The sequence below is a fragment of the Nocardioides alcanivorans genome (assembly GCF_021555175.1).
Taxonomy (GTDB): domain Bacteria; phylum Actinomycetota; class Actinomycetes; order Propionibacteriales; family Nocardioidaceae; genus Nocardioides; species Nocardioides alcanivorans.
Window position 1 is genome coordinate 56680 of sequence record NZ_JAKGRW010000006.1, and the last position, 111035, is coordinate 167714.

108 protein-coding genes, 10 pseudogenes and 1 riboswitch (2 of these 119 only partly in view) are annotated in these 111035 nt (G+C 68.0%); of the genes and pseudogenes, 65 read left to right on the forward strand and 53 right to left on the reverse strand.

Features of this window, described 5'->3' with window-relative positions:
- The 3 genes and pseudogenes from miaB to L1066_RS03130 form a co-directional block, all read right to left on the reverse strand.
- Positions 1 to 708: pseudogene (gene miaB / locus L1066_RS03120) on the reverse strand (tRNA (N6-isopentenyl adenosine(37)-C2)-methylthiotransferase MiaB) (it extends 878 nt beyond the left edge of the window).
- Between the two features lie 49 nt (positions 709 to 757).
- Complete coding sequence (locus tag L1066_RS03125) at positions 758 to 1738, reverse strand: aldo/keto reductase (RefSeq protein ID WP_235734931.1); 981 nt, start codon at positions 1736 to 1738, stop codon at positions 758 to 760.
- 45 nt (positions 1739 to 1783) lie between these two features.
- The gene (locus L1066_RS03130) at positions 1784 to 2251 is read right to left on the reverse strand and encodes a hotdog fold domain-containing protein (RefSeq protein WP_235734932.1); all 468 of its coding nucleotides are present in this window, start codon (positions 2249 to 2251) and stop codon (positions 1784 to 1786) included.
- A gap of 170 nt (positions 2252 to 2421) precedes the next feature.
- Here L1066_RS03130 and L1066_RS03135 point away from each other — a divergent pair, with 170 nt between their 5' ends.
- From L1066_RS03135 to L1066_RS03145, 3 genes and pseudogenes are all read left to right on the forward strand, one after another.
- Entirely contained in the window at positions 2422 to 3366 is a 945-nt protein-coding gene (locus L1066_RS03135) for an acyl-CoA desaturase (protein WP_235734933.1), read from the forward strand.
- A 62-nt stretch (positions 3367 to 3428) separates the two neighbouring features.
- A pseudogene (locus L1066_RS03140) lies at positions 3429 to 4015 on the forward strand (TetR/AcrR family transcriptional regulator).
- Positions 4016 to 4068: 53 nt separating this feature from the next.
- On the forward strand, positions 4069 to 4554 hold the full coding sequence (locus L1066_RS03145; protein ID WP_235734934.1) for a MarR family winged helix-turn-helix transcriptional regulator: 486 nt from the start codon (positions 4069 to 4071) through the stop codon (positions 4552 to 4554).
- 6 nt (positions 4555 to 4560) lie between these two features.
- Here the strand turns inward: L1066_RS03145 and L1066_RS27420 are convergent, their stop codons facing one another.
- Complete coding sequence (locus L1066_RS27420) at positions 4561 to 4764, reverse strand: SDR family oxidoreductase (protein ID WP_312006861.1); 204 nt, start codon at positions 4762 to 4764, stop codon at positions 4561 to 4563.
- Positions 4716 to 5381 (reverse strand): annotated as a pseudogene (locus tag L1066_RS03150) (SDR family NAD(P)-dependent oxidoreductase); the annotation flags it as partial. The pseudogene L1066_RS03150 and the gene L1066_RS27420, both read right to left, overlap by 49 nt.
- Before the next feature lie 179 nt (positions 5382 to 5560).
- Between L1066_RS03150 and L1066_RS03155 the strand changes: the two are divergent.
- Entirely contained in the window at positions 5561 to 7120 is a 1560-nt protein-coding gene (locus L1066_RS03155; protein ID WP_235734936.1) for a DUF1214 domain-containing protein, read from the forward strand.
- A gap of 394 nt (positions 7121 to 7514) precedes the next feature.
- Positions 7515 to 8987 carry a hypothetical protein gene (locus L1066_RS03160; RefSeq protein WP_235734937.1) on the forward strand — a complete coding sequence of 491 codons (1473 nt, stop codon included), beginning with the start codon at positions 7515 to 7517 and terminating at the stop codon, positions 8985 to 8987.
- 3 nt (positions 8988 to 8990) lie between these two features.
- On the opposite strand, the gene L1066_RS03165 is transcribed toward L1066_RS03160, so the two are convergent.
- The 8 genes from L1066_RS03165 to L1066_RS03205 all read right to left on the reverse strand — a co-directional run bounded on the left by L1066_RS03165 (position 8991) and on the right by L1066_RS03205 (position 17318).
- On the reverse strand, positions 8991 to 10787 hold the full coding sequence (locus L1066_RS03165) for an ABC-F family ATP-binding cassette domain-containing protein (protein ID WP_235734938.1): 1797 nt from the start codon (positions 10785 to 10787) through the stop codon (positions 8991 to 8993).
- Positions 10787 to 11683: a 4-(cytidine 5'-diphospho)-2-C-methyl-D-erythritol kinase gene (locus L1066_RS03170; protein WP_235734939.1), complete on the reverse strand. Its 897-nt coding sequence runs from the start codon at positions 11681 to 11683 to the stop codon at positions 10787 to 10789. The genes L1066_RS03165 and L1066_RS03170 overlap by 1 nt, the downstream gene beginning before the upstream one ends.
- Positions 11676 to 12563, reverse strand: a complete 888-nt coding sequence (gene rsmA, locus L1066_RS03175; protein ID WP_235734940.1) for a 16S rRNA (adenine(1518)-N(6)/adenine(1519)-N(6))-dimethyltransferase RsmA — start codon at positions 12561 to 12563, stop codon at positions 11676 to 11678. The genes L1066_RS03170 and rsmA overlap by 8 nt, the downstream gene beginning before the upstream one ends.
- A 306-nt stretch (positions 12564 to 12869) precedes the next feature.
- Positions 12870 to 13997 (reverse strand): resuscitation-promoting factor, encoded by a 1128-nt coding sequence (locus L1066_RS26375; protein ID WP_312006864.1) that lies wholly within the window; start codon positions 13995 to 13997, stop codon positions 12870 to 12872.
- Positions 13998 to 14202: 205 nt separating this feature from the next.
- On the reverse strand, positions 14203 to 15084 hold the full coding sequence (locus L1066_RS03190; protein ID WP_235734941.1) for a TatD family hydrolase: 882 nt from the start codon (positions 15082 to 15084) through the stop codon (positions 14203 to 14205).
- Positions 15081 to 15923: an alpha/beta fold hydrolase gene (locus L1066_RS03195; RefSeq protein WP_235734942.1), complete on the reverse strand. Its 843-nt coding sequence runs from the start codon at positions 15921 to 15923 to the stop codon at positions 15081 to 15083. The genes L1066_RS03190 and L1066_RS03195 overlap by 4 nt, the downstream gene beginning before the upstream one ends.
- Positions 15923 to 16771 carry a 16S rRNA (cytidine(1402)-2'-O)-methyltransferase gene (rsmI, locus tag L1066_RS03200; protein ID WP_235734943.1) on the reverse strand — a complete coding sequence of 283 codons (849 nt, stop codon included), beginning with the start codon at positions 16769 to 16771 and terminating at the stop codon, positions 15923 to 15925. Before rsmI ends, L1066_RS03195 begins: the two co-directional genes overlap by 1 nt.
- Positions 16772 to 16784: 13 nt before the next feature.
- Entirely contained in the window at positions 16785 to 17318 is a 534-nt protein-coding gene (locus L1066_RS03205) for a GNAT family N-acetyltransferase (RefSeq protein WP_235734944.1), read from the reverse strand.
- Positions 17319 to 17392: 74 nt separating this feature from the next.
- Here L1066_RS03205 and L1066_RS03210 point away from each other — a divergent pair, with 74 nt between their 5' ends.
- On the forward strand, positions 17393 to 19045 hold the full coding sequence (locus L1066_RS03210; RefSeq protein ID WP_235734945.1) for a dolichyl-phosphate-mannose--protein mannosyltransferase: 1653 nt from the start codon (positions 17393 to 17395) through the stop codon (positions 19043 to 19045).
- Here the strand turns inward: L1066_RS03210 and L1066_RS03215 are convergent.
- Genes L1066_RS03215 through L1066_RS03225 form a run of 3 tightly spaced genes read right to left on the reverse strand, consistent with a single transcriptional unit; the run spans position 19042 to position 21568 of the window.
- Positions 19042 to 20205, reverse strand: a complete 1164-nt coding sequence (locus tag L1066_RS03215) for a cystathionine gamma-synthase (RefSeq protein ID WP_235734946.1) — start codon at positions 20203 to 20205, stop codon at positions 19042 to 19044. The genes L1066_RS03210 and L1066_RS03215 overlap by 4 nt on opposite strands.
- A 59-nt stretch (positions 20206 to 20264) precedes the next feature.
- Complete coding sequence (locus tag L1066_RS03220; protein WP_235734947.1) at positions 20265 to 20576, reverse strand: hypothetical protein; 312 nt, start codon at positions 20574 to 20576, stop codon at positions 20265 to 20267.
- Positions 20549 to 21568, reverse strand: a complete 1020-nt coding sequence (locus tag L1066_RS03225; RefSeq protein ID WP_235734948.1) for a hypothetical protein — start codon at positions 21566 to 21568, stop codon at positions 20549 to 20551. Before L1066_RS03225 ends, L1066_RS03220 begins: the two co-directional genes overlap by 28 nt.
- Before the next feature lie 113 nt (positions 21569 to 21681).
- On the opposite strand from L1066_RS03225, the gene msrA reads away from it, so the two are divergent.
- Together msrA and L1066_RS03235 are read left to right on the forward strand one after the other, a co-directional pair.
- Entirely contained in the window at positions 21682 to 22320 is a 639-nt protein-coding gene (msrA, locus tag L1066_RS03230; protein WP_235734949.1) for a peptide-methionine (S)-S-oxide reductase MsrA, read from the forward strand.
- A 26-nt stretch (positions 22321 to 22346) separates the two neighbouring features.
- Positions 22347 to 22856 carry a nitroreductase family protein gene (locus L1066_RS03235; RefSeq protein WP_235734950.1) on the forward strand — a complete coding sequence of 170 codons (510 nt, stop codon included), beginning with the start codon at positions 22347 to 22349 and terminating at the stop codon, positions 22854 to 22856.
- A 663-nt stretch (positions 22857 to 23519) separates the two neighbouring features.
- On the opposite strand, the gene L1066_RS03240 is transcribed toward L1066_RS03235, so the two are convergent.
- The gene (locus L1066_RS03240) at positions 23520 to 24455 is read right to left on the reverse strand and encodes an HNH endonuclease signature motif containing protein (RefSeq protein ID WP_235734951.1); all 936 of its coding nucleotides are present in this window, start codon (positions 24453 to 24455) and stop codon (positions 23520 to 23522) included.
- Here L1066_RS03240 and L1066_RS03245 point away from each other — a divergent pair.
- Positions 24442 to 24690 (forward strand): hypothetical protein, encoded by a 249-nt coding sequence (locus tag L1066_RS03245; RefSeq protein ID WP_235734952.1) that lies wholly within the window; start codon positions 24442 to 24444, stop codon positions 24688 to 24690. The two genes, L1066_RS03240 and L1066_RS03245, sit on opposite strands and share 14 nt — an antisense overlap.
- A 690-nt stretch (positions 24691 to 25380) precedes the next feature.
- On the opposite strand, the gene L1066_RS03250 is transcribed toward L1066_RS03245, so the two are convergent.
- Entirely contained in the window at positions 25381 to 26562 is a 1182-nt protein-coding gene (locus tag L1066_RS03250; protein WP_235734953.1) for a PQQ-dependent sugar dehydrogenase, read from the reverse strand.
- 67 nt (positions 26563 to 26629) lie between these two features.
- A complete protein-coding gene (gene panB, locus L1066_RS03255) occupies positions 26630 to 27487 on the reverse strand; it encodes a 3-methyl-2-oxobutanoate hydroxymethyltransferase (protein ID WP_235734954.1) in 858 nt (285 codons plus the stop codon).
- Positions 27488 to 27619: 132 nt separating this feature from the next.
- Here panB and L1066_RS03260 point away from each other — a divergent pair.
- Both L1066_RS03260 and L1066_RS03265 read left to right on the forward strand, forming a co-directional pair.
- Positions 27620 to 29675: pseudogene (locus L1066_RS03260) on the forward strand (NAD(+) synthase).
- Positions 29676 to 29750: 75 nt separating this feature from the next.
- Positions 29751 to 30491, forward strand: a complete 741-nt coding sequence (locus L1066_RS03265; protein WP_235734955.1) for a hypothetical protein — start codon at positions 29751 to 29753, stop codon at positions 30489 to 30491.
- 3 nt (positions 30492 to 30494) lie between these two features.
- Here L1066_RS03265 and L1066_RS03270 read toward each other — a convergent pair whose 3' ends face one another.
- Positions 30495 to 31004, reverse strand: a complete 510-nt coding sequence (locus L1066_RS03270) for a hypothetical protein (protein ID WP_235734956.1) — start codon at positions 31002 to 31004, stop codon at positions 30495 to 30497.
- A 167-nt stretch (positions 31005 to 31171) separates the two neighbouring features.
- Between L1066_RS03270 and L1066_RS03275 the strand changes: the two genes are divergently transcribed.
- From L1066_RS03275 to L1066_RS03295, 5 genes and pseudogenes are all read left to right on the forward strand, one after another.
- The gene (locus L1066_RS03275; protein ID WP_235734957.1) at positions 31172 to 32509 is read left to right on the forward strand and encodes a glutamine synthetase family protein; all 1338 of its coding nucleotides are present in this window, start codon (positions 31172 to 31174) and stop codon (positions 32507 to 32509) included.
- Positions 32510 to 32773: 264 nt separating this feature from the next.
- Positions 32774 to 34934: pseudogene (locus L1066_RS28355) on the forward strand (bifunctional [glutamine synthetase] adenylyltransferase/[glutamine synthetase]-adenylyl-L-tyrosine phosphorylase); the annotation flags it as partial.
- Between the two features lie 66 nt (positions 34935 to 35000).
- Positions 35001 to 35456 carry a [protein-PII] uridylyltransferase family protein gene (locus L1066_RS29080; protein ID WP_235735162.1) on the forward strand — a complete coding sequence of 152 codons (456 nt, stop codon included), beginning with the start codon at positions 35001 to 35003 and terminating at the stop codon, positions 35454 to 35456.
- Positions 35457 to 35561: 105 nt separating this feature from the next.
- The gene (locus tag L1066_RS03290) at positions 35562 to 36203 is read left to right on the forward strand and encodes a SatD family protein (protein WP_235734958.1); all 642 of its coding nucleotides are present in this window, start codon (positions 35562 to 35564) and stop codon (positions 36201 to 36203) included.
- Entirely contained in the window at positions 36200 to 36934 is a 735-nt protein-coding gene (locus L1066_RS03295) for a hypothetical protein (protein WP_235734959.1), read from the forward strand. Before L1066_RS03290 ends, L1066_RS03295 begins: the two co-directional genes overlap by 4 nt.
- A 24-nt stretch (positions 36935 to 36958) precedes the next feature.
- Here the strand turns inward: L1066_RS03295 and L1066_RS03300 are convergent, their stop codons facing one another.
- The 3 genes and pseudogenes from L1066_RS03300 to L1066_RS28360 form a co-directional block, all read right to left on the reverse strand.
- Entirely contained in the window at positions 36959 to 37135 is a 177-nt protein-coding gene (locus tag L1066_RS03300) for a hypothetical protein (protein ID WP_235734960.1), read from the reverse strand.
- Positions 37117 to 38010: a protein adenylyltransferase SelO family protein gene (locus tag L1066_RS03305; RefSeq protein ID WP_283095262.1), complete on the reverse strand. Its 894-nt coding sequence runs from the start codon at positions 38008 to 38010 to the stop codon at positions 37117 to 37119. Before L1066_RS03305 ends, L1066_RS03300 begins: the two co-directional genes overlap by 19 nt.
- Before the next feature lie 98 nt (positions 38011 to 38108).
- A pseudogene (locus L1066_RS28360) lies at positions 38109 to 38393 on the reverse strand (protein adenylyltransferase SelO family protein); the annotation flags it as partial.
- A 142-nt stretch (positions 38394 to 38535) separates the two neighbouring features.
- Here L1066_RS28360 and L1066_RS03310 point away from each other — a divergent pair.
- On the forward strand, positions 38536 to 38958 hold the full coding sequence (locus tag L1066_RS03310) for a Fur family transcriptional regulator (protein ID WP_235734961.1): 423 nt from the start codon (positions 38536 to 38538) through the stop codon (positions 38956 to 38958).
- A gap of 66 nt (positions 38959 to 39024) precedes the next feature.
- Entirely contained in the window at positions 39025 to 41247 is a 2223-nt protein-coding gene (gene katG / locus L1066_RS03315) for a catalase/peroxidase HPI (RefSeq protein WP_235734962.1), read from the forward strand.
- A 133-nt stretch (positions 41248 to 41380) separates the two neighbouring features.
- On the opposite strand, the gene L1066_RS03320 is transcribed toward katG, so the two are convergent.
- Together L1066_RS03320 and L1066_RS03325 are read right to left on the reverse strand one after the other, a co-directional pair.
- Complete coding sequence (locus L1066_RS03320; RefSeq protein ID WP_376707639.1) at positions 41381 to 41857, reverse strand: 5'-3' exonuclease H3TH domain-containing protein; 477 nt, start codon at positions 41855 to 41857, stop codon at positions 41381 to 41383.
- 99 nt (positions 41858 to 41956) lie between these two features.
- A pseudogene (locus tag L1066_RS03325) lies at positions 41957 to 42402 on the reverse strand (5'-3' exonuclease); the annotation flags it as partial.
- Between the two features lie 146 nt (positions 42403 to 42548).
- Between L1066_RS03325 and L1066_RS03330 the strand changes: the two are divergent.
- The 3 genes from L1066_RS03330 to L1066_RS03340 all read left to right on the forward strand — a co-directional run bounded on the left by L1066_RS03330 (position 42549) and on the right by L1066_RS03340 (position 46550).
- On the forward strand, positions 42549 to 43583 hold the full coding sequence (locus tag L1066_RS03330) for an alcohol dehydrogenase catalytic domain-containing protein (RefSeq protein ID WP_235734964.1): 1035 nt from the start codon (positions 42549 to 42551) through the stop codon (positions 43581 to 43583).
- A gap of 118 nt (positions 43584 to 43701) precedes the next feature.
- The gene (locus L1066_RS03335) at positions 43702 to 44625 is read left to right on the forward strand and encodes a DUF4352 domain-containing protein (RefSeq protein ID WP_235734965.1); all 924 of its coding nucleotides are present in this window, start codon (positions 43702 to 43704) and stop codon (positions 44623 to 44625) included.
- 362 nt (positions 44626 to 44987) lie between these two features.
- Positions 44988 to 46550, forward strand: coding sequence for an HNH endonuclease signature motif containing protein (locus L1066_RS03340; protein ID WP_235734966.1), 1563 nt, complete (start codon positions 44988 to 44990; stop codon positions 46548 to 46550).
- Between the two features lie 237 nt (positions 46551 to 46787).
- Here L1066_RS03340 and L1066_RS03345 read toward each other — a convergent pair whose 3' ends face one another.
- The 4 genes from L1066_RS03345 to L1066_RS03360 all read right to left on the reverse strand — a co-directional run bounded on the left by L1066_RS03345 (position 46788) and on the right by L1066_RS03360 (position 48751).
- Positions 46788 to 47006 carry a hypothetical protein gene (locus L1066_RS03345; RefSeq protein WP_235734967.1) on the reverse strand — a complete coding sequence of 73 codons (219 nt, stop codon included), beginning with the start codon at positions 47004 to 47006 and terminating at the stop codon, positions 46788 to 46790.
- The gene (locus tag L1066_RS03350) at positions 47003 to 47896 is read right to left on the reverse strand and encodes a YihY/virulence factor BrkB family protein (protein WP_235734968.1); all 894 of its coding nucleotides are present in this window, start codon (positions 47894 to 47896) and stop codon (positions 47003 to 47005) included. The genes L1066_RS03345 and L1066_RS03350 overlap by 4 nt, the downstream gene beginning before the upstream one ends.
- A gap of 198 nt (positions 47897 to 48094) precedes the next feature.
- On the reverse strand, positions 48095 to 48448 hold the full coding sequence (locus L1066_RS03355) for a hypothetical protein (RefSeq protein WP_235734969.1): 354 nt from the start codon (positions 48446 to 48448) through the stop codon (positions 48095 to 48097).
- A gap of 27 nt (positions 48449 to 48475) precedes the next feature.
- Positions 48476 to 48751 carry a hypothetical protein gene (locus L1066_RS03360; RefSeq protein WP_235734970.1) on the reverse strand — a complete coding sequence of 92 codons (276 nt, stop codon included), beginning with the start codon at positions 48749 to 48751 and terminating at the stop codon, positions 48476 to 48478.
- 73 nt (positions 48752 to 48824) lie between these two features.
- Here L1066_RS03360 and L1066_RS03365 point away from each other — a divergent pair, with 73 nt between their 5' ends.
- The 9 genes from L1066_RS03365 to L1066_RS03405 all read left to right on the forward strand — a co-directional run bounded on the left by L1066_RS03365 (position 48825) and on the right by L1066_RS03405 (position 56795).
- Positions 48825 to 49040, forward strand: coding sequence for a hypothetical protein (locus tag L1066_RS03365; protein ID WP_235734971.1), 216 nt, complete (start codon positions 48825 to 48827; stop codon positions 49038 to 49040).
- Positions 49041 to 49042: 2 nt separating this feature from the next.
- Entirely contained in the window at positions 49043 to 49522 is a 480-nt protein-coding gene (locus tag L1066_RS03370) for a TspO/MBR family protein (protein ID WP_235734972.1), read from the forward strand.
- Positions 49523 to 49677: 155 nt separating this feature from the next.
- Positions 49678 to 51180 (forward strand): DUF3375 domain-containing protein, encoded by a 1503-nt coding sequence (locus L1066_RS03375; protein ID WP_235734973.1) that lies wholly within the window; start codon positions 49678 to 49680, stop codon positions 51178 to 51180.
- Complete coding sequence (locus tag L1066_RS03380) at positions 51177 to 51893, forward strand: DUF4194 domain-containing protein (RefSeq protein ID WP_235734974.1); 717 nt, start codon at positions 51177 to 51179, stop codon at positions 51891 to 51893. The genes L1066_RS03375 and L1066_RS03380 overlap by 4 nt, the downstream gene beginning before the upstream one ends.
- Complete coding sequence (locus L1066_RS03385; protein ID WP_235735172.1) at positions 51890 to 52072, forward strand: hypothetical protein; 183 nt, start codon at positions 51890 to 51892, stop codon at positions 52070 to 52072. The genes L1066_RS03380 and L1066_RS03385 overlap by 4 nt, the downstream gene beginning before the upstream one ends.
- Entirely contained in the window at positions 52045 to 52959 is a 915-nt protein-coding gene (locus L1066_RS03390; RefSeq protein WP_235735164.1) for an ATP-binding protein, read from the forward strand. The genes L1066_RS03385 and L1066_RS03390 overlap by 28 nt, the downstream gene beginning before the upstream one ends.
- Positions 52960 to 53620: 661 nt before the next feature.
- Complete coding sequence (locus L1066_RS27430; protein ID WP_235734975.1) at positions 53621 to 55360, forward strand: SbcC/MukB-like Walker B domain-containing protein; 1740 nt, start codon at positions 53621 to 53623, stop codon at positions 55358 to 55360.
- A 51-nt stretch (positions 55361 to 55411) separates the two neighbouring features.
- Positions 55412 to 55795 (forward strand): hypothetical protein, encoded by a 384-nt coding sequence (locus L1066_RS03400; protein ID WP_235734976.1) that lies wholly within the window; start codon positions 55412 to 55414, stop codon positions 55793 to 55795.
- A gap of 55 nt (positions 55796 to 55850) precedes the next feature.
- Positions 55851 to 56795: an MBL fold metallo-hydrolase gene (locus L1066_RS03405; RefSeq protein WP_235734977.1), complete on the forward strand. Its 945-nt coding sequence runs from the start codon at positions 55851 to 55853 to the stop codon at positions 56793 to 56795.
- Positions 56796 to 56804: 9 nt separating this feature from the next.
- Here the strand turns inward: L1066_RS03405 and L1066_RS03410 are convergent, their stop codons facing one another.
- Both L1066_RS03410 and L1066_RS03415 read right to left on the reverse strand, forming a co-directional pair.
- Positions 56805 to 57365 carry a hypothetical protein gene (locus L1066_RS03410; protein ID WP_235734978.1) on the reverse strand — a complete coding sequence of 187 codons (561 nt, stop codon included), beginning with the start codon at positions 57363 to 57365 and terminating at the stop codon, positions 56805 to 56807.
- A gap of 240 nt (positions 57366 to 57605) precedes the next feature.
- Positions 57606 to 57956, reverse strand: a complete 351-nt coding sequence (locus tag L1066_RS03415; RefSeq protein WP_235734979.1) for a hypothetical protein — start codon at positions 57954 to 57956, stop codon at positions 57606 to 57608.
- Between the two features lie 422 nt (positions 57957 to 58378).
- Here L1066_RS03415 and L1066_RS03420 point away from each other — a divergent pair.
- Positions 58379 to 59631, forward strand: a pseudogene (locus L1066_RS03420) (dicarboxylate/amino acid:cation symporter).
- Between the two features lie 318 nt (positions 59632 to 59949).
- On the opposite strand, the gene L1066_RS03425 reads toward L1066_RS03420, so the two are convergent.
- On the reverse strand, positions 59950 to 61461 hold the full coding sequence (locus L1066_RS03425; protein ID WP_235734980.1) for an HNH endonuclease signature motif containing protein: 1512 nt from the start codon (positions 61459 to 61461) through the stop codon (positions 59950 to 59952).
- A 538-nt stretch (positions 61462 to 61999) separates the two neighbouring features.
- Between L1066_RS03425 and L1066_RS03430 the strand changes: the two genes are divergently transcribed.
- Positions 62000 to 62626: a GyrI-like domain-containing protein gene (locus L1066_RS03430; RefSeq protein ID WP_235734981.1), complete on the forward strand. Its 627-nt coding sequence runs from the start codon at positions 62000 to 62002 to the stop codon at positions 62624 to 62626.
- 2 nt (positions 62627 to 62628) lie between these two features.
- On the opposite strand, the gene L1066_RS03435 is transcribed toward L1066_RS03430, so the two are convergent.
- Positions 62629 to 63348, reverse strand: a complete 720-nt coding sequence (locus L1066_RS03435) for a hypothetical protein (RefSeq protein WP_235734982.1) — start codon at positions 63346 to 63348, stop codon at positions 62629 to 62631.
- 39 nt (positions 63349 to 63387) lie between these two features.
- Positions 63388 to 63960 carry a GNAT family N-acetyltransferase gene (locus L1066_RS03440; protein WP_235734983.1) on the reverse strand — a complete coding sequence of 191 codons (573 nt, stop codon included), beginning with the start codon at positions 63958 to 63960 and terminating at the stop codon, positions 63388 to 63390.
- A gap of 165 nt (positions 63961 to 64125) precedes the next feature.
- Between L1066_RS03440 and L1066_RS03445 the strand changes: the two genes are divergently transcribed.
- The 8 genes and pseudogenes from L1066_RS03445 (at position 64126) to L1066_RS03475 (ending at position 70111) form a co-directional block, all read left to right on the forward strand.
- Entirely contained in the window at positions 64126 to 64494 is a 369-nt protein-coding gene (locus L1066_RS03445; protein WP_235734984.1) for an antitoxin Xre/MbcA/ParS toxin-binding domain-containing protein, read from the forward strand.
- 48 nt (positions 64495 to 64542) lie between these two features.
- Positions 64543 to 64884, forward strand: a complete 342-nt coding sequence (locus tag L1066_RS03450; RefSeq protein WP_235734985.1) for a DUF2200 domain-containing protein — start codon at positions 64543 to 64545, stop codon at positions 64882 to 64884.
- Between the two features lie 80 nt (positions 64885 to 64964).
- Positions 64965 to 66212, forward strand: a complete 1248-nt coding sequence (locus L1066_RS03455; RefSeq protein ID WP_235734986.1) for an amidohydrolase — start codon at positions 64965 to 64967, stop codon at positions 66210 to 66212.
- 5 nt (positions 66213 to 66217) lie between these two features.
- The gene (locus L1066_RS03460; RefSeq protein WP_235734987.1) at positions 66218 to 66634 is read left to right on the forward strand and encodes a YccF domain-containing protein; all 417 of its coding nucleotides are present in this window, start codon (positions 66218 to 66220) and stop codon (positions 66632 to 66634) included.
- Positions 66635 to 66704: 70 nt separating this feature from the next.
- Positions 66705 to 66921, forward strand: a riboswitch (cobalamin riboswitch).
- A 232-nt stretch (positions 66922 to 67153) separates the two neighbouring features.
- Positions 67154 to 68173 (forward strand): FecCD family ABC transporter permease, encoded by a 1020-nt coding sequence (locus tag L1066_RS03465; RefSeq protein ID WP_235734988.1) that lies wholly within the window; start codon positions 67154 to 67156, stop codon positions 68171 to 68173.
- Positions 68170 to 68421: pseudogene (locus L1066_RS26385) on the forward strand (ATP-binding cassette domain-containing protein); the annotation flags it as partial. The gene L1066_RS03465 and the pseudogene L1066_RS26385, both read left to right, overlap by 4 nt.
- 59 nt (positions 68422 to 68480) lie before the next feature.
- A complete protein-coding gene (locus tag L1066_RS26390) occupies positions 68481 to 69023 on the forward strand; it encodes an ABC transporter ATP-binding protein (RefSeq protein ID WP_283095263.1) in 543 nt (180 codons plus the stop codon).
- Positions 69020 to 70111 carry an ABC transporter substrate-binding protein gene (locus L1066_RS03475; protein ID WP_235734989.1) on the forward strand — a complete coding sequence of 364 codons (1092 nt, stop codon included), beginning with the start codon at positions 69020 to 69022 and terminating at the stop codon, positions 70109 to 70111. Before L1066_RS26390 ends, L1066_RS03475 begins: the two co-directional genes overlap by 4 nt.
- Positions 70112 to 70153: 42 nt before the next feature.
- Here L1066_RS03475 and L1066_RS03480 read toward each other — a convergent pair whose 3' ends face one another.
- The gene (locus tag L1066_RS03480) at positions 70154 to 71134 is read right to left on the reverse strand and encodes a PDR/VanB family oxidoreductase (protein WP_235734990.1); all 981 of its coding nucleotides are present in this window, start codon (positions 71132 to 71134) and stop codon (positions 70154 to 70156) included.
- Positions 71135 to 71318: 184 nt separating this feature from the next.
- Here L1066_RS03480 and scpC point away from each other — a divergent pair, with 184 nt between their 5' ends.
- Positions 71319 to 72827: a succinyl-CoA:acetate CoA-transferase ScpC gene (scpC, locus tag L1066_RS03485; RefSeq protein ID WP_235734991.1), complete on the forward strand. Its 1509-nt coding sequence runs from the start codon at positions 71319 to 71321 to the stop codon at positions 72825 to 72827.
- Between the two features lie 10 nt (positions 72828 to 72837).
- Here the strand turns inward: scpC and L1066_RS03490 are convergent, their stop codons facing one another.
- Positions 72838 to 73338 (reverse strand): DUF6328 family protein, encoded by a 501-nt coding sequence (locus L1066_RS03490; RefSeq protein ID WP_235734992.1) that lies wholly within the window; start codon positions 73336 to 73338, stop codon positions 72838 to 72840.
- Between the two features lie 23 nt (positions 73339 to 73361).
- A complete protein-coding gene (locus L1066_RS03495; protein WP_235734993.1) occupies positions 73362 to 74219 on the reverse strand; it encodes a phosphatase PAP2 family protein in 858 nt (285 codons plus the stop codon).
- A 227-nt stretch (positions 74220 to 74446) separates the two neighbouring features.
- On the opposite strand from L1066_RS03495, the gene L1066_RS03500 reads away from it, so the two are divergent.
- The 3 genes from L1066_RS03500 to L1066_RS03510 all read left to right on the forward strand — a co-directional run bounded on the left by L1066_RS03500 (position 74447) and on the right by L1066_RS03510 (position 77706).
- Complete coding sequence (locus L1066_RS03500; RefSeq protein ID WP_235734994.1) at positions 74447 to 75559, forward strand: multicopper oxidase family protein; 1113 nt, start codon at positions 74447 to 74449, stop codon at positions 75557 to 75559.
- 23 nt (positions 75560 to 75582) lie between these two features.
- Positions 75583 to 75936, forward strand: coding sequence for a multicopper oxidase domain-containing protein (locus L1066_RS03505; protein WP_235734995.1), 354 nt, complete (start codon positions 75583 to 75585; stop codon positions 75934 to 75936).
- Between the two features lie 114 nt (positions 75937 to 76050).
- Positions 76051 to 77706, forward strand: coding sequence for an alpha/beta hydrolase (locus L1066_RS03510; RefSeq protein WP_235734996.1), 1656 nt, complete (start codon positions 76051 to 76053; stop codon positions 77704 to 77706).
- Between the two features lie 11 nt (positions 77707 to 77717).
- Here L1066_RS03510 and L1066_RS03515 read toward each other — a convergent pair whose 3' ends face one another.
- Positions 77718 to 77894, reverse strand: a complete 177-nt coding sequence (locus L1066_RS03515; RefSeq protein ID WP_235734997.1) for a hypothetical protein — start codon at positions 77892 to 77894, stop codon at positions 77718 to 77720.
- Entirely contained in the window at positions 77870 to 78118 is a 249-nt protein-coding gene (locus L1066_RS03520) for a hypothetical protein (protein WP_235734998.1), read from the reverse strand. Before L1066_RS03520 ends, L1066_RS03515 begins: the two co-directional genes overlap by 25 nt.
- Positions 78119 to 78302: 184 nt before the next feature.
- On the opposite strand from L1066_RS03520, the gene L1066_RS03525 reads away from it, so the two are divergent.
- The 6 genes and pseudogenes from L1066_RS03525 (at position 78303) to L1066_RS03550 (ending at position 83706) form a co-directional block, all read left to right on the forward strand.
- The gene (locus L1066_RS03525) at positions 78303 to 78923 is read left to right on the forward strand and encodes a DUF4203 domain-containing protein (RefSeq protein ID WP_235734999.1); all 621 of its coding nucleotides are present in this window, start codon (positions 78303 to 78305) and stop codon (positions 78921 to 78923) included.
- A gap of 109 nt (positions 78924 to 79032) precedes the next feature.
- On the forward strand, positions 79033 to 79674 hold the full coding sequence (locus L1066_RS03530) for an ABC transporter permease (protein ID WP_235735000.1): 642 nt from the start codon (positions 79033 to 79035) through the stop codon (positions 79672 to 79674).
- Entirely contained in the window at positions 79671 to 80882 is a 1212-nt protein-coding gene (locus L1066_RS03535; protein WP_235735001.1) for an ABC transporter ATP-binding protein, read from the forward strand. Before L1066_RS03530 ends, L1066_RS03535 begins: the two co-directional genes overlap by 4 nt.
- Positions 80875 to 81777 (forward strand): ABC transporter permease, encoded by a 903-nt coding sequence (locus L1066_RS03540; RefSeq protein ID WP_235735002.1) that lies wholly within the window; start codon positions 80875 to 80877, stop codon positions 81775 to 81777. The genes L1066_RS03535 and L1066_RS03540 overlap by 8 nt, the downstream gene beginning before the upstream one ends.
- A gap of 1 nt (position 81778) precedes the next feature.
- Positions 81779 to 82773, forward strand: a pseudogene (locus tag L1066_RS03545) (glycine betaine ABC transporter substrate-binding protein).
- Positions 82774 to 82869: 96 nt separating this feature from the next.
- Positions 82870 to 83706, forward strand: coding sequence for a mycofactocin-coupled SDR family oxidoreductase (locus L1066_RS03550; RefSeq protein ID WP_235735003.1), 837 nt, complete (start codon positions 82870 to 82872; stop codon positions 83704 to 83706).
- Positions 83707 to 83795: 89 nt separating this feature from the next.
- Here L1066_RS03550 and L1066_RS03555 read toward each other — a convergent pair whose 3' ends face one another.
- Both L1066_RS03555 and L1066_RS03560 read right to left on the reverse strand, forming a co-directional pair.
- Positions 83796 to 84227, reverse strand: a complete 432-nt coding sequence (locus L1066_RS03555; RefSeq protein ID WP_235735004.1) for a nuclear transport factor 2 family protein — start codon at positions 84225 to 84227, stop codon at positions 83796 to 83798.
- A 31-nt stretch (positions 84228 to 84258) separates the two neighbouring features.
- Positions 84259 to 84870: a TetR/AcrR family transcriptional regulator gene (locus tag L1066_RS03560; protein WP_235735005.1), complete on the reverse strand. Its 612-nt coding sequence runs from the start codon at positions 84868 to 84870 to the stop codon at positions 84259 to 84261.
- Between the two features lie 80 nt (positions 84871 to 84950).
- Between L1066_RS03560 and L1066_RS03565 the strand changes: the two genes are divergently transcribed.
- The 4 genes from L1066_RS03565 (at position 84951) to L1066_RS03580 (ending at position 89505) form a co-directional block, all read left to right on the forward strand.
- Entirely contained in the window at positions 84951 to 85718 is a 768-nt protein-coding gene (locus L1066_RS03565) for an SDR family NAD(P)-dependent oxidoreductase (RefSeq protein ID WP_235735006.1), read from the forward strand.
- 5 nt (positions 85719 to 85723) lie between these two features.
- Entirely contained in the window at positions 85724 to 86992 is a 1269-nt protein-coding gene (locus L1066_RS03570) for a sulfotransferase family protein (protein ID WP_235735007.1), read from the forward strand.
- A 934-nt stretch (positions 86993 to 87926) separates the two neighbouring features.
- The gene (locus L1066_RS28365) at positions 87927 to 88271 is read left to right on the forward strand and encodes an alkyl sulfatase dimerization domain-containing protein (protein ID WP_376707634.1); all 345 of its coding nucleotides are present in this window, start codon (positions 87927 to 87929) and stop codon (positions 88269 to 88271) included.
- Positions 88272 to 88320: 49 nt separating this feature from the next.
- A complete protein-coding gene (locus L1066_RS03580) occupies positions 88321 to 89505 on the forward strand; it encodes an NADH:flavin oxidoreductase (RefSeq protein ID WP_235735009.1) in 1185 nt (394 codons plus the stop codon).
- On the opposite strand, the gene L1066_RS03585 is transcribed toward L1066_RS03580, so the two are convergent.
- Entirely contained in the window at positions 89465 to 90037 is a 573-nt protein-coding gene (locus L1066_RS03585; RefSeq protein WP_235735010.1) for a GNAT family N-acetyltransferase, read from the reverse strand. The two genes, L1066_RS03580 and L1066_RS03585, sit on opposite strands and share 41 nt — an antisense overlap.
- Positions 90038 to 90216: 179 nt before the next feature.
- Here L1066_RS03585 and L1066_RS03590 point away from each other — a divergent pair, with 179 nt between their 5' ends.
- The 4 genes from L1066_RS03590 to L1066_RS03605 all read left to right on the forward strand — a co-directional run bounded on the left by L1066_RS03590 (position 90217) and on the right by L1066_RS03605 (position 95254).
- Positions 90217 to 92391 (forward strand): glutamine synthetase III family protein, encoded by a 2175-nt coding sequence (locus tag L1066_RS03590; RefSeq protein WP_235735011.1) that lies wholly within the window; start codon positions 90217 to 90219, stop codon positions 92389 to 92391.
- A gap of 274 nt (positions 92392 to 92665) precedes the next feature.
- A complete protein-coding gene (locus L1066_RS03595; protein WP_235735012.1) occupies positions 92666 to 93880 on the forward strand; it encodes a hemolysin family protein in 1215 nt (404 codons plus the stop codon).
- Positions 93881 to 94001: 121 nt separating this feature from the next.
- Entirely contained in the window at positions 94002 to 94628 is a 627-nt protein-coding gene (locus L1066_RS03600) for a TetR/AcrR family transcriptional regulator (protein ID WP_235735013.1), read from the forward strand.
- Positions 94625 to 95254, forward strand: a complete 630-nt coding sequence (locus L1066_RS03605) for a hypothetical protein (RefSeq protein ID WP_235735014.1) — start codon at positions 94625 to 94627, stop codon at positions 95252 to 95254. Before L1066_RS03600 ends, L1066_RS03605 begins: the two co-directional genes overlap by 4 nt.
- 196 nt (positions 95255 to 95450) lie before the next feature.
- Here the strand turns inward: L1066_RS03605 and glnA are convergent, their stop codons facing one another.
- Positions 95451 to 96881, reverse strand: coding sequence for a type I glutamate--ammonia ligase (glnA, locus tag L1066_RS03610; RefSeq protein WP_235735015.1), 1431 nt, complete (start codon positions 96879 to 96881; stop codon positions 95451 to 95453).
- A gap of 198 nt (positions 96882 to 97079) precedes the next feature.
- Here glnA and L1066_RS03615 point away from each other — a divergent pair, with 198 nt between their 5' ends.
- The 3 genes from L1066_RS03615 to L1066_RS03625 all read left to right on the forward strand — a co-directional run bounded on the left by L1066_RS03615 (position 97080) and on the right by L1066_RS03625 (position 99381).
- Complete coding sequence (locus L1066_RS03615; RefSeq protein ID WP_235735016.1) at positions 97080 to 97472, forward strand: RDD family protein; 393 nt, start codon at positions 97080 to 97082, stop codon at positions 97470 to 97472.
- A gap of 62 nt (positions 97473 to 97534) precedes the next feature.
- Positions 97535 to 98404 carry an SCO4651 family lipoprotein gene (locus L1066_RS03620; RefSeq protein WP_235735017.1) on the forward strand — a complete coding sequence of 290 codons (870 nt, stop codon included), beginning with the start codon at positions 97535 to 97537 and terminating at the stop codon, positions 98402 to 98404.
- A 101-nt stretch (positions 98405 to 98505) separates the two neighbouring features.
- A complete protein-coding gene (locus L1066_RS03625; protein ID WP_235735018.1) occupies positions 98506 to 99381 on the forward strand; it encodes a LolA-like protein in 876 nt (291 codons plus the stop codon).
- Between the two features lie 47 nt (positions 99382 to 99428).
- Here L1066_RS03625 and L1066_RS03630 read toward each other — a convergent pair whose 3' ends face one another.
- The 5 genes from L1066_RS03630 to lipB form a co-directional block, all read right to left on the reverse strand.
- On the reverse strand, positions 99429 to 100124 hold the full coding sequence (locus tag L1066_RS03630) for a DUF4191 domain-containing protein (protein ID WP_235735019.1): 696 nt from the start codon (positions 100122 to 100124) through the stop codon (positions 99429 to 99431).
- 62 nt (positions 100125 to 100186) lie between these two features.
- Complete coding sequence (lipA, locus tag L1066_RS03635) at positions 100187 to 101152, reverse strand: lipoyl synthase (RefSeq protein ID WP_235735020.1); 966 nt, start codon at positions 101150 to 101152, stop codon at positions 100187 to 100189.
- Between the two features lie 55 nt (positions 101153 to 101207).
- A complete protein-coding gene (locus L1066_RS03640; RefSeq protein ID WP_235735021.1) occupies positions 101208 to 102209 on the reverse strand; it encodes a hypothetical protein in 1002 nt (333 codons plus the stop codon).
- Positions 102206 to 103129: an ABC transporter ATP-binding protein gene (locus tag L1066_RS03645; protein WP_235735022.1), complete on the reverse strand. Its 924-nt coding sequence runs from the start codon at positions 103127 to 103129 to the stop codon at positions 102206 to 102208. Before L1066_RS03645 ends, L1066_RS03640 begins: the two co-directional genes overlap by 4 nt.
- A 115-nt stretch (positions 103130 to 103244) precedes the next feature.
- On the reverse strand, positions 103245 to 103967 hold the full coding sequence (gene lipB / locus L1066_RS03650) for a lipoyl(octanoyl) transferase LipB (protein WP_235735023.1): 723 nt from the start codon (positions 103965 to 103967) through the stop codon (positions 103245 to 103247).
- 70 nt (positions 103968 to 104037) lie between these two features.
- Here lipB and L1066_RS03655 point away from each other — a divergent pair, with 70 nt between their 5' ends.
- Together L1066_RS03655 and L1066_RS03660 are read left to right on the forward strand one after the other, a co-directional pair.
- Positions 104038 to 104364: a hypothetical protein gene (locus tag L1066_RS03655; protein ID WP_235735024.1), complete on the forward strand. Its 327-nt coding sequence runs from the start codon at positions 104038 to 104040 to the stop codon at positions 104362 to 104364.
- Positions 104361 to 104609: a hypothetical protein gene (locus tag L1066_RS03660; RefSeq protein ID WP_235735025.1), complete on the forward strand. Its 249-nt coding sequence runs from the start codon at positions 104361 to 104363 to the stop codon at positions 104607 to 104609. The genes L1066_RS03655 and L1066_RS03660 overlap by 4 nt, the downstream gene beginning before the upstream one ends.
- Here the strand turns inward: L1066_RS03660 and L1066_RS03665 are convergent.
- From L1066_RS03665 to L1066_RS27435, 4 genes are read right to left on the reverse strand one after another with little or no spacing between them, the layout of a single operon-like run.
- Positions 104593 to 105495: a TIGR01777 family oxidoreductase gene (locus tag L1066_RS03665; protein WP_235735026.1), complete on the reverse strand. Its 903-nt coding sequence runs from the start codon at positions 105493 to 105495 to the stop codon at positions 104593 to 104595. The two genes, L1066_RS03660 and L1066_RS03665, sit on opposite strands and share 17 nt — an antisense overlap.
- A gap of 4 nt (positions 105496 to 105499) precedes the next feature.
- Positions 105500 to 107233 (reverse strand): 2-oxoglutarate dehydrogenase, E2 component, dihydrolipoamide succinyltransferase, encoded by a 1734-nt coding sequence (gene sucB, locus L1066_RS03670; protein ID WP_235735027.1) that lies wholly within the window; start codon positions 107231 to 107233, stop codon positions 105500 to 105502.
- Positions 107234 to 107274: 41 nt separating this feature from the next.
- Complete coding sequence (locus tag L1066_RS29085) at positions 107275 to 107604, reverse strand: oxidoreductase dimerization domain-containing protein (protein WP_235735028.1); 330 nt, start codon at positions 107602 to 107604, stop codon at positions 107275 to 107277.
- On the reverse strand, positions 107544 to 108623 hold the full coding sequence (locus tag L1066_RS27435; RefSeq protein ID WP_235735029.1) for a dihydrolipoyl dehydrogenase: 1080 nt from the start codon (positions 108621 to 108623) through the stop codon (positions 107544 to 107546). The genes L1066_RS29085 and L1066_RS27435 overlap by 61 nt, the downstream gene beginning before the upstream one ends.
- Positions 108624 to 108750: 127 nt before the next feature.
- Between L1066_RS27435 and L1066_RS03685 the strand changes: the two genes are divergently transcribed.
- Entirely contained in the window at positions 108751 to 109101 is a 351-nt protein-coding gene (locus L1066_RS03685; RefSeq protein ID WP_235735030.1) for a hypothetical protein, read from the forward strand.
- Between the two features lie 4 nt (positions 109102 to 109105).
- On the opposite strand, the gene L1066_RS03690 is transcribed toward L1066_RS03685, so the two are convergent.
- The gene (locus tag L1066_RS03690) at positions 109106 to 110647 is read right to left on the reverse strand and encodes a leucyl aminopeptidase (protein ID WP_235735031.1); all 1542 of its coding nucleotides are present in this window, start codon (positions 110645 to 110647) and stop codon (positions 109106 to 109108) included.
- A gap of 129 nt (positions 110648 to 110776) precedes the next feature.
- On the opposite strand from L1066_RS03690, the gene gcvT reads away from it, so the two are divergent.
- On the forward strand, positions 110777 to 111035 hold the 5' end (the start) of the coding sequence (gene gcvT, locus L1066_RS03695; protein ID WP_312006905.1) for a glycine cleavage system aminomethyltransferase GcvT. Its footprint extends 1166 nt past the window's final position; the window shows 259 of its 1425 coding nt (coding positions 1–259); it begins with the start codon at positions 110777 to 110779; the stop codon falls past the right edge of the window.

Below are 111035 nucleotides of genomic sequence, written 5' to 3' on the forward strand. Positions count from 1 at the left end.
GAGCCCCTCGATCTCGCCGCAGGCGCGCAGCAGCTTGGAGAAGGCCTGGCGGTCACCGAACTCCACGCCGTAGGCGTTGACGTTCTGCCCCAGCAGTGTCACCTCGGTGACGCCTTCCGCCACCAGCGCCTCGATCTCGGCGAGGATCTCGCCGGGGCGGCGGTCCTTCTCCTTGCCGCGCAGGCTGGGCACGATGCAGAAGGTGCAGGTGTTGTTGCAGCCGACGGAGATCGACACCCACGCGGCGTACGCCGACTCCCGGCGGGTCGGAAGGGTCGAGGGGAAGACCTCGAGCGATTCGAGGATCTCCACCTGCGCCTCGGCCTGTGACCGCGCCCGGTCGAGCAGCGCCGGCAGCGAGCCGATGTTGTGCGTGCCGAAGACGACGTCGACCCACGGCGCCTTCTCGATGATCGTGTCGCGGTCCTTCTGCGCCATGCAGCCACCGACGGCGATCTGCAGGTCCGGCTTCTTCGCCTTGACGGGGGCCAGGTGGCCGAGGTTGCCGTAGAGCTTGTTGTCGGCGTTCTCCCGCACCGCGCAGGTGTTGAACACGACGACGTCGGCCTGCTCCCCCGTGGGAGCGGCGACGTAGCCGGCTTCCTCCAGCAGGCCGCTCAGGCGCTCGGAGTCGTGGACGTTCATCTGGCACCCGTGGGTCTTGACCTCGTAGGTGCGGGGTGCGGCGGTCTCAGGCAGTGCAGTCATGGCGCCTTCTAGGGTACGGCGACGCACCTTCAGGTCATAAGCGAGACGCTCAGAAGAGTGCGATCCGCCGGGCCGGCGGGAAGATCTCGTCGAGCGCGGCGAGATCACCGTCGGTCGGCACCCAGCCGCCGGCGGCTGCGTTCTGACGGATCTGCTCGGGCCGGGTGGCGCCGGCGATCACCGATGCGACCGGCTCCTGCGCCAACAGCCACGAGAACGCCACGGTGAGCTCGTCGACACCCCGAGCAGCGGCAAAGGCTCCGAACGCACGAAGTTGCTCGAAGTCGGTCCCTTCCAGGATCGAGGTGCGGGTGCTGAGCCGTGAGCCCGCGGGTGCCGTGCCGTCGGAGTACTTGCCCGTGAGCAGTCCGTTGGCCAGCGGGAAGTAGGGCAGCACGCCCAAGCCGTAGGCGCGCGCGGCGGGCAGCACCTCGAGCTCGGCGCGACGGTCGAGCAGGTTGTAGTGGTTCTGCGCGGAGATGAACCGCTCCGCACCGAGCTCGCGGGCGACGTACTCGGCCTCGGCGATCTGCCAGCCGGCCCGGTTGGAGTGACCCACGTAGCGCACCTTGCCCGAGGCCACCAACGCATCGAGGGCCGACAGGGTCTCGTCGATCGGCGTCAGCGGGTCGGGAGTGTGGAACTGGTAGAGGTCGATGTGGTCGGTGCCCAGCCGCCGCAAGGATGCCTCGACGGCCTGGATCACGTAACGGCGCGAGCCCCGGGCTCCGAAGTCCACGCCATTGGCCCCGCGGACATCCATGCCGAACTTCGTCGCGACGACCACCTCGGCGCGCCGGGAGCCCAGTGCCTTGCCGAGCCGGATCTCGGACAGCCCGGGCTCCGCTCCGTACGAGTCGGCGGTGTCGAAGAGCGTCACTCCCGCGTCGAGCGCGGCGTTGACCAGCGCATCGGCGCCCTCCTGGGAGTACGACGCCGCGTGGGCCCGTCCGAGGGTGTTGCAGCCCAGGCCGACGGCGGAGACCACCAGGCCCGAGGCGCCCAGACGCCGGTAGCTCATCTCACTCATGCAGCGAGCGTAGTCAGGGCCCCGTACGTCGGCACACGAGGCCGCCTACCTGGCGGGCTTGGGCGTCACCCACAGCTTGATGACACCCTCGATGACGACGGTGTCGTCGTCGCGCAGCCCCCTGACCCGCACGTGCAGATCGGGGTCGTCGCCGTCCCACTGCGCCTGGTCGGTCTCGGCGATGCACCGGATGCTGCTGGTGGCCTTGGCGGTGTAGGAGACCTCCATGCCCTTGGGGATCCAGCGCTTGTCCTTCGGGATCGTGACCTCAGCCAGCGCCCCCATCGCGGCCTCGAGGCCGTTGCACAACGCGATCGCGTGCACGGTGCCGAGATGGTTGTGCACCGCGCGCCGCTTGGGGATCACCAGCTCGGCGTAGTTGGGGCGCAAGGTCGTGAAGGTGGGGCGGATCGAGGCGAAGTAGGGCGCCTTCTGGGAGAAGGCCAGGGAGAAGGCCTTGTTTCCGAGGGGCACTGCGATGGCCTTCTGCCAGAGGTTGAGGATCTGCGACATGCCGCGATGCTACCCGCCGGTAACCAAAGCGGGAAGAATCTCGAAGATTCGCCGTGAGACCCAGGACTGGCCCACCTACGGTCCCGTAACCTACGGTTCAGTAGGCGTGGCCGACGAGGCGCGCCCCGACACCACCAGACAGCACAGCCGCGCGAGAGGCAACACAACCAATGACTGCGACCCTGGAAGAGCCGGTCATCCGCGCCACCCGCGGCGGCGACACCCAGTCGAAGCTCGAACAGTTTGCGCTCGCACTCTTCATCCTCGTGCCGTTCCTCGCGTTCTTCGCAGCGATCCCGGTGGCGTGGGGCGGCTGGCTGGGCTGGAGCGACGTGATCATCGCAACCGTCTTCTACTTCGCGACCGGGCACGGCATCACGGTCGGCTACCACCGGCTCTTCACCCACAAGTCCTTCAAGCCCAACCGACCCGTCAAGATCGGCCTGGCGATCGCCGGTTCGATGGCGATCGAGGGGCCGGTCGTGCGCTGGGTGGCCGACCACCGCAAGCACCACAAGTTCTCCGACCGCGACGGCGACCCGCACTCCCCGTGGAAGTACGGCACCCGCGTCCGCGACCTCGCCAAGGGAATGCTCCACGCCCACATGCTGTGGTTGTTCGACCCCGAGCAGACGCCGCAGCACAAGTACGCACCCGACCTGCTCAAGGACCAGGACATCGTCCGGATCAGCCGTCTCTTCTGGCTCTGGACCCTGACCTCCCTCCTCCTCCCCGCCGTCATCGGCGGCCTCGCCACCTGGTCGTGGCAGGGCGCACTGACCGCCTTCTTCTGGGGTTCGATCGTGCGCATCGGCCTGCTCCACCACGTGACGTGGTCGATCAACTCGATCTGCCACACCATCGGCGAGCGCCCCTTCATCTCCCGCGACAAGTCGTCCAACGTGTGGTGGCTGGCCATCCCGTCGATGGGCGAGTCGTGGCACAACCTCCACCACGCCGACCCCACCTGCGCCCGTCACGGCGTGCTGCGCGGCCAGGTCGACACCTCCGCCCGGCTGATCTGGCTCTTCGAGAAGGCGGGCTGGGTTCGCGACGTGCGGTGGCCCGTCGAGGAGCGCATCCAGAGCAAGCTCGTCGCCAACCAGGCGGCCTGATCGCGGCCAAGGCACCGGTCCGGAAGAATGCACCGGTGGCCCCCAAGGAGAAGCGCAGCCGGATGACGGCTGCCGAGCGGCGCGAGCAGCTCATCGAGATCGCCCGGCACCTCTTCGCAGAGCGCGGCTTCGACGGCACCGCCGTCGAGGAGATCGCCAACCGCGCCGAAGTCTCCAAGCCCGTCGTCTATGAGCACTTCGGCGGCAAGGAGGGCCTCTACGCGGTGGTCGTCGACCGCGAGGTCACCATGCTGCTCACCCTCATGCGCGGCGCCCTCACCGACGGCAGTTCGCGCGAACTGCTCGAGCAGGCCGCACTCGCCCTGCTCGGCTACATCGAGGAGCATCCCGAAGGCTTCCGCATCCTCGTGCGCGACTCCCCATCGGCAGCCAGGCCGCCAGCTTCCAGTCGATCATCGGCGACACCGCGCACCGCGTCGAAGGCATCCTCGCCGACCAATTCAAGGCACGCGGCCTCGACCCGCGCACCGCACCGATGTATGCGCAGATGCTGGTCGGCATGGTCGGCACCACCGGCCAGTGGTGGTTGAGCGCCGTACGCCGCCCACCGCGCGCCGTCGTCGCCGCGCACATCGTCAACCTGGCCTGGAACGGCCTCTCCGGTCTGGAGAAGAAGCCCCGCATCTGAAACCAACACTGTCTCGATGTCAAGATTCTCGACGTGTCCGATAGAATCGCCGCGTGCGCGACGAAGTCGACGAGCTGGTCGAGGCGTGGAACCGGGAACGGTCCGACCTCGACCTCTCCCCCGTGGAGGTGTTCAGCCGGATCTCCCGGCTGGCCCGACTGCTCGACCTTGCCCGCCGCAAGGCCTTCGCCGCCCAGGACATCGAGCTGTGGGAGTTCGACGTGCTCGCAGCGCTCCGCCGTGCCGGCGGTGACTACGAGCTCTCGCCCGGCAAGCTGATCAAGGAAACCCTGGTCACCTCGGGCACGATGACCAATCGCGTGGACCGACTCGCCACCCGCGGGTTCGTGGAGCGGCTACCCGACCCCAACGACCGCCGCGGTGTGCTGGTGCGGCTCACCCCCGAGGGTCGCGAGGCCGTCGACGGCGCGTTCAGCGCCCTCGTCGAGGCCGAGCGCGACCTGCTGGCGGAACTTCCGGCCAAGGACCGCAAGCAGTTGGCCAACTTGCTGCGCCGGCTGATGACGCCCTTCGCGTGAGACCCGTCAGTTGTGGGACTGGCCGCAGGTCACGTCGATGCACTGACCGCTGACCCCGCTGGCGAGATCCGAGGCCAGGAACACCGCGGCGTCAGCGATCTCGTCCGGCGTCGGCAGTCGACGCAGGTCGGTGTCGTCGGCGACCTCGTCGTAGGACTCCTGGGCCGTCTGCCCGCCCTTCGCCTCGCGGTGGTCGAACCAGGCCCGCACCTTCTCCCCCAGATGTAGCCGGGCGCCACCGAATTGACGCGCACACCCTGCGGGCCGAGGTCGATCGACAGGCTGCGGGCGGCGGCCAGCAGGGCCGCCTTGTCCATCCGGTAGGCGCCGGAGCCGGCCAACCGGTTGCGGATCACCATCGAGTTGATCAGGACCACCGATCCGCGGCGGGCGGTGAGTGTCGGCGCCAACTCCTGCACGAGTCCCACGGACGCGAGCACATTGAGGTCGGACCAGCTCCGCATCTTGTCCAGATCCGTGTCGATCAAGGAGATGGCCGTCGGGTGGATGAAGGCGGCGTTCATGAGCGTGTCGACGTGTCCGAAGGTGTCGACCGCGGCAGCCACCAGGTCACGGCGTGCGCCGGCGTCGGTGACGTCGGTCGGCACGGCCAGCGCCTTGCGCCCCAGTGCCCGCACCTCCTCGGCGATCCCCTCCAGACGGGCGCCGTCGCGCGCGGCGAGGACGAGGTCCGCTCCGGCCTGGGCGGAGCGCAGCACCAGGGAACGGCCGAGGTCGGGCCCGACGCCGGAGACCAGGACGACCTTGCCTGCCAGTGCCCCCGACCACGCGATGCGCTCGCCGGTCTCGACGCCCAGGTCACTCATGATCCACTCCTCACGCGGGGGCTCGGTCGGCCTCCACCACTGGCGCGACCCTAGAAGGCGCCCACCCCCGCACCCACTGTGATCCCGGCCACTGGGAGGGCATCCGTCGTCACCCGGGCGGCGTCCCGACGGTCGGGAGCGCGAGTCGCGCAGCGACGTGCCGGAGCTAACTTCCGTGCATGGAGACCTTTGACGAGCCCGGAATCACCGCGACCTTCGCAGCAGCAGTTGCCGAAGCCGAGGAACTGATCCGCACCGCTCCCTTCATCCGCACCGAGCAGGACCTCCTCGAGGGTTACGACTACCTCTCCGGGCGGATGCGTACCGCGATCGCGGCCGCGTTCAGCGCCGACCCGGGCCGCACCCTCTTCGTCAACGCCACCCACCAGTTCGCCCGGCAGGGCTTGGACAATCCGGACACCGTCTACTTCCAAGCCACCATCCGGGACAGTGAGACCTACCTCGTGCGCGGGCGGCGCGGCTCGACCGCCGACCTCTGCTTCCAGGTGATGGCCGGCGCCTACACCGCGGACAAGAACCCTGATGCCCTCGCTGCCTTCGACGAGCGAGAGATCGAGTTCGAGGACGACGGCACCTACGAGATCAGGTTCGGGCCGGAACTGCCCGAAGGCACCGAGCGGCCGCGCAACTACTTCGTGTCCGGGGCCGGCGCGACGTCGCTGATCGTGCGCGAGGTCTACAACGACTGGGACACCGAGGAGCGCGGCACCATCTGGATCGAGCGCGTCGGGGAGTTCGGCGAGCCCAGGCCAGCCCTCACCCGGGAGCAGATGGCAAAGAAGTACGACCTCGCGGCCAAGATGCTCACCGGCTCGATCCGCACCTGGTTCGTCTTCCCCTACCAGCAGTTCCGCGACCGGGAGCCGGCCAACTCGCTCACCCCGGCGATGAGCACGCCCGGCGGCCTGACCTCGCAGCGCTCGTCGCTCGGACACTACGACCTGGCGGAGGACGAGGCGCTGGTCGTGACCGTGGCCGAGTGCGACGACTGCACCTACCAGGGCTTCCAGATCGGCTCGGACTGGTATGTCTCCACCGACTACGAGTCGCACCAGACCAGCCTGACCAAGGCGCAGGCGCAGACCGATCCCGACGGCAAGATGCGGTTCGTCATCTCCGAGCAGGACCCGGGCGTCGCGAACTGGCTGGAGACCCTCGACCACCGCACCGGCTACATCATGCTCCGCTGGCAGCAGCTCAGCCGCGACCTCACGCCCGAGGAGGGTCCGGTCGCGGAGAAGGTGAAGATCGCCGACCTCCCCGGGTGCTCCCGCACTACGAGGCCAACCGGATCACCCCGGAGGAGTACGTCGAGCGGATCGCCGCGCGCCAGCGCGCCGTGGCCCGCCGGATGTTCTCCTGACGGACTCACCCGGCCCGGTGGATCTCCACGTCGAGTGAGTAGCCGGGCCGGGAACCCCCATCGGGGTGAGCTCGACGACGACGCCGGTCTGCACGTCGAGCGCCACCTCGTAGGCGATCGGATAGACCACGTCGGGGTGTTCCTCGCGCCACGTCGGGCCACCCGCCTCCGCCTCGTCGCGCTCCGAGACCTCGCTCCACAGCAACGCGCAGCAGCCGCAGCGCGGCTCGTAGCCGTCGACCGCGGCGACCACCGCGCGCCAGGCGGCGCGCCCCGGTGCTCGCCTTCACGCAGGTCGGTCACGATGGTTCCGTCGCTCAGCTCCGCCGGGTCGAGCATCGCCACCCACAGATAGTTGTCCCACATCGGGTCGTCGTAGCAGACGAGGAGGTCGTCGGGGCGGTGCGCGACCAGGCCGTCGAGGCGGCGTACCGGCTCGGCGTCACCGGCCCATTTCCACGCCCGGCCCCCGCCGACCTCCTCGTTCACCTGGTGCCGCTTGCCGGTGGAGTCGATGACGACCATCCGGCCGGGACGGGTCACCCACGCCTCGACCGTCTCGTCCTCTCCGCCGCGACGGGTGAAGTGCAGGCTCTGCCAGCGCCACGGCGACGAGCGGGCCAGGGCGCGGAACGAGTCCTCGGTGAGCTGCACTCCTCGATTGTCCGCCCACGCCCCACCGGCTGCCACTGAGTTTCGCGAGCCCACCGATGCGGCAAGATGCGCTCTACAAACATCGGGAGGGCGACATGGGGTTCACGCGTGAGCAGGCCTCGGACGGCCTGCTGCCCGTGCCACTCACGCCTGTTCTCGCCCACGCGTCGCGGTGGCGCTTCTGGAAGCTGACGGTCTCGCTGCTGCTCCTGCGGACAGCGCTGTTCGCAGCTTCCGTTCCACTGGTCCTGACCCTGGTGGGCCCCGGCGGGGCGGCCGCGTTCCACGTCTCCGGCGACCTGGCCAAGGCGCTCCCCTGGTTCGGCTTGGGCGCCATCGCCTGTGGTCTGGGCGCCAACTACGCGTTCCCGAGATGGCTCACCCGATGGGCCGGAGCCTCGACCGCGGGGTGGGAGACCACCAGCGGACACGAGCCGAAGGCACCACCGGCGCTCCAGGGGTTGGGCTGGAGCGCGCTGTGGCTCTCGGTTGCGCTCGCCGCGCCTCTCGGCTTCGGCTGCGCATGGTGGCTCGATCAGCTGGAGGGCGACCTGCTGGTCGTCGCCGCGACCGGAACGGGGATCACCACGCTCCTTGCCCTGGTGCTGGTGCTGGTGCGGCTGCCTCGCCATCTCGCCGGCTTCGCAGCTGTCCGGCGCCAGCGTGCCGACAACGCAGCCGTCCGGGCCGCCGACTGGCGCACCACCGCGGTCATCGAGGAGGCCCGCTTCCGCAAACAGTGGATCGATGACCTGCCCGTCTTCGACCTCACCGTGCGCATCAACGTGCACGGTGAGCCGGTGATCTCCCTCAAGGTGACCGAGTATCCCTGCTGGGCGCCGGCCGTCGGCAACCTCATCGACGTCTGGCGCGACCCGACCGCACCCGATGATCCGGACCGGATGATCTTCGAGCGTCGAGTCGCGGGCCAGCATCGGGTCGATGACCCGGAGCCCTTGCGTCGTCCCGAGGGCGGTAGCGATGGACCCTCGCTCGGCCCCCTTGCCCCCTCCTGGGCAGTCGGCGAACCGCTCACCCCGGCCACTCGCTTCTGGCACGGCTTCGGGGTGCTGGCCGGCGCCGTGGCCGTGGTCCTCACCCTGACCGCGACATCGCTGCGAGTGCACGACTTCGGCCCGATCACCACGCACATCAAGGTCACCATGGCCGTCTTCGTGGCCGGTCTGCTCGTGATCACGTGGTGGTGGCTGTGGCCGTGGCTCCTCCCTCGCCGAGCGCCGCGCAGCGCCACCGGCCCGCTGTTGACGAGTGGGCTGGTCTTTGCCCTGATGTTCGCGCTCGTCTTCGACCTGTCCGCCCGCGCCGTGACCGGCGACTACACGACCGGCCACGTCATCCGGGTCTGGCTGCTCTACATGGCGGCGGGAACCATCGGCCTCGGCCTGGGCGTCACCTACAGCGGCTCGGCTGTCGCCGTTGCCATGGACAACCCCCACGACGTCGATCCCGCGGTGGTGATCGACGCCATCCGTTCCGGTGACCCCCAGGCACTCACCCGTCTCAGCGACGAACACCGCTGGAGCGTGGGACCGCTGCACCTGAAGTGAGCACTACTCCAGGGCTTCGGCCGCCTCGAGCCATTCGAGCTCCAGCTCCTCGCGCTCGGCGTGCAGCGCGTCGAGCTGCGCCGAGAGATCGGCCAATTTGCCGTAGTCCTGCGCATGGGCGGCGATCTCGGCATTGAGCGACTCGACCAGCTCGGCCACCTTCGCGAGGCGCTTGTCGATGCGGGAGATCGCCTTGCGCGCGGTGCGCTCCTCCGCGCTGCCGGGCTTCGCCTTCTGCGACACCGCCGGGGACGGGGTCTGGTCCGTTCCCTTGCCGGGCCCCGGCAGAGCAGCCCCGGCGTCGTTCCTCAGACCAGCTTCTCGACGCTCGAGGTATTCGTCGACACCGTTCGGCAACATCGAGATCTGCCCGTCACCCAGCAGCGCCCAGATGGAGTCGGTGACCCGCTCCAGGAAGTAGCGGTCGTGGGAGACCACGATGAGGGTCCCCGGCCAGCCGTCGAGGAAGTCCTCGAGCACGTTGAGGGTGTCGATGTCGAGGTCGTTGGTGGGCTCGTCGAGGAGCAGCACGTTGGGCTCCTCGAGCAGCAGCTTGAGCAGCTGGAACCGTCGGCGCTCGCCACCCGAGAGGTCGCCCAACCGCGCGGTCAGCCGGTCGCCGGTGAAGCCGAAACGCTCGAGCATCGACGTCGCCGAGATGTCGCCGTCGGCAGTGCGGGTGATCCGGCTGATCGACTCGACGGTCTCCAACACCCGTGCGGCGGGATCGACCTCGTCGATCTGCTGAGTCAGGTGGGCGAGCGCAATGGTGCGACCGTGCTTGACCCGGCCGTGGTCCGGCGCGAGCTGGTGCGAGAGCAGGTTGAGCACCGACGACTTGCCGGCCCCGTTGACACCGACGATGCCGATCCGGTCGCCCGGACCGATCCGCCACGTGGCGTGGCTCAGCAGCTGCCGCTCACCTCGGGTCAGGTCGACGTCCTCGACGTCGAGCACGTCCTTGCCGAGCCGCTGGGTGGCGAACCGCTGCAGCTCCATCCGGTCGCGCGGCGGCGGCACGTCATCGATGAGCGCGTTGGCGGCCTCGATGCGGAACTTGGGCTTCGACGTACGGGCGGGGGCGCCGCGGCGCAGCCAGGCGAGCTCCTTGCGCACGAGGTTCTGGCGGCGCGTCTCGGAGGCGGCAGCCTGACGCTGCCGTTCTGCCTTCGCCAGCACGAACGCCGCATAGCCGCCCTCGTAGGAGTCGACGGCCCCGTCGTGCACCTCCCACGTCCGGTGGCAGACGGCGTCGAGGAACCAGCGGTCGTGGGTGACGACCACGAGCGCCGACGTGAGTCCGGTGAGGTGCTTGGCCAACCACGTGACGGCTTCGACGTCGAGGTGGTTGGTGGGCTCGTCGAGGATGACCAGGTCGTGCTCGTCGAGCAGTAGCGCGGCCAGCGAGCAGCGGCGGCGTTCACCACCGGAGAGGCCGAGAACCGGGCGGTCGAGATCGATGCCGATCAGCAGCTCCGCGACGATCTCGCGGGTCGCCTGCTCGGCGGCCCACTCGTGGTCGAGCTTGCCGCGCAGCACCGATTCCCGCACCGTGTGCGTGTCGTCGAGCTCATCGCCCTGGTGCAGGTAGCCGATGTGGAGGTCACGCGCCTTCGAGACCCGGCCCTCGTCGGGCAGCTCGATCCCGGTCAGCACCTCGAGAAGGGTGGTCTTGCCATCGCCGTTGCGGCCGACGATGCCGATGCGCTCGCCGGCGGTGATGCCGAGGGAGACGTTGCTGAGCAGCGGTCGGATCCCGTAGGACTTCGACACCCGCTCGAGGTTGATGAGATTGGCCATCAGAGGACAGTTGCTCCAGTCACCGGGCCGTGTGCGATGCGCACCCGGCCGTACGTCGTCAGTTGGGTCGCCACCTTGTCCGCATGGTCGCGGTCCTCGGCGAGGAAGAGGCAGGTCGGTCCGGAACCGGAGACCAGTGCGGCGAGGGCCGAGGCATCGAGGCCTGCCGAGAGCGGCTCGGCCAGCTCAGGACGCAACTGGAGGGTGGCCGGATGGAGGTCGTTGGCGAGGACGTCGGCGAGTTCCCGGGCAGAGCCGTTGGCGAGCGCCTCGACGAGCGCGGCGGGGATCTCCGGCACCGGCACGGCGGTGCCGGCATGGAGGCGGTCGAACTCCGCGTAGGCGGCCGGCGTGGAGACGCCGAAGTCGAAGGTGAGCACCACCCAGTCGTAACGGCCGGCGTCGTGGATCGGCGTGACCAGTTCGCCACGTCCATGACCGGCCGCCGAGCCGCCAACCAGACCGAAGGGCACGTCTGAGCCGAGTTCGCCGGCCAACGCCGCCAGGTCGGCGGCGGCGATGTCGAGCTCCCAGAGGGTGGCACAGGCGAGCAGCGTCGCGGCCGCGTCGGCAGAGCCGCCTGCAAGTCCCCCGGCGACGGGAATGCCCTTGTCGAGGTGGAGCGCCACCGGGCGCTCGACGCCGGCACGGGACGCGAGCAGACGCGCTGCACGCAGGGCGAGGTTGGTGTCGTCGAGGGGGACGCCGGACACGTCGACCCCGTCGTGACCGGTGCAGGTCAGCGCCCAGTCACCGCCGTCGCGCGCGGTCACCCGGGAGGTCAGCGAGATCGCCTGGTAGGCCGTCGCCAGCGGGTGGAACCCGTCGGGGCGCACCGGCCCCACACCGAGGTGCAGGTTGATCTTGGCGGGCGCCTGCACGGTCACCTCAGCCATCGACGCCCCAGCCTCCGGCCACGAGGGCCTCGGTGATCGCGACGAACTGCTCGAGCTCCAGCGCCTCGCCCCGCAGTTGCGGGTCGACGCCGGCGGTGAGGAGCGCCTGCTCCGCGACCTCGGTGCCGCCGACGACCGGGCGCAAGGTGGCCCGCAGCGTCTTGCGGCGCTGGGCGAAGGCGGCGTCGACGATGGTGAAGACCTGTTGCCGGGTCACCTTCTCGGTCGGCACGGAGGTACGTCGCGTCCAGGCCACCAGCCCCGAGTCGACGTTGGGTGCCGGCCAGAAGACGTTGCGCCCGATCGCACCGGCGCGGCGTACGTCTGCGAACCAGGCGGCCTTGATCGACGGGATCCCGTAGACCTTGGACCCGGGCTTGGCGGCGAGGCGGTCGGCCACCTCCGCCTGCACCATGACCAACCCTCGTTCGAGGGAGGGCAACAGCGCCATCAGGTGCAGCAGCACCGGCACGGAGACGTTGTAGGGGAGGTTGGCCACGAGAGCGGTCGGCGGCGGGCCGGGCACCTCGGCGACCCTGAGCGCATCCGCATGGACCAGCTCGAAGCGCTCGGCCGATGTGCCGGCGTACTCCTCGATGGTGCGCGGGAGTCGTGCCGCCAGGACCCCGTCGATCTCGATCGCCACGACGCGCGAGGCCACCGCCAGCAGCGCAAGGGTGAGCGAGCCCAGCCCGGGGCCCACCTCGACCACGACGTCGTCAGCACCGATGCCGGAGTCGCGCACGATGCGACGCACCGTGTTGGGGTCGATCACGAAGTTCTGGCCCCGTTGCTTGGTGGGTCGCAGGTCGAGCTCCGCAGCAAGTGCGCGGACGTCGACCGGACCCAGCAGACGGGGTTCGTTGGACGTCTCGGGCATGGGCACCAGCCTAGTCGGGATGTGCGCCGTGCCCTGCACTGGCGGAGCCGCCCGGTCTCGACCCCGGTGGTTGAGCCTGTCGAAACCACGCAGCCGGTCTCGACAAGCTCGACCAACGACGCAGCCGGTCTCGACAGGCTCGACCAACGACGCACCAGGTCTCGACAAGCTCGACCAACGACGCAGCCGGTCTCGACAAGCTCGACCAACGACGCAGCCGGTCTCGACAAGCTCGACCAACGACGCAGCCGGTCTCGACAGGCTCGACCAACGACGCAGCCCGTCAGAGTTCGGCCAACGCTGTGATCAGCGCAGGCCGAGCTTGGCGGAGCAGTGCGGCCACTGGCCCCAGCCGGAGCGCTGCTGCAGGATCGTGGCACGCTTGATCTGCTCAGCCCTGCTGTGCTGGTGCGGGAGGCCGGTGCCGCCCACGGAGTGCCAGGTGGAGGCACTGAACTGGACGCCGCCGTAGTAGCCGTTTCCGGTGTTCGCGGCCCAGTTGCCGCCCGACTCGCACTGGGCGAGGCGGTCCCAGACGGTGCTGCCCGGCGCGTAGTTGGTGGTGACCTCACGCTTCTTGGTGCCGACCTCGACGACCTTGTCGACCGCCTTGCGGGTCACGGTCGAGTCGACGACCTTGCGCTTGACGACCTCGCCGTTGTGGAAGACGACCCGGTAGCTGACGTCACGGGCGCCGGTGCGGCCCTCGGTGACGGTGTCCGACTCGTCGTCGTACTTGGAGCCGTCCTTGCGCTGGATGGTCTTGAAGGGGATCTCCTCGCCCTTCACGTCCTCGTTGACCACCTTCACCTTGGTGACGGTGATCGTGTCGCCGTTGCTGAGCTGCTTGTCGAGAGCAGGCTTCACGATGTCGTCGTCATCGACGTTGAGCTCGAGCTTCTCGAGCACGTCGACCACGGTGACCCCGGCGATCCGGTCCTTGATCGCCTTGCGGGCGCCGAACTTGATCGTGAGCTTCTTGGGTGTGGCGATCTCGAGCGCCAGGCCGTCACGGCCGATGCTGCTGCTACGGCTGGCCGAGAGGTCAGCGTTGGAGTAGCGGCGGCCGACCTGCGCCAGCGCGGCGTTGACGTCGGTCGCCGTCACCCAGTGGGTGGTCGTCTTGCCGTCGACGGTGAGTTCCAGCGGGCGGGCGTAGTTGACCGAGATACGGGTTCCGTCGGAGACCTTCTCATCGAGATCGGGCAGCACGACGTCGCGCTCCCCCACGTCGATCCCTTCGTCCTCAAGGACGTCGCCGACGGTGGAACTCATCGTCGAGACGGTCCGTGCCTGGCCATCGACGCTGATGTTCACCTCCTTCTTGAGGGAGGAGTAACCGACGGTCGTGCCGACCACGGCGAGCACCATGGCGGCCGCGAGGGTGATGAGGACGGGCTTGCTCTTGGTGAGGCGTGCAAGCGTTGCGCGCACAAGTCTCCAGACTTCGAAATTCCCGGGCCTCGGCGCCGTCGGCTCCACCCCTCGTGAGGGTGTTCACCACAGGCAGATGCTGCTCACCGATCCCGGCCAACCCGCACGACACTAGGCAGGTCGTTTTCCGACTTGCAAGATGACGAGACCCGGCTCACCCTTGCCGTGCGACGGATGTGGCTGTAGGGGCGAGAGGGAATGTCCTTCACCAGTCGCCGTACACCCGCGTGGTGTTGGCCTCCACCGCCGCGCAGAGCTCGCCCAGCTCGACGCCCGTCACCTCACTCATCAGCCGCATCGTCTGCGGGACCAGGTAGGAGGCGTTGGGGCGTCCCCGGTAGGGATGCGGCGTGAGGAACGGGGCATCGGTCTCGACGAGGATCCGGTCGACCGGAGTCGCTCGCAGTGCGTCGCGGAGCGGCCCGGCGTTCTTGAAGGTGACGGTGCCGGCGAAGCTCAGGTGGGCACCGGCCTCGACGCAACGGCGCCCGAAGTCGACATCACCGCTGAAGCAGTGCATCACCCAGTGATCGGGCGGGCCCTCGTCCAGCACCACGCGGAGCACGTCCTCGTGGGCGTCGCGGTCGTGGATGGTGAGTGCCTTGCCGAGGCGCTTGGCGATCCGGATGTGCTGGCGAAAGGACTCCTCCTGCACGCCACGGCCCTCCGGACCGGTGCGGAAGTGGTCGAGCCCGGTCTCCCCCACCGCGCGTACGACGTCGCGCGCGGCCAGTTGCTCGATCTCGGCCAGGGCGGCCTCGAGCTCCCCGCGCTCGGCGAGGACCGGTGCCTCGTTGGGATGGAGCGCGACGGCAGCGACGAGCTGCGGGTGCTGCTCTGCCGTCTCCACCGCCCAGCGGGCGCCGCGAAGGTCACAACCGACCTGGACGATGCGGTGCACGTTGACCTCGCCTGCGGCCGCGAGCGCGTCGGCGAGGGTGAAATCGTCGTCACCGTCACCGATGTCGAGGTGGCAGTGGTTGTCGGTGACCGGGTGCGGCAGCGGTTCGGGGGCCGGCGGCCGGGACAGGTCGCGACGACCGCCGTTCTCCCCGGTCTCGGCACGGCGACGAGGGGCGGCCGTCATCCAGCGGCCTCCGCGATGCGCTCGAGGACGGCGCGGGCCAGCCGTGCAGGCTCCTCGTCGGGCAACCAATGGCTGGCTCCCTCGAGCACCTCGAGTCGATAGGGGCCGGTGACGTGGTCGGCCGTGAGCTCGGCGCCCTTGCGGCCCAGCGCGACGTCGCCGGTGCTCCAGACCATGGTGGTCGGCACCGACACCGTCGCGGCGCCGAGACGAGGGTCGGTGAGCGGCAGGGCGCGATACCAGCCCAGGCCGCCCGGGAGGGCGCCGTCGGCGACCATCTCCTGGCGGAAGACAGCGACCATCTCGCGCGTCATGCCGGCCCGGCGCAGGGAGCCCTCGAGCAGCTCGGGCTTGCGCTTCGCGACCTGCTCGACGACGCCGGGCAGGTTGAAGAGCAGCATGTACCAGGACTTCAACGCCTGGGTGCTGCGCGCCATCGAGGCGATGAAGGCTGCAGGGTGGGGCACCGAGACGGCGGTCAGGGTGCGGACCAGGTCAGGACGTTCGGCCGCCAGCGACCATGCGACAACGGCTCCCCAGTCGTGGCCGACGAGGTGGACCGGCCGGCCGACCCGGTCGATGAGCGCGACGACGTCGCCGACCAGCTCAGGCACCCGGTAGGGCCGACGGCCCTTCGGGCGGGCGCCGGGCGAGTAGCCGCGTTGATCGGGCGCGAGGGTGCGCAGACCCGCTTCATGCAGGTGTGCCGCCACCTTGTCCCAGGAGGTGGCGCGCTGTGGAAAGCCGTGCAGCAGTACGACGGGATCGCCGTCGACGGGGCCGCTGTCGCGCACATCGAAGGTGAACCCGGCATTGGTGAAAGTGGTGATCCGATCCATCAGGACTCCTTGTGCACTGCGTCGTAGACCTCGCGCTTGGGGACGCCTGCTCTCCTCGCGACATCGAGGATGGCGTCCTTGCGACGGACTCCCTCCTCTTCCAGCTCCGCCACGAGGGAACGCCATTCGTCGGGGTCGGTGCCGACCTCGGCCGCCGGCTCGGCTCCGGTGACGACCAGGGTGACCTCACCGCGTACGCCGTCACTCGCCCACGCGACGAGCTCCTCCAGTGGGCCGCGGCGCACCTCTTCGTGGGTCTTGGTGAGTTCGCGGCAGACTGCCGCGGCGCGGTCGCCTCCGAACGCCTCCGCCATCGCGGCCAGCGCCGTCTCGGTGCGGTGCGGGGCCTCGAAGAAGACCATCGTGCGTTGCTCCTTCGCGAGTTCTGTGAGGCGGCGGGCACGTTCGCCGGCCTTGCGGGGCAGGAAGCCCTCGAAGCAGAAGCGGTCGACTGGCAGGCCACTGACGGCGAGCGCCGAGAGCACCGCGCTCGGGCCCGGCACGGAGGTGACCGTGATGTCGTGGACAACGGCTGCAGCGACGAGGCGGAAGCCGGGGTCGGAGACGCTGGGCATCCCGGCGTCGGTGACGAGCAGCACCCGCTCCCCGGCGAGGAGCGCGTCGACGAGTGTCGGCGTACGGGCCGACTCGTTGCCCTCGAAGTAGGAGACGACGCGGCCCGTGGTGGTGACACCCAGCTCGGTGCACAGCCGACGCAGGCGACGGGTGTCCTCCGCGGCGATGACGTCGGCGGTGGCCAGTTCCCCGGCCAGGCGGGAGGAGGCGTCCTCGACGCGGCCGATGGGGGTGGCGGCCAGCACCAGGGTTCCGAGCTCCGTGGGATTCACGCCACCGATCATGTCAGGCCAACTGCTTCTCGAGCACGGTGAACTCCAGGTCCTCACGCAGTGGGAGGCCGGCGCGATCATCGCCGTACGGGAAGGGGAGCCGGCGCCCGGTGTCGCGGAACCCGCGGCGCAGGTAGTAGGCGATCAGGTCGGAGCGCTGGCGGATCACCGTCATCTCCAGGTGGGTGCTCGTCCAGGCCTCACGGGCGAAGCCCTCAGCGCGCGCCAGCAATGCTGCCCCGAGGCCACCGCTCTGGAGCTCGGGGGCGACGGCGAACATGCCGAAGTAGGTGCGATCACCGCGACGCTGCAGGTTGCAGCAGGCGGCGACAAGTGCGGGGTACGTCGCCGGGCTGGCGATCAGCATCACGCTTTCGGGGGCGTCGATCACCTGCCGTACTTCGTCGACATCGGTGCGTTGCCCGGCGAGCAGGTCGGCCTCGGTGGTCCAGCCGACGCGGCTGCTGTCACCTCGGTAGGCCGACTCGATCAGCGCGACGAGCCCCGGCACGTCGGCGGCCGTCGCGGACCGGAAGTCGAGGCGCATGCTGCGATCCTAGGGGCGCGGCGCATTCGTGGCGGTGCCGCCGGGGTTCGAGCGGCCTGCGTACCCTTCTGCGCGTGGGAGCAGACCTGAAGACGCGCACGCGCGCGGCCCGGCTGGGGGTGGACCTCGACCGAGCCTCCCCACGGGACTCCCTCATCGCGTGGAGCACCGGCATCGCACTGATGCTCTTCGCGTTCTTCCTGCGGGTGTGGCGGCTCGGCCAGCCGCGCGAATTCGAGTTCGACGAGACCTACTACGCAAAGGACGCGTGGTCGCTGCTGCACCACGGCTACGTCCCGAAGGTGGTCGATGACGCCAACGAGCTGATCCTGGGCGGACAGGCGACGGGCATCTGGAAGGACGAGCCGTCGATGGTCGTCCACCCCGAGTTCGGCAAGTGGATGATCGCTGCCGGCGAGCATTTCTTCGGGATGACGCCGTTCGGCTGGCGGATCGCCTCCGCGGTGGCCGGCTCGCTGATGGTGCTGGTGATGTTCCGCCTCCTGATGCGGCTCACCGGGTCGCTGATGCTCGGCGTGTTCGGTGCGCTCCTCCTGACGTTCGACGGCATGCACCTGGTGCTGTCCCGACTGGCGCTGCTCGACATCTTCCTGGCCTTCTGGCTGTTGTGCGCCGTGGCGGCGCTGGTCGCCGACCGGGACTGGACGCGCCGGAAGATGGCGCTCGCCAGCCATGACGGGGCCTGGGGACCGTTGCGCGGCCTGTGGTTCCGTCCGTGGCGGCTCGCTGCCGGCATCTGCTTCGGTCTGGCGATCGCCACGAAGTGGAGTGCTGCCTACCCACTGGCTGCCTTCGGGCTGATGGTCTGGCTGTGGGACGCCGGAGCGCGACGCCGACTCGGAGTGCGCACCGCCGTGTTGCGGTCGGCGCTGGTGGACGCGGTGCCGGCCTTCGTGCACCTCGTCGTGGTGGCAGGACTCGTCTATGTCGCGACCTGGTCGGGTTGGCTGCTGCACGCGGACAAGTACGAGGAGCACCTCTCCTCCACGCAGTACACCGGCTTCGTCGAGGAGGGCCCCGACTGCAAACACGTGAGCGACGACGATGCTCGGTGGCCGACCGCCACCGAGCCGGACGCCTCCGGGTTGGGCGAACTCGGTCAGTCGCTGCGATCACTCTGGTACTACCACCAGGACCTCTACACCTTCCACACCCACTACCTGAACTGCTCCGAGCACACCTACCAGTCCGATCCGCGCGGCTGGCTGCTGCTCAACCGGCCGGTCGGGGTGAACGTCGAGAACGACATCGAGCCCGGTGACCAGGGGTGCGAGGCAGCAGCCGGGTCGACGTGCCTACGCCAGGTGCTGCTGCTGGGCACGCCGGTGCTGTGGTGGGGTGGAGCGCTCGCGCTGGCCGCGGCAGCGGTGCTCTGGATCGGGCGCCGGGACTGGCGCTACGGGCTGGCCGTCGTCGGCGCGATCACCATGTGGTGGCCGTGGGAGCTCAACGACACCCGACCGATCTTCAGCTTCTATGCCTCGGCGATCCTGCCGTTCCTCATCATCGCCCTGACCCTCGTTGCCGGGCTCCTGCTCGGACGGGGTCGAGAACCCTCGTCACGACGTACGCTCGGCACGATCGTGGCCGGGTCGTTCCTGGTGCTGGTGGCGCTGAACTTCGCGTGGTTCTGGCCCATCTACACCAACGAGTTGCTGACCCGCACGGAGTGGCTGGACCGGATCTGGTTCAAGCGTTGGATCTAGCCCAGGGCTCGTTCCAGGTCGGCGATCAGGTCCTCGGCACTCTCGATGCCGACGCTGAGCCGGATGAGGTCGGCCGGGACCTCGAGTTCGGTGCCGGCGACGGAGGCGTGGGTCATCCGCCCGGGGTGCTCGATGAGCGACTCCACACCGCCGAGCGACTCACCCAGTGTGAAGACCTCGGCCTTGGCGCACACGTCGAGTGCAGCCTGCTCCCCACCGGCGACCCGGAAGGAGATGATGCCGCCGTAGCGGCGCATCTGCCGGGCTGCCACCTGGTGGCCGGGGTGTTCGGGCAGACCGGGATAGATGACCTGGCTGACGCCGGGGTGCGCCTGCAGGAAGGCGATGATGCGCTCAGCGTTGTCACAGTGGCGATCCATGCGCACGGCGAGGGTCTTGAGGCCGCGGTGGGCGAGGAACGCGTCGAAGGGACCGGCGACGGCGCCCATCGAGTTCTGGTGGAAGGCGATCTGCTCGGCCAGCTCGAGGTCACGTACGACGAGCGCACCGCCGACGACGTCGGAATGTCCGCCGACGTACTTCGTGGTGGAGTGCACGACCACGTCGGCCCCCATCGTCAGCGGCTGCTGGAGGTAGGGCGAGGCGAAGGTGTTGTCGACGACGAGCAGGGCGCCGGCGTCGTGGGCAACCGCTGCCAGGGCTTCGATGTCGGCGATGTTGAGCAGCGGGTTGGTGGGCGTCTCCACCCACACCATCCGGGTCTCACCCGGTCGGATCGCTGCCTGTACGGCGTCGACGTCGGAGACGGCCGCAGGCGAGTGTTCCAGGCCCCATACCTTCTCGACCTTGTCGAAGAGGCGGTAGGTGCCGCCGTACGCGTCGTCGGGGATCACCACGTGCTGGCCGGGCCGGCAGAGCGCCCGGATCAGGGTGTCCTCGGCGGCCAGCCCGGAGGCGAAGGCGAAGCCACGCTCGCCCTCCTCGAGCGCGGCAATGGCGCCCTCGAAGGCGGTGCGGGTGGGGTTGGCCGAGCGGCTGTACTCGTAGCCGCCGCGCAGGCCGCCGACACCGTCCTGCTTGTAGGTGCTGGTGGCGTAGATCGGCGGGATGACCGCACCCGTGGTCGGGTCCGGCTCATAGCCGGCGTGGATCGCCCGGGTCTCGAAACCCGACTTGCTCCGGTGCTCCTGGCTGCTCACACCGTCGAGCCTACTCGGGACGGGTCGCCACCATCAGCGAAGGCGTGCGGCAACGGGCCTCAGGCCGCGTCCATTCCGTCGACCAAGTGGGCGGGCGGCGCCTGAATGTCGACTGGCTTGCCCCAACGGGTGTAGTCGAAACGGGACTGCTTGCCATCGAAGTCGATGACTGCCCGCCGAATCGTGTGGTCGTCGGAGAGGTGGACTCGGAAGGTGTAGTCAGGAATCTTGCTCATGTCCTCGCCAGCCATCTCCGCGATGAACTCGAAGTCGATGGCGAGCTCGTACTCGTGGAACGACTTGCCACCGATCCTTGCGGGACCTCGGTAGGTGACCCGCTCGATCATGCTGTCGCGGAACTGCGTGCCCATGGTGAAAGAGCTCTCCATGTCTGCCACGACCTCCTCGGCGTCCTTGCCGGTGAGCTGGAAGTAGATCTCCTCCCCGTGGGTCTGGCATAGAAGGTGCGGTCGACGTAGAGCGCCTCGAAGGATTCGCCCTCCTCGACGTACGTGGCGTCCAGGGCGAGGACCTTCTGCCCGTCACCCCTGATGTCGCCATGCATCTCCATTCCGTCGGACGTCACCATGTCCATCCGGAAGGTGACCTCCCCCTCCTCTGGCCCGGCAGTGGCGGCTGCGAACGTCGACCTGGTCAGCGGGACGTAACTCCCGGCCGGCAGCACCTCGGAGGCGGCCGGAGCCTCGATCGAGACCTCGTGACCCCATGCGCTGAAGTCCGCAACGAAGTCCTCGCCGTACATGGTGAAGAGCAGACGACGCACCCGGTGCTGCTCGTCAAGCCAGAAGCGGAAGCTCATCCGCGGCAGCTGTTGCTCCGAGGCGAAGACCTCATCCACCCACTCTCGCTGGAACACCAGGGCGTACCGCTCGTACGGCGTGTTGCCGATGTGCTCCTCCCCGAGGTGTCGGAACTGGTCGGGTTCGAGGTGGTTCGCTGCCAGCAGCTCGAGGACGAGGTTGGTCGCGAAGTGCCGTTGGATCTCGTCGATCTCGTCGCTCTCGTCGTCAAGAAGCTCACGGAACTTGCCGATGCCGTGGCGGAGATAGGCGTGGTCGTCGACGACGATCGTCTCCTGCCGCGCCAGGCCTTGGCCCGTGCTCAGCCGCATCGCAGGTTGGTCGCCGAGGCGGACCTGCCCGGTCGTGAGCTTCTCGGGGGTGCGCATCGTCGCCTGGACCGTGCCGGCCGCCACCATGGCGCCGACCACGGTGCTGGCGAAGTTCTCCTCGGTCAGCACCTCCCCGGGAGCCGGTGCCGAACTGGCCGTCCAGCCGTCGCTGCTGCATCCGGTCGCCATCATCAGGACAGCAACGAACCCCACCAACCACGCCCGAGACATGGCGGCAGCATAAGTGACCGGTTTTCCCGTTGTGGGCGATCTCGGGAAAGTCGATGGGAAGGTCTCGACCGGGGGCGGTGTTGGATGGAGGAGACACCTTCGAAGGAGGCCCTGTGTTCGGTCGCAAGCCCGCCACCATCCCCACCCCTGACCAGGCACTGCCCGGTCGTACCGCACCGTGGTTCCAGTTGCGCGACAAGCACCTGGTGCTCGACGCGCCCGTCGTGACCGACGAGGTGCCCGACGGCCTCGAGGTCGCAATCTTCGGGCTCGGCTGCTTCTGGGGCGCCGAGGAGATCTACTGGCAGAAGCCCGGCGTCTGGTCCACTTCCGTCGGCTACACCGGCGGCTCGACTCCGCATCCGTCGTACGAGGAGGTGTGCAGCGGGATGACCGGACACACCGAGGCCGTGCGGATCGTCTTCGATCCGTCCGTCGTCTCCTACGCCGACCTCGTGAAGACGTTCTTCGAGGTGCACGATCCGACGCAGGGCATGCAGCAGGGCAACGACATCGGCACCCAGTACCGCTCCGGCATCTACACGACCGACGAGTCCCAAGTGGTCACGGCCACGGAGTTGACGCGTGCGTACGGCGAGGAGCTCGCCCGACGTGGACTGGGCGAGATCACCACGGAGATCGCCCCGGCCGGTGACTACTGGTATGCCGAGGACGTGCACCAGCAGTACCTCCACAAGAACCCCAACGGCTACCGCTGCCACGCCAACACCGGCGTCCCCTTCCCCTCCTGACGAATGCCCGCTGGCAGGATTCTCGTGTGGCTCTTCCCCATCTGATCGCTCATCGGGCCGTGCGAGCGTTCCAGGACACGCCCGTGCCCACCTCGCTGGTGGAGCAGGTCATCGACACCGCTCGCTGGACCGGCTCGGCGCGCAACCGGCAACCGTGGCGCTTCGTCGCCGTCGCCGATGCGGACACCAAGCAGTTGCTCTCCCGCTTCGGGGCGTACGCCAGTCACCTTGCGGACGCGCCGCTGGTGCTGGTCGTGCTCAGTCCGACCGAGCGCGGACTGGACACCGAGTTCGACGTGGGTCGCGTCGTGCAGTCGGTGGTGCTTGTCGCGACGGAGGCCGGGCTCGGCTGCGGGGTCGTCAGTCTCTATCCCGACGAACACTCCCGTGCGGCCGCGGATCTGGTCGACGCCGGCGCAGAGTGGAGTGCGCGACATGCCATCGCTCTCGGTTGGCCGGGGCCACCGCCGAAAGGCGGCACCCTCGCCGTACCCGCAGGGAGACTCCCCTTGGCCGAGCTCCTCAGCTTCCGCTGAGCGACGCCGGGAGTCTCCCCCACGTCGCCCCTGTCCCCTCGCCGATCCCGTACCCCGCTGGTCGAGCCTGTCGAGACCCGGCCGGAGGTCGAGCCTGTCGAGACCCCGCCGCAGCCCCGTTGGTCGAGCTTGTCGATCCTCCGGTGGTCGAGCTTGTCGAGACCTTGCACGTGGGTGTCGAGACCTGCCCCGGGCCGTGCCGTCCGGGGCAGCCTCCGTCGCTGGGGCGGCGCGTCGTGCGCACGGCTCTTTGGGTGGGTTGCGTTGGGTGGGCGCCCGCCGCGGCCAAGCCCCTTGACGCTCCGTCGGCAACCCCGGACGTCCCACCCCGCCCCTGTGCGCCGTTGGTCGGTCTGTACTCCGGTGGTCGAGCTTGTCGAGACCATGTACGCCTGTTGGGTCGACCTGTACGTCGTTGGTCAAGCTTGTCGAGACCTTGCCCCGCGGGTCAGAGCTGGTCTCGACAAGCTCGACCAACGGGATCCTGTTCTCGAGCCCACGCCATCCCCGCCGGTCGAGCCGTACTCCGGTGGTCGAGCTTGTCGAGACCACCGCCCCCGCTGATCGGTGTGGTGGCGTGCCTGTACCCCGGGAGAGACGCATGCTCTCCCGGGGATCGGGCTGTGGTGCTGTTTGGCAGGCGCTGCTTCTGATGGGTGGTGCTCAGCCGGGCTGGCTGGTGTCGTGGGTGCCTTGGGGTGTGACCAGCCAGGTCCTGCCGTGCTGACTGGTCCAGATATAGGTTCCGTCCCTGGCCCGTCGATAACGCCACCTACCGTGGGTTTTCATCAAGTGGTGACGTCGACACAACGGCGCCAGATTCTCGGGCCGGGTTTGCCCGGGCGGACCACCCTCACCAAGTGGAAGATACGGGTCGATGTGGTCCAGGTCGGCGTCCCAGCTGGAGCGTTCACAGTTGGGATACACACAGTGCGGGTCACGCAACCGGACCAGGGTGTCCATCCATTCGGGTGGATCATGACGATCCACCGCATCGGTCCTGTTCAAATCGACCACCGGGGTGACGGTCGCAAGCGAACCGTGACGGGCCAACCAGTCGCGTAGCTGGCTGGTGAGGACCTGCCCCAACCGGTCGGTGGAGGCGATGCCGTCGCCGTCCAACCCCAACTCGTGGGGGTCGAGGCCCAACGCGAACAGGTCCGCAAGGTTCACGTGGGCCATCACCCGCAACCCACGACGGCGTCCGAACGGGCCCGGTGTCGTCACCAACCGACCCGGCTTCACGTCGGTCCGCGGTTCGCCGCCCACTGCCGCAGTGTCGTTGGCGATGGTGGTGTAGTCGAGGGTGGGTTGGTCGGTGTCGTCGGTGAGCCGCCCGATCGCTTTGGCACGGCGTTGGTCGATGGTGTCGGTGTCACCCAGGCGCCGCAGTGTCTCGGCTTCGTGGTTGAGGAGGTCCAGGAAACGGGTGAGGTCCAGCGAGTCGCCGACGGCTTGGAGCTCGGAGGTGCCGGCGATCCCGCCGGCTCCTTCTTCGTGTCCGGCGTGGGGGTGGTGCAGCCACACTCCCCAATCCGCCTTCCCCCTCGGAGCAGTGGGGTCCTTCACCAGCTCGGGGTGGAACTTGGCGATCGCCATCGCCAACCACTTCTCGATCGTCGGCCACCCCGACGAGGCCGGTCGCAGCGAGGTGGTCGTCGAACCACCGTGCAGCGGCGTACGACAGTTTCCTCGTGAGCAGTGCGACACGGCGGGCGTTCCACCCCGGCACCTCCAGGGCCTCGACCTTCGCCCACAGATTCGGCAACCGGTGGACGAGATCCAGGGCGTCGGCGACCAACGCGAACCCGGCACCACGCGAGATCCCACCTGATGCGGCGAGCTCCTCGACCGCGAACAACGCGACATCAGGAGTGCCGTCACCGGAGATCGCCTGTTCACAGTCGGAGGGGAACAGGGTCTCGTCACCCACCACCGCCTTCGGCTTGTCAGGGGACGGCGGGTGCATGATCGCCCACTGATAGGCGAGGCGGAGTTTGCTGCGGATTGCTTTCAGCTCGACGATCCGGTTCTCGGCGATGAAGCCGAGCAGGGTCCCGCCATCGAGGTCAGAGACCTCGTACGGCTGGTGGCGGGCGTCGATTTCGATCATGGAACCAGTCCAACATTTGGCTCCGACACAACCCGGCGGCACCGGGACTCAGGCTGTGGACAACCACCGGCCGCACTGCCGGAACGAGGTCTCGACAAGCTCGACCACCGGGGGTGGGGTCGGGCGAAGTGGTCTCGACAGGCTCGACCTCCGCGGTGGGCGGGCGACTGGGTCTCGACGAGGCTCGACCAGCGGGGTGGGCGGCGGGGCTGGTCTCGACAAGCTCGACCAACGGAGTACAGGCTCGACCAACGGCGGGGCAGGCGGGGTTTCGACGGGCTCGACCAACGGGTGGGCTGCGGCGGGGTCTCGACAGGCTCGACCTCCGGCTGGGTCTCGACAAGCTCGACCAACGAACGGGGCCGCCTCCGAACGGGGGTCGACCGATGACGGCGGGAGCGACCAGCGACGTCAGTTCGGGCTGATCCGGAGCACTGTGTCGCCGGAGCCGTTGGAGGTGGTGACCAACAGGTCACCGTTGGTGTCGCGGGTGACGGAGCGGAGCCGCCCGTGCTTGCGCAGCTTCTTCGGAGCCTTGGTCCACTTGAGGCGACCTTGCTTGTCGAACTTCATGAAGACCAGGCGCTCGCCGGCGAGGGCTGCGACAGCGAGGGTGCCGTTGAGCCGCCCCCACTTCCGGCCCTTGACCCACGTGGCGCCGGAGGTGGCGATGGTGCTCGGGCCACTGCTCCACCTGGCATCGCGCTGCTTGCCCGGCAGGGAATGGTCGGTCATGGGTACCGACTCGTTGTAGCCGGGAACCGGGTTCCACCCGTAGTTGCCGCGCTTGCGGAGCCGGTTGACCTCGTCGTTGCGGTGGGAACCGTGCTCGACCGACCAGAGCGAGCCGTCCCGGCGCTGGGCGAGTCCTTGGACGTTGCGGTGTCCGTAGGTGAAGACGTAGCGCTTCTTCTTGTTGCTCGCCTTGCGCCAGGGATTGGTCTTCCATGGCTTGCCGCTCGCGGGATCGAGGCGGAGCACCTTGCCGCCGAGGGATCTGAGGTTCTGAGCATTGGTGCCGACGGCGGCGTCACCGGTGCCGACCAGCAGCGACCCGTTCCTGGCGAGCAGCAGCCGGCAACCACCGTGGCGTCCGCTCTTCGAGGGCAGGCCCTTCACGAGCGTCCGAGGTGTGGTGGCGGTCCACGGCGCTGTCTCAAGGCGGTAGGACGTGACTCGCACGTCCTTCTTCCCGGACTTGGCCTGGTGGCCGTGGCAGACATGGATGCGCCGCGTGCGTTGGAAGTCGGAAGCGACCGCGATCGACATCAGTCCGGTCTCGCCGGAGGCCCACACGGTGTCCCTGGGAAAGATCACGTTGGTGAGGGCGGTGCCGTCCCAGATCTTCAACTGCCGGCGGTCCCGCTCGCTGATGAGCAACTCACCGCCGGGCAGCGGCTGCACATCCCACGGGGTCTCGAGGCCGTCGACCTCCACGGCGACCCGGAGCCCGGGCATCGCCTTGCGGGCGGGGGCGTCGAGGAAGCGAGCGCTCGCCGTACTCCCGCCCGGGGAGGGAGTGGGCAGGGCTTGGGCAGCCGATGTCGGAGCGAGCAGGGACAGGGCCAGGAGTGCGACGGCGGCAGCGCGCATGTTTCGACGGTACCGCGTGCGGCACCCGACGACCGGCAGGAGCGGTCGTCGGGTGCCGTCGGCTGTCTCAGAAGGAGTGCTCAGGCCCGGGGAAGGAACCGGAGCGTACGTCGTCGGCGTACGCCTTCGCGCCCTCGAGCAGTGCGCCGTGCACGTCCGCGTACTGCTTCACGAATCTGGCCATCTTGCCGGTGCGCAGGCCGAATGCGTCCTGCCACACGAGCACCTGGCCATCGCACTGGTTCCCGGCGCCGATGCCGATGGTGGGGATGGTGAGTTCGCGGGTGATCTCCCCGGCGACGTCGGCCGGGACCATCTCCATCACGACGGCGAAGGCTCCCGCCTCCTGGATCGCGAGGGCGTCACGGCGCAAGCGAGCCGCCGTCTCGCCGCGACCCTGCACCCGGTAGCCGCCGAGTGCGTGCTCGCTCTGCGGTGTGAAGCCGATGTGGGCCACCACCGGGATGCCGCCCTGGGTGAGCTTCGCGATGACGGGCGCCATCTCCGCGCCGCCCTCGAGCTTCACGCAGTGGGCGCCGGCCTCCTTCATGAAGCGGACCGCGGTGAGATAGCCCTGCTCGGGCGAGGCCTGGTAGGAGCCGAACGGAAGATCGGCGACGACCATGGCGCGCTTTGCCGAGCCGGCCACCGCACGGGTGAGCGGGATCAGCTCGTCCACGGTGATGGGTAGCGACGTCTCGTTGCCCAGCACGTTGTTCGAGGCGCTGTCACCGATGAGCAGCATGTCGATGCCGGCCTCGTCGAAGGTGGCTGCCGTGTACATGTCGTACGCCGTCAGCATGGTGATGCGCTCGCCGCGCGCCTTCATCTCCCGAAGGTGATGGGTGCGGACCCGCTTGACCGGCGCCGCCTTGCTGGCGCCGCTGCCGTAGGGCGCGGCGACTTCGGGGTTGTTCTCGCTCATGGCGATCCCTCCTGGTGGTGATCTCGTGGCTCCTCGACGGGAGTCCCCGGACGTGACAACGCTAGTCGTCAGGTGCCGTCGGCGCTCTGTGTGCTCGATCACCCCGGGAGGCGTGCTCGTAGACTCGCCGTCGTGGACTTCTTCTCCGCCTATGCCCATGGGTTCGCGCGCATCGCGGCCTGCACCGTGCCGGTGGCCCTGGCCGATCCGGCGCGCAACGCCGAGATCGCGCTGGAGCAGGCACGTGCGTGCCACGACGAAGGAGTTGCGCTGGCCGCGTTCCCCGAGCTGAGCCTCACCGGCTACTCCGTCGACGACCTGCACCTGCAGGACACCCTGCTCGAGGCGGTCGAGGCCGCCATCGACACCTTGGTGGAGGGGAGCCGCGACCTGTTGCCGGTCCTGGTCGTGGGAGCGCCGCTGCGCCACGGCAGCAGGGTGGTCAACGCTGCGGTGGTGATCCATCGGGGCGCGGTGCTGGGCGTGGCCCCGAAGTCCTACCTGCCGACGTACCGGGAGTTCTACGAACGACGCCTCTTCGCGCCGGGCGACGATCGTCGGGGAGCAGCATCCGGCTGGGCGACGCGGAGGTGCCCTTCGGGCCGGACCTGATCTTTGCCGCTGACGATCTGCGCGGCTTCACCTTCCATGTCGAGGTCTGTGAGGACATGTGGGTGCCGGTGCCGCCGAGTGCCGAGGCGGCACTGGCCGGCGCGCAGGTCCTCGTGAACCTGTCGGGTTCGCCGATCACCGTCGCGCGGGCGGAGGACCGCCGGCTGATGGTGCGCTCGGCGAGCGCCCGGTGCAACGCCGCCTACCTGTATGCCGCCGCCGGGCAGGGCGAGTCGACCACCGACCTGTCTTGGGACGGACAGACGATGGCCTACGAGTTGGGTGACCTGCTGGGTGAGTCGGAGCGGTTCCCCGACGGCGCGCGGCGGACCGTCGTCGACGTCGACCTCGACCGGATCCGCCAGGAGCGGATGCGGCAGGGCACCTTCGACGACAACCGGCGCACCCTCGCCGCGCGCACCGACGGGTTCCGGACCGTCCCCTTCGAGCTGGCGCCGCCCTCCGGCGACATCGGCCTGGCGCGCAAGGTCGACCGCTTTCCGTTCGTGCCCGACGACGAGGCCCGGTTGGCGCAGGACTGCTACGAGGCCTACAACATCCAGGTCTCCGGGCTGGAGCAGCGGTTGCATGCGATCGGCCACCCCAAGGTGGTCATCGGGGTGTCCGGCGGCCTCGACTCCACCCACGCCCTGATCGTGGCGGCGAAGGCGATGGACCGACTCGGTCGGCCTCGCACCGACATCCACGCCTTCACCATGCCGGGCTTCGCCACGGGAGACCGTACGAAGTCCTACGCGACGCGTTTGGCGACGTCGCTGGGCGTCACCTTCGAGGAACTCGACATCCGGCCCGCGGCCGAGCAGATGCTCGCCGGACTGGATCACCCGTACGCCGATGGTGAACAGGTCTACGACGTCACCTTCGAGAACGTGCAGGCAGGCTTGCGCACCGACTACCTCTTCCGGTTGGCCAACCACCGGGGCGGCATCGTGCTCGGCACGGGTGACCTGTCGGAGCTGGCCCTGGGCTGGTGCACCTACGGCGTCGGCGACCAGATGTCGCACTACAACGTCAACGGTGGTGTGCCCAAGACGTTGATCCAGCACCTCATCCGCTGGGTGATCACCTCGGGGCAGTTCTCCGCCGAGGAGCACGGCGGTGAGATCGACGCCGTACTCGCGGAGGTCCTCGACCAGGAGATCACCCCGGAGCTGATTCCGGATCAGGACGGCCAGAGGCCACAGGCCACGGAGGACTCGGTCGGCCCCTACGCGTTGCAGGACTTCACCCTGTGGCACGTGCTGCGTCACGGCGAGCGGCCCTCCCGCATCGCGTTCCTGGCCTGGCACGCGTGGCACGATGCTTCGGTCGGCGAGTGGCCCCCGGGCTTCCCGGAGGAGAAGCGGATCGCCTACGACCTGGCCACCATCCGCAGGTGGCTGGAGGTCTTCGTCCGCAGGTTCTTCTCCAGCCAGTTCAAGCGTTCGGCGCTGCCCAACGGCCCCAAGGTGAGTCCGGGGGCACGATGTCTCCTCGTGGTGACTGGCGGATGCCCTCCGACGCCGCTCCCACTGCTTGGTTGGCAGAACTCGAGCGGATCCCCGACTCCGAGTGAGGCACTCCGGCGTCTTGTCCGGATTCGTCTAGGCTGCCGGCGACCTCATCACCGGAGTTGGACGAAGGAGACCTGGTGCGCCGTATTGCATCGATCATCGTGAGCGCAGTGGTGGCCTCTGCCACCGTGGCCGCCCCGGCCGTGGCCGCCGGACCGGACAGTCAGTCCGTGTCCGTGGCCGCGAAGAAGACCAAGCCTGCGAAGCCGCCGAAGGCATGCCGCAAGCGTCTGGCGAAGCCGAAGAAGGTCGTGCCGTCGAAGCGCTTCGCGAAGTGCGTGGTCAAGGCCATGGTGAAGGGCAGGACGGCTCACCTGAGCTCGAGGTTCAGCGACGGCAGCGGGAACCAGGGCGATGCACGCTTCAAGAAGAACTACACCGAGACCTCCGCGAGCTACAGCGACGGCTCGAGGCTGGTGGTGCTTGGTGGCAAGGCCTGGTTCAAGCCTGCCGGTCATGGCTGGGTGAAGGCGAAGAACAAGGGCACCCCCAACGAGCAGCTGGCCTGGAACATCCAGCAGTTGTGGGTCGGCCTCTCCTCGGCTCGCGCCTACAAGGCCTACCTCCGCGCCAGCTCCAGCGGGTGGAAGCCCACGGGCCGCAACAAGGGGGTCAACGGCGTGACGGCCCGCGAGTACGTCGGCACGGTCACGATCGAGGGGCTCACCCACGATGACTACCGGGTCTGGGTGGACAAGTGGGACCGCCCGATCCGGATCAACTCCACCCTCACCGCCTACGGAAGCACCATCACCGGAGTGCAGAACTTCAAGAAGTGGGGCAAGAACGTGAAGATCAAGAAGCCGAAGCTCGGCTGATGATCAGGTGCGGTGCAACAGCGTGCTCTGGGCGTTGTCCGCTGCTGCGGCGACGTTGTCGACCGCGTCGCTGACCTTGCCGGCGGCCTTGCGTCCAGCTCGCTTGGCACCGTTGAAGAAGCCCTGAAGACCCAGCGTGGCACCAGCTCCGACCAGCCACACGTCCTTGGCGATGGCGGTGCCGTCCTGGGTGGGCTTGATGCTGCCCGGCTGGCGCAGGCCGGGGACCCGGGCGTAGAGGCCCATGAGTCCGAGACCGAAGCCTGCGAGCGCCGTACCCGCGATGGCTGAGGGGACCTTCGGGGTCAGCAGTGCTGTTCCCAGGGCGATCTCGCCGATGGCGAGTGCCTTGGTGAAGGTTGCCGGCTCGAGGGCGCCGAAGGCCGGGTAGGCCGTGGCAGCGAACCCGTGCAGCTGCTGCGCGGTCTCCTGGTCGGCGCTGAGCTTGGTCAGGCCCGAGTTGAGGATGAAGGCGCCGGTCGTGGCGCGGAGCGGGGCGTGTGTGAGGTTCATCCCAACAGACTAGGCCGCGGGGGCCAAGGGATTGCCGCCTCACGCTCGCAAGAAGCGCTACCTCGGGCCGCAAGAGGCGCTCCTTGGCGTCCCAAGTCGGGCGACTTCGCGGGGTTCGAGGTGGTGCGTTCACGCCGTGGCAACACCCATGCGACATAGTTGGTCCCATGGGTAAGCAGGAAGACTTCGTGCTGCGGGCACTCGAGGAGCGCGACGTCAGGTTCGTTCGGCTGTGGTTCACCGACGTCCAGGGGTTCCTGAAGTCGGTGGCCGTGGCCCCGGCCGAGCTCGAAGGCGCCTTCTCGGAGGGCATCGGCTTCGACGGCTCGGCGATCGAGGGCTTCGCGCGGGTCTACGAGTCCGACATGCTGGCCATGCCGGATCCGTCGACCTTCCAGATCCTCCCGTGGCGCGGTGAAGGACCGTCGACGGCTCGCATGTTCTGCGACCTTGTCATGCCCGACGGCAGCCCGTCGTACGCCGACCCTCGCTACGTCCTGAAGCGCACGTTGAGCGCGGCGGCGGAGAAGGGCTTCACCTTCTACACGCATCCCGAGATCGAGTTCTACCTCTTCAAGGACACCCCCAACGCCTTCGAGGAGCCGGTGCCGGTCGACCGGAGCGGCTACTTCGACCACACCGCCCAGTCCTTCGGGTCCGACTTCCGCCGCGAGACCATCACCATGCTCGAGGCGATGGGCATCTCGGTGGAGTTCAGCCATCACGAGGGCGGCCCCGGCCAGCAGGAGATCGACCTCCGCTACGCCGACGCCCTGAGCACCGCCGACAACATCATGACCTTCCGTACCGTGGTGCGGGAGGTGGCGCTGAGCCAGGGCATCTGGGCGTCCTTCATGCCCAAGCCGTTCACGGAACACCCGGGGTCGGGCATGCACACCCACGTCTCGCTCTTCGAGGGAGACCGCAACGCCTTCTTCGAGGCGGGCGCCGAGTACCAGCTCTCCAAGACCGGCCGGCAGTTCATCGCCGGCATCTTGACCCACGCCGGCGAGATCACGGCGATCACCAACCAGTGGGTCAACTCCTACAAGCGACTCCTCGGTGGCGGCGAGGCGCCGTCCTACATCTGCTGGGGTCACAACAACCGCTCCGCGATGGTCCGGGTGCCGATGTACAAGCCCAACAAGGGCCAGTCGACCCGCGTCGAGCTGCGCACCATCGACTCTGCGTGCAACCCCTACCTCGCCTTCGCGACGATCCTCGGGGCCGGCATGAAGGGCATCGAGGAGGAGTACGAGCTCCCGCGTGAGGCCGAGGACGACGTCTGGTCGCTCTCGGACCGGGAGCGGCAGAGTCTCGGCTTCCAGCCGCTGCCCAAGACGCTCTACGAGGCGATCCGGGTGGCGGAGGAGTCCGAGCTCCTGCCCGAGATCCTCGGCGAGCACGTCTACGACTTCTTCCTCCGCAACAAGCGGGCGGAGTGGGAGGACTACCGGATCCAGGTGTCCGCCTTCGAACGTTCGCGGATGTTGCCGGTCCTCTGAGGACAGGGGAGGAGACTCGTGGCGAGACCGGTCGGCCGTGGTGCCCTGATCAGCCTGGGTTTCCAGGATCCCGACCGGGCCCGGGAAGACTTCGCGCGGCTCGGCGACGAGGTGGGCACCGCGCTGCAGCCAGTGCTGCGCGAGACACCTGATCCCGACCTCGCCCTACGGAGCTTCGTCGACCTCCTCGATGTCGTCGCAGACGCTCCCGCGCTGCTGGACCGGCTCGCCGAGCACTGTGACACCGCCAGACGGTTGTTCCAGGTGCTCGGCGGCAGCAGGGCCCTCGGTGAGCACCTCCACCGCCACCCCGAGCAGTGGCACGAGCTCGACGACGACGCCTTGGGCGTGACGCGCCCACCGGCGTACTTCCTGCGTGAGTGCCTGATGCGTGCGGTGGGAGCCGACCCCGGCGCCGACGAACCCGCGTCCACGTTGCCCGACCACGAGGCCCTCGACGCTCTCCGCGTGGAGTACCGCCGACTGCTGATGCGACTGGCCGCCCGCGACCTGGCCCACGGGGCGGAGCTCTCGGACATCGCTGCCGAGATCTCCGACCTGGCCGCCGGCACCCTCGACGCCGCGCTCGCGGTCGCCCGGACCCGGGTGGGGAGAGTGCCGCGACCGCCCGCCTCGCGATCATCGCGATGGGCAAGTGCGGCGGCCATGAACTGAACTACATCAGCGACGTCGACGTGGTCTTCGTCTTCGAGCCGGTCGACGGCGCCGACGACAACGTCGCCCTGCGCGCCGCCACCCAGTTGGCGGCGAATCTCATGCAGGTGTGCTCGGAGCAGACGTCTGCCGGCACCATCTGGCCGGTCGACGCAGCATTGCGTCCCGAGGGCAAGTCCGGGCCGCTGGTCCGGACACTCGCCTCGCACGAGGGCTACTACGAGCGGTGGGCGAAGACGTGGGAGTTCCAGGCCCTGCTCAAGGCCCGGCCGGTCGCCGGTGACAAGCAACTGGGCGCCGACTACCTCGAGATGGTCGCGCCGCTGGTGTGGTCGGCGGCGTCGCGCGAAGGGTTCGTCCAGGACGTCCAGTCGATGCGTCGCAGGGTGCTCGACCACCTGCCTGCCGCCGACGCCCAGCGACAGCTCAAGCTCGGCTCCGGAGGATTGCGCGACGTCGAGTTCGCCGTGCAACTGCTGCAGTTGGTGCACGGCCGCACCGACGAGGAGGTGCGCTCCTCGACGACGCTCACGGCGTTGGCCGAGCTCACCGCGGCAGGCTACGTCGGCCGCGAGGACGGCCGCACGCTCCACGATGCCTACTGCTTCCTGCGCACCCTCGAGCACCGGATCCAGCTCTTCGACCTGCAGCGCACCCACGTGGTGCCGGACGACGAGGAGTCGCTGCGGCGCCTGGGACGTTCCCTGGGCTACCTGAAGGCGCCGGTCCGTGGCCTGACCGAGCAGTGGCTCCATCACCGGCGGGAGGTGAAGCGCCTGCACGAGAAGCTCTTCTACCGTCCGCTGCTCTCGGCGGTGGCGCGGATCCCCGGCGAGGAGGCTCGGCTCACGCCGAAGCGGGCGCTCGACTGGCTGGCTGCGCTCGGCTACCTCGATCCGACCGCTGCCCTCGGTCACCTGGAGGCGCTCACCGCCGGTGTCAGCCGAACGGCTGCCATCCAACGCTCGTTGTTGCCCGTGATGCTCGAGTGGTTCGCCGATTCGCCGGATCCCGACGCGGGTCTGTGGGGCTTCCGCCGCATCAGCGAGAGCCTCGGCTCGACCCACTGGTACCTGCGTCTGCTCCGCGACGAGGGCGAGGTGGCCGAGCGGTTGGCCCGGGTGCTGGCGACGTCGCGCTACGCCACCGATCTCCTCGAGCGTGAGCCGAACGGTGTGAAGTTGCTGGGCGAGAACCTCACCCCGCTGAACTCGACCGCGATCGGGGCGGAGATGCGCGCCTCGGCCAAGCGGCAGGCCAAGGTCGATGATGCGGCCCGGGCGATCCGCGCCGTACGCCGCCGTGAGCTGTTGCGCATCGCCACCGGTGAGCTCGTGGACGAGAACGACGAACTGGACGTGGGCAAGGGTCTCACCGCGCTGACCGACGCCACGTTTGCGGCGACGCTGGACCTGGCCGAGCGCGCGGTTCGCGAGGCTCGTGGCCTCGACGAGGCGCCGACCCGGATGGCGGTCATCGCCATGGGCCGCTACGGCGGTCTCGAGCTGTCCTACGGCAGCGACGCCGACGTGATGTTCGTGCACGACCCGGTCGAGGGGCTGACGCGCAGGTCGCGGCGCAGTATGCCCAAGCTGTCGTCCTCGAACTGCGCCGGGTGCTGGCGATGCCCGCGACCGACCCGCCGCTCGAGGTCGACGCCGACCTGCGGCCCGAAGGCAAGCAGGGTCCGCTGGTGCGGACGCTGGAGTCCTACCGGGCCTACTACGCGAGGTGGTCGGCGGTCTGGGAGTTCCAGGCCCTGCTGCGTGCGTTCCCCGTCGTCGGGGATCCGGACCTGCTGCGGCGCTTCATGGCGATGATCGACCCGCTGCGCTTCCCGGCTGATGGACTCAGCGAGGACGACGCCCGGGAGGTACGCCGCATCAAGGCGCGTGTCGACGACGAGCGACTGCCGCGTGGTGCCGACCCCAACACCCACCTGAAGCTGGGACGGGGTGGGCTTGCCGATGTGGAGTGGACGGTGCAGTTGCTGCAGATGCAGCACGCGGGCCGGGTGCCCGGGCTGCGGACACCGCGCACCCTCAAGGCGCTGGTGGCGGCGGGAGAGGCGGGGATCCTCTCGGCGGAGGACGTCGAGACCCTGACCACGGCCTGGCGCACCGTCAGTGCCACTCGCAACGCGATCACCCTGGTGCGCGGCAAGCCGTCCGACCACCTGCCGCACACTGCCCGGGAACGCGCCAGCGTCGCCGCCGTGCTCGGCTACGAGCCGGGGAGACCGACGAGATGGTCAACGACTACCTGCGGGTGACCCGGTTGGCGCGCGGAGTGGTGGAACGAGTGTTCTGGGGGTGAAGGCAATCCCTTCACAATCATCGTTGTGAAGGGATATGCTTCATTTCATCGGAGGTGAAGCATGAAGCTGGCGACCTTGATCGGCGACGTGGTCTCGTCTCGCGCCGCAGACGACCGGAGCACGCTGCACGCGGTGCTGCTCGAGGCCCTCGCCCGGGTGAACGCCGAGTACGCACCTGCGCATCCGCTCCGGGTGACGGTGGGCGATGAATACCAAGGCGCCTTCACCGAGGTGGGTGCTGCCGTCCGTGCGAGTCTGGCGTTGCGCCTCGAGCTGCGGGAGTACGACGTCCGCCACGGTCTCGGCTGGGGCACCGTGACGATCCTGCAGGAGGAGCCGCGTGTCGAGGACGGCCCGGGCTGGTGGGCGGCGCGTGCGGCGATCGAGGCGGTCCATGCCGAGCAGGAGCGCGCGGCGACCAGGTGGCGGCGCACGGCCTTCCGTACCGAGGAGGCGCAGGCGGCGCTCCTGGCCCAGGCGGTCGAGGCCGCCCTGGTGCTGCGTGACCAGGCGGTGGACCGTCTCGACATCCGCTCTCTGTCGGTGCTCTCAGGGATGCTGGCGGGACGGACCCAGCGGGAGATCGGTGAGGAGCTCCAGGTGAGTGCTTCGGCGGTGTCCCAGCGGATCCGTGCTGGCGGCCTCACCGCGCTAGCCGCGGCCCAGGAGGTCTGGACGATGTCGGGAGAGGGGCAGGGATGAGTTGGTTGGCGGTCTGGTTGATCGGTGCGGCAGTTGCCGACCTCACCCACTCGGTGCGCCCGATGCGGGTGGTGCCGGGGGTGGTCGGCGCGATGTTTGCCATCGGCGCTGGCCTCGCGGCAGGGCTCACCGGGGGCGCCGATCTCGTGGCCGTGCTCGCGCTGGCCTGCTGCGTGGTGTTGTGGGACGCCCTGGTGCGACGTGGATTCGGCACGGGCCGGGTCGGGCCGCCGTTGCTGCTGTGGGGCGGCGTGCTCGTGGTGCTGCTGCTCCTGGCGGGCAAGGCATCGCGGGTTGGCGCGGCCGTCGAGACGTGGCACGAGGGGTCGCCGTTGCCTTGGGTCTCCTCGGTGGACGCCGATCTGCTCCTGCTCGGCATCGGGGTGCTGCTCGCGCAACTCTCCACCGGCAACGTGCTGGTGCGGTTGGTGCTCACCGGCACCGGCACGGTCAACGTCGCCCAGGGCCACGATGCCGGGCGCACCTTGAAGGGCGGTCGCCTGCTGGGGCCGATGGAACGCCTTCTGATCGTCGGGCTGGGGCTGGCGGGGCAACTCACCGCCGCGGGCTTGGTGATCGCGGCCAAGGGGCTGCTCCGCTGGCCCGAGATCCAGGCCTCGAGGGACAGTCGCGACGGTCCGGGCGTCGACGAGCTCACCGAATACTTCCTGCTCGGCTCGTTCGTGAGCTGGTTGTGGGCGCTCGGCGGCCTCGTGTTGCTGGCTGCCTGACCCCAGGCGCGGCGATGGGACTGCTCAGGTGCCGCAGAAGGTCTGGAACGAGTCGGCAAACCCGGCCGGTGCTGGCGCGGAGAAACGGGCGTCAACCGGCGTCCACGGTGCCCGCACGGCCGCCAGGAGCTCTTCGAACCCCGTGAGGTCTCCGGCCTCGGCGTCACGCAGCGCACGGTCGGTCAGGTGGTTGCGCGGCACGTTGATCGGGTTGGTGCGCTCGATCGCTCCGGCGTCGGGGTCCTCGCCGCGCCACGAAGTGAGCCACGCGTCGATGCCGGGCAGGTCCAGCATGAGCTCGCGGACGGGTTCGACATCGCCGCGAGCAGCTGCGCCCAGGCGCCGGAACGTGGTGGTGAAGTCGGCACGTGCCTCCGCCATCCGTTCGAGGAGCTCGGTGCCGAGCGTGACGGCCCGTGTTGTCGGGTCGCCTGAGAGGCCGAGCTTGGCGGCGAGCACCGCCCCCAGCTCTGCGCATAGTCCTCGGGGAAGCCCTGCAACGCCTCGGTGGCGACCTTGATCGCGCTCTCCTCGTCCTCGGCGAGGAGGGGGAGGATCGCCTCGGCGAAGCGGGCCAGGTTCCACTGGGCGATGGCCGGCTGGTTGCCGAGGGCGTAGCGACCCTCGTGGTCGATGGAGGAGAAGACCGCGGTCGGGTGATAGCCGTCGATGAAGGCGCACGGGCCGTAGTCGATGGTCTCCCCGGAGATCGTCATGTTGTCGGTGTTCATCACGCCGTGCACGAAGCCGACCCCCATCCACCCGGCCACCAGATCGGCCTGGGCCCGGACCACCGCCCGGTAGAGGGCGACGTACCGCTGGGGGCCGGAGGCCTCGGGGTGGTGACGTTCGATGGCGAGGTCGGCCAGGCGTCGGAGCAGGTCGAGGTCATTGGTGGTGCGGGCGAGCTGGAAGCTGCCGACACGCAGGTGGCTGCTCGCGACGCGCGTGAGTACCGCGCCGGGCATGGGGGTCTCCCGCTGGACCGACCGGCCCGTCGCCACGACCGCCAGTGATCGGGTCGTGGGGATGCCGAGGGCGTGCATCGCCTCGCTGATGAGGAACTCGCGCAGCATCGGGCCGACGACCGCGCGGCCGTCGCCACCGCGGGCGAGGGAGTCCGGCCGGATCCCTTGAGGTGCACGTCGACGAGGCGGTGATCAGGAGTCTCGAGCTCCCCGAGGAGCAGTGCCCGTCCGTCTCCCAGACGGGGTGAGAACCCACCGAACTGGTGACCGGCATAGACCTGCGCCACCGGCCCTGCGCCCTCGGGAGACTCATTGCCGATCAGGAACCGGATCCCCTCCGGGGAACGCAACCAAGCAGCGTCGAGGCCGAGGTCGGCGGCGAGCGGCTCGTTGAGTGCCAGCAGCTGCGGTGCTGGGGCCTGCTCCGCCGACCACGCCACCGCCATCTCGGGCAGGGTGGTGGCGAATTCTTGGCGGAGCGTCGGGTGCATCTTCCCAGCCTACGAGGGCTCGGGTCAGTGCGAGCGTGAGCGCTGGTGCGTGAGCAGCGACACTCGGGCAGCGCCGGGTTCCCCGGCGTGGCACTGCGTGTCCTTTCTTGATTAATTCAAAACAAGGTGGCAGGGTTGGAGCATGTCCGAAGCAGTCCACGAGCAAATGCTCAGGACCGCCTCCCTGCGGGTGACCAAGCCCCGGCTGGCGGTGCTGTCAGCAGTGCACGCCCACCCGCACGCCGACACCGAGTCGGTCATCAGCGCTGTGCGCGCCGATCTCCCCGAGGTGTCGCACCAGGCGGTCTACGACTCCCTCAACACGCTGACCGGGGCGGGTCTCATCCGCCGCATCCAGCCCACGGGGTCGGTCTCCCGCTACGAGGCCCGGGTGGGGGACAACCACCACCACGTGGTCTGCCGCGGGTGTGGTCAGATCGCCGACGTCGACTGCGCAGTCGGCCACGCGCCGTGCCTGACCGCCTCCCACAACCACGGCTTCCAGATCGACGAGGCCGAGGTCATCTACTGGGGCACCTGCCCGGAGTGCGCTCAGCAGAGCTGATCCACCTCGGGGGCCCCGGTCCGCAGACTCCATCCATCTCACATCCACTGCCCTTGGAAGGAACTCATGTCCGACAAGCACGACGACGCCGTACTCGCCGACGTCAACGAAGAGAGCGCCGGCGGTTGCCCCGTGATCCACGGTGGCACCCCGCACCCCACGCAGGGCAGCGCCAACTCCGCTTGGTGGCCCAACCGGCTCAACCTGAAGATCCTCGCGAAGAACCCGGATGTCGCGAACCCCAACGGCTCGGACTTCGACTACCGCGAGGCGTTCGCCGGTCTTGACTACGACGCGTTGAAGGCCGACCTCAACGACGCCCTCACCGACTCCTACGACTGGTGGCCGGCCGACTTCGGCAACTACGGCCCCTCCTTCATCCGGATGGCCTGGCACAGCGCCGGCACCTACCGGATCACCGACGGCCGCGGTGGTGCCGGTGCCGGAATGCAGCGTTTCGCGCCGCTCAACAGCTGGCCCGACAACGTGCTGCTCGACCGCGCCCGCCGGGTGCTGTGGCCGGTGAAGAAGAAGTACGGCCAGGCAATCTCCTGGGCCGACCTCTTCATCCTGGCCGGCAACGTGGCGCTCGAGAACATGGGCTTCGACACCTTCGGCTTCGCCGCGGGCCGCGAAGACGTGTGGGAGCCCGACGAGGACGTCTACTGGGGCGCCGAGACGGTGTGGCTCAACGACGACAAGCGCTACACCGGCGAGCGCGACCTCGACAACCCGCTGGCCGCGACCCAGATGGGTCTCATCTACGTCAACCCCGAGGGCCCGGGCGGCAACCCCGACCCGCTGGCGTCGGCTCGTGACATCCGCGAGACCTTCGGCCGGATGGCGATGAACGACGAGGAGACCGTCGCCCTCATCGCCGGCGGCCACACCTTCGGCAAGACCCACGGCAACGGTGACGCCGACCTGCTCGGCCCCGAGCCGGAGGCCGCACCCCTCGAGGAGCAGGGCCTGGGTTGGAAGAACGGCAACGGCACCGGCAAGGGCATCGACAACGTGGGCTCCGGCCTCGAGGTCACCTGGACCTATCACCCGACCCGGTGGGACAACGAGTTCTTCCACATCCTCTTCGCCTACGAGTGGGAGCTCATGGAGTCCCCGGCCGGTGCGAAGCAGTGGCGCCCGATCAACGGTGGTGGCGCCGACATGGTGCCCAACGCCCACGGTGACGGTCGCCAGGAGCCGCGCATGCTCACCTCCGACCTGGCGCTGCGGTTCGACCCGGTCTACGGGCCGATCTCGAAGCGGTTCAAGGACAACCCGGAGGAGTTCGCCGACGCGTTCGCCCGCGCGTGGTTCAAGCTCACCCACCGTGACATGGGTCCGCGCGACCGCTACCTCGGCCCTGAGGTCCCCGCAGAGGTCCTCATCTGGCAGGACCCGGTGCCCGCTGTCGACGGCGAGCCGATCGGCGCTGCCGAGATCGCCGATCTCAAGAACCGCGTTGCCGAGTCCGGTCTCAGCATCTCGGAGTTGGTCTCCACTGCGTGGGCATCGGCCTCCACCTTCCGTGGTGGCGACAAGCGTGGTGGCGCCAACGGCGCGCGGATCCGCCTCGAGCCGCAGCGCAACTGGGAGGTCAACCAGCCGGCCCAGCTCACCCGGGTGCTCAACACGCTCGAGGGGATCCAGGCCGACTTCAATGCGCAGGGTGGCAAGCAGGTCTCCATCGCCGACCTGATCGTGCTCGCTGGTGGCGTGGGTGTCGAGCAGGCCGCCAAGGCTGCCGGTCACGACATCGAGGTGCCGTTCACCCCGGGGCGCACTGACGCCACCCAGGAGCAGACCGACGTCGAGTCGTTCGCCTACATGGAGCCGACCAACGACGGCTTCCGCAACTACCTGGCCAAGGGTCACCGCCTGCCGGCGGAGTTCCTGCTCGTCGACCGTTCCCAGCTGCTCACGCTGAGCGCGCCGGAGATGACCGTTCTCGTCGGTGGACTGCGCACCATCGGCACCAACTGGGACGGCTCCCAGCACGGTGTCTACACCGACACCCCGGGTGCGCTGACGAACGACTTCTTCGTCACCCAGCTGGAGCTCGGCACCGACTGGACCCCCGACGAGGCCGAGCAGGTCTACACCGGCAAGCTGGCCGACGGTCGCACCGTCACCGGCACCCGTGTCGACCTGGTCTTCGGCTCCAACTCGGAGTTGCGCGCCCTCGCCGAGGTCTACGCGAGCGACGACGCGAAGACGAAGTTCGTCAACGACTTCGTCGACGCCTGGGTGAAGGTCATGGAGCTCGACCGCTTCGACATCAAGAAGTGACCCGCTCCGGCTCCCGACTCCGCTGAATGCCGGCCGGAGTCGGGACCGGGCGCCGAGACGTCCCCGGATCGCACCTCGTGTGCGGTCGGGGACGTCTGCATTTCCCACCGCAGCGCGCCCAAGTCGCTGGAAGTCACCTCTCGACGACGGAGGAGGCGGGCGCGGAGGTGAGTACGCGAACGGCGAGGTCGGTGGTGGCTTGCACGTTGAGGTGGCCGACGACGCGGGAGACCCGGTCGACGTCGAGGGGCAGCAGACCCGGGGAACCGGGCACATCGGGCGTGAAACCGAGGTCGAGGTCATCGCGCCCAGCCATGAGACGGACGTTGAACTCGTAGCGTTCCCGGGCGCCCGGCGCGCTGAGTCGGGTGCGCAGCGCGTTGCCGATGCGACGGTTGCTCGTCTCCTCTGCCCACGAGTCGAGGGCAGCCACCAGGGCGCGGCCGTCGTTGTGCTCGATGTCGGCCCAGACCGCATCCATGGTGCCCATCACGTCGAGCAGGATCGGAGCGGTCTTCTCGCCGATGCCCGGCACTCCGGGAAGGTTGTCGCTGGAGTCGCCGCGCAGGGCGGCGAAGGCCAGATAGTTCTCTGCAGCAACGCCGTACATCGCATTCAGGCGGGACGGCGTGAGCAGGGGCGAGGCGTTGATGCCGCCGTTGATCAATCGCAGCACGGAGGTGTGGTCGCTGATGTGCGCGAAGGCGTCACGGTCGGAGGTGATGATCACGCACTGCCAGTCGTGCTCGACTGCCCAGGTCGCGGCGGATGCGTTGACGTCGTCGGCCTCGAGTCCGGGTGGGGTGAGGGTTGCCAGACCCAGCGCATCGAGCAGGGAACCGGCGCGCTCGAGTTGGTCGACGAGGGTGTCGTCCTTGGCGCGCGCCCCGCCTTGTAGTCGGGATAGAGCCGCTCCCGGACGGAGTCTCGACGGTCGTCGATGCCGAAGATGACGGCATCGGGTGCGAAGGAGTCGATCGACTCCAGGATCTGGCGCAGCATGCCGTGCAGTGCCCACGCCGGCCGGTTGGTGCGATCACGCAGGTCGGTGTGCGCACGCGCGTGGTGGTTGCGGTGCAGCAATGAGGGCGCGTCGACGGCCAGCAGCAGTCTGCGGGGCTGGTCGGGAGCTACGGGGTTCATGGGTGGTTGCATGCTACGGAACGCCGCCGCGGCGGCGAGGTGCGCCGTACGAATGTGGTGACGGCCGAGGTCGCGACTGCAGGTGGATGGGAGCGGGAGGCCGCGGACCTCCCTGCTGTGCGCACAATCGGCCCCTTGAATGAGTGCGAGGAGGCACGGTGCGAGCAGCGGTGTTGCGTGGTGGACGGTTGGTGGTCGACGAGATCCCGGAGCCGCCGGAGCCGAAGCCCGACCAGGTGGTGGTCGAGGTGCTCGCCAACGGGATCTGTGGCACCGACCTGCACGTGGTGGCCGATCTCGACGGCTGGTGGGACGCGACCGAGCGCGCCAATGACCTGATGAAGCTCTTCGACCGTGAGCGTGACGTGGTGATCGGGCACGAGTTCGCCGGACGGGTGCTGAGGGTGGGTGCTGAGGTCGGCACCGTCGCGGTCGGGGATCTCGTCTACTGCATGCCGCTGGCGATCGCCCCGGACGGTGCGTTGCACTGCCTCGGCTTCAGCAACGACTACCCCGGTGGGTTCGCCGAGCGCGCCACGGTGGACGCGTCGATGGTGGTGCCGTTGCCCGATGGGTTGCGCGCCGAGCACGCCACGTTCCTAGATCCGATGGGTGTGGGGGAGTACGCCGTCAATCACCGTGCACGCATCCCCGCAGGAGAACCCGCCGTGGTGATCGGCACGGGACCGGTGGGGTTGGGCGTGGTCGCGGCGCTGCGTCGTGCGGGCGCGAGCACGATCGTGGCCGTGGAACCGACGCAACTTCGGCGTGAGGCCGCTGCCAAGGTGGGCGCCGACGTCACCGTCGACCCCGGCGAGCGGAGCTGGACCGAGGTGTGGGCAGAGCTGGGGTTCGTCGGCCCTGCCTATGTCTTCGACACGAGCGGCGCGCCTGGCATGGTGCCGCGGCTCGTGGAGGAGGTGCCGATGCGCTCGGTGATCACCTCCGTCGCGTCGGGCACCCGCGAGGAGCCGTTGAAGCCCTCGATCGCTGTGAAGAAGGACCTGACCATTCACTTCGCGATGGGCGGATCGACGGAGATCTATGCCCGGATGGCCGAGGAGTTGGTGGCCGGCCGGCCGGACGTCTCGGATCTGGTGACCACGATCGGACTCGACGACGTTGCCGATGCCTTCGTCGCGCTGCGTACGCCCACCGAGCACGTGAAGGTCGCGGTGCTGCCCGGCGCCTGAGACGGTCAGTCGGCCTGCACCGGTCGGCCCGGGCCGATCGGGTCGAAGGTGGGTGATTGCGGGACAAGCGTCGCGGTGGTGGGACACAATCCGGACGTCATCGTCTCGAGAGGCCTCCATGCGCATCAAGTTCCTTCCGCTCCTTCCGTTGCTCGCTGTTGCCCTCGTCGGCTGCGGTGATGACGACGACCCCAAGACGGAGAAGGGGGCGGAGAAGGTGGTGCGCGAGTTCCATGAGGAGATGAACGACGGCGACTACGACGACGCTTGCGATCTCATGACCGATGACTATCGCAAGCAGATCCCCCAGGAGTGGGACGAGGAGGGGCTCGGTGAAGACACCGGCACGTGTGAGGCCGCCTTCCGCCAGGCGAACGCCTTGATCCGTGCCTTCGGCGAGCTGGACGACTCCGAGCCGATCTTCACGATCGCCTCACTGGAGGCAGAGCTGGACGGTGACAGGGCGTCGGTACGTGTTGACTACGAGGACGAGAACTCCGCAGGTCAGATCTTCCGGCTCGTCCACACGGATGGGGACTGGCTGATCGAGGCGATGGACGACGTCAATGACGACGACAGCTCCGGGCCGGCGCCCAGAGCCGAAGCGCCTCCGGAGACCTCGAGCCCTGTTGCACCCACGGCTCTCACGGACACCGTCGCCGTCGGCGACTGGACAGTCACGATCACGGACGTCGACCGTGACGCGGACAAGGCCGTGCACAAGGCCAACGAGTTCAACGACGATCCGCGGGGTGTCTACGTACTGGTCACCTTCGAGGCGGTCTACAACGGTGCCGAGCGCACGGCTGACATCGGTGATCTGAGCTGGCGCCTCACCACCAGCGACAACCAGGTGGTGGAGACGGCAAGTCAGGTCACGCCGGCCGACACCGAGGAGTGGACCCGCACGGTACGCACTGGCGGTACGGCGAGCGGACAGGCGCTCTTCGACCTCGACCCCGCTCTCCTCGACGGTGGCCTGCTGTCGGTCGAGACCTATGACAGCGACTACGAGCTCCAGTTCGTCGACTTCCAGCTCTGACCTCAGCCCGAGACCGCCCTCCGGTCGCAGGTCGAGCTTGTCGAGACCCCCGCGCCGCCCACCCCCGTTGGTCGAGCCTGTCGAGACGGGACCGGAGGTCGAGCTTGTCGAGACCACCCCGCCGCCCACCCCGCTGGTCGAGCTTGTACTCCGTTGGTCGAGCTTGTCGAGACCACCCCGCCGCCCACCCCCGTTGGTCGAGCCTGTCGAGACCGCGTCCCGGCGCCCACCCCGCTGGTCGAGCCCGTACTCCGTTGGTCGAGCTTGTCGAGACCTCGTCCCAGCAGCGCCTGGCGGTGGTTGTCCACAGGTTGGGTTCGTGATCCCCGTGTTGTGTCGGAGCCAAATGTTGGACTGGTTCCATGATCGAAATCGACGCCCGCCACCAGCCCTACGAGGTCACCGACCTTGACGCTGGCAGCCTGCTCGGCTTCCTGGCAGAAGACCGGGTCGTCGAGTTGAAGATGGTCCGTAAGAAGCTGCGTTTGGCCTACCAGTGGGCGATCATGCACCCACCCACACCTGACAAGCCGAAAGCCGTGGTGGGTGACGAGACCCTGTTCCCCACCGACTGTGAAGACAGGATCTCCGGTGACGGCACCCCCGATGTCGCGTTGTTTGCGGTGGAGGAGCTCGCCGCATCAGGTGGGATGTCGCGTGGTGCTGGGTTCGCGTTGGTCGCCGACGCTCTGGATCTGGTGCACCGGTTGCCGCAGTTGTGGGCGAAGGTCGAGGCCCTGGAGGTGCCGGGGTGGAACGCCCGTCGTGTCGCACTGCTCACGAGGAAACTGTCCTATGAGGCGGCACGGTGGTTCGACGACCGCCTCGCTGCGACCGGCCTGTCGGGGTGGCCGACGATTGAGAAGTGGTTGGCGATGGCGATCGCCAAGTTCCACCCCGACCTGGTCAAAGACCGCAGCGCTCCGAAGGGGAAGGCGGATTGGGGTGTGTGGCTGCACCACCCCCACGCCGGACACGAAGAAGGAGCCGGCGGTGTTGCTGGCGCCTCGGAGTTGCAGGCCGTCGGTGACTCGTTGGACCTCACCAGGTTCATGGATTTGTTGTCTGCCGAGGCCGAGACGATGCGGCGTCTGGGTGACACCGACGACGTGAACCAACGGCGTGCGAAGGCGATCGGGCGGCTCACTGACGACACTGACCAACCCACCCTCGACTACACCAACGCCGACAGCGCCACCGGCGGCGACAGCAGTACCGACGTCACCGACGGAAGCGACAGCACCGGCATCGGTACCGGCGGCACCGGCACCTCGTCCACCGTTGCGGCGGTGGGTGGCGAGCCGGTGCTGGGCAACCCGGTGCTGGTTGAGCCGGGGATCGGGGTGAAGCCGGGTCGGTTGGTGACAACACCGGGGCCGTTCGGACGTCGGCGTGGGTTGCGGGTGATGGCCCACGTCAACCTCGCGGACCTGTTCGCATTAGGCCTCGACCCCCACGAGTTGGGCCTCGACGGCGACGGCATCGCCTCCACCGACCGGTTGGGGCAGGTCCTCACCAGCCAGCTACGAGACTGGATCACCCGCCACGGTTCCCTTGCGACCGTCACCCCGGTCGTGGATGTGAACAGGACCGATGCAGTGGATCGACATGATCCACCCGAATGGATGGATACTTTGGTCCGGTTGCGTGACCCGCACTGTGTGTATCCCAACTGTGAACGCTCCAGCTGGGACGCCGACCTCGACCACATCGACCCCTACCAACCACCCGGTGAGGGTGGCCCGCCCGGGCAAACCCGCCCGGAGAACCTGGCGCCGTTGTGTCGGCGTCATCACCTGATGAAAACCCACGGTAGGTGGCGTTACCGCCGGGCCAGGGACGGAACGTATATCTGGACCAGCCAGCACGGCAGGACCTGGCTGGTCACCCCACAAGGCACCCACGACACCACCGAGAGCCACTGAGCACCACCCACCACAAGCAGCGCCTGCCGAACAATGCACCACCCGCCCACCCCGGGAGAACACACACTCTCCCGGGGCACAGGCACGCCACCAGCTTGGGAGAGGTCTCGACAAGCTCGACCACCGGGGCGAGGGTCTCGAGCAGCGGCGTACGGGCTCGACCAACGACGTACGGGCTCGAGCGGCGGGGTGCAGGCTTGAGCAACGGGGCGGGGCTGGGTGGACGGGGTGGGCGGGTCAGGGGCTGTTGGTCGTCCCTCGGTGTCCCTCGGGTGGCAGTTGCGGCGAGTCGTGCACGTCCTCCGAAGTCGTGGCGTCGACTTCCGGCGGAGTCGGGTTGGCCTCGTGCTCGCTCGCGGTTCCGCGATCGGGGTCCTTCCCGTCCTTCCTGACCTCCTTGCGCTCGGAAGGTCCGGGGTTGTCATGCTCGGATGTGTTCTCGGGGCCAGGGCTCATTCGGACTCCTTTCCTCGGGTGCGTCGAAGTCGACGCCCCTTTGCGATGTCCTCCCGTTCCTTCGCCGCCGCCTTGTCGCTCTTGCGGGTGTCACGGGGCGGGAGCTGGATCGTTTCCTCGGCAGCGATCCCGGCCTGCAGTTGCCGTCCTCGTTCAAGTTCTGCGTCGAGCTCAGCGCCGAACAGGAGCGCAAGGTTCGTGATCCACAACCACAGCAGGAAGACGACCACCCCGGCGAGTGATCCATAGGTCTTGTTGTAGCTCGAGAAGTTGGCGACATAGAGGCCGAAGCCGGCTGAGGCGACGATCCACGTCACGATTGCGACCACTGCTCCGACACTGATCCAGCGGAACTTCGGCTGCTGCACATTGGGTGTTGCGTAGTAGAGGAGCGCCACGATCAGCACCACCACCGCGAGTAGCACTGGCCACTTGGCGATGTTCCAGGCCGTGACCACGCCGGAGCCGACGCCGACCGCGTCACCGACGGCCTGAGCCGCCGGACCGGTGAGCACGAGTCCGACTGCGACGACCGCCACGAGAACGATCGAGACCACGGTGATCAGGAGCATGGTCGGCCGCAACTTCCAGATCGGCCGCCCCTCATCGATCTCATAGATGCGGTTCATGCCACGACTGAACGCTCCGACGTAGCCGGAAGCCGACCACAGGGCCGCAGCGAGGCCGATGACCAGTCCGAGACCTGCATTCGACGCTTGACTCAGCTCCGTCAAGGTGGGCTCGACGGTGTCCGCCGCGCCGCCCGCACCGGTGTCGCGCAGGATCTCCAGCAAGGTGTCGACCGTCTGGCGCTCCTGGCCGGCCAGCCCCACCAGGGACAGCAGTGCGATCGAGGCCGGGAACAGGGCGAGCACCGCGTAGTAGGTCAACGCTGCGGCAAGATCGGTGCACTCGTCGGACGAGAACTCACGCGCGGTCTTGCGCGCGACGTACAGCCATGACTGCTTGGTGAGGTCATCGGGGAGTCCGGTTTGGAGTCGTCGTCGGGATCCGGCTCGCCACCGCGATCGGCCGTGTCGTCTGCCAGCGGAGGATGTGCATGCTTGCCCGGCATCGGCGAACTCCTGTCAGCGCGCGTCGGGCGAGTCGAGCGGGGTCGATTCGGAGTCGTGCCCGCGGGCCTTCTCCTTGGCCATGTCCACGACCTCGCCGGCCTTCTCCTTCACCACAGCTTGGGCGTGGTCCGCCACTTCGCTGGCGGCTTCGCGCGCGTGCTGTGCTTGCTCGGCGACCGCGCCGACGGCTTGCTCTGCAGCCTCCTGGACCCGCGGGTTCTCGCGCACCTCCTGCCACTTCGCCAGGATCTGTTCGTATCGCTGGTGCCCTGCCCGCGCCCCCAGCACGTAGCCGATGCCGAATCCGATGAGTACTCCCAGCTTTCCGCGCACGTCTGTCTCCTTGGCATTGGTGAGGTCACCCATGGCTGTCGCGTGGCGACCCGTCGTGCATCACCGGTGCCCACTCGTCGTGAGTGCATGAGTCCTGGCACGCAACCATTCGGTGGTACCGGGCGCCATCCCGCGCGACTTGGGCGTGTGCTCAACGGGTGTGACGAGGAGGTCCGCCCGGCCAGGCAGAGCGGCCTTGAGGGCGTGGTAGACGACCGAGAGCGTCTCGCTGCTCTCCAGGAGCACCAGACCGGGCGCGATCGGCCGGGCTTCCTGCCACGGGCCGATGAGGTCATCGGGAGGATCCGAGGTCCAGGCGAGGAAGACGGTGGTCATGACAGCCGGTACCCGGCAGAGCGGCCTTCACCAGCACCCCGGCGCGTCGGGGCGACCGGAGTAGGTTGACACCATGACTGAGACACCCGACGAGGACCGCGTCGACACCCGCGCCGAGTTGTTGCCCGAGGAGTTGGCTGGCGGATCCGACGACCCGCACGCCCAGGCCGCCGCCATCCTCGAAGAATCCGATGAGCGCACCGACGACCCCGAGGGCACCCGTCGTGAATCGACGCAGACCCCTGACGACCCGCCCTCGCAGGCCGATCTCGTCGAAGACGGGGAATGAGCATGGAGCCCCGCGCGCTCGTCAGCAGCATCGGACTCCCACTCTCTGCAGCCGCGCTCGGTTCCTTGGCGACTGCTTCCGGCACTCGCAGCTCTTGGTACCGCAGTCTTTCCCAGCCGTCGATCCAGCCGCCGGCAATCGCCTTCCCGATCGTCTGGTCGGTGCTCTATGTGCACTCCGCGATCGCGTCAGGCATGGCCCAGGCACACATGGACGAAGCAGCGGCGCGGTCCTACCGCCGCAAGCTCGCGCTCAACATGACGCTGAACGCCGGCTGGTGCTGGTCCTTCTTCAAGGGCCGCCAGATCGGGCCCTCCGTCGTCGTGGCCGGCGCCCTGACAGCAAGCAGCGTCGACCTCGCGCGCACGGCCGGAGCGGCGTACCGGCCGGCCGGCGGATTCTTGACGCCGTACGCCGCGTGGACGGGTTTCGCGACCGTGCTCAACGCCGCGATCTGGCGCCGGAACCGATCCCGCACCTGAGTCGCTGACTGCTTGGTGTCGGGTGGGTGCTGTGCTGGTGCCGTGATCCCTCCAGTCCCGCTCTCCACAGGTGGCGGCCCGCGCCCACGCACACGGGGCGACTCTGAGAGACTGCCGGGCGGCCCAGGAAGGCCGACGACACGGAGGAAGCCCGAATGAGCGAGATCGTTGCCGAGCTGGCGCGAGTCCAGGGTGCCTTCGCGCAGCCGACGCTCACCTTGCTGCACCAGCGGCAAGCGCCCGTCGTCACCTCGATCTTCCGCACCGTCTTCGGCCGCAGCAACCTGCCGATCCCGACCGCGCGACTGCACACCCAGGTCGACGTGCACCTCGAGGCTCTCCGGCAGGCCGGGCAGGAAGACGTTCCCCCGGGCACCGGCCGCGACCTGTGTCACCGCTGGATGCGTGGGCAGTGGCTGGTGCGCGCCCTCGACGAGACCGGGCAGGAGGTCTATTCGCTCACCTCCCACGCCCAGCAGGCACTCGAACTCGTGAAGACCCTCGCCCGCGACCGGGCCACGCTCAGCGAGCACCGCATCGCAACGATCCTCGGTTCGGTCCGACGGTTCAACGCCGAGGCCAACCCCGACCGTACGACCAGGGTGAGCATCCTCAACACCGAGATCGCCCGGATGACCGCCGAGCGTGACCGGCTGGTGGACGGCGCCGAGATGGTGAGCGCCACCGAGGACTACATGCAGGAGGGCTACGCGGAGCTGCTCTCGCTGATCTCGGCGCTGCCCAGCGACTTCGCCCGTGTCGAGGAACGCTTCGCGGGCATCCGCGCCGAGATCCTCGCAGCCTTCCGTGCTGAGGACCGCCCGCCCGGTGAGGTGATCGACGACTATCTCGCTCGCGCTGACGCCCTCATGACGTCGACCCACGAGGGCCGCGCCTTCGAGGGGGCCTTCGCGCTGCTGCGTGACGACGCACTGGTCGCCCAACTCCGTGGTGACCTCAGCTCGTTGCTCGAGCACCCATTGTCCGACCGGATTCTGGCCGACCACGACCGCGCCGAGCTGCGTGGCACCGTCAAGCTGATCCGTGACGGTCTCGACCGCGCGCTCGCCCAGCGCTCCAAGGTCACCGCGACGCTGAAGGAATACATCGTCGCGCACGACGGCGGTCGCGACCGTGGCCTCGAGCAGACGCTGCGGCAGATCGAGGCCGAGATGATGACGTGGTTGGCCACGACCGGTCCCCGCACCACTCTCGACCTGCAGTTGCTGCCCTCCCGCGTCGGCATCGACCACCTGCGTGAGCGTTTCCACGACCCGGCCGACGACGTACCGCCGGAACCGATCGTCAGCGCAGATCCCGACGACGCCCCGGAGGTGTCGCTCGCCGAGCTCATGGCCCAGGGTGGCCCGCACCTGCGCACCCTGCGGGAGCGCCTCGACCTCCTCCTCACCCGCGAGGACGAGCGCACACTCGGCGAGTTCTTCGACGAGCTCGAGCCCTCGTTGCGCCGACCGGTCGAGATCTTCGGACTCCTGCACCTCGCGGCCGACCACGACTGGGAGCCGGAGGAGGCGCTCGAGCTCTACCGGTCGCTCCGCCCCGACGGCACCGGCCGGGAGTTCGCTGTACCCCGCCTCCCGCTCAACGAACCAGCCAGCCTGACCGACGCCTCCCAGGAGAGCGAGACCACCGCATGAGCACCGACCTCCACGACGACTGGGAGACCGACGACCCCACGGCCGGCGACCTTGTCGAGGACGAGTACGACGACGCGTCCGTCTCGCTCTTCGAGGGCGACGAGGGTGGACTCGAGTTCGCGCAGCGACAGGCGCTGGTCACGCTGATGAAGCAGCGCTTCATCAGTGCCCGCACCCACCCGCGTGACTGGCAGGTGCTGGTCGAGCACGAGCGGGTGCTGCGCTCGCGCCTCAACGACCTCTTCCTCGACCTCGCCGTCGACCGCACCCGCGAGGTCGCCTGGAAGCGCCAGGCCACCCCCGAGACCGGCGGCCGCTTCCCGACCCTGCTCCACGACAGCGCTTGGTCGCGTGAGGAGACGATCGTGCTGGTGCACCTTCGCGACCGCCTTCGCGCCGGACTGGCCAGCGGCGACGCCCGCGTCTACATCGACCGCGATGACATCCTCGACCACATCGAGAGCTTCCGTCCCGTCCACGCCACGGACGAGTCGGGCGACGAGAAGCGGGCCCGCAACGCGGTCCTCAACCTCAACAAGGCCGGGCTTCTCATCAGCACCGCGTCGGAGGAGCGTTTCGAGATCAGCGAGGCCGTCGAGCCGCTGCTGCCCCTTGAGCTGTTGCGTGAACTCCTCGAGACGCTGCGCAACGCCAACGAGACCGAGCCCGAGGCGGTCGATGACGAGCTCTTCGACGAGGAGGACGACGCGTGAGCATCGAGGAGATCGAGCAGGTCGACGAGAGCGAGTTCAACGACGGGCTCTTCGACCACGGCAGTGTCGCCACCCCTCCGACGACACCATGCAGTGGCGCGCAGCCCTGTTGCAGCTCGTCAACTGGGGTGGTTTCGGCGGCCTCACCACCGTGCCCCTCCGCGGCGACACGACGATGATCTCCGGTGCCTCCGGCGTCGGCAAGAGCACGGTCCTCGACGCCTACACGGCGCTGATGATGCCGTCGGACACCAAGTTCAACGGTGCCTCGAACGATGCCGTCGTCGGTCGTGCTCGCGGTGCGGGGCAACGCAACCTGCTCTCCTACTTGCGTGGCGCCGTGGACGTGGTCGACAACCCCCGAACCGGGCGGCCTGAGGAGAAGCTCCTGCGTGGCAAGGGGGTCGACACCTGGGGTGCGGTGGCGATGACCTTCGTCAACGACCAGGGCGGTCGTTTCACGGTGCTGCGCACCTATTACGTGCCTCGCCGGGCGACCCGTTCGGGCGACGTACAGATGCAGCTCGTCACGCACGACGGTCCGCTCGCGCTCGACCAGCTCGAGGTCGCCGTCGCCGAGCGTTTCCACGCGGTCACCCTCAAGAAGCTCTACCCGGGCATCCGCGTACATCGCACCTACGGCGACTTCGCCGCGGTGCTGCACGCCCGGCTCGGCATCGGGGCCGGGGAGACGGTGCCAAGGCGCTGCGCCTGCTGGCGCGGATCCAAGCCGGTAACCAGGTGCGCTCGGTCGACGAGCTCTACAAGGACATGGTCCTCGAGCGACCCGCCACCTACGCCGCCGCCGACCGCGCCATCGAGCACTTCGATGACCTCGACGCGGCCCACAGCGCCATGCGCACCGAGGAGGCCAAGCTCGAACTCCTCGCTCCGATCACCGAACTCCACGAGCGCAAGGGCGCTGCCCTGGCCCGCCAGAAGGCGCTGGACTCGTACGGCGTCACTGCGGTCGGAGACACTCCGCTGCGGATGTGGCTGCTGCGCACCCACCTGCGACTCATCGAATCGGCCGTCGCCACCAATCGCAAGGCGCGCCAGCGGGTGACCGAGGAACTGGCGACGACCCTCACCGTGGAGACCGCACTGGCCGGCGACCTGGAGTCGGCCAAGGAAGCGCACCGAGCAGCTGGGGGATCGACCCTGCAGTCGCTGGCCCTCTCGCTGGAGCAGGAGCGAGTCGTGCGCGACGACCGCCTCGCCCGCCGTGAGGCACTCGCCGAACGGATGTCGCCCCTGATCGACCTCGCTACGACGGCCGGTCATGAGACGAAGTCGGCGCTGAAGGAGGCGGACTCCTTCACGGCGCTGCAGGAGAGGGCCCGGAACTGGATCGACCAGTGGCAGAGCGAGCGTGAGCAGCTTCGTGCTGCTCGTGACGAGGTGCGCGACCGCCGCTACCCGTTGCAGCAACGGCAGGCTGACCTGAAGCAGGAGCGAGTGTCGCTCGAGGCCCGACCCGGTCGCGTGCCCGCCCAACTCCACCAGCTCCGCGAGGAGGTTGCGGTCGCATCAGGGCTTGCTGTGGAGGAGCTCCCGTTCGTGGCCGAGCTGATCGACGTCGCTCCGGAGGAGTCGCGTTGGCGTGGTGCCGTCGAGACCGTCCTCGGCGCCTCGGCCCGTCAGATGCTGGTGCCGCTCGACCGGCTCGAGGAGTTCTCCGCCGCCATCGATGACGTCCGTCTTCGGGGTCGTCTCACCTTCGAGGGGTGCACCTCGACCTGCCCGATCTGGAGCCGACCGACCCCGAGCGGGTCGCGGGCAAGCTCGTCTTCAAGGAGTCGCGCTTCGCGGGTTGGGTCCAGGCGCACGTCGCCGACCCGTCGCGCAACGCGCTCTGTGTCGAGGACGCCTCCGCCCTGGCCGGTCCGGGGTTGCGGGTGACTCTGGCCGGCCAGACCCGCAGTGGCCGCCGTGGCGCCCACGGTCGCAACGACCTGCGCAGCATCATCGGATTCTCCAACACCGATGCGCTCGACGACGTCGACAACGAGCTGACCGACATCGAGGAATCGTTGCAGGCCCTCGACAACGAGGTCGGCGACATCGACCACAGGATCCGGGTCCTCGAGCTCCAGCGCACCGCGTGGGAGGCCGTCGCCTCCGCGCGCTTCGACGACATCGACGTCACGGGCAGCGAGGAGCGCATCGGCGAACTCGAGGGGCGCCGTGAGCAGTTGCTCGGTGCCGATGACAAGCTGCAGGTCCTGCAGTCCCAGATCGACGACCTCGCCGCGCGCCTCGAGACGACCAAGCAGCAGCGTTACGGTCTCAAGCAGCGTCAGCAGCAGCTCAACGGTGAGCACGGAGAGCTCGTCGACTCCGAAGACCTGGTCAAGGACCGCATCGAGGCGATGGAACGCTCCGGGCGGGTGAGCCTCAGCGACGAGCAGCAGCATGCACTCGCCGCCGAGTTCGCGGCCGCTGTCGCTCCGGACGACCCCGATGAGCTCGACCGGTTCCAGACCAACTCCCAGCGGCTGGCTGAGCGGCTCCGCGCTGCCGTCGGCGATGCCGAGGCCGAGGTGCGGCGCACCGAGGACGAGCTGGCGAGCATCTTCCGGCTCTACAAGGCCCGTTGGGAGTCGCCCAACCTCGGCGCCAGCGCTGATGCCTACCCCGACTTCGCACGGATCCTCGTCGACATTCGCAGCACCGGACTGGCCGGCCGTCGGGCGGAGTGGCGTCGTCGCCTCACGGAGTGGAGCGGCCAGGATCTGGTGCCGTTGCTCGGCGCCATGGCGTCGTCGGTGGAGGAGATCGAGGACCGCCTCGAGCCGATCAACGCGATCCTGCGACGGCTTGAGTTCGGGTCCGCAAGCGACCACCTGCGGATCCGGCTGCGCCGACTCAGCCCCGCGCACGTGCAGGTCTTCCTCAAGGACCTGCGGTCGCTGGCCGGCGACCAGGCCGCCGACATCGCCGAGGCCGACCTCGAGAAGCGATTCGCCGATCTCAGCCGTTTCATGAAGCAGTTGCGCAAGCCCTTCGTGGGTGAGGACGGCGCGCCGGTCACGTCCGAGCGCGACCGGCTGCTCGACGTACGTCGCCACGTCGAGATCAGCGCCGAGCGCTACGACCATCTCACCGGAGAGCTGCGTGCGACCTACCGAACGCTGGGGGAGAAGTCAGGCGGCGAGAGCCAGGAGCTGGTGGCGTTCATCGTCGGCTCAGCGCTGCGGTTCCGGCTCGGTGACGAGTTGCGGTCGCGGCCCCGCTTCGCACCGGTGTTCCTCGACGAGGGCTTCGTGAAGGCCGACTCGGAGTTCGCCGGTCGCGCCGTCCAGGCGTGGAAGGGCCTCGGCTTCCAGCTGATCATCGGTGTGCCGCTCGACAAGGTCACCGGGCTCGAGCCGCACATGGACGAGTTGCTCGCGATCACCAAGAACCCGCGCACCCACCAGTCGTGGATCACCCCGATCCGCGACGTCGACGCCGCCGCCGGCTGATCTCCGCGGGTCGGTGCCCGCAGTTGTTCGGGACCCACTAGGGTTTCGAACATGCGTTCGTACGACGAGTGGGAGCCGCAGGCGGGACTCTTCGACCAGGCGCCCACCGTTGCGCCTCCGCGCGCTCGTTCCGAGGCACGTCAGCCGACGCGACACCTGATCAGGCACCGGCTGGCCAACGATGACCTCGTCGAGCACGGCTGGCCGGCTGGGACGCTGTTGATGATCGATCCCGACCGTCGTGCCGAGCGCGGCGACATGGTGCTGGTGCTCGACCGCAACCGTCGACTGGTCGGCAGGCTCGACCGGGAGCTGGGCCGCCCGGCGGTTCGCCACGGGACGGCCACGACCTGGTTGGTCGGCCTCGACCAGATCATGGGAGTCGTTGTCGCGGCGGAGCCAGCGCTCGTCAGCATGCTGGTGAGCGAGGACTGAGCGCCCCAAGGGCCAGGCCAGCTCCACGAGTGGCCGACTTCGCTAAGGTCCGCCCATGCGACTTCCCTGGGGACGACCTGACATCAGCCAGTGGGCCGAGCTGTTCGACGTGCCTCCCGTGGCCGAGCGACCGACCCGGGATGCGCCAGCGGTGACCTTTCTCGGGGTCTCGACGCTGCTCTTCGACGACGGTGAGTCGGCGTTGATGTTCGACGGATTCTTCTCCCGTCCCTCGCTGGTCAAGGTGGGAGTGGGCAAGGTGGCGCCCGACGCGGCTCGGATCGATGCAGCGCTGGAACGACTCGGCCTCGGTCCGGGTGGGCGTTCGCTGGACGCCGTCGTGCCGGTGCACTCGCACTTCGACCACGTCATGGATGCGGCCATGGTCGCGAGGAGGACCGACGCCGTACTCGTGGGTGGTGCCTCGACGGACCAGGTCGGGATCGGCGGCGGACTGCCGCAGTCGCGTCGCCGGATCGTGCAAGCGGGCGAAACGGTGCGGCTCGGGAACCAGACCTTGTGCTTCATCGGCTCCGCCCACTGTCCCCCTGATCGTTATCCGGGAGTCATCGAGACGCCGGTCGTGCCACCGGTGAAGGCTGCTGCCTACCGGTGTGGGGAGACGTGGTCGGTGGTGGTGCGGCACGACAGCGGCCGCTCGGCACTCGTGCAGGGCAGCGCTGGTTTCGTGCCGCAAGCGCTGGACGGCTGCGAGGCCGAGGTCGTCTATCTCGGCGTTGGTCAACTGGGGAAGCACGACGTCGGCTTCATTGCCGACTACTGGACCCACACCGTGCGTGCCGTTGGTGCGCGCCGAGTGGTCCTGACGCACTGGGACGACTTCTTCCGTCCTCTCGACCTGCCCCTGCGTGCCTTGCCCTATGCAGGCGACGACCTCGCCGTGACCATGGGAGTGCTGCAGCGACTGGCTGCCGATGACGGTGTGAGCCTGCACTTCCCGACGGTGTGGCAGACGGAGAATCCGTGGGCCCCGTCCTGATGCCTTGGCCTACTGTCGCGGGAGCGAGGAGTTGTCGGGCTCGCCCTGCCGCGGCTTCGGAACCATCAGCCGCTGGAGTTCCTCGAGGTCCTGGTCGTGGAGCAGGAGCGCGGCCTGTTCCTCGTCCTCGAGGATCGCGAGGAAGCCCGGTTCGCCGCGTGCTTCCAGGATGCGGTTGATCTCGGGCCGACTCTCCTGGATCTTTCGGAGATCCTCAGGGGCGACTGGTTGCTCCTGCAGTTGGGCGCGGTTGAAGACCAGCCGGGTCCGTCCGGCCCACTCGACGAGGGCCGTCAGCTCCCGGTCCGCCGACCTGCGGAGCTCGGACAGGAACACCTCCTGCGCCACGTAGGCGTCCGCCTGCTCGTGCTCCGCCACGAAGCGCGCCAAGCGGTCGGCGAGTGCCAAGGCATCCGATCGTGTGAGTCCACCGAGACGGTGCGAACTCTCCACGACCAGCTGCCAACGGAACCAACGTCGTTCCACGCGGAGGGCCCGCGCCTCGGTGCCGGCGAAGTTGATGTCACCGATCGGAGTCCGGAGCAGTACGTCGTGCGGTGAGACGGTCACGGACCACACCGCGGTCGCCCACGTCCGGGGCCCGGTCACGACTGCCCCCGCAGGACCGCGCCCGAAATGGCGGTGTTCATTTTGAGATCCCCTTTGCCCATGTCTCGCGTGAGACTAGGGGTGCCCTTCGGCTCCCGTGGCCGCATGCCGCGCAATTGTCGAGAGTCGGGACCAAAGATGGCCCCAGTGGGGCTGTCAATCACCCGAACGGTTCATTGACGCGGGCGGTCTCAGGGCACCTCACTCTCCGAGTTGACTCCAGTACGCGCCATCGATCCCCTTCTCCTCGAGGAACGCCTCGAGCTCGTTGGTGGAGTCGAAGCGCGCTGCGACCGCGGCGAGCAGCTCTGCGTCGGCGGCCTCCCGGGGCACGTCGAGGAGCAGACGCAGCTGGATCGTCTCGGCCGGGGTCAGGGTGCGTTCGAACTCGTACTCGCGGCAACCGAGGATTCGTTCCACGCCGGGGCCGGTGTCGTGGCCGGAGAGGATGAAAGCACCTTCGTCGACCGTGATCGCGCGCCACAGCGTGCCGTCCGCGTCGGCATGGTCGGCAAGGACCAGGACGTCTTCTGAGGTGAGTTCTTCGGCCATGCGGAGATTGTCTCCCATGCATCCAGGGGGAGGGGTGCGACCCGGACCACACCGATGTGGGGAATGTCGTGGTGCGCGCCGCGGTTCCATCCCACGTGAGCACCGAATCGAAGAACGAAGGCGACCTCCTGACCCGTCGCCTCGTCGTCGACCTCGGACGGTTCCAGTTGCACTGTTGTCGCTGACGTCCAGGCGCCCGGCCCCTTGGCCCGAGTGCGCGCCTCCTGTCCAGCTCATTCAGTCCAGGTGACACGTCGGCCCGTCGTGGCGACGTGCACCCGCCCCGAAAGGCAACACCCTCCATGGCTTCAACCACGCATGCTGCGACGCCCCAGAAGCGTCGCCTCCGCCTCCCGTCCTTCGGGGTCCAGGTGCTCATCGGTCTCGTGCTCGGCGTCGTGCTCGGACTCGTGGCCCGTTCGATGGGGGCCGACGGCGTCGACGCCAACGGCGAGACCGACCCCAATTGGCTCACCGAGACGCTCACCATCATCGGCAGCACCTTCGTCACCTTGCTGCGGGCCGTCGTGCCGCCCTTGGTGTTCCTCGCCATCGTTGCGTCGATCGCCAATCTTCGCGAGGTCGCAGGTGCGGCACGGCTGGCGTGGAAGACGCTGCTGTGGTTCGCCGGTACGGCCCTGATCGCGGTCGCGATCGGCATCGTCCTGGGACTGGTGATGCAGCCGGGCAACCACACCAGCGTGACAGCCGACGCGGCTGCTGAGCCCGGCAAGACCGGCTCGTGGCTCGACTTCCTCACCGGTCTGGTTCCGGCCAACATGTTCGGGCTGCAGGCCAGCGCAGGCGGTGACGGCTCTGTCGGCCTGTCGTTCAACGTGCTGCAGATCCTCGTGATGGCGATCGCGGTCGGGATCGCTGCACTGAAGGTGGGTGACGCCGCCGAGCCGTTCCTCGGCTTCGTCCGCTCCCTGCTGGCGATCGTCCAGAAGGTGCTGTGGTGGATCATCCTGCTCGCCCCGATTGCAACTGTCGGCCTGCTCGGCAACGCGGTGGCGTCGTACGGGTGGGATGCGCTCGGCTCATTGAGCACGTTCGCCGTCGCGATCTATGTGGGTCTTGCCCTGGTGATGTTCGTCGTCTACCCGGTGCTGCTGCGTCTCAATGGCCTGTCGATCAAGCAGTTCTTCTCCGGAGCCTGGCCGGCGATCCAGTTGGGCTTCGTGTCGCGTTCGTCGATCGGCACGATGCCCGTCACACAGTCGGTGACCGAGAAGAACCTCGGTGTGCCGCGGGCCTACAGTGCCTTCGCCGTTCCGCTGGGCTCGACCACCAAGATGGACGGTTGCGCCTCGATCTATCCGGCGATCGCTGCGATCTTCGTGGCTCAGTTCTTCGGACTCGAACTCGGCGTCACCGATTACCTGCTGATCGCGTTCGTCGCCGTCATCGGATCGGCTGCCACCGCGGGCGTCACCGGCGCCACCGTGATGTTGACCCTCACGCTGTCGACGCTCGGTCTGCCGCTCGAGGGGTGGGCCTGCTGCTCGCCATCGACCCGATTCTCGACATGGGACGTACGGCGACCAACGTGGCCGGTCAGGCCCTCGTGCCGACCATCGTCGCGAAGCGCGAAGGCATCCTCGACGAGTCGGCCTACAACGCCAGCCGCCGCGGTGAAGCCTGGCGTGAAGAGGCTGAGCTGGCCGCTGCCTGACCCCCGGTTGGTCGAGCCTGCCCCGTTGGTCGAGTCCGTGCGTCGTTGGTCGAGCTTGTCGAGACCAGCTCTGATCCGCGGGGCAAGGTCTCGACAGGCTCGACCACCGGGATCCTGTTCGCGAGCCCATAGCCGCACCCCGCTGGTCGAGTCCGTACGTCGGTGGTCGAGTCCGTATGCCGTTGGTCGAGCTTGTCGAGACCCCTCTGGTCGGTGTGTGGGCGTGCCTGTGCCCCGGGAGAGCGTGTGTTCTCCCGGGGTGGGCGGGCGGTGCTTCTTCGGCAGGCGCTGCTTCTGGTGGGTGGTGCTCGGCTGGTCTCAGCTGGTGTTGGTGGTGTCGTGGGTGCCTCGTGGTGTGACCAGCCAGGTCCTGCCGTGCTGGCTGGTCCAGATATAGGTTCCGTCTCTGGCCCGTCGGTAACGCCACCTACCGTGGGTTTTCATCAGGTGGTGACGCCGACACAACGGCGCCAGATTGTCGGGCCGGGTTTGCCCGGGTGGACCACCCTCACCGGGTGGGAGATACGGGTCGATGTGGTCCAGGTCGGCGTCCCAGCTGGAGCGTTCACAGTTGGGATACACACAGTGCGGGTCACGCAACCGGACGAGGGTGTCCATCCATTCGGGTGGATCATGACGATCCACCGCATCGGTCCTGTTCAAATCCACGACCGGGGTGACGGTCGCAAGCGAACCGTGACGGGCCAGCCAGTCGCGTAGCTGGCCGGTGAGGACCTGCCCCAACCGGTCGGTGGAGGCGATCCCGTCGCCGTCCAACCCCAACTCGTGGGGGTCGAGGCCCAACGCGAACAGGTCCGCGATGCCGACGTGGGCCATCACCCGCAGTCCACGACGCCGTCCGAACGGCCCCGGTGTCGTCACCAACCGACCCGGCTTCACCCCGATCCCCGGGTTGCCCAGCACCGGGTTGCCCAGCACCGGCTCGCCACCCGCCGCCGCAACGTCGGACGAGGCGCTGCCGGCACCGGTGCCGTCGGTGCTGTCGGTGCTGGCGTAGTCGAGGGTGGGTTGGTCGGTGTCGTCGGTGAGCCGCCCGATCGCTTTCGCACGACGCTGGTTCACGTCGTCGGTGTCACCCAGACGCCGCATCGTCTCGGCCTCGACTGACAACAAGTCCATGAACCTGGTGAGATCCAACGAGTCACCAACGGCCTGCAACTCCGAAGTACCAGCAACACCGCCGGCACCTTCCTCATGTCCGGCGTGGGGGTGGTGCAACCACACACCCCAATCCGCCTTCCCCCTCGGCGTGGTGGGGTCTTTGACCAGTTCGGGGTGGAATTTGGCGATGGCCATTGCCAACCACTTCTCGATGGTGGGCCAGCCGGTGAGTCCGGTGGCGGCGAGGTGGTCGTCGAACCACCGTGCAGCGGCGTACGACAGTTTCCTCGTGAGGAGTGCGACGCGACGGGCGTTCCACCCCGGCACCTCCAGTGCCTCGACCTTCGCCCACAACAGCGGCAACCGGTGCACCAGGTCCAGGGCGTCGGCGACCAACGCGAACCCGGCGGCACGCGAGATCCCGGCGGAGGCGGCGAGTTCCTCGACCGCGAACAGGGCGACATCGGGGGTGCCGTCACCGGAGATCCTGTCTTCACAGTCGGTGGGGAACAGGGTTTCGTCACCCACCACTGCTTTCGGCTTGTCAGGCGTGGGTGGGTGCATGATCGCCCACTGGTAAGCCAACCGCAGCTTGCTGCGGATTGCTTTCAGCTCGACGATCCGGTTCTCAGCCAGGAAGCCGAGCAGGGTCCCGCCATCGAGGTCAGAGACCTCGTACGGCTGGTGGCGGGCGTCGATTTCGATCATGGAACCAGTCCAACATTTGGCTCCGACACAACCCGGGGCACCGGGACTCAGGCTGTGGACAACCACCGGCCGCACTGCCGGGACGAGGTCTCGACAAGCTCGACCAACGAACCGGTGGGCGGGCGGTGGGGTCTCGACAAGCTCGACCAACGAACCGGTGGGCGGGCGACTTGGTCTCGACAAGCTCGACCTCCGGCCTGCTGGGACGGGGTCTCGACAGGCTCGACCTCCGGGGTGGTCTCGACGGGCTCGACCAACGAAACGGTCTCGACGGGCTCGACCAACGAAACGGTCTCGACGGGCTCGACCAACGAAACGGTCTCGACGGGCTCGACCAACGATCCGGTCTCGACGGGCTCGACCAACGGAGTACGGGCTCGACCAGCGGTGGCTGGTGCTGCGGGTGACGAGCGGGGAGGGAGAACCTAGGATGGCTGGTCGTGAGTGATCGGCGAGCGGGCATGGCGGGGACGGTCGGTGCGCTCCTCATCCGAGGCGAACCCGACGGGGTCACTCCCCAGCGCTCCTGCGACCGACAATGACCGTTGCGAAGGTCGACCCCAAGAAGGAGTGGGACCTCTACCGCGCCCGCCGGGGCGAGTTCCGCCTCCTCGAAGTCCCGCCGCTTCGCTACCTGATGGTCGACGGTCACGGAGACCCCAACACTGCGCCCTCCTATGCGGCTGCGTTGGAGGCGCTCTATCCGGTGGCCTACAAGACCAAGTTCGCCAGCAAGCGAGAACTCGACCGCGACTACGTGGTGCCCCCGCTCGAGGCACTGTGGTGGGCCGACGACATGACCTCCTTCACGACCGCGCGCGACAAGTCGCTGTGGTCGTGGACGGTGATGATCCTGGTGCCCGACTGGTGTCACGACGAGTTGGTCGCTGCCGCCATCGAGGCAGTGGCGGGATCGAAGGATGCACCGGAGGCCCTGGGCCGGCTGCGACTCGAGGAGTTGGAGGAGGGGCGTTGCGTGCAGACCCTCCACATCGGGCCGTACGACGAGGAAGCAGCGGTGCTGGCGCAGATGCACGACGAGTTCATTCCCGAGTCGGGTCTCAGGATGCGCGGGCTGCACCACGAGATCTACCTCGGTGACCCGCGGCGTACGTCGCCCGATCGCCTCCGGACGATCCTGCGGCAACCGGTCGAACCTGCCTGACCTCACCCGTGCCAGCGCCACGTGCGACCGCCATCGGCAGTGACGTGGAGGGACAAGCCGCGCGGTCTGCCCTTGTGAACCGCATCGATGAAGAGGGTGCCGGGCACGGGACTGCCCAACTCGGTTCCGCCCGTTGCGGAATGGAGGATCCGCGACCAGTCCCGGCGCTTGTTGCGCACCGAGGCGGCCGTACTCACCCGGAAGGCAGGCGTGCCGGGCTGTCCGAACGTCTCCAGGGTGAGCGGTTGCCAGCGGCCGTGCAGCGCCGCCGCCACGGCCCGGCGTACCCGAGACCGACCGCGCAGCAGGAACCCGACGGCGGTGCCGAAACCGAGAACAAGGACAACGCTGGCCAAGCGCAACGCGATCGGAGGACTCGTGTGTGGACCCCCGCTCGTCGACCAGATGTCGACCTCGTCACCCAACTGCCAGGGATCGCCGCAGCGACCGACCGTTCCGGTCCGCCGCCGACCGTCCTCCTCCCACGCCAGTGTGTAGGTGTCCCGCTTGCTGCGGGAGCAGAACGTCACCTGGTCGATCTCGATGACGGTGGCGGTCTGCTCGGTGCTCCTGCCCAGTGCGTGCGCCATCGTCCCCGGGTGGGCCAACCCCACGACGAGCAGGGTCAAGGTGCTCAGCACGATGGCGACGACCAGCGCCCACAGGCCCTTCACCCAAGGCAGGTGCGCGCGGGAGAGCGCTCCACGTTCGTCGGACTGCATGGCTTCGTGCCTACCCGATCCAGGTTGATCCACTCCTGGTCACAAGGTCTTGCGCATCACCAATCGGGGCAGCCTGCTCGCAACGGCGTCGGTCTCGCCGATGACCTCGAAACCGGCCGCTTCGAACATGTGTCGCGTGCCCACGAAGGCCATCGTGATGTCCATGCGCCCGGGGGGATCGACCGGGTGCGCCTCCACGGCCGGAGCACCGCGCGAGGCGGCGTAGGCGACGGCACCTTCGATGAGCCGGATCGCGTGGCCACGTCTGCGGTGTCCGCCGCGGACCACGGTGCAGATGATGCTCCACACGGCGACGTCGTCGACAGGACGAATGAGCTTCGACGATTCGAGGCGGGGGATGTCCGTGCGCGGTGAGATGGAGCACCAACCCACCGGGACGTCACCGGCGTAGCCGATCACGCCGGGCGCAGGGTCGCGTTGCGTCAAGCAGTGCATGGCAGCACCTCGGTCACCGCCGCCGAGTTCTTCGATCGACCGCGCCGGCAGCCGATGTGAGAGACACCAACAATGGGTGGCGCGCCGGTTGGGATTGATGACATCGGCGAAGTCGTCGAAGCGTTCAGGCGTGAGTGGCCGCACCTCGAAGTCCATGCGCCATGCCTACCAGAGCAGGTGGGCAAGCGTCATCGGGTGGCAGGCGTAGCCTGACGTCATCATGAAGCGAACCAACGATTCCGTCCCCGTGGACCACTCCTAGTGGCGCGCGCCAGGAACCGCCCGCAGAAGCAAGGGTCCGGTCCAGCCTTCGGCAACCCCATGGCGGAGCAGGTCGGACCCGACTTCTATGACGAGGCTGCCATGCGTGAGGCCCTCTCCGCCGATACGGAACCCCTTGCCGCCGGGGAGTTGAGGACGATGGTGGAACAGGGCGCCGTGCTGGGTCTGCGCACGGCCGACGAACAGTGGATCTTCCCGACCTGGCAGGTGCGCGACCATGCTGTGCTGGCCGGACTCGCCGATGCGATCCAGGAGTTCGAGGGCCACCCGCTGTGGTCGATCGGACTGTGGCTGACCACACCGCACGAAGATCTCGACGACCTCACACCCGTGCAGGCGCTGGAGACGAGGGATGCGGTCGACCTGGTGCGGGACCTCGCCAGTGACACCGCCGACCGCTGGGCTTGACGAGCTGGTGCCCGCACCTGACGGCCAAGGATCGCTAGGCTGGGCGCCATGCACCGGATCTTCCGCGCCAGCTTTGCCTCGGTCTATCCGCACTACGTGACGAAGGTGGAGAAGAAGGGCCGCACCAAGGCCGAGTTGGACCAGGTGATCGAGTGGCTGACCGGCTTCGACGAGACGGCACTGGCCAGACACCTTGCTGCGGGTACGACGTTCGAGGAGTTCTTTGCCGACGCCGACCTCAACCCCTCGGCCTCGCTCATCACCGGCGTCGTCTGTGGCATCCGGGTGGAGGAGGTCGAGGACCCGTTGATGCAGCAGATCCGCTATCTCGACAAGCTCGTCGACGAGCTCGCCAAGGGCAAGGCGATGGACAGGGTCCTCCGCGTCTAGGGGGAGATGGCGGCCGTGACCGGTTGCGAGTTCGACGCCCCGGAACCGCAGGCCCTCGAGCGTCCGGAATGATGGCGCGCATGTCTGACGTCGTCCAGTCCGTCCTTGCCGGAATCGATGGTGTGCGGGGCTGGCAGGAGGCGCTCTACAAGGACCTCCACCAACACCCCGAGCTCCCGCACCAGGAGCACCGCACCGCGGCGAAGGTGGCTGATCGACTCCGGACGTCGGGTTGCGAGGTGCACGAGGGGATGGGTGGCACGGGGGTCGTCGGGATCCTGCGCAACGGTGATGGCCCGCGGATCCTGCTGCGTGCCGACATGGATGCGCTCCCGGTGCGCGAAGCAACCGGCCTCGCCTATGCCAGCACGCACGTCACCGATGAGGGCACACCCGTGATGCACGCGTGTGGCCACGACATGCACGTGACCGCGTTGCTGGGGGCCACGGACCTCCTCGCCGCATCGCGGCAGCAGTGGTCAGGAACCCTGATCTCCCTCTTCCAACCTGCGGAGGAGGTGGGCGACGGCGCGCAGGGGATGGTCGACGACGGGCTCCGCGAGGTGCTCGGAGGGGTCGACGTCGCCATGGCACAGCATGTGCTTCCGCTGCCGGCCGGACAGATCGGCACCTGCCCGGGGCCATTCCTCTCTGCGGCCGACAGCATGCGGATCACCGTGCACGGCCGGGGCAGCCACGGCTCGATGCCGCAGGCGTCGGTCGATCCAGTCGTCCTGGCAGCGATGATCGTGATCCGGCTCCAGACCGTCGTCGCGCGCGAGGTCGCTCCGGCCGAGACGGCGGTGCTCACGGTGGGCAGCGTTCAGGCCGGCAGCCGTAGCAACGTCATCCCCGACCACGCCACGTTGTTGCTCAACGTCCGTACCTATGACGAGCAGGTCCGCATGCATGTCCTCGAGGCCATCGAGCGGATCGTGCGTGCCGAGTGCGCCGCATCGGGTTCGCCGAAGGATCCCGAGTTCGAGCTCTACGACCGCTACTCCCTCACCGACAACGACGAGGCGACCACGGCGCTGGTGGCGGCTGCGTTCGCCGACCACTTCGGTGAACGGGCCGTGCGGATCCCGAAGCACAGCGCGAGCGAGGACTTCAGCGACTTGCCCAACGCCTTCGGTGCGCCCTACACCTACTGGGGAATCGGTGGGATCGACCCCGATGCCTACCGGGTGGCGGAGGCTGCCGGCCGGATCGCGCAGGACATCCCCACCAACCACTCCGCTGTCTTCGCTCCCGTCATCCAGCCGACGCTCGACACCGGTACGTCGGCACTCGTCGTGGCCGCGTTGGCCCACCTGGGCAGGGGGTGAGGACCATGAAGCTCCTGTTGAACCTGATCTGGCTGGTGCTCTCCGGTTTCTGGATGTTCCTCGGCTACATGATCGTCGGTGCCCTGTGGTGCCTCACGATCGTCGGGATCCCGTTCGGCCTGGCGTCGTTCCGCATCGGCCGCTTCGCGTTGTGGCCGTTCGGTCGCACGGTGGTGCTGCGCGCAGGTGCCGGCGTACCCAGCGGTGTCGGCAACATCTTCTGGTTCATCCTCTCGGGGGTGTGGCTCGCGATCGGGCACGTGGTGACAGGTTTCCTGCTCTGCGTCACGATCATCGGCATCCCGCTCGGCCTGGCGAACTTCAAGATGGTCCAGGTCAGCCTGCTCCCGTTGGGCCGCGAGATCGTGCCCACCTCCCAGGTCCGTCGCTACGGCGACGCTCCGGCTGGCCCCTCCTTCTGACTGACCGGGGTGTGAGGCAGGGCACCCGGTTGCCGGGGCACCGGTGATCGTCATGCCCGGAGCATCCGTATAGGTTGGGCGGCGCAGCTGGTTCGGTGCCCCACCCAGGGGTGACGACGAAAGAGGGAACCCGGTGTGAATCCGGGACTGCCCCGCAGCGGTGAATGGGAACGAACTCCGTCACAAGCACTGGACCCCCGGGTCCGGGAAGCGACGGTCAGTAGGCCAGGCACGAGCTCGACGCCCCGCCCATGAGTCCGAAGACCTGCCAGTGCTCCGCCGTCAGTGGCGGAGGTCCGCGGCCCCGAGGGAGGGCCAGAGGATCTGGCGAGTCACCTGCATCCGGCGCGCTGCCATCCTCTCCACCACCCTCGACGCGGAAGCACTTCCGAGCGTCGTTCACGAGGGGTGGACAGCAGGGTGAGCAGCGGTGTTCGCACAGGTGGACCGGATCTGGAGCGGGGCGTCACGCCTGATGCCGGGGCGAGCGCCAGACGTGGCGGCGGATCACGACGTCGGTTGCCGTTCTTGCCCCTGGCAGCCGTCCTCCTCGTCGCGGCCATCGCCAGTGTGATCGTCTCCCTCGCCTTCGGGTCCGAGAGGATCCCGGTCGACGAGGTCGTCGCGACGGTCACCGACCGCCTTCGCGGCAACGAACCCGGTCGTTGGGACATCATCGTCTGGGAGCTGAGGTTGCCGAGGGCGCTCATGGCCCTGGTGGTCGGTGCGGGCCTGGCCGTGGCGGGGGCCGGTATGCAGACCTTGGTCCGCAACCCTCTCGCCGATCCGTATCTCCTGGGGATCAGCTCGGGCGCCTCCGTGGGCGCCACAGCTGCCATCACCACGGGGGTGCTCAGCGGCTTCGGTATCCATGCCCTCTCGGCCGGGGCCCTTCTCGGGGCGATCGGATCGACCCTCCTGGTGTGGCTGGTGGCCACCGCGCAGGGCGGCCTCACCCCGCTTCGACTCGTGCTGTCCGGCGTGGTGCTCTCCTCGGGCCTGTCGGCGATCGCGTCGTTCCTGGTCTTCCTCAGCGATGACCCGCGGGCAGCGAACTCGGTGATGTTCTGGATGCTGGGCAGCGTCGGCGGCGCGACCTGGGAGAGGCTGTGGATCCCCACGATCGTGGTGGCCTGCGCTGCTGCGACGCTGCTTGCCCTGCACCGTTGGATGGACGCGTTGGCCGCCGGGCCGGAGACTGCGGCCGCCCTGGGCGTCAACGTCGCCGTGCTGCGCACCCTCTTGTTCCTCGGCCTTGCCGTGCTGGTGGGCATCATCGTTGCGGTCAGCGGCGGCATTGGTTTCGTGGGTCTGATCGTGCCGCATGCGGCACGCCTGCTGGTCGGTGCAAGACATCGGGTGGTCCTCCCGATCGCTGCGTTGGCGGGTGGGACCTTCCTGGTGTGGGTCGACGTGCTGGCTCGGATCGCCGTACGCCCCCAGGAGATCCCGTTGGGTGTGGTGACCGGTGTGGTGGGTGCGCCGCTCTTCCTGATCCTGATGGGCCGCGGCACCTACCGCTTCGGCGGTGAGCGATGACAGTGCGCGTCCCGACCGAGGCACCAGCACTGCGGCTGGACGGGGTCTCGGCGCGGCTCGGCAATCGTGAGGTCCTGCGTGGCGTCGACCTCGAAGTGCCGGCAGGCAGCCGTCTGGGCATCATCGGGGTCAACGGTGCCGGGAAGTCGACCCTGCTCCGGGTGCTGGCCGGAGTGCTGCGACCCAGCGCTGGGACGGCACTCATCGCCGATGCCGAGGGAGGGCTCCAGGCGACGACTCGCATGCGTTCCCGGGTCCGCGCCCGACGCCTTGCGTTCGTGCCCCAGGAAGAGGGGTTGCCGCCGAGATGCTGCTCGGCGAGATGGTTGCGCTCGGCCGGGTGCCCCGAACCCGCCCGTGGTCACGTGGTGGCCCCGAGGAGCGGCGGATCGTGCTCGCCGCCTTGGACGCGGTCGGGCTGGCCGACCACGTCGACGCACCCTGTGTCGAACTCTCCGGTGGGGAGAAGCGCCGGGCCGTGCTGGCACGAGGCCTGGCGCAGCAGTGTCCAGTGATGCTGCTGGACGAGCCGACCAACCACTTGGACGTCGCCTGGCAACTGCGTCTCCTGGAGACCGTCGCGGCGCAGTCCCAGACCCTGGTCGTCACCATCCACGACCTGGATCTGGCACTGCGTTCCTTCGATCGGTTGGCCGTCGTCGGCTGGCCGGAGGGGAGCGACAGCCGGCACGAGCCCGCGACCATCGTCGCCCAGGGGACGCCGGCCGAGGTGCTCGGCGCTGATCGGATCCGCACCCACTTCGGCATCGGTTCGGTCCAGGTTCCGCACCCATACAACGACCAACCCCATCTGCTCATCCACCCACGAGAGGAAACTCCCACGCCATGACAACCTCCCTGCACCGGGCCCGCATCGCAGGCCTCGCCGCACTCGTCCTCAGCACATTGACCCTCAGCGCCTGCGGCTCGGACGACGACACGGACTCTGCCGGGTCGGCCGGGGCCGACGCCGTCAGTGTCGAGAACTGCGGGCAGCAGGTCACCGTCGACGAGCCCGTCACCGAGCTGTATGCCTATGACGGCGGCATCATCTCCATCGTCCTGGCCGCAGGCGCCCGCGACCAGCTGGTGGCAGTGACCGGGATGGAGCGTGATGAAGCGCTCCTCGAACTCGCCTACCCGAGTGCCCGGGTCGACCAACTCAAGGTCGTGGGGGAGAGCCACCCCACCTTGGAGAACGTCCTGGCGGTGATGCCGCAGATGATGTTTGCCGGCTACGGGTACGGGTTCAGCGAATCGCGCAACCTGATGCCCGAGATGGTCAATGAACGTGGGATCGCGACCTACCTGCTCAGCGAGACCTGCCGTCAAGAAGACGGGGCGCGGGGCACGATGGCGGCTTGGGACGCGCTCACCACGGACCTGCGCAACATCGGTGCGCTGACCGGGCACAGCGAGACCGCGGAGGCGGTGGTGGCAGACATCGAGGAGCGGCGCGAAGCACTGGAGGCGGCTCCGCAGCCTGATGAGCAGCCCACCGGCTTCCTCTTCGACTCGGGCACCGATGCGATCTTCACGTCCGGCTCCTTTGGTGCGCCCCAGGCCATCTTCGACACGGCCGGGGTCACCAACGCCACGGCCGCTGTGGAGGACACGTGGACCGAGGTCGGTTGGGAGACCCTCGCGGCCGCAGATCCGGACGTCATCTTCTTCGTCGACTATCCCGACCAGTCCTATGAGGACAAGGTGAAGGTGCTCAAGCAGCATCCTGCCTCTCGGGGACTGGCCGCGGTCAAGGAGGATCGGTTCGTCAACCTGCCCTACACCATGTGGGTCTCCGGGCCGCTCAACATCGACGCCGCGGAATGGGTACGCCGGGCGGTCGAGCACTTCGGCCTTGCGCCGGCGTCGGGGATCGACCCCAGCCTGGACATCACCACCTTGGAGGAACTGCCGGGCAACGGCTGGATCGACTGACCAGCTGCTCGACCGAGCACTCGGCGAGCGGCGCCTGACGACTCAGATGTCCAAGGTGAGCTCCGGCGTGCACGACCGCGACACGCACACGTTGATCCGCGTGTTCGCGGCGTGCTCCGCGTCGCTCTGGATCTCGTCACGATGGTCGGGGACACCCTCGATGACGCCGACGAGGCACGCGCCGCAGAATCCCTGCTCACAGGAGAGCGCAACGTCGTAGCCGTGCGATTCCAGCACGTGAGCGATCGTCTGGTCCTGCGCGACGGGCATTCGCTGGCCAGTGCTCGCCGCCACCACCGTGAAGCTGCCACCCGTGACGTCGACCGGCTCGGACACACCGAAACGTTCGGTCCGCAGGGCCTCGGGGGCCAGGCCCGCTGCCGCGGCGTACGCCGTGATCGCCTCGAGGAATCCCGAGGGGCCGCAGGCGTAGACGATCGTGTCGTCGCGGACGGTCCACTTCGGAGGCCCCGCGCGCAACGAGTCGTCGATGAGGGTGTCGTGGTGCACGATGCGGTGGGCGTAGGCGCGCTGCTCGATGTGCTCACGCAGCGGCATCGGGCCACGGGAGTAGCAGTGCAGCTCGTACGACGTGCCGCTCGCCTCGAGGGTCTCGGCCATCGGCAGCAGCGGCGTGATCCCGATGCCGCCGGCGACCAGGACGGCATGGTGGGGTCCGTCGTGGAGCCCGAAGTTGTTGCGTGGATGTGAGATCCGCAGGCGGTCCCCGACCCGGAGCCGCTGGTGCACCAGCTTGGAACCGCCGCGTCCCGTGGGCTCGTGCTGCACGCACACGAGGTAGCGCGTGGGGTCGCTCACATCGATGAGGGAGTACTGACGGATCAGCGAGCCGAGGTGCACGTCGACGTGGGCGCCGGGATCGGCGCTGGGGAGCAGGCCACCGTGGCCGGCGCGCAACTCGATCAGCAGGGAGCGCTCCGAGGCCAGTCTCTGCGCATGGACCACGACATCGATCGTGTCCTGGGATGACGCGCTGGCGTCCGACGGGGCGGTGGTGGTCATGGAGATGCTTTCTGGTCGGATGGGCGTCGGCTCGCCCACGCGCGGACTGTCTCCGAGGGCTGTGCGCGGCATCGCCCGCGCCATTCGAGAACCCAGGACGACAGAATCATATAAGAATATAGAATCCTCAAGTAGGGCGCCAGCCAGATGGAGCCGTCACTTGGTGAGAGCGGAGAATGGGGCCATGACGCACCGCATCTCCTGCCCCGTCCTGAGCTCACGCATCACCTCGGCGGCCGAGGCGGTGACGGTCATCCGACACGGTGACAACGTCGGCATCAGCGGGTTCACAGGCGCCGGCTATCCGAAGGCGGTCCCGACCGCGCTGCACGACCGTATGGTTGCCGCGCATGCGATCGGCGAGGAGCTCTCGGTGGGGCTGTGGAGCGGGGCATCGACAGCCCCCGATGCCGACGGGGTCCTGGCCGAGGCACAGGGCGTGGCGACACGGCTGCCCTACAACTCCGACCCCACGATGCGGAAGCTCATCAATCTCGGGCAGGTGGACTACATCGATGCGCACCTGAGCCATTCGGCACAACACATGTGGTTCGGGTTCTACGGCAACCTCGACGTGGCGGTCGTCGAGGTCACCGCGATCCTCCCGGGCGGGCTGCTGGTACCGAGCAGCTCGGTCGGCAACAACAAGACCTGGTTGGAGCAGGCCGATCGGATCATCCTCGAGGTGAACTCATGGCAGCCGCGTGAGCTCGAGGGGTTCCACGACATCTACTACGGCGCGGCCCTGCCCCCGCACCGTCGTCCGATCGAGCTCACCGAACCGATGCAGCGGATCGGAGAGCCCTACCTCCGGGTCGATCCGGAGAAGGTGGTCGCGGTGGTCGAGACCGACCTTGCTGACCGCAACTCACCCTTCACTCCGCCGGGCCAGACGTCGAACGCGATCGCTGCCCATGTCATCGACTTCCTGCGACACGAGGTCGCAGCGGGCCGGATGCCGGCGGACCTGCTGCCCATCCAGTCGGGCGTGGGCAACGTTGCAAACGCCGTCCTCGCAGGGTTGGACGGAAGCGAGTTCACCGATCTCGTCGCATTCACCGAGGTGCTCCAGGACGGGATGCTGGACCTGCTCGACAGCGGCACGATGCGGGCCGCATCGGCGACGTCCTTCGGGCTGTCCTCGCTCGGTGTCCAGCGGTTCATGGACAACATCAACGCCTACAAGGGCCGCATCCTGCTGCGGAGCGAGGAGATCAGCAACCATCCCGAGCTCGTACGACGCCTCGGGGTGATTGCGATGAACGGCCTCCTCGAGGCCGACATCTACGGCAACGTGAACTCCACCCACGTGATGGGAAGCGCCATCATGAACGGCATCGGCGGAAGCGGTGACTTCGCGCGCAACGCGTTCCTCAACTTCTTCCTGACGCCGTCGACGGCGAAGGACGGCGCGATCTCGGCGATCGTGCCGATGGTGAGTCACGTCGACCACACCGAGCACGACGTCCATGTCATCGTGACCGAGCACGGGATCGCTGACCTGCGCGGCCTCGCGCCGCGAGCACGGGCGGAGCGGATCATCCAGCGCTGTGCGGACCCGGCGTTCCGGCCCGCCCTGCTCGACTACACGGCGCGCGCCTGGGCCCAGCGACCGACCGCACGTCACACGCCCCACCTGCTCGATGAGGCGCTGAGTTGGCACCAGCGCTATCTCGAGACCGGGAGCATGTGAGTCCACGCGATCAGTGCGATGTGCTGTCCTCAGGGGTGCCGGGCCGGGCCATGGCGAGTGGAAGGGCGACCAGCGCCACCAGCACGAGTGCCAGGGTCAGAGTGCCGACCACGATTGCGCTCCCACGGTCCAGAACGATGTCGAAGACGAAGAACACCGTGCCGGTGACCAGGGCGCCGATCAACGCCAGCGCCACGCGCGCCATCACGTGTCCGACTGCGACCAGCCGTTGCTTGCGCTGTCTGCGGAAGATCTGTCGGTGCACGGCGATGGGAGCCAGGAGGCTGGAAGTGGTGCAGGCGGCCAGCACCACCAGACCCAGGTAGGTGCCCTTCTGGAAGTCGTCGAGGTCCTTGAAGGTCGGGTGGAACGGCAGGGTCAGGAGGAAACCACTCAGCAGCTGCACCCCGGTCTGGAGCGCCCGGAACTCCTGGAGCAGGTCGTTCCAGTTGCGATCCGCGCGTTGGTTGCGCGTCTCGTTGCGGCCCGTCTCCTCGCGGTTGCCGTTCATCACGAGACGGTATCCCGCTGCGCTCAGGGCATTCGTCCACGTGGGAGGGGTGGGGTGCTCGACTTCCGTTCCTCCGGCCGCGGTCGTGGAGGGGCCGGTGGGCGCTGGAAGGTGTCGTCCGAGTCTGACGAGCGACGCCACCAGATGACGCAGCCGAGTGAGGCAAGCACGATGGCATCCCCGACGACGGCGTCGAGGAGGTAGTGGTTGCCGGTGAGCACGACACTGAGCACCATCAACAGCGGGATCAGCCGTCCGGCGTGGCGGATCCACCGGTTGCGCGACTCGCGTACCAAGGCGATGCCGACGAGCAGGTCCCAGCCGACGTGGAAGCTCGGCATCGCGGCGTACGGGTTGGTGAACGCCGGTGGTTGAAGCACGCGATAGGCATTCGTCTGAGTGGTGACCGTGTCCACGAAGCCCAGGTCCATGAGCCGAGGCGGCGCCACCGGGTGCAGGGCGACCATCACCATCCCGATCAGCCCGGAGAGGAGGAGGGCGTTGCGATAGAGGGGATAGGCATCCGGTCGTCGCCACGCCAACCACACGAAGACGGCCGCGATCACCGGCCAGTGACCGTAGATGTAGACGGTGTTGGCGAAAGTCATCACTCCGGGCACGTCCAGTGCGAAGGCTTGCGCCGGTTGTTCGACGAAGATGCCCAGACGGCGCTCGAGGGCGATGATCCCCATCGCGTTCGAGGTGGCGGTGTCGGCGTCACCAGCGGTGAAGCCGCGCACGCCGAAGTAGACCGCGACTCCGACGAGCATCAGCGCAACCTGACGTGCCAGGAAGCCGATCCGGCGGGGAGCGTGCGGCGCCTCGACGAGCCGCTCAGGGGACGGGTGCCGTAGTGCGCTCGGCTGATCCAGTGCAGTCACCCTCCCACCCCAGCACGTGAATGGCCCCTCCGCATCGGGGCGAACCCGGAAGTGCACCGGAGCGGAGAACCCGTGGCCGAGTGGGGCACCGGCGCGATCGACCGTGGGATGCCGTCAGGGATCACCCTGATCTGCCTCTGAAGTCGTGACAGTTCGGTTGTCCGGCGGCGACGTCGTACGGAACTGTGGCGACCAGATCGAGATCGGGTTCGAAGTGGAGTCGAGCGGTGAAGAAGGTCGTGGGATCAGTACTGGCGTTGGTGGTCGTCGCCGTCGCGGGGCTGGGGATCTGGTTCGTCGCGGAGTACCGCGGTGCAAGGGTCGACACGGTCGGCAAGGTCGACTTCGACCGCCCCATGGCGATTCCCGAGATCGCAGGATCGACGGTGGAGGCCGACGGCACCAGGGTCTTCGAGCTGGACATCCAGAAGGGCACGACCGATCTCGGCAAGGCGCAGCCGACGAGGACCTGGGGGATCAACGGTCCCTTCCTCGGCCCCACCCTGCGGGCGAGCCGCGGAGAGAAGGTGCGCATCGAGGCCACCAACAGCCTCGGCGAGCCGACCACGCTGCACTGGCACGGCATGCATCTCCCCGCCGAGATGGATGGTGGCCCGCACCAGATGATCGAGGCCGGCGCCACCTGGGAACCGCACTGGGAGATCAACCAGCCCGCCGCGACGCTCTGGTATCACCCACACCTGCACGGGGAAACCGCCTCACACGTCTACAACGGGCTGGCGGGCCTGTTCATCCTCGACGATCCGAGCGAGTCCGATCTCGGCCTGCCAGACACCTACGGTGTCGATGACCTGCCTGTGATGGTCCAGGACAAGAACTTCGATGATGACGGCCAGTTCGATGACAGCCACTCGATCTTCAGCAATCTCGGCGTCCTCGGTGAGGAGATCCTCGTCAATGGGACTCCGTCGCCCTACGCGGAGGTCGGCACCGAGTCCGTGCGCCTTCGGCTGCTCAACGGCTCCGGCGGTCGGACCTTCAACTTCACGTTCGACGATGCGCGCACCTTCGAACTGATAGCCACGGACGGGGGATTGCTCGACGCACCCGCGGCCATGGACCGACTGCAGTTGGCACCGGGCGAGCGCGCCGAGATCGTGGTGGACTTCAGCCCGGGGAGGAGGCCGTTCTCCGCAGCGAGAAGTTGGCCGGAGACAGCAACCGCTTCTCCGGCAGTGACTCCCGTTTCGACATCCTGCAGTTGCGTGCGGCCGCGACCCTCACTCCTTCGCCGGACGTGCCCAGGGCCCTTGCCACCATCGATCGCCTCGACCCGGCAACTGCGGAGACGACTCGAAGCTTTGAGCTGCAGAGCCTGAAGATCAACGGCAAGGAGATGGACATGGCCAGGATCGACTTCGCCGCAACGGTCGGGACCACTGAGATCTGGGAGGTCACCAACACCGAGGGCGGCACCCATCACAGCTTCCACGTCCATGACGTCCAGTTCCAGGTCCTTGACGTGGCGGGGCGAGTTCCGCCGCCGGAACTGGCGGGTTGGAAGGACACCGTGTGGCTACCCGAGGGAGAGACGTTCAGGTTGATCATGCGCTTCGAGGACTACGCCGACCCTGACACGCCCTACATGTTCCACTGCCACATGCTCCGCCACGAGGACGAGGGCATGATGGGTCAGTTCGTGGTGGTCGCCCCCGGGGACTCCGCAGGCGAAGTCGCGAGCCCTCATCGGCACTGACTCTTGGCACAGCGCCGTTCGTCGGCCAGTCTTGGGGCATTCCGTCCCGTTCGTCCTTGCGTCAACGAGGATCGATCGACGACCGTCGGCCGGCCGGGACACGAGAGGGAACATGTGAACGCGCCACCGATCTTCCGCCCCGACAGGCTGCCCTTCGTCCCCACGGTCGGCGCGGTGGTGGGCGTGTGGCTCGCCCTGACTCCGTCACTCCTGCCTCGTCCGGCCAGCTTCCAGGGCCTGCTCTGCGCGGTGGCCGCGCTGCTCGGTTACGGGCTGGGGGCCCTGCTGAGGTGGGCGGTACCCGCTGCGTGGCAGACGGTGGGCCCGCAGCGGAGACGCGTCGCGTGGATCGCGTTGTCGGTCGTCAGCGCCGTCGGCACGTTGGCGATGGTCGTCCTGCACCTCAGGTGGCAGCGTGAGATGCGGTCGGCCATCGGCGTCGACCAGGTCGGCCTGGGACACCCGCTGATCGTGTTGCTGGTGGGCGTCGTGCTGTTCGGACTGCTGCTGATTCTTGCGCGGGCGTTGCGTGCAGCTGGTCGCAGTGCCGGTCGGCAGGTCGGCCGCGTGCTGCCGGCGCGATTCGCTGCGTTGCTGGGGGTCGCGCTGGTCACCGCCGGCGGCTACTGGCTGGTCAACAGCTTGGTGGTGGGCACGTTGGTGGGTCGTCTCGACGCCGTGTTCATGGCGGTGAACGACGAGTTTTCCACTGACAGGCCAGCCCCCGAGAGCCCGCACCTCTCGGCTGGACCCGGTTCGCTGGTCGGCTGGGACGAACTCGGTCGCCAGGGCAGGGCCTTCATCATGAATGCGCCCACCCCGGAGGAGATCTCTGCGGTCACCGGGGAGCAGGCACTCCAGCCCGTGCGTGCGTACGTCGGCGTGGGCACCGATCGAGAGGTCGACCTGCGTGAGGAGTCGCAACTGGCCGTCGCAGAGCTCGAGCGAGCGGGCGGTTTCGAGCGGCAGGTGGTCAACGTGGCGACCGGCACGGGCCGGGGCTGGATCAACGAGAACCAGGCCCAGGCGCTGGAGTACATGTGGGGAGGGGACACGGCCACGGTCAGTGTGCAGTACTCCTACCTCCCGAGCTGGATGTCGTTCCTGGTCGACCAACAGCGCGCCCAGGACGCGGGGCGGCTGCTCTTCGAGGCCGTCTATGCCCGGTGGCTTGAGCTGCCGGAACCGGACCGACCGCTCCTGGTGGTCAGTGGCGAGAGCCTGGGCTCCTTCGGCGGTGAGGCCGCCTTCTCAGGAGAACAGGACATCGCCGCGCGTACCGACGGTGCGCTCTTCGTCGGCCCCGCCTCCAACAACCGCCTGTGGAGTCAGTTCACGCGCGAGCGTGACCGTGGCACCACCCAGATCGAGCCGATCTATCAGGCCGGACGGACGGTGCGCTTCTCCGATGACGGCATCGAATGGCCCGGGGAGGGTGAGTGGGAGAGCCCTCGAGTGGGCTATCTCCAACATGCCAACGACCCGGTGACCTGGTGGAACTGGGCACTCGCGTTCAGCCGCCCGGACTGGCTCGTCGAGGAGCGGGGTCGCGACGTGCACCACCGGGTGAGGTGGATTCCGGTGGTGACGATGCTCCAGGTGGCGGCTGACCAGATGGTCGCCAACGACGTGCCGGACGGGCAGGGACACCAGTTCGGTCAGGCGCCGGTGTATGCGTGGGCGGAGATCCTCCCGCCGCCCGGATGGACGTCGGCCGACAGCGACCGAGTGGCCGCGGCGATCGGCGCGACCAAGAGCGCCACCGACTGACGAGGCGGCGCTCAGCGCTGGTCGTTGCGAGTGCGGGCCTGTTCCAGCCCGGCACGCACCAGGACGGCGGGGAGCAGCAACGTCGCCAGCGCGGTCACGAGCCAGACGATCACCGTCGCCGCGATCCACGTGCCCAGCCCGCGAATGGTGAGGGAGTCACCGATCAGCTTCGCCGCGAGCAGCGCCACGAAGGTCGCGACCAGGCCGGTTCCACGAGGAACGCCGAGGCGTTCCGTGCTGCCACCTTGATCAGGAAGGGGCTGATCACCATCTGGATGACCGAGTAGATCACCACCACGGTGATGAACCCGGCAGCGGTGACACGGACGTCATCCAGGATCCATGACGCGGCGAGGATGCCGACTGCGGCGGAGGCGAGGAAGACCAGCGCCCTGAGGAGAAGACGGATCACGTGAACCTCCGTTGAGGAGTATGGCCGCTGGTCGCGAGCGCGCCGCTGGCCCGGTGTGTTCCCAGAGTGGCGTATGGAGTGCGTCGGAGGAAAGAGGCGGTCTCGAACGACTGCCAGATCTGCGTCCGGCGATGCGGAGTCGCAACGGGCTTCCCCTGACGCCGGGTTCCGCTACGGTGACTCCATGCAGGACATCGCCTTCGGCATCCTCGCGATCCTCGCCGGTTCCTTCTTCTGCTTCCGCGGACAGATGGTCCTACGGCTGGTCATCCCGATTTGGGGCGCCTTCGTTGGTTTCAGTCTGGGGGCTGGCCTGGTCGCCGGCTCCACGGGTGACCGCTTCCTCGCGACCGTGCTGGGTTGGGTCGTGGGGCTCCTCTTCGCCTTCGTGTTCGCGCTCTTCGCCTACCTCTACTACGCCGTCGGCGTCATCATCGCGATGGCGTCCATCGGGTTCGCACTCGGCGCGACCCTGATCGTGGCATCGGGGACGGACTGGAACTGGGTGGTGGTCTTGGTGGGCATCGTGGTCGGCACTCTCGTGGCAGTGCTTGCGATCGCCGCCAACCTGCCCATGCTCCTGTTGATCCTGCTGAGCGCCTTCGGTGGCGCCAGCGTCGCCGTCACCGGTCTGATGCTCCTGTTCGGTGCGGCCGAGTCGGCAGACTTCGACAACAAGGCCATCGCCAGCCAGGTCCACGACGACTGGTGGTGGTACCTGGTCTTCGTTGCGCTGGCGATCACCGGTGTCGTGGCGCAGTCGCGGGCTGGCGAACGGCGCGATCCGCGGGAGAGCTGGGCCTAGACGGCCCGTTCGTGGAGGGCCCGACGACACGCCGGTTCCTCGCCCCCGCCGGGTACCTGTGGTTGTCTTGCACAAGCCAAGTGCAACCCGATGGGGTGATCCGAAGCAGATGTGGAACTTCGTCAAGGACCGCTGGGACCAGATCCTCTACAACGCGCTGCAACACGCCAACCTGGTGCTCCAGGCGGTGCTGCTGGCCACCGTCGTGGCGGTGCTGCTGGCCGTGGTCGTCAACAAGTTCCGACTCCTCGAGCCGGTCGCGAACACACTCTCGGCGATCGGCCTCACCATCCCGTCGTTCGCGCTCGTGGGCCTGCTGCTTCCCATCACCAAGATCGGGGCGACGACCGCATTCATCTGCGTCGCCTTCTATGCCACGCTGCCGATCCTGCGCAACGCCGTGGTCGGGTTCAGCCAGGTCGACGCAACGCTGCTCGAGTCGGCCAAGGGCATGGGCATGACCGAGGTCGGCATCCTGATGCGGGTCCGACTCCCGATGGCCTGGCCGGTCATCCACGCAGGGGTGCGCACCTCGGTGCAGATGTCGATGGGCATCGCTGCCATCGCCTCCTACGTGCTCGGGCCGGGCCTGGGCGGCTACATCTTCACCGGGCTCTCGCAGGCCGGAAACAAGAACGCCTTGAACTACGCGTTGGTCGGGACGGTCGGCATCGTGGTCGTCGCCCTCATCGCCGACCTGCTGATGCTCCTGCTGGGACGCATCACCATCTCGAAGGGAATCCGCGCATGACCGAGACCAGTGCCGCGAACGACCAGCGGGCGATCAGCGGAGCCGAGCTCCGGCTCGAGCAGGTGGTGAAGCGCTACCCCGGGCAGAAGGTGCCTGCGGTCGAATCACTCAGCCTGACCATCCCGGCCGGCGAGATCGTCGCCTTCGTCGGTCCCTCGGGCTGCGGCAAGACGACGTCGTTGAAGATGATCAACCGCCTGATCGAGCCGACGTCGGGCACGATCCTCATCGACGGACAGGACATCAGGCAGGAGAGCGCCACCAGCCTGCGCCGCAAGATCGGTTACGTCATCCAAGGTGGCAGCCTCTTCCCCCACATGACGGTTGCCACGAACGTCGCGGTGGTGCCCAAGATGCTCGGGTGGGACGCACAGCGCATCACGGCGCGCGTCGACGAGCTGCTCGACCTGGTCGGCCTCGATCCGGACCGTTACCGCGATCGCTACCCACGAGAGCTCTCGGGCGGCCAGCAGCAGCGTGTCGGCGTCGCCCGCGGCCTTGCCGCGGATCCGCCGGTGATCCTCATGGACGAGCCGTTCGGCGCGGTCGACCCGATCACCCGCCAGCGACTGCAGGACGAGCTGATCAGCATCCAGCGCGAGCTCGGCAAGACGATCGTCTGCGTCACCCACGACATCGACGAGGCCATCAAGCTCGGTGATCGCATCCTGATCCTGCAAGAAGGCGCGAGGATCGCGCAGTACGACACCCCTGAGAACATCCTCGCTGCCCCGGCCAACGACTTCGTGGCCGACTTCGTGGGCGCCGGGTCCTCCCTCAAGCAGCTCTCCCTGACCCGGATCCGCTCGCTCGACCTGAGCCGGCCGACCACGGCACGGGTCGGCGAGGAGACGGCGCCGGTGATCCAGAAGGCGGAGCAGGCGGGTGACGAGACCGTCGTCGTACTCGATGACCGCGACCGTCCGGTGGCGTGGCCGTGGCTGCGCCAGATGCGCAACAACCCACGCGTGCGGGGCGAACCACGCGAGAACCTGGTCACTCTCGACCAGGCCGCCACGCTCAACGATGCCCTCGACACGATGCTCACCTCGACCCACTCCAAGGTGATCGTCACCGGCGACCGTGATCGCTACCTCGGCGTGATCGACTTCGAAGCGGTGACCGACCACATGCGTCAGGCCGAGAAGGAGGCAGCCGAGCACGTCGAGCAGGCGGAACGTGAGCCGGAGGAGGGCAGTGATGGCTGACCCGAGCCTGGCCGTGCTCGACGAGGAGCCGGCCCCCGAGCGCAGGCACACGAAGCGGGTCATCACGCGGGAGATGGTGATCATGCTGATCGTCCCGCCCGTCCTGGTCGCGGCGATCTTCGGCATCTTCGTGTGGTGGCGCCAGACCGCCGAGCTCGACGTCGTCGAGGCGAACCAGCTCCAGTGGGACCTGCTCATCGACACCAACTTCCAACAGGTGTTCCCCAGCTGGAACCCGACCAGCTGGAACGCCCCGTTCCCCAGTTGGAACCCCGCCAGCTGGTACGACGGTCCGTTGGTGCAGGGGCTGATCTGGGAGCACGTGCTGCTCACCACGGTGGCTGCGGTCATCGTGGTGCTGGTCGCCGTCCCGCTCGGTGTGATGCTGACCCGTGGTGGGCTCCGGGCCCTCTCACCGCTCGTCATCGGCATCGCCAATGCCGGCCAGGCAGCACCGTCGGTGGGGCTCATCGTGTTGCTGTTCCTCTGGCTCGACGGTGGCTTCTGGACAGCGGTGCTCGCGCTGAGCCTCTACGGGATCCTGCCGGTGCTGCGCAACACCATCGTGGGCATCCAGGGCGTCGACCCGACGTTGGTCGAGGCCGGCCGAGGGATCGGCATGACCAGCGCGATGACGCTGTTCAAGATCGAGTTGCCCCTGTCGATCCCCGTGATCATGGCCGGCGTGCGCACCTCCCTGGTGCTGATCGCCGGCACCGCATCCTTGGCCTGCTTCATCGACGGGGGTGGGCTGGGGGAGATCCTCCAGACCGGGATCACTCTCTTCAAGTTCTCGCTCATGGTGACCGGTGCCGTCCTGATCGCGTTGCTCGCGCTGCTGATCGAATGGCTGGGACGAGTCCTCGAGCTGGTCACCCGACCGAAGGGGATCTGACATGGTCGAGGTACTGCGTCGGCGCCGTGGCACGCTCTCGCTGACGGGTTTCGTGGTCTGCTTGGCGCTGCTCCTGAGCAGTTGTTTCCTGGGCACTGCGGCGGGGCCGATCCGCAAGGGAGAGCTTGCCGGTCCGGTGGCGGACACCAAGCCTCTGGACGACCTGGAGATCGCCGTGGGCTCCAAGAACTTCAGTGAGAACATCATCCTCGGCAAGATCGCCGTCACCCTGCTTGCGTCGGCCGGCGCCGACGTCACCGACCTCACGAACATCCCGGGAAGTGCGGCCGCGCGACAGGCCCAGATCGAGGGACAGATCGATGCCATGTGGGAATACACCGGCACCGGTTGGATCACCTACCTCGGTCACACGGATCCGATTCCTGACGAGGAGAAGCAGTACGTCGCGGTGCGCGACGAGGACCTGGAGAAGAACGGCCTCGTCTGGCTGCCACCGGCGCCGATGAACAACACCTACGGTTTCGCGATGACCCAGGAGGTCAGTGATCGGCTGGGCATCACCAAGCTCTCAGAGTTGCAGGACGTCCCGGTCAAGGAACGCACCTTCTGCGTCGAGTCGGAGTTCACCAACCGACCCGACGGTCTGCCGGGGATGTTGAAGACCTATGACATCCCCCTGGGCAAGGAGGTCCCGCAGGCAAACCTGAAGACCTATCAGACCGGAGCGGTCTACAGCGCGACGGCGAAGGGGAGTGCAACTTCGGCGAGGTCTTCACCACTGACGGTCGCATCGTCGCACTCGACCTCACCGTCCTCGAGGACGACCGTGAGTACTTCCCGAAGTACAACGTCGCCCTCGTGGTCAACGAAGGCATCGTCGAGGACCACCCACAGATCAAGGATCTCTTCGCCCCGGTCACCGCGAAGCTGACCGACGACGTGCTGCTGCAGCTCAACGCCAAGGTCGACGTCGACGGGCTGGAACCCGTGGACGTCGCCTATGACTGGCTCAAGGATGAGGGCTTCATCGAGTGATGTGACTCCACGCTGGACCGCTGTTCGGGACCGGGCGACATGTTGGGCGTCCAGCCGGTGTTGATTGGGTCCCAAGAACCGACGCAAGGAGTCTGAATGAACGAGTTCGAGGGCAAGGTCGCCCTGATCACCGGTGGCGCCAGGGGACAGGGTCGAGCGCACGCGGTGGCGTTCGCTGAGCGGGGAGCAGATGTGGTGATCTGCGACCGTTGCGAGGACAGCCCGAGCGTGTTCTACCCACTCGCGACCGAGGAGGACCTGGCGGAGACCGCCCGGTTGGTCGAGGCCGCCGGCGGACGTTGCATCGCCGCCAAGGTCGACACCGCGGACCGGCCCGCGATGGATGCTCTCGTGGCCCGTGCCGAGTCGGAGTTCGGCAAGGTCGACATCGCCGTTGCCAACGCAGGTGTCTCGGTCGCGGCCCCGGTGCAGTCGATGACGTCGGCTCAGTGGTCGGAGGTCATCAACTCGAACCTGACCGGTGTGTTCAACACGGTCGGTGCGGTTGCGCCCGGCATGATCGAGCGGCGTTACGGTCGGATCGTCACGATCTCGTCGATGCTCGGGCGGGCCGGCAGCACCAACATGGCTGCCTACAGCGCTTCCAAGTGGGGTGTGATCGGCATGACGAAGAGTTCCGCACTCGACCTCGCGCAGTTCGGCATCACGGCGAACGCGATCGCTCCGGGAAACATCTCGACCCCGATGATCCACAACGACGCGCTCTACTCGCTGATGCGTCCCGACCTCGAGAGCCCCGCCGCCGATGACGTGGCGCCCGTCTTCGAGAGCCTTCACGCTCAGCCGGTTCCGTGGCTCGAGCCCTTCGAGATCACCCGTGCGGTGCTGTTCTTCGCAGCTGAGGCCAGCGCGCACATCAGCGGCACGGTGCTGCCGATCGATGCGGGCAACGCCGCTCGCGTCTCCGGCTGACGACGCGCCCCGCTCGACGAACGACGCCGCCCGGACTGCTGATGGCAGTCCGGGCGGCGTCGGCGTTTCTCCAGGGATCCGTCTCCTGCTCAGTCGAGGCGGGCCTTGAGGTCAGGAAGGGCGGTGATGGACACGATCTTGCAATCGTCGTCGAACTCGAACAGGTCCATGGAGGCGAAGTCAGGCATGCCCTTCACGTCCACCCGCATCTGCATGGCGGCGTAGTTGCCGACAACGGTGACGGGCGTCGAAAGGCTCACGGTGAACGGCGTCCGCTCACTCTCGGCGAAGAAGGCGCGAATCTCGTCGCGACCGCGGTTGGTACGAACCCCGACGGGCTCGTGCTGGACCGCATCCTCGGCGAAGAGCTCGGCGAGGGCATCGGTCTGGTGATCGGCGAGCAACCTGACATAGGTCTCGACGGCGTTGCAGATCTGGGCGCGGGTGGGCTTGGTGGAGTCACGTTCGGGCGCGGTGCTCGGTGCCAGGAGCGTGTGGATGTCTTGCGGGTTCTGGGTCATTGCTGACTCCTTCGCGACGGGGATGGTGGGGTCATTCGGTGATGGCGCGTGCCAGGGATTCGGCGGAATACTTGATGAGTGCATCCGGCTTGACTCCGCGGGCCCACTTGTTGACCAGGGTGTCGGCCAGTCCCATGAGGCCGGACCAGACGAACGGCAGCAGAGCGGGGTCGGTGCGCAGCTGCCTGCCTTCGGCGGCCGCGGCGTCCTCGAGTGCTCGGAGAAGTTCCGAGAACTGACGATCGGTCGACTCGCTCAACGCCCGGATGGAAGCACGTTCGCTGAGGTTCCCGTCGCTGTCTCGCCAACTCGCGGCCAGGTGTCCGACGCGGCTCCACTGCCGTGTGGTCTCGGGGACCACCGCGCTCAGCAGGGCTGCGACGCCGTCCTCGCGGGGCAGCGCGCGGACGAACTCGGTGAGCTCCTCCTGGCTCTCCTGCAGGAGGGCGACATAGATGTCCTGCTTGTCGACGAAGTACTGGTAGATCAAGCCGGTACTGATATTGGCGCGCTTGGCCACCGCGCGGTTCGTCAGCGCGGCGTATCCGCCTTCGTCGAGCAGCTCTGCGGCGGCGTCCAGCACGCTGCGCCGACGCGCCTCAGCATCGCCGTAGATCGAGCCGGTGCCGTTTGTTGTGCTCATGGGACGTGACCCTAGCGATGGATTGACCACTGGTCAATCTAGGATTGACCAGTGGTCAATCTGTCTCTACAGTCGCCTCCATGAGTTCTCAGAAGCGGAACAACGCGGTGACCTACGACTTCTCGAAGACCAGCGTCCTGGTGACGGGAGGGTCGAATGGACTGGGCCTGGCAATCGCGCAGGGCTTCGTCGCGGCCGGTGCGTCGGTGACGATCACCGGCACCCGCGCCGACGCCGCTGCCTACGACCACGACCTCTCCGCCCTCGACTACCGGCAGTGCGTGATGACTGATCGTGACCAGATCGAGGAGGTTGCCACGGGTCTTCCGTCGCTGGACGTCCTGGTCAACAACGCGGGTCAGACCCTGACACACAAGGGGGAGTGGAACCCTGACGTCTTCGAGGAATCGCTGACGGTCAACCTGACGAGCGGCTTCCGCATGGCAAGTGCCTGCCTGCCCTTGCTGCGGCGCAGCGAGCTCGACGGCGGCGCCGCCGTCGTGAACGTCGCCTCGATGGCCAGCTTCTTCGCAGTTGGCATGGTGCCGGGCTACGGCGCCTCGAAGGCGGGCATCGTGCAGATGACCAAGACGATGGGCGCTGAGTGGGCACGCAAGAACGTGCGGGTCAACGCGATCGCGCCGGGGCTGACGGCGACCAACATGACGTCGGCCCTGCAGGCACACCCCGAATACAGCAAGCCGTCGATCGACCGTACGCCGGCCGGTCGGTGGGCGGATCCGGCCACCGACGTTGCACCGGTGGCGTTGTTCCTGGCGAGCCCTGCTGCACGTTTCGTCACGGGGCAGACCTTGCCCGTCGACGGTGGCTACTCGATCCAGGGTTGAGCGCCATGACCTCCGAGGCCTCGCAGCTGCTGCGGGTCACCGACCTGCGCGACCCCGTTCTCTCCGACGTGCAGCGTCACACCCTCGCGTATGCCGAGGCGAACCCGGTCGAGCTGAGTGTCGAGAGCGTGCTTGCCGCGGCCCGGCACGAGACTGGCCTCGACGACTTCGGGCCAGATGACTTCCACGAGCGACTTGCCCTGCAGCTGGACGAGATCGACGCAGATCCCCATCGGTCCGCGGTGGCACGGCTCGTGACCTTCGGCAACAGTGTCCGCTACGCGGTCAACCGACTGAGGGTGATGGACCTGCTGCGCAGACACCCTGAGATCCACGACGTCGAGATCGCGGCTCCGGTCGTCGTGGTCGGCCTGCCCCGTTCGGGCACCACACACCTGGTCAACCTGTTGGCAGCAGACAAGCGTTTCCGTTCGCTCCCGTTGTGGGAGAGCCAGGAGCCGGTCCCGCGGCCCGAGGACGAGATGGACACCGATGGGCCGGACCCACGGATCGCTCGCTCGCAACGCAGGTGGGACCACATGAAGGCATCGAGCCCGGTCCTCGCCGCGATGCATCCGATGAACCCGGACCACATCCACGAAGAGCTCGAGCTGGAGTGCCTCGACTTCTCCAGCTACAACTTCGAGTGGGCGTCAACGATGGCGCCACGATGGCGCGACTACTACCTCGCCCACGACCAGCGGCCGCACTACGAGTTCCTGGCCACCATGCTGAAGGTCCTGCAGTGGCAGCGTGGTCCGAACCGCTGGATCCTCAAGTGCCCTCAGCACCTCGAGCAGCTCGGTCCCTTGATGGAGACCTTCCCGGACGCCACGGTGGTGATGACCCATCGCGATCCCGTCTCGGTGGTGCAGTCGGCCGCGACCATGTCGGCCTATGGCGCGCGCGCGAACTTCAAGCGAGTCGACGTCGATGCGATCTTCGACTACTGGGCCGACCGGGTAGCCAGGTTGCTCGAGGCCGGCACCAGGGACCTGCCGAGGATTCCGGCCGGCCGTCGTGTCGACGTCTTCTTCCACGAGTTCATGGCCGACGACATCGGCACCGTGGAGCGCATCTATGCGCGGATCGGGATCGACTTCACCGAAGAGGCTCGCGCCAGTGTCGCCGAACACCTCGAGCGTCATCCGCGTGGAGCCGACGGCCAGGTCGTCTACGACCTGCGCGCCGACTTCGGCCGTGAACCCGACGAGCTGCGTGCTCGATTTGCCCCGTACCTCGAGATGTTTCCCGTGAAGGTGGAAGTCCAGTGAGTCCCGTCTCTGCAGAACAGGTCGACGAGTTCATCAGGAACCGTCCCGGCAAGGTGCTGCTCGACCACGTCTACGCAGACGAGGCCGTCGCCATCAACGACTTCATCCACATGTCGCCGGGGTCGAGCGCCGCCTACATGCTGGTCACCCCGGCAGGACGGGTGATCGTCAACACCGGGCTCGGCTACGAGGCTCCGCACCATCGCAAGCTGTTCGACGAGGTCTACGCGGGCCCCACCCGCTACATCGTCACGACGCAGGGTCACACCGATCACGTCGGCGGCGTTGCGGGCTTCCGAGAGCCGGGCGCGCTCTACGTGGCGAACTCCCTCAACCCGTCCGTTCAGCGCGACGACGCCCGCGTGATCACGAGGATGCGGCAGTGGGCACCGGTGTGGTTCGGTGTCGATGTCGACACCGTGCGCGGCTTCAGTCAGGCGCGCCCCGACGTGGCGAACAAGCAGGACGTGCCCACTCCCGACCTGATGTTCGACGATCGCCTTGCGCTGGACGTCGGTGGGCTGCAGATCGAGCTCCACTCCGGTGTGGGCGAGACCGTGGACGGGGCAATGGTCTGGTTGCCGCAACACCGCATCGCGCTGATCAGCAATCTGCTGGGTCCGTTGTTCGGACACTTCCCCAACCTGAACACGATTCGTGGGCAGCGCTATCGCTACGTCGAGCCCTACCTCGCCACGATCACCAAGCTCCGGGACCTACGGCCCCAGCTGCTGATCACTGGCCGCGGTGTTCCCGTGGAGGGTGAGGAGATCATCGACGCCGTCCTCAAGCGGATGTACGACGCCGTCGACCACATCCACCGCGCGACCCTGGACGGCATCAACGCGGGCAAGGACGTGGAGACGCTCGTTCGAGAGGTCACGTTGCCCGACCATCTCTACGTCGGCCAGGGCTACGGCCAGGTCAAGTGGGGGTGCGGACGATCTGGGAGACCTACCTGGGGTGGTTCCACCACCGCGCCACCTCGGAGCTGCACGCCGTACCGCGGGAGCAGACCCTCGCCAGCCTGGTCTCGATCGCGGGAGTGGACGGCGTGCTCGATCGTGCGCGCAGGCACCTCGCGCAGGGTCAGGCCGAGGAGGCGACTGCCCTGGTCGAGGCAGTGCTGGCCCACACGCCCGAGCATGCCGCCGGGACGGCCCTTCTCGTCGACTGTCACCAGGCGCTGCTCGCGGACCCGGTGACGGCAGAGAACTTCTGGGAGTCGGGCTGGCTGCGGCATCGCATCGGCGTCCTCGAAGGGCGGAACGGCAACTGAACAGTCATCGCACGCACATGATCCGCACGGCACGTCCACAGGGAGAGCAATGATCACCGACTCCGGAACCACCGTCCCCGATGCGTTCGCCCCGGCCCAGCTCGGGCCGGTGACCCTGCGCAACCGCATCATCAAGTCAGCGACCTTCGAGGGGCGGACCCCGAAGGGGCTGGTCACCGACGAGTTGATCGACTTCCATCGCCGTTTCGCATCAGGCGGCGTCGGGATGACGACGGTCGCCTACTGCGCCGTCGCTCCGGAAGGTCGTACGGCGCCGGGCCAACTGCAATGGACGGATGAGGCGATGCCGGGGCTACGACGTCTCACCGATGCCATGCACGCGGAGGGCGCTGCCGTCTCCGCGCAGATCGGACACGCCGGTCCGGTGGCGCCACCCAAGGCTCTCCGGATGCCTGCGTTGGCCGCGAGCCGACGGTTCCACCTCACGGGGCTGAACTTCGCCCAGGCGGCGTCCGCAGCAGACATCGTCCGGATAACGCAGGCCCACGTCAATGCGGCCCTCCGCGCAGCGGAGGCGGGATTCGATGCCATCGAGATGCACTTCGGCCACGGCTACCTGATCAGTTCGTTCCTGAGCGAACGGCTCAACCACCGCACCGATTCCTACGGTGGCAGCCTCAGGAACCGGGCCCGGTTCGCACGCGAGACGGCCAGTGCTGTCCGTGATGCGGTGGGGGACCGGATCGCGATCCTGGCGAAGGTCAACATGGACGACGGCGTACCGGGCGGGTTCTGGCTCGCCGAGGCGATCCGGCTGGTCCGCTGGCTGGAGGAGGACGGGTCGCTGGACGCGGTGGTCCTCACGGCCGGGAGCTCTCTGGAGAACCCGCTCTACACGTTCCGTGGGGATGCGCCGCTGAAGGAGTTCGAAGCGGTGATGCCGCAGCCACAGAAGCTCGGCATCAAGATGGTGGGCAAGCACTTCCTGCGCACCTACCCCTACCAGGACACCTATCTGCTCGACCACGCACGCCAGGTTCGCGCGGCGGTCGACCTGCCACTGGTGCTGCTCGGCGGCGTCACCGGGCGGGAGTCGATCGAGCGGGCCATGACGGAGGGGTTCGAGTTCGTCGAGATGGGACGGGCACTGCTCAGCGATCCCGACCTGGTCAACGCCATCCAGGAGGAGGGAGTGGGTCAGTCATTGTGCATCCACTGCAACAAGTGCATGGTCACGATCTATCGGGGTACCCACTGCGTCCTGCGTCCCTGAGACGTGACCAGCCGGGTCCCGGGTTCGTCTTCACCATGGCGCAGCGTCGAGAAGCATCCAGGCCGGGCAGCATTGCCTCGTGCTCCATGACGCGAGCCAGCGCCGGCCCCACTTCGTCATCGTCGAGGATGCGGTAGCCCAGCCGTCGGTAGTAGGGCTCGTTCCACGGCACGTCGCGAAATGTCGTCAACGTCGTTGCCGCGCGGCCGTCACGGCGACCCCAGGCCTCCACGTGGTCGATCAACCGCTGGCCGATGCGACGTCCCGCGTGTTCTGGTGCGACCGAGACCTGAGCGATGTGGGCGTTGTCGTCAAGGACCTCGGCACTGATGTAGCCGGCGACCGCTCCCTCGGTGACGGCCACCCAGGCCCGGCCCGCATCGACCGCGGCAGCCAAGACCTCCGGGTCAGGCTCGTCGCCGGCGACCAGCGGCATCTGGACCGAGTGGAAGAGTTGCCCAGCCTCGATCTCGACCTGGACGAGCCGCGCCACGTCCTCTGCCTTCGCGGAGCGGATGGAGTAGGCGGACATGCGGCCATGCTCGCACCCCTGTCCACCGGTTTTCGCCTGGGCCGCGGCCGCCCCTGCGTCGCGGCGAGGTAACGGCAGGTTGGGGAGATGGAAACATTGCGGAAACATTCTGTCGGTTTTCTGAAACAGGACCTTTGTAGCGTCGTGGCATCGACCAAACGACGATTGCGAGCCAGAACATGACTGCCAACGAAGTCCGCAACGTGGCCATCACCGAGGTCCTCAACCGCTCGGGTGTGGAAACGGCAGAGATCCACCCGCTCAGTGAAACGTGGGCCTGCGACGTCTTCAACCTGGCCAAGATGGAGGAGGCGCTCTCCAAGAACGCCTTCAAGGCCGTGAAGAAGACGGTCCAGACGGGTGAGCCCCTCGACCCGGCCACGGCCGACATCGTTGCCTCCGCCATGAAGCACTGGGCGATGGGCAAGGGCGCGAAGTTCTTCTCGCACGTGTTCTACCCGCTGACCAACATCACCGCGGAGAAGCACGACGGCTTCATCGTCACCAATGCCGACGGCAATGCGATCACCGAGTTCACCGGCAGCCTGCTGATCAAGGGTGAGCCGGACGGCTCGTCGTTCCCCAACGGCAGCTTGCGGATGACCAACGCTGCGCGCGGCTACACCGCGTGGGACCCCACCAGCCCCGCCTACATCATGCAGACCGCCAATGGCGCGACCCTGATGATTCCGAGCGTCTTCATGTCCTGGACCGGTGAGGCGCTCGACAAGAAGATCCCGCTGCTGCGCTCCAACGCGGCGATGGACAAGGCTGCGCGTCGTGTGCTCACCCTGATGGGGGAGACGGACATCGCTCCGCTCAACGCGAGCTGTGGCCCCGAGCAGGAGTACTTCCTGGTCGACCAGCACTTCGCGGCCGCGCGTCCAGACCTGCTGCTCGCTGGTCGCACGCTCTTCGGCGCCGCGCCGGCCAAGGGCCAGGAGTTCGACGACCACTACTTCGGTGCCATCCCCGAGCGCGTGCAGATCTTCATGCAGGCCTTCGAGGACAAGCTCTACCGGCTCGGCATCCCGGCCAAGACCCACCACAACGAGGTGGCTCCGGGCCAGTTCGAGATCGCGCCGTACCACGAGGCCGCCAACGTCGCGGCCGACCACCAGCAGCTGCTGATGACGGTGATGAAGGCGACGGCTGCCGAGCACGGATTCCTCTGCCTGCTGCACGAGAAGCCGTTCGCCGGCATCAACGGCTCCGGCAAGCACGTCAACTGGTCGGTCGGGAACTCCACTCAGGGCAACCTGCTCGATCCCGGCACTTCGCCGGAGCACAACCTCAACTTCCTGCTCTTCTGCGGTGCGGTGATCCGAGGTGTGCACAAGTTCGGCCCGCTGCTGCGCGCCGTCATCGCCACTGCCTCCAACGACCACCGACTGGGCGCCAACGAGGCCCCGCCGGCGATCCTGTCGGTCTACCTCGGTGATCAGCTCGAGGCGGTCTTCGACGACATCAAGAACGGCAAGGTCTCGGTCTCCAGCGACGGTGGCGTGATGGATCTCGGTCTGTCGCAGATCCTCAACTTCAAGCGCGACCCGGGCGACCGCAACCGCACCTCGCCGTTCGCCTTCACCGGCAACCGTTTCGAGTTCCGGGCGGTCGGTTCCTCGCAGTCCGTCTCCGGGCCGCTCGTCGCGATGAACACGATGCTCGCCGACTCGCTCGGCTGGATCGCGGACAAGCTCGAGGCCGAGCTCGCCGCTGGAAACAGCAAGGTCAAGGCGGTCGCCACGGTGCTGCAGGAGCTCATGCAACTGCACGGCAACGCGATCTTCGGCGGCGACGGTTACTCCGCCGAGTGGCACGAAGCGGCGGTCACCGAACGCGGCCTGCGCAACCTGCCGACCAGCGCCGACGCCCTGCCGGTCTTCACCGAGCCCGAGGTGGTGGAGCTCTTCGAGTCCACCGACGTACTGTCGGCCGTGGAGCTCAACGCTCGTTACGAGGTGTACGCCGAGCAGTACATCAACTCGATCGCTGTCGAGGCCAAGCTGGTGATCGATCTGGCCAAGACGGTCATCTACCCGGCCGCACTGAAGTACGTCGCCGACCTCGCCCACACCTACACCGCCGTGGAGGCGCTGGGTGCGTCGTTCGACACCGGTCAGGTCAAGGTCATCACGGAGAACATGAACCGGCTGCTGGAAACGGTTGCCGAGCTGGCGACGGAACTGGACCGCCACGACTTCGCTGACACGAAGGCGCACATGGCGCACTCCGCCACCACCATCCGTGCGCTGATGGACCAGGCCCGCGTCCACGCGGACGCCCTCGAGTGCGAGGTGGATGACGCGGCCTGGCCGTTGCCGAAGTACCGCGAGATGCTGTTCATCAAGTAGGAGTCCAGCGCCTCGACGCCCTGCCGTCGAACCGCGAGGTTCGGCGGCAGGGTGTTCTCGCTCTCCGGCGGGGCCAGCTCGAGCGCCGGGCGTGCGGTCCTGGGCCATCCGGTCCCCGACGCTATGATTTTCGACATGGATGTGCCTCGAAGTACCAACCGTTCACCCGCGATCGCGGTTGGGGGTGAACGGGCCTGATGGACACCCAGACCTTTATCAACTTCGGACTGGTGCTGCTTTTCGTCCTGGTGGGGGCGTTTTCGCCGCGACGGAGTTGGCGCTCGTCTCCCTGCGCCAGAGCCAGCTCACTGCGCTGGAGCGGAAGGGCTCTCGTGGCGCCCGCGTGGCATCGGTTGCGCGCAACCCCAACCGGTTCCTCGCGGCGGTTCAGATCGGCGTGACGGTTGCCGGGTTCCTGTCGGCAGCGTACGGCGGTGCGACGCTCGCGCCCGATCTCGCGCCGTACCTCGAGCAGCTCGGCCTCGGGGAGTCGGCTGCCGCGACGACAGCGCTGGTCCTGCTCACGCTCTTCATCGCCTACCTGTCGCTGGTGCTGGGTGAACTGGTGCCCAAGCGGCTTGCCCTGCAGAGAGCCGCAGGGGTCTCACTCACGGTGGCACCCGTTCTGGACCGGTTCGCTTCCCTGATGCGGCCGGTGATCTGGTTGCTTTCGGTGTCGACCAACGCCGTCCTCCGGCTCCTCGGCGGCGATCCGCACGCCAGCAGCGAACAACTCTCCGAAGAAGAGCTGCGCGAGATCGTCTCGACACATGAGGACCTTGACGAGCAGGAACGCCGCATCCTCCGCGATGTCTTCACCGCCACGGAGACGAGCCTGAAGGAAGTCATGCGCCCCCGCGGTGACGTGGCCTTTCTCCCTGGTGACCTGCCGGTCACCGCCGCCGCAGAGCGGGTGCAGGAACTGTCGTACTCCCGGTACCCGGTGACCGGAGACGGCTTCGACGACGTCATTGGCTTCCTCCACGTCCGTGACCTGCTCGGTGTCGACGCCACGGATGATCGCTGTGTTGGCGATCTCTGCCGGCCGGTCCTCGCGCTCCCCGGCAGCAACCGCGTTCTGCCGTCGGTGGCGACCATGCGAGAGGACGGCACCCATCTCGCCATCGTCGTGGACGAGTACGGCGGGACCGACGGCATCGTCACACTCGAGGACCTCCTCGAGGAACTCGTCGGCGACATCCGTGACGAGTACGACGACGCCGAGACCCGTACGAGCGACGACCTGGGCAACCTTGATGGCGGTGCGACGTTGGAGGAGTTCGCCGAGATCACCGGCATGGAACTCGAAGACGGTGGCTACGAGACCATCGCCGGCTACATCATCGCTCAGCTCGGCCGCATCGCGCAGACAGGCGACGTCGTCGAGATCGCTGGCGGCCGGCTCGTCGTCACCGCAATCACCGGGACGCGGATAACCAACGTGGCGTTCGAGCCTCGCCCCTCCGCAGCGAGCGAATCAGCAGACTGAGAGAGCTCCAGCGAGAACCTCCACGCGACGGGGTGTGGGGCCGTGATCCATCCCTTGCAGTCGAAACACACGTCCAACTCAGCTGTTTACACATTACGATCGTAATGTATAAGATCGCGGCATGCCGAAGCGTGTAGATCACCAAGAGCGGCGAGAACACATCGCCATGGCGTTGATGCGTGTGGCTGCGGCTCAGGGCCTGGAGTCGGTGAGCGTGCGCCACGTCGCCTCCGAGGCCGGCGTGACCACCGGCATGGTTCAGCACTATTTCCCGTCAAAGGACGCGATGATGCAGTTTGCGATGGACACCGCGAGCGCCGGCTTCGAGCAGCGGATCACCGTGGCGGTCGACGCGCTCGGCGAAGGACCCTCGGCGAGAGATCTCGTCGGCGCGGTCCTCACCACTTTGATGCGGACGAGCGACCCCGGTGTGGCCGGCGACGGCCGAGTGGCTCTCGCCTTCATGGCGTACGCCGCGTCAAGACCGACCGTCGCAGCGGGTCTCGAGCGCAGTAACGCAGCGCTGCGAGACTTCATCGCAAGCCAGGTCCGGATCGCCATCTCCGAAGGACTGGCGCCGGCGTCGCTCGATCCCGAGTCGGCGGCCGTGACCCTCACGGCCTTGACCGACGGCCTTGCGGTGCAGATGCTCAGCAGCAATCTCTCCCTCGAGACGGCGACAGCCGTCCTCGAAGCCCAGCTCGACCGGACCTTCACCTCCGAGCATCCCCGTCAGGAAAGTCCATGAACCTGCGGCAGGTGCTCATCCGCACACGCGACGAGATCGGACAGGAGCTGGCGCTCTACCGGTCGCTGGCCCGATGGATCGCGCGTCGGCCGGACGTTCCGACCGACGCTGCCGCAATCGGCTACGCCCAGCTGTCGGCTCCCATGCTGTGGCTGTGGATCTTCGGCTCAGCGACCGAAGTCGTCGTTGTCGAGGTCGTGCTGCGGAGCATCGAAGCCCGCTGGGCCGAGATCGTCCGGCTGCCCGTGCTCATCCTCGGCATCTGGGGCGTGCTCTGGATGCTCGGCCAGCTCGCGGCTTACAAGGTCCGGCCCCATCTCCTCACCGCCGACCACCTGCTGATCCGCAATGGCTCCCGCACCCGGGTTGTCGTGCCTCTCGATTCGATCGCCAGCCTGCGGGCCGCCGGGCACGACTACCCGGGTGTGGTGAAGTCGCTCCACCACGCGGACGACCTGCTACTCGTCGGCGTCAACCTGCGCACCAACCTCGAACTCGTCCTCGACCGCCCCATCGCTCTCGATACCTCGCAGGGCACGAAGACCGCCGAACGAGTCGGACTCTGGGTGGATGACCCGCGCGCCGCCACGACACAACTAAGGGCCGGGACCGCCCGCGGCACCTGACGCCCACCCGGAACCGACGGAGGCGGCCCGACGGCGTCCACATTCTCGGCTTCAGTTGGCCGCAGTGGGGCCGAAGGCGAACGAAACGGCGGCTGATGCTGGAAGACGTCAGAAGACGTTCCGCAGTGCAGCCGCCGCTTTCGGGCGCTACGGGCAGTGGTCGGTGGTCTCGACAGGCTCGACCACCGTTTGTTGCTCAGATGTCGTAATAGAGCTCGAACTCGTGCGGGTGCGGGCGCTGCTGCACCGGCAGGATCTCGTTCTGGCGCTTGTAGTCGACCCAGGTCTCGATCAGGTCAGGGGTGAAGACGTTGCCGCGGGTGAGGTAGTCGTGGTCCTCCTCGAGCGCGATCATCACGTCTTCGAGGCGGGTCGGGACCTGCTCGATCTCGGCCATCTCCTCCGGCGGGAGCTCGTAGATGTCCTTGTCGATCGGCGCCGGCGGCTCGATCTTGTTCTGGATGCCGTCGATGCCGGCCAGCAGCAGTGCCGAGAAGGCGAGGTACGGGTTGGCCGATGGGTCAGGGCAGCGGAACTCGACGCGCTTGGCCTTCGGGTTCGCGCCGGTGATCGGGATGCGCATGCAGGCCGACCGGTTGCGCTGCGAGTAGACCAGCGAGATCGGGGCTTCGAAGCCGGGCACCAAACGGTGGTAGGAGTTAACCGTCGGGTTGGTGAAGGCCAACAGCGACGGGGCGTGCTTGAGGACTCCGCCGATGTAGTGACGCGCCATGTCGGACAGGCCCGCATAGCCGGTCTCGTCGTAGAACAGCGCCTCGCCGTCCTTCCAGATCGACTGGTGCACGTGCATGCCCGAGCCGTTGTCGCCGAAGATCGGCTTCGGCATGAAGGTTGCGGTCTTGCCGTTGCGCCACGCCGTGTTCTTGATGATGTACTTGAACTTCATCACGTCGTCGGCCGACCTGAGCAGTTCGTCGAACCGGTAGTTGATCTCGGCCTGGCCGGCGGTGCCGACCTCGGAGTGGGCGCGCTCGACCTGCAGGCCGACCTTCTCCAGCTCGACGACCATCTCGTCACGCAGCTCGCCGAAGTGGTCGTACGGCGCCACCGGGAAGTAGCCGCCCTTGTACTTGACCTTGTAACCGCGGTTCGGGTTGTCCGAGGTGCCGGCCACGCCCGAGTTCCAGGCGCCCGCCTCGGAGTCGATGTGGTAGAAGCCGGCGTTTGCCGAGGTCTCGAAACGCACCGAGTCGAAGACGTAGAACTCAGCTTCGGGAGCGAAGTAGGCCTTGTCACCGATACCGGTGCTGGCCATGTAGGCCATCGCCTTGCGGGCGATGTTGCGTGGGTCGCGGGAGTAGGCCTCGCCCGTGATCGGGTCGTGGATGAAGAAGTTGACGACCAGCGTCTTGGCCACCCGGAACGGGTCGAGGTAGGCGGTGGTGACGTCGGGGAAGAGCGACATGTCGGACTCGTGGATGGCCTGGAAGCCACGGATGGAGGAGCCGTCGAAGCTCAGTCCGTCGGTGAAGACGGACTCGTCGAAGGAAGAGACGGGCACGGTGAAGTGCTGCATCACGCCGGGCAGGTCGCAGAAACGGACGTCGATCATCTCGACGTTCTCGTCCTTGACGTAACGGAACAGCTCGTCGCTGTTGGCGAACATTTCGTCCTCCTAGGTCCGGCGACACGGGCGCGCAGGTCCGGACCAGATTCAGTGCGGATGGAGATTCCCGATGCGACTCTGCACCAGAAGCTGGGGCCCAACTCAAGCATCGGGCCGTTTCTTGACCGTATCTGGTTTGTTTCGGACGTGTAACACCGGTCCGCAGGTGGTCGCCGTCACAACTGTAGGGTTTCGGACGTGGAACAGACCGCCTCCTGGGCGCAACGCGTGCTCGCTCTCCTTGTCGATTGGGGCGTCTCGACGCTCGCCGTCATCGCTGTCATCGGGCCGGGAGGTTGGCTTGAGAACGACATGGCGAACTTCTACGTGCTGGGCGTCTTCGTGTTCGAGGCCACGGTGCTGACCGCCCTGATGGGCGGCTCGTTCGGCAAGCTGGTGCTGCGGCTGCGCGTCGTACGTTTTGACGCCTCGGGCCGCCCGGTGGGCCTGCTTCACTGCCTGCTGCGTCAGGTGATGGTTGCGCTGGTGATCCCGCCACTCGTCTACCGGCCCGACGGCCGGGGCTTGCACGACATCGTCGCCGGCACCGTCACCATGACGCTCCGCTCGCTGCAGCGTCCATCGACCTGAGCACTTCCTGAGATTCCCACCGGCGGGGTTTCCTTCAGGTTCCCTTGGTTATGTTGACAGGCATGCGAACCAACATCAGCCGCCGTTTCGCCGCCGCCGTCATCGTGCCGGTTGCGCTCGTGGGCCTCGCGGCCTGCAATGACGACGACAAGAAGTCCGACTCCGACAAGCCCAAGCAGGAGACCTCCCAGGAGGTGACCAACGAGGGCGACAGCACCGACGGTGCCGACACCTCCAACTCGTCGGCCGAGCAGGTCGGCAACGACGACTTCGCCAAGCTCGTCGCCGACGGGGTGGACGAGACCACCACCGCGAAGATGACGATGGAGATCACCGTCGGCGGCGTCGCCACGACCGCCGAGGGCGTCATGGACTACACGGGTGATCAGCCGGCCACCCAGCTCACGATGACCGTTCCTGGTGCTCCCAACGGCGGAGAGATGGAGGTCATCCTCGTTGACGGCGTCATGTACATGACGATGCCGATCGAAGGCCAGAGCGGCTACATGAAGATCGACCCGAAGGCCAACCCGGAGCTGGCCGAGCAGATGGAGGGTCTTGGCGGCTTCGACATGGCCAGCATGACCAAGGCCTTCACCGAAGGCCTCGAAGACGTGAAGACGGTCGGCACCGAGGACATCGACGGCGTCTCCACCACCCACTACACGGTGACCGTCAGCACCGACGCCGCGACGGGCATGCTCAGCGGCCTTCAGGGCGCGGAAGGTGTGGAGCTCCCCGAGAGCCTCACCTATGACATCTGGCTCGACGAGCAGGGGCGCATCGCGCAGATGGAGGCCGACCTCGACGCCCAGGGCACGATGAAGATGAACGTGTTCGACTACGGCGCCGACGTCTCCATTAAGGCTCCGCCGGCCGACCAGGTGCAGGACATGTCCGACATGATGGGCGGCTCCGCGCCCACCGAGTGATCTGTGGTTCCTGACCCGCTACGGGGTCGGCTCCTCCGGGAGCCGGCCCCGTTCGGCTTGTCCGGGGTTTGCCGAGGTGAGCTGGCGGGGAACATCCCACCATGGGTTCTTCCGTACGCCGTTCCTCGGCCGCCGCGGTCGCTGCGCTGTTGACGATCACGTTGGCCGCATGCAGCGACGACGACGCCACGAGCGACGACTCGCCGTCCGCCTCGCCGTCTGCCACGGCGTCCACGGGCGCGACTGATCCGACCGGTGACAGCACCGGCTCCGTCGACGAGCCGGGAGAGCCGGGAGAAGGCCCGGACTCGGGTCTGCCGACCGGTGACGACCTCGACCTGGCCGAGTTCGTCACCCTCGTCCGCGCTGGCATGGAGAGCGTGACCACCGCCGACGTCAAGGTCGTCGTCGACTTCGACGACGAGGGTGGCGACGGCAGCGGGGTGCTCGACGTGACGGGTGAGCGCGATGCGTTGCAGCTGAACCTGTCCGACAAGGGGAGCGACGAGACGGCGAGCTTCTACTTCATCGACGGTGTCGTCTTCCTCAAGGAGGATGCCGAGTCGAACGACAAGTTCATCCGGCTCGAGCCCGAACTCCACGACGGGCTCAACTTCTATGCGCTCTTCCACCCTCACCAGCTGACCGACTTCTTCCTGCGCGAGGCACGGGGCGTGGAACACCTGGGCGCCGAGCAGGTGGGCGGGACCGACGTCCAGCACTACCGGTTGTCGGTGGATCCGCAGGCCTTCGGCAAGCTCTTCGGAGGGATCATGCCCAGCGACGAGCTGCCCGAGAGCACTATCCAGCACCTGTGGCTCGACCCTCAGGGACGTCTGGCCAAGTCACGTGTGGAGATGGCTGAGGGCGACGACGAGTACGTCATCGAGACGGAGCTCACCGGATTCGGCGATGCGCCCGTCGTCGAGGAGCCCCCGGCCTCCGAGGTGGACGACCTGTCGCAACACGGGGAGTAGCCCGGCACACCCACCCGAAGAGGTGGGCAGGGAACTGATCGGGGTGACTACTTCCCGCGCAGGTTGCCGCGGTGGCCCTTCATGCTGGTCGGCATCGGGCCCTTGGGCACGGGGATGTTGGAGCGGTTGGCGTCGAGCGCCTTCAACCGGAAGAGCACGTCGGTCATGTGGGCGCCCTTGACGGTCTTGCCCAGCTTGGTGACGTGCTTGACGAGCTTCGGCAGGGGCACCTGGCCCTCGCCGTCACCGCAGATGACCTCATGGATGGGGGTGTCGGCGACGACGCGCTCGTGCTTGCGACGCTCGGTCGCCAGCAGGTTCTTCACCCGCGTCGGCGAGCCCTCGCCAACCAGGACGATCCCGGGCGGGCCGACGACCCGGTGGACGACGTCCTGCTGCTTGGTGAAGGCGACCGCGGAGTCCACCTTCCAACCACGACGCAGCATGCTCAGCGCAGCTGCTGCCGCACCGCGCTGCCCGTCCATCTGTCGGTAGGCAGCGTTCTGTGCACGCCGTCCGAAGATGATCATCATGACGAGCAGGCCGATCAGCAGGCCACCGATGACGGGGAAGAGCCAGATCGGGCCGGGCAGGAACGAGAAGAGCAGGAAGCCCAGCCCGGCACCGAGGATGAAGCCACCCAGCATCCACAGACCGATCCTGGTGTCGGTCTTTCGGGCCATCCGGTAGGTCTGGACGAGCTGTGCGCGTCGACCGGTCTTCTCAGGGGTGGGCGTGGACATCTGCCTGCTCTCTGGATTGTGCTGGAACTGTGCTGAGTGGCTGAGCTGAGGGGCGGCGTACGTCAGGCCTGGGCGGCGGCCGTCTGCCGGAATTCCTGGGCCTGACGGTACAGCCGACCAGCGCGGTAGGACGAACGGACGAGGGGGCCGGAGAGGACACCTGAGAAGCCGATCTCCTCGGCCTCCGCGGCGAGCTCGACGAATTCCTCGGGCTTGACCCAACGCTCCACGGGGTGGTGGCGCAGGCTGGGCCGCAGGTACTGGGTGACCGTGATCAACTCGCAGCCGGCCTCGTGGAGGTCACGCAGGGCCTGGGAGACCTCCTCGCGGGTCTCGCCCATGCCCAGGATCAGGTTGGACTTGGTGACCAGGCCGAATGCGCGGGCCTGGGTGATCACGTCGAGGGAGCGCTCGTAGCGGAAGGCCGGTCGGATCCGCTTGAAGATGCGGGGCACCGTCTCCACGTTGTGGGCCAGCACCTCGGGGCGGGACTCGAAGACCTCAGCCAGGAGGTCGGGCTCGCCGTTGAAGTCGGGGATGAGGTTCTCCACGCCGGTGCCGGGGTTGAGCTCGTGGATCACCCGCACGGTCTCGGCATAGAGCCAGGCGCCCCCGTCGGGCAGGTCGTCGCGAGCGACGCCGGTGATGGTGGCGTACTTCAACTGCATCTTCTGGACCGACTCGGCCACACGGCGGGGCTCGTCGCGGTCGAGCGGCTGCGGCTTGCCGGTGTCGATCTGGCAGAAGTCGCAGCGGCGGGTGCACTGGTCGCCGCCGATGAGGAAGGTGGCCTCGCGGTCCTCCCAGCATTCGTAGATGTTGGGACACCCCGCTTCCTGGCACACCGTGTGGAGTCCCTCGGACTTCACCAGGTGCTGGAGGGCCTTGTATTCCGGGCCCATCTTGGCGCGAGTCTTGATCCACTCCGGCTTCCGCTCGATCGGGGTCTCCGAGTTGCGGACTTCCAGGCGGAGGAGCTTGCGCCCGCCGGGGGCGGTGGGGGACTGGTCAGCAGGGGTGTGCGTCACGGCGCCCACTTTACGCCCGCCGCCCCAGCCTCCGCCCGGCCGGTCCATCACGAGGTCAGGGGATGTCGCGACGCCTGAAAACGGTCAGGGAGACGGCGCACAGCGCAGCGACGACGGTGCCGACGTACGCCAGTCCCTGCCCGAGGCCGATCTGACGGTCCTCGTAGCACCAGCCACTCATGTCTCCGGGCGGGCACGGGACCTCCGCGCTGTAGTGGAACCCGTGCAGGATCACCGCTAGCACGTTGTGGGCAGGGTTCAGGTTGCCGTCGAATCCGAGCACCGCCAGCAGCATCCCGCCGACCAGGGCCACCCCGAAGACGATGCCGAGCGTGGCAACCGTGCTGCGGAAGAGCATCGTCAGGGCATAGCCCAGCAGTGCGGCAAGGGCGGCGATGAATGAGGCACGCAGCGCCATCGCCAGGCAGTCGCGGAGCAGGCCGCCGCCGTGGGGCAGGCCGCGAGATGAGGCGAGCGTGTCGAGGGCCAGCCAGAAGCCGCCGAGCACCACGAGCGAGACCACGAACGCGGTGCCGGTCACCACGATCGCCTTGCCGGCCCAGACCCGGCCGCGGCGAGGTTCGAAGAGCACTTGGTTGCTGACGGAGCCGCTGGCCCAGTCATGCCCGGTGAAGGTCGTTCCGACCAGCATCAGGAGCATCGTCAGGACCATCGCGACGGCGAGTCCGCTGCCTTCGTCGCGCACCGACGCCAGGTCGAGTTGCGGGCTCCACAGGTACCAGTCGAGCGTCGGCTCGATCACGTCGCGGCAGGCCGACTCGGCTTCCTCAGCCGGAAGATTGGCCGGCAGACCCCAGGAACCGGGGGCCTCGACGCAGTCGCGGACGTCGCGCTCGTACCTCCCGTTCTCGAGCTCTCGTTCGAGTTCGGCTCGCGCGGCCGCGACCTCGTCGTCGGATGCCGGCCGGGTGTCGATGGCCTCCGCGATGCCGATGACGAGGGGAATCGCGACGCACGCAGCCAGCAGCAGTACGACGGCCCGGCGGTGCAGCAATCTGCGGAGCTCGACGCGGACCAGGCGCAGCAGGCCCTTCACGAGTCGGCTCCCAGCTTCTCGGTGGCGGTCAGCTCGAGGAAGAAGGTCTCCAGATCCGGCCGCAGCGGTGTCAGCTCGGACAGCCAGACGTCGGCATCGGCGAGGCTGCGGGTGATGGCCGTGGCGTCCTCGACCTCGACGCGGATCGCGTCGTCGTACAGGCTGGCCTCGAGGCCAGCCCGGGTGAGTACGTCGAGCGCCCGCGTCCGGTCGGCGACGACCACGCGGTGGGCCGTGTTGGCGCCGAGCAGGTCCGTGACCTGCCCCGAAGCCAGCAACTTGCCATTGCCGATGATCGTTGCGGCGGTGCAGACCTGCTGCACCTCGGCCAGGATGTGCGAGCTCAGCAGGACCGTCACCCCTGACGCACCGAGGTCGCGGATGGTCTCGCGGATCTCCCTGATGCCGGCGGGATCCAGGCCGTTGGTGGGCTCGTCGAGGATCAGGAGAGCGGGATCCTTGAGCAACGTCGCGGCGATCGCCAGGCGTTGCTTCATCCCGAGTGAGTAGGACTTGTAGCGGTCCTGGTCGCGTCCCGTCAGATTGACGGTCTCGATGGCCCGGGCGACGCGGGTGCGCGGAGCTCCGATCGCATCCGCCAGGAGCTCGAGGTTGAGGCGGCCGGAGAAGTTGGGACTGAACTTGGGCGACTCGACCACGGCCCCGACCCGGCCGATCACCGCCGGCAGTTCGTCGGGCACGGGGGCGCCGAACAGCCGCATCGTGCCGTCGGTCGGTCGGGCGAGCCCCAGCAGCATCCGAATGGTGGTGGTCTTGCCCGACCCGTTCGGTCCGAGGAAGCCGTGCACTCCGCCTGCTGGCACCGCCAGGTCCAGGTTCTGGACCGCGACGCGCAGACCACCCTTGCGGGTGCGGAACTCCTTGCGAAGTCCCTGGGTCTCGATGATGAGCTCACTCAAGGTCGTGGATCCCCATGTTCGGTGGGAGAGGTGGGGGATCCTTGCAGCAGTGGGCACGAAACGCCGCGTGGGCTCGCCGATCGGAGCTCACGTCATCCGTTCGGGTCAGGCACCTTCAGGCGCTGCTGCCCGGGGTCACCAAGGTGATTCGCGGCGGCTCAGGACGGGGCTCGTAGTCGGGAGTGGCGACGTACGGCTGCCACGCGAGGAGCTCGGTGAGGTGCTTCTCGACCGAGGGGAGCACGCCGCCGATGGTGACGTCGCGGCCGAGCTCGACGGACAGTGAGGTGACGCCGGCGTCGGAGATGCCGCACGGCACGAAGCGGTCGTACCAACCGAGGTCGACGTCGCAGTTGAGGGAGAAGCCGTGCATGGTGACACCGCCGCTGACCCGGATGCCGATCGCTGCGATCTTGCGTTCGGGACCGTCGTGGTCTGCCTGCAACCAGACGCCGCTGCGCCCGGGCACCCGCGCGGTGGGCACGCCGAGGTCGCCGCAGGCACGGATCAGCGCCTCCTCGACGCGGCGCACGTAGTCGACGACCTTGACGTGGTCGGGGAGCTTGACGATCGGGTAGCCCACCAGCTGGCCGGGGCCGTGGAAGGTGATCTTGCCGCCGCGGTCGACCTCGATGACCTCCGCGCCACCTGGGTCGAGCGGGAACTCGTGCGGGTCGGTGCGCTTGCCGGCGGTGAAGACCGGCGGGTGCTCCAGGAGCAGCACGCGGTCATCGCCTCCAGCAACGACTTCGGTGTGGTGGCGCCGCTGCACGTCCCAGGCCTCGAGGTAGGGGACGGCTTCAGCGCCGAGTCCGGCAATGGTGAAGTCAAGGCTCACGGCACCGAGCCTACGCCGGGCCTGTGGAGGACCGGATGCGGGCCGGGCCGGTCCGGCGCACAGTGGAGCCATGCGTGTCGATGACAGGTCCGGTGTGGTCGCGGTGGTGGTCACTGTCGTCACGCTCGTCCTGTGCTTCGGGACGGTGGCGTGGGTGGCGCTGTCCGAGCACGACGACCTCCCACGTGCCGACGCCGGTGTGTCACGGTCGGCGAGCAGGGACGTGTCGCGCTCCGCGACGGAGCCTGCGGCGCTGCGCGTCTACCGGGCGTGGCAGCGCCGCCGGGAGGCCGCATGGGCACTCGGCGACCCGCGCTCCTCCGGGCGCTGTACGTCGACCCTCGGGCCGCCCGCGCCGACGTCGGGTTGCTGCGCACCTGGCTGGGGCGCGGTATGAGCGGCGTGGTGATGTCGCACCAACTGTTGGCCTACGAGGTGCAGGTCGATCGCGACGACCGGGTCCGGCTCCGGGTCACCCAGCGACTGGCGTGGGCGGTGGCCACCAGCAACGGTGCGGCCCGGAAGCTGCCCCACGACGGGGCCCAGGTGCAGGAGGTCGTGCTGCGCAAGGTCGGGGAGGAGTGGCTGGTGGTGAGAGTTCGCTCGGTCCCACCGGAGGAGCCCGTCAGTCAGCTGCGCTGAGCCCGGTGGCGATGACGTCGCGCACGTCGGTGTCGTGGAACTCGTAGCCGGACTGCAGCAGCGCCGACGGGACGGCGCGGATCGAGCCCAGCACCTCCGGCGCCATGCGACCGGCAGCGATCTTGACGAGTGGTGCGGGGGCCACGAGGAGTGACGGGCGGTGCACGGCATCGGCCAGTGCCCTGGTGAACTCCGCGCTGGTGGCGGTCTCGGGACAGCAGAGATTCACCGGACCCGACACCGGTGCGGTGGTCAGGTGGGTGACCGCACCCACCCAGTCCCGCCGGGAGATCACCGGGAAGAACTGCTGTCCCCGCCCGATCCGGGTGGCCAGACCGAGCCTCGCGCTGAGGGTCAGCTGCTTGAGGGGCGCCGAACTCCGGTGGAGCACCGGAGCCGTCCTCAGCACCACGACACGAGCCCCGGCCTCGAGTGCCGGGGTGGTCGCTTCCTGCCACACCCGGGTCACGCGGGTGAGGAAGGCATCGCCGCGAGACGCCGCGGATTCATCGAGGCGCTGATCCCCGTGGTCGCCGTACCAGGAGATGCCGTTGCCGGCGAGCATCGCGGGTGCTGCGCCGGAGTCGTGGGCGCGGGCGATCGAGGTGGCGAGCACCCGGGTGGTCACCACCCGGCTCTCCTCGAGGGCCGTGGCCCACCGTCGTGAGTGCGGATTGCCCATCGTCGGCGCGCCGGCCAGGTTGACCACCACGTCGGCGGAGTCGACCACGCTCTGGTCGACCTGCCCGGCGTACGGGTCCCACCGCGACTCGCCCGTGCGGGCCTCGCGACGGACCAGTCGGGTGACCTCGTGGCCGGCAAATGCCAAGCGGCGGGAGAGCGCAGTCCCGAGGACTCCGCTGGCTCCCGCCACCACGACATGCATCAGCTCAGACCTCGAAGGCTCCGGTCTCCAACCGCTGCTTCACGTCCTGGAGGAAGCGGGCGGCGTCGGCGCCGTCCACGATCCGGTGGTCGTAGGTCAGCGAGAGGTAGGCCATCTGGCGCACGGCGATGGTCTCGCCGAGGTTGGGGTCGTCGATGACGACCGGGCGCTTCACGACGGTGCCGGTGCCGAGGATCGCGACCTGCGGCTGGTTGATGATCGGCGTGTCGAAGAGTGCCCCCACACTGCCGGTGTTGGTCAGCGTGAACGTGCCACCGGAGAGCTCGTCGGGCACCACCTTGTTGTTGCGGGTCCGGTCGGCGAGATCTGCGATCTTGCGCGCCAGACCGGCGACGTTGAGGTCACCGGCGTTGTGGATCACCGGGCTCAGCAGACCGCGCTCGGTGTCGACCGCGATGGCGAGGTGCTCGGCGTCGAAGTAGGTGATCTCACCCTTCTCCTCGTCGACCTGGGCGTTGAGCGCCGGGTGCTGCTTCAGCGCGTCGATGGTGGCCCGGGCGAAGAACGGGAAGTAGCTCAGCTTCACGCCCTCACGAGCGTGGAACTCGGCCTTCACCTGGTCGCGGAGGCGGCCGATGTTGGTGACATCGACCTCCACGACCTGGGTCAGCTGGGCCGAGATCTGCAGCGAGTCGACCATGCGCTTGGCGATCACCTTGCGCAGGCGGGTCATCTTCTCGGTCTTGCCGCGCAGCGGGGACGGGGTGACCGGCGCGGCCTTCTCGGCCGCCGGGGCACTCGCTGCGGCCGGAGCAGCCGGTGCGGTCTCCTTGGCCTTCGCTGCATCGAGCACGTCCTGCTTGCGGACCCGACCGCCGACTCCGGTGCCGGTGACGGCGGCAAGGTCGACACCGTGCTGGTTGGCCAGCTTGCGCACCAGCGGAGTGACGTAGCCGGTGTCGCTGACCTGGTTGCTCGGCGCCTCCGGTGCCTTCTCGGCGGGGGCTTCCGGAGCCTCGGCCTTCTCGGGCTCGGGTTCGGGCTTCTTCTCGGGCTCCGGCTCGGGCTCGGGCTTCTTCTCGGGCTCTGCCTTCTTCTCCGGCTCCGGTTCCGGCTCGGGCTTCTTCTCGGCCGGAGCCGCGCCCTTGTCACCGATGATCGCGAGCTCGGCCCCGACCTCGACGGTCTCGTCCTCGGCGACCTTGACCTCGAGCAAGGTGCCGGCGACGGGTGAGGGGATCTCGGTGTCGACCTTGTCGGTGGAGACCTCGAGCAACGGCTCGTCGACGGCCACCTCATCACCGACCTGCTTGAGCCAGCGAGTGACGGTGCCTTCGGTGACCGACTCACCCAGGGCAGGCAGGGTCACGGACGTGCCGGAGCTCGAGCCACCGGAGGCGGCGGGCTGGGCCGGCTCCTCGGAAGGAGCAGACTCCTCCTCAGCGGGCTCGTCAGCCGGTGCAGGGTCCTCCGTGGGCTCCTCCTCGGTCGGAGCCGACTCCTCTTCGGCCGGAGCAGCGGCCTCGCTGCCGCCCTCGCCCTCCTCGCCGATGATGGCGAGCACGGCGCCGACCTCGACGGTGTCGTCCTCGTTGGCGCGAATCTCGAGGAGCACGCCGCCGACCGGCGACGGGATCTCCGTGTCGACCTTGTCGGTGGAGACCTCCAGCAGCGGCTCGTCGACGGCAATCGTGTCACCCACCTGCTTGAGCCATCGGGTGACGGTGCCCTCGGTGACGGATTCGCCAAGTGCGGGGAGAGTGACTTCGCTGGCCATGAATGTCCTTCTGCAACGGGATGGTGACGGGTCTTGGTCTATCAGGTGTGAGCGTGGAGCGGTTTGCCGGCCAGCGCCATGTGGGCCTCGCCGAGTGCTTCGTGCTGGGTGGGATGCGCGTGCACCAACGGTGCCACGTCCTCGGCGTGCGCTTCCCAGCTGGTGATCAATTGGGCCTCGCCGATGAGTTCCCCTGCGCGAGCCCCGACCACGTGGACGCCCACGACAGGCCCCTCGCGTCGGCGTACGAGCTTCACGAAGCCCTGGGTGCGCAGGATCTGGCTCTTGCCGTTGCCGGCGAGGTCGTAGGTCAGGCTCTCCACCTGATCGGCGCCGTACTCGGCCTCGGCCGCGGCCTGGCTGAGCCCCACGGAGGCGACTTCGGGGTCGCTGTAGGTGACGCGCGGGATGTTGGCCTCGGCGATCGGTGCGGGGAGAGGCCCGCGATCTCCTCGGCCACGAAGATGCCCTGCTGGAAGCCGCGGTGAGCGAGCTGCAGGCCGGGGACGATGTCGCCGACGGCGAAGATGCCGGGCACGTTGGTGCGGCAACGGCTGTCGGCGGTGACGAAGCCACGGTCGGTGGCCACGCCGGCCTCCGCGAGCCCGATGTCCTCCGTGGAGGGCGCACGTCCCACTGCGACGAGGAGTACGTCGGCCTCGAGCGTCTGGTCGCCGGCCGTCACCTTGACGCCGGACTCGGTGAGCTCGACGGCCTGGAAGCGGGTGCTGGTGAGGCTGCGGATGCCGCGCTTGCGGAAGGTGCGCTCGACCAGCTTCGAGGACGCCTCGTCCTCGGCCGCGAGGAGGCGCGGCAGTGCCTCGATGATCGTGACCTCGGCTCCGAACGAACGCCACACGCTGGCGAACTCGGCACCGATCACCCCGCCGCCGAGCACGACGACGGAGGCGGGCACCCGGTCGAGTCGCAGCGCCTGCTCGGAGTCCAACACCCGCTCGCCGTCGATCTGGAGACCGGGCAGGCCTCGACTGTGGGAACCGGTGGCCAGCACGATCGCCGGGGCGGTGAGGGTGGTGCCGTCGACCTCGACCGTGGTGGGCGACGTGAGCCGGCCGCGGCCACGCACGACCGTGATGCCCCGTGCCTTCACGAGCCCTTCGAGGCCCTTGAAGAGACGCGAGACGACACCGTCCTTGTAGGCGTGCACGCCGGCCATGTCGATGCCGTCGAAGCGGGCACGCACGCCGAACGTGGCCGCCTCGCGGGTGGCGTCAGCGACCTCGGCTGCGTGAAGCAGTGCCTTCGTCGGGATGCATCCCACGTGCAGGCACGTGCCGCCGACCTTGTCGGCCTCGATGAGCACGACGGTGAGCCCGAGTTGGGCAGCACGCAGGGCGCACGAGTAGCCGCCCGAGCCGGCACCGAGCACGATCAGGTCAGGGAGGCTCCCGGCTTCTCGCCGGCGACTCCATCCTCCGCTCCGTGGGGCACGGCACCATCTTTGCACTACGGCGGTCGGCGACGTCCACCACATCCCATGCGTCACACTTGGGGACATGGGAATGTTCGACAGATTTCGGCGTGGTGGCATGCGGCGCCCGCAGGGTGACGCTGCACGCACCGGATCGACCACCGTGCGCGGCTCCGACTCGGCCGATGAGAAGCACCTGCTGGAGTTCGTGACGTCGCGCCGCGGCGTCGAGGGTTTCGTGGAGCCGCGCACCGCCGTCTCCGACGTGACACTGCTGCTCGTCGCACACGACGGGGAGTGGACCCGTCGTCGTGTGCAGTCGGTGCAGTGGGCGCACAACTTCGCCAACAAGCACCAGGTGCCGTCGTACGACGCCGCTGTCGTCGGCATCCCGCAGCGGATGCGTGACTGGAACAGGCGCCAGAAGGAACGCTGAGCGTTCAGTCGTCGGTGGCCGACTCGGCCTCGGTGGCAGTGCCGGCTCGCGACGTCAGGTGCGCGACCAGCGTCGCGACGGTGCAGCCGGTGCCGCCGTTCGGCACGTGGCCGCTGGGGCCGCCGGAGTTGAACGACGGCCCTGCGATGTCGATGTGGGCCCAGGGGAGACCGGCGGTGAACTCGCGCAGGAAGGCTGCGGCGTAGAGGCCGCCACCCCAACGCACCCAGTCGTGCTGGGCGATGTCGGCGATCTTGGAGCCACGGATCCGCTCCGACATCTCGGCCGGGATCGGCATCGGCCACACGGACTCGCCGGCCGTTTCGGCGGCCGTGCGGACGTCTGCGACGAGTTCGTCGGAGCCGAGCACGCCGGCGATCCTGTCGCCGAGGGCCACGACCATGTGACCGGTCAGGGTGGCCACATCGATGACCTCGTCGGGCTCGTCCTCCGTGGCGAGAACGAGGGCGTCGGCCAGCACCAGGCGTCCCTCGGCATCGGTGTTGGAGATCTCGACGGTGGTGCCGCCCCGGATGGTGAGCACGTCACCGGGACGAACGGCGGTGCCGGAGACCATGTTCTCGGCCAGCGGCGCCCAGGCGGTGACCTTGACCGGCAGCCCGAGCCGCGCCACGTGGAAGAGCGTCTGCACGACTGTGGCAGCGCCGGCCATGTCACTCTTCATGGTCGCCATTGAGCCAGCGGGCTTGATCGTGTAGCCGCCGGAGTCATAGGTGATGCCCTTGCCGACCAGGGCGACGTGCCGGGTGGCGTCCGCGGGATCCCAGGTCAGCTTGACCAGACGTGGCGGGGAGTCGGACCCCTGGCCCACGCCGAGGATGCCTCCGCAGCCATCCTCGGTGAGGCGTTCGACGTCCCAGACCTCGATGCCGACCTTCGGGGCGCCACGGCCCTTCGTCGCAGCCTTGTGCTGCTCGGTGACGAGCTCCACGAAACGCTCGGGATCGAGCTCGTTGGGCGGCAGGTTGACCCAGTCGCGGGTGGTGTTGACCGCGTCTGCCAACTGCTGCGCCTGCTCGAAGGCCCTGCTGGCCTCGTCCTGACGGGCCAGCGGGCTCAGCACGATGACCTCGCCCACACCGGGAGTCGTCGGCGCGGTCTGGGCCTTGAACTGCGTGAACGTGTAGCCGCCGAGCACGGCGCCCTCGGTCACCGCTGAGAGCAGTGGCAGTGAGTCGGCCGGCAGCGCGATTGCCAGCGTCGCGGCGTTGGGGACCGCACGGACGACGCCACCTGCGGCGCGGCGTACGACGTCGGGGGAGAGGTCCTTCTCGTCCCCCAGACCGACGAAGACGACCAGCGGTGAGCTCACCACCCCGCTCGAGGGGACCTTGGCGACCTCGCCGACGGAGCCCTTGAAGCCGAGGCTGGAGAGCAGGGGACGGAGCTTGCGGCCCCAGGCCTCGCCGACCTCCTCGGCGCCGGCGGCGACGGTGAGTCCCTTGCCGGCTTTGACGACACCGACCACGACGGCGTCGCTCCGAGTCTTGGCGGGGCTTCCCTTGCGCAGCGTGTAGGAGGTCACCCGAGGCACTCTAGACGAGCGCCACGGCACCTCGCGGAGTGAGTCCGGGCCGGCCAGGTGGCCCGGTGGAGGCCCGTGGAGCGGGCGGTTCCTCCTTGGCCGGGGCAGGCGTCGGATAAGTTCCACACCATGAGTGACGAAGTGGGGCAGGCGGCAGGGGCCACGCAGACATCGGACGAACCGAAGCGTTCACCGCTGCACGCCCGGCACGTGGAGGCCGGTGCGAAGTTCTCCGAGTTCGGTGGCTGGAGCATGCCGCTGGAGTACCCGACCGGTGTGGTCAAGGAACACAACGCCGTGCGAGACGGCGTCGGTGTCTTCGATGTCAGTCACCTCGGGAAGGCCATGGTCTCCGGCCCCGGCGCAGCCGACTTCATCAACCGCACGC

Excerpts from the sequence above, each read along its gene's own strand:
- L1066_RS03125 (WP_235734931.1), bottom strand. The coding sequence starts at position 1,738 with ATGAGTGAGATGAGCTACCGGCGTCTGGGCGCCTCGGGCCTGGTGGTC.
- L1066_RS03130 (WP_235734932.1), bottom strand. The coding sequence starts at position 2,251 with ATGTCGCAGATCCTCAACCTCTGGCAGAAGGCCATCGCAGTGCCCCTC.
- L1066_RS03135 (WP_235734933.1), top strand. The coding sequence starts at position 2,422 with ATGACTGCGACCCTGGAAGAGCCGGTCATCCGCGCCACCCGCGGCGGC.
- L1066_RS03155 (WP_235734936.1), top strand. The coding sequence starts at position 5,561 with ATGGAGACCTTTGACGAGCCCGGAATCACCGCGACCTTCGCAGCAGCA.
- L1066_RS03160 (WP_235734937.1), top strand. The coding sequence starts at position 7,515 with ATGGGGTTCACGCGTGAGCAGGCCTCGGACGGCCTGCTGCCCGTGCCA.
- L1066_RS03165 (WP_235734938.1), bottom strand. The coding sequence starts at position 10,787 with ATGGCCAATCTCATCAACCTCGAGCGGGTGTCGAAGTCCTACGGGATC.
- L1066_RS03170 (WP_235734939.1), bottom strand. The coding sequence starts at position 11,683 with ATGGCTGAGGTGACCGTGCAGGCGCCCGCCAAGATCAACCTGCACCTC.
- rsmA (WP_235734940.1), bottom strand. The coding sequence starts at position 12,563 with ATGCCCGAGACGTCCAACGAACCCCGTCTGCTGGGTCCGGTCGACGTC.
- L1066_RS03190 (WP_235734941.1), bottom strand. The coding sequence starts at position 15,084 with ATGACGGCCGCCCCTCGTCGCCGTGCCGAGACCGGGGAGAACGGCGGT.
- L1066_RS03195 (WP_235734942.1), bottom strand. The coding sequence starts at position 15,923 with ATGGATCGGATCACCACTTTCACCAATGCCGGGTTCACCTTCGATGTG.
- L1066_RS03205 (WP_235734944.1), bottom strand. The coding sequence starts at position 17,318 with ATGCGCCTCGACTTCCGGTCCGCGACGGCCGCCGACGTGCCGGGGCTC.
- L1066_RS03220 (WP_235734947.1), bottom strand. The coding sequence starts at position 20,576 with ATGGGCACGCAGTTCCGCGACAGCATGATCGAGCGGGTCACCTACCGA.
- L1066_RS03225 (WP_235734948.1), bottom strand. The coding sequence starts at position 21,568 with ATGTCTCGGGCGTGGTTGGTGGGGTTCGTTGCTGTCCTGATGATGGCG.
- L1066_RS03240 (WP_235734951.1), bottom strand. The coding sequence starts at position 24,455 with ATGGCGATCGCCAAGTTCCACCCCGAGCTGGTGAAGGACCCCACTGCT.
- L1066_RS03250 (WP_235734953.1), bottom strand. The coding sequence starts at position 26,562 with ATGCGCGCTGCCGCCGTCGCACTCCTGGCCCTGTCCCTGCTCGCTCCG.
- panB (WP_235734954.1), bottom strand. The coding sequence starts at position 27,487 with ATGAGCGAGAACAACCCCGAAGTCGCCGCGCCCTACGGCAGCGGCGCC.
- L1066_RS03270 (WP_235734956.1), bottom strand. The coding sequence starts at position 31,004 with ATGAACCTCACACACGCCCCGCTCCGCGCCACGACCGGCGCCTTCATC.
- L1066_RS03275 (WP_235734957.1), top strand. The coding sequence starts at position 31,172 with ATGGGTAAGCAGGAAGACTTCGTGCTGCGGGCACTCGAGGAGCGCGAC.
- L1066_RS29080 (WP_235735162.1), top strand. The coding sequence starts at position 35,001 with ATGATCGACCCGCTGCGCTTCCCGGCTGATGGACTCAGCGAGGACGAC.
- L1066_RS03290 (WP_235734958.1), top strand. The coding sequence starts at position 35,562 with ATGAAGCTGGCGACCTTGATCGGCGACGTGGTCTCGTCTCGCGCCGCA.
- L1066_RS03295 (WP_235734959.1), top strand. The coding sequence starts at position 36,200 with ATGAGTTGGTTGGCGGTCTGGTTGATCGGTGCGGCAGTTGCCGACCTC.
- L1066_RS03305 (WP_283095262.1), bottom strand. The coding sequence starts at position 38,010 with ATGCTGCGCGAGTTCCTCATCAGCGAGGCGATGCACGCCCTCGGCATC.
- L1066_RS03310 (WP_235734961.1), top strand. The coding sequence starts at position 38,536 with ATGTCCGAAGCAGTCCACGAGCAAATGCTCAGGACCGCCTCCCTGCGG.
- katG (WP_235734962.1), top strand. The coding sequence starts at position 39,025 with ATGTCCGACAAGCACGACGACGCCGTACTCGCCGACGTCAACGAAGAG.
- L1066_RS03320 (WP_376707639.1), bottom strand. The coding sequence starts at position 41,857 with ATGTACGGCGTTGCTGCAGAGAACTATCTGGCCTTCGCCGCCCTGCGC.
- L1066_RS03335 (WP_235734965.1), top strand. The coding sequence starts at position 43,702 with ATGCGCATCAAGTTCCTTCCGCTCCTTCCGTTGCTCGCTGTTGCCCTC.
- L1066_RS03340 (WP_235734966.1), top strand. The coding sequence starts at position 44,988 with ATGATCGAAATCGACGCCCGCCACCAGCCCTACGAGGTCACCGACCTT.
- L1066_RS03345 (WP_235734967.1), bottom strand. The coding sequence starts at position 47,006 with ATGAGCCCTGGCCCCGAGAACACATCCGAGCATGACAACCCCGGACCT.
- L1066_RS03355 (WP_235734969.1), bottom strand. The coding sequence starts at position 48,448 with ATGGGTGACCTCACCAATGCCAAGGAGACAGACGTGCGCGGAAAGCTG.
- L1066_RS03360 (WP_235734970.1), bottom strand. The coding sequence starts at position 48,751 with ATGACCACCGTCTTCCTCGCCTGGACCTCGGATCCTCCCGATGACCTC.
- L1066_RS03365 (WP_235734971.1), top strand. The coding sequence starts at position 48,825 with ATGACTGAGACACCCGACGAGGACCGCGTCGACACCCGCGCCGAGTTG.
- L1066_RS03370 (WP_235734972.1), top strand. The coding sequence starts at position 49,043 with ATGGAGCCCCGCGCGCTCGTCAGCAGCATCGGACTCCCACTCTCTGCA.
- L1066_RS03375 (WP_235734973.1), top strand. The coding sequence starts at position 49,678 with ATGAGCGAGATCGTTGCCGAGCTGGCGCGAGTCCAGGGTGCCTTCGCG.
- L1066_RS03380 (WP_235734974.1), top strand. The coding sequence starts at position 51,177 with ATGAGCACCGACCTCCACGACGACTGGGAGACCGACGACCCCACGGCC.
- L1066_RS03400 (WP_235734976.1), top strand. The coding sequence starts at position 55,412 with ATGCGTTCGTACGACGAGTGGGAGCCGCAGGCGGGACTCTTCGACCAG.
- L1066_RS03405 (WP_235734977.1), top strand. The coding sequence starts at position 55,851 with ATGCGACTTCCCTGGGGACGACCTGACATCAGCCAGTGGGCCGAGCTG.
- L1066_RS03415 (WP_235734979.1), bottom strand. The coding sequence starts at position 57,956 with ATGGCCGAAGAACTCACCTCAGAAGACGTCCTGGTCCTTGCCGACCAT.
- L1066_RS03425 (WP_235734980.1), bottom strand. The coding sequence starts at position 61,461 with ATGATCGAAATCGACGCCCGCCACCAGCCGTACGAGGTCTCTGACCTC.
- L1066_RS03430 (WP_235734981.1), top strand. The coding sequence starts at position 62,000 with ATGACCGTTGCGAAGGTCGACCCCAAGAAGGAGTGGGACCTCTACCGC.
- L1066_RS03435 (WP_235734982.1), bottom strand. The coding sequence starts at position 63,348 with ATGCAGTCCGACGAACGTGGAGCGCTCTCCCGCGCGCACCTGCCTTGG.
- L1066_RS03440 (WP_235734983.1), bottom strand. The coding sequence starts at position 63,960 with ATGGACTTCGAGGTGCGGCCACTCACGCCTGAACGCTTCGACGACTTC.
- L1066_RS03445 (WP_235734984.1), top strand. The coding sequence starts at position 64,126 with ATGGCGGAGCAGGTCGGACCCGACTTCTATGACGAGGCTGCCATGCGT.
- L1066_RS03450 (WP_235734985.1), top strand. The coding sequence starts at position 64,543 with ATGCACCGGATCTTCCGCGCCAGCTTTGCCTCGGTCTATCCGCACTAC.
- L1066_RS03455 (WP_235734986.1), top strand. The coding sequence starts at position 64,965 with ATGTCTGACGTCGTCCAGTCCGTCCTTGCCGGAATCGATGGTGTGCGG.
- L1066_RS03460 (WP_235734987.1), top strand. The coding sequence starts at position 66,218 with ATGAAGCTCCTGTTGAACCTGATCTGGCTGGTGCTCTCCGGTTTCTGG.
- L1066_RS26390 (WP_283095263.1), top strand. The coding sequence starts at position 68,481 with ATGCTGCTCGGCGAGATGGTTGCGCTCGGCCGGGTGCCCCGAACCCGC.
- L1066_RS03475 (WP_235734989.1), top strand. The coding sequence starts at position 69,020 with ATGACAACCTCCCTGCACCGGGCCCGCATCGCAGGCCTCGCCGCACTC.
- L1066_RS03480 (WP_235734990.1), bottom strand. The coding sequence starts at position 71,134 with ATGACCACCACCGCCCCGTCGGACGCCAGCGCGTCATCCCAGGACACG.
- scpC (WP_235734991.1), top strand. The coding sequence starts at position 71,319 with ATGACGCACCGCATCTCCTGCCCCGTCCTGAGCTCACGCATCACCTCG.
- L1066_RS03490 (WP_235734992.1), bottom strand. The coding sequence starts at position 73,338 with ATGAACGGCAACCGCGAGGAGACGGGCCGCAACGAGACGCGCAACCAA.
- L1066_RS03505 (WP_235734995.1), top strand. The coding sequence starts at position 75,583 with ATGGCCAGGATCGACTTCGCCGCAACGGTCGGGACCACTGAGATCTGG.
- L1066_RS03525 (WP_235734999.1), top strand. The coding sequence starts at position 78,303 with ATGCAGGACATCGCCTTCGGCATCCTCGCGATCCTCGCCGGTTCCTTC.
- L1066_RS03530 (WP_235735000.1), top strand. The coding sequence starts at position 79,033 with ATGTGGAACTTCGTCAAGGACCGCTGGGACCAGATCCTCTACAACGCG.
- L1066_RS03535 (WP_235735001.1), top strand. The coding sequence starts at position 79,671 with ATGACCGAGACCAGTGCCGCGAACGACCAGCGGGCGATCAGCGGAGCC.
- L1066_RS03540 (WP_235735002.1), top strand. The coding sequence starts at position 80,875 with ATGGCTGACCCGAGCCTGGCCGTGCTCGACGAGGAGCCGGCCCCCGAG.
- L1066_RS03550 (WP_235735003.1), top strand. The coding sequence starts at position 82,870 with ATGAACGAGTTCGAGGGCAAGGTCGCCCTGATCACCGGTGGCGCCAGG.
- L1066_RS03555 (WP_235735004.1), bottom strand. The coding sequence starts at position 84,227 with ATGACCCAGAACCCGCAAGACATCCACACGCTCCTGGCACCGAGCACC.
- L1066_RS03560 (WP_235735005.1), bottom strand. The coding sequence starts at position 84,870 with ATGAGCACAACAAACGGCACCGGCTCGATCTACGGCGATGCTGAGGCG.
- L1066_RS03565 (WP_235735006.1), top strand. The coding sequence starts at position 84,951 with ATGAGTTCTCAGAAGCGGAACAACGCGGTGACCTACGACTTCTCGAAG.
- L1066_RS03570 (WP_235735007.1), top strand. The coding sequence starts at position 85,724 with ATGACCTCCGAGGCCTCGCAGCTGCTGCGGGTCACCGACCTGCGCGAC.
- L1066_RS03580 (WP_235735009.1), top strand. The coding sequence starts at position 88,321 with ATGATCACCGACTCCGGAACCACCGTCCCCGATGCGTTCGCCCCGGCC.
- L1066_RS03585 (WP_235735010.1), bottom strand. The coding sequence starts at position 90,037 with ATGTCCGCCTACTCCATCCGCTCCGCGAAGGCAGAGGACGTGGCGCGG.
- L1066_RS03590 (WP_235735011.1), top strand. The coding sequence starts at position 90,217 with ATGACTGCCAACGAAGTCCGCAACGTGGCCATCACCGAGGTCCTCAAC.
- L1066_RS03600 (WP_235735013.1), top strand. The coding sequence starts at position 94,002 with ATGCCGAAGCGTGTAGATCACCAAGAGCGGCGAGAACACATCGCCATG.
- L1066_RS03605 (WP_235735014.1), top strand. The coding sequence starts at position 94,625 with ATGAACCTGCGGCAGGTGCTCATCCGCACACGCGACGAGATCGGACAG.
- glnA (WP_235735015.1), bottom strand. The coding sequence starts at position 96,881 with ATGTTCGCCAACAGCGACGAGCTGTTCCGTTACGTCAAGGACGAGAAC.
- L1066_RS03620 (WP_235735017.1), top strand. The coding sequence starts at position 97,535 with ATGCGAACCAACATCAGCCGCCGTTTCGCCGCCGCCGTCATCGTGCCG.
- L1066_RS03625 (WP_235735018.1), top strand. The coding sequence starts at position 98,506 with ATGGGTTCTTCCGTACGCCGTTCCTCGGCCGCCGCGGTCGCTGCGCTG.
- L1066_RS03630 (WP_235735019.1), bottom strand. The coding sequence starts at position 100,124 with ATGTCCACGCCCACCCCTGAGAAGACCGGTCGACGCGCACAGCTCGTC.
- L1066_RS03655 (WP_235735024.1), top strand. The coding sequence starts at position 104,038 with ATGCGTGTCGATGACAGGTCCGGTGTGGTCGCGGTGGTGGTCACTGTC.
- L1066_RS03660 (WP_235735025.1), top strand. The coding sequence starts at position 104,361 with ATGAGCGGCGTGGTGATGTCGCACCAACTGTTGGCCTACGAGGTGCAG.
- L1066_RS03665 (WP_235735026.1), bottom strand. The coding sequence starts at position 105,495 with ATGCATGTCGTGGTGGCGGGAGCCAGCGGAGTCCTCGGGACTGCGCTC.
- sucB (WP_235735027.1), bottom strand. The coding sequence starts at position 107,233 with ATGGCCAGCGAAGTCACTCTCCCCGCACTTGGCGAATCCGTCACCGAG.
- L1066_RS03685 (WP_235735030.1), top strand. The coding sequence starts at position 108,751 with ATGGGAATGTTCGACAGATTTCGGCGTGGTGGCATGCGGCGCCCGCAG.